109 protein-coding genes and 1 tRNA gene (2 of these 110 cut by a window edge) are annotated in these 115,343 nt (G+C 50.7%); 76 read left to right on the top strand and 34 right to left on the bottom strand.

All coding sequences use genetic code 11. The features are described from left to right. On the top strand, positions 1-1,440 hold the 3' portion of the coding sequence (locus BEB54_RS00375; protein ID WP_105282103.1) for a DNA transfer protein. The gene continues 405 nt to the left of window position 1, outside the view; 1,440 of the gene's 1,845 nt are visible here — the last part of the coding sequence; its start codon lies off the left edge, out of view; the stop codon is at positions 1,438-1,440. 13 nt (positions 1,441-1,453) lie between these two features. On the opposite strand, the gene BEB54_RS00380 is transcribed toward BEB54_RS00375, so the two are convergent. Then, complete coding sequence (locus BEB54_RS00380) at positions 1,454-1,939, bottom strand: hypothetical protein (RefSeq protein ID WP_105282104.1); 486 nt, start codon at positions 1,937-1,939, stop codon at positions 1,454-1,456. A 70-nt stretch (positions 1,940-2,009) separates the two neighbouring features. Beyond that, positions 2,010-2,276, bottom strand: a complete 267-nt coding sequence (locus tag BEB54_RS00385; RefSeq protein ID WP_000287054.1) for an Arc family DNA-binding protein — start codon at positions 2,274-2,276, stop codon at positions 2,010-2,012. Between the two features lie 121 nt (positions 2,277-2,397). Here BEB54_RS00385 and BEB54_RS29180 point away from each other — a divergent pair, with 121 nt between their 5' ends. Next, on the top strand, positions 2,398-4,227 hold the full coding sequence (locus tag BEB54_RS29180; RefSeq protein WP_236943368.1) for a phage tailspike protein: 1,830 nt from the start codon (positions 2,398-2,400) through the stop codon (positions 4,225-4,227). Between the two features lie 101 nt (positions 4,228-4,328). On the opposite strand, the gene BEB54_RS00395 is transcribed toward BEB54_RS29180, so the two are convergent. The 4 genes from BEB54_RS00395 to BEB54_RS00410 all read right to left on the bottom strand — a co-directional run bounded on the left by BEB54_RS00395 (position 4,329) and on the right by BEB54_RS00410 (position 8,005). Then, positions 4,329-5,390 (bottom strand): acyltransferase family protein, encoded by a 1,062-nt coding sequence (locus BEB54_RS00395; RefSeq protein ID WP_105282105.1) that lies wholly within the window; start codon positions 5,388-5,390, stop codon positions 4,329-4,331. Between the two features lie 213 nt (positions 5,391-5,603). Beyond that, positions 5,604-6,761 carry a prophage integrase IntS gene (gene intS / locus BEB54_RS00400; protein WP_105282106.1) on the bottom strand — a complete coding sequence of 386 codons (1,158 nt, stop codon included), beginning with the start codon at positions 6,759-6,761 and terminating at the stop codon, positions 5,604-5,606. Positions 6,762-6,922: 161 nt separating this feature from the next. Continuing rightward, positions 6,923-6,997: transfer RNA gene (locus BEB54_RS00405), tRNA-Arg, on the bottom strand. A 75-nt stretch (positions 6,998-7,072) separates the two neighbouring features. Further along, complete coding sequence (locus BEB54_RS00410; RefSeq protein WP_000368131.1) at positions 7,073-8,005, bottom strand: formate/nitrite transporter family protein; 933 nt, start codon at positions 8,003-8,005, stop codon at positions 7,073-7,075. 293 nt (positions 8,006-8,298) lie between these two features. Here BEB54_RS00410 and mlaA point away from each other — a divergent pair, with 293 nt between their 5' ends. Beyond that, a complete protein-coding gene (mlaA, locus tag BEB54_RS00420) occupies positions 8,299-9,054 on the top strand; it encodes a phospholipid-binding lipoprotein MlaA (RefSeq protein WP_000776770.1) in 756 nt (251 codons plus the stop codon). Positions 9,055-9,233: 179 nt separating this feature from the next. Here the strand turns inward: mlaA and BEB54_RS00425 are convergent, their stop codons facing one another. Together BEB54_RS00425 and fadL are read right to left on the bottom strand one after the other, a co-directional pair. Further along, positions 9,234-10,433: a hypothetical protein gene (locus BEB54_RS00425; protein WP_105277553.1), complete on the bottom strand. Its 1,200-nt coding sequence runs from the start codon at positions 10,431-10,433 to the stop codon at positions 9,234-9,236. A 374-nt stretch (positions 10,434-10,807) separates the two neighbouring features. Next, positions 10,808-12,148 carry a long-chain fatty acid transporter FadL gene (gene fadL / locus BEB54_RS00430; protein ID WP_004017164.1) on the bottom strand — a complete coding sequence of 447 codons (1,341 nt, stop codon included), beginning with the start codon at positions 12,146-12,148 and terminating at the stop codon, positions 10,808-10,810. A gap of 371 nt (positions 12,149-12,519) precedes the next feature. Between fadL and BEB54_RS00440 the strand changes: the two genes are divergently transcribed. From BEB54_RS00440 to BEB54_RS00490, 11 genes are all read left to right on the top strand, one after another. After that, the gene (locus BEB54_RS00440; RefSeq protein ID WP_001296261.1) at positions 12,520-12,804 is read left to right on the top strand and encodes a YfcZ/YiiS family protein; all 285 of its coding nucleotides are present in this window, start codon (positions 12,520-12,522) and stop codon (positions 12,802-12,804) included. Positions 12,805-12,985: 181 nt separating this feature from the next. Beyond that, positions 12,986-14,296 carry an acetyl-CoA C-acyltransferase FadI gene (gene fadI, locus BEB54_RS00445; protein ID WP_032303470.1) on the top strand — a complete coding sequence of 437 codons (1,311 nt, stop codon included), beginning with the start codon at positions 12,986-12,988 and terminating at the stop codon, positions 14,294-14,296. Further along, complete coding sequence (fadJ, locus tag BEB54_RS00450) at positions 14,296-16,440, top strand: fatty acid oxidation complex subunit alpha FadJ (RefSeq protein ID WP_105277551.1); 2,145 nt, start codon at positions 14,296-14,298, stop codon at positions 16,438-16,440. Before fadI ends, fadJ begins: the two co-directional genes overlap by 1 nt. Positions 16,441-16,642: 202 nt before the next feature. Then, the gene (gene sixA, locus BEB54_RS00455) at positions 16,643-17,128 is read left to right on the top strand and encodes a phosphohistidine phosphatase SixA (RefSeq protein WP_001195813.1); all 486 of its coding nucleotides are present in this window, start codon (positions 16,643-16,645) and stop codon (positions 17,126-17,128) included. 546 nt (positions 17,129-17,674) lie between these two features. Further along, entirely contained in the window at positions 17,675-18,235 is a 561-nt protein-coding gene (locus BEB54_RS00460) for a fimbrial protein (protein ID WP_032184725.1), read from the top strand. 84 nt (positions 18,236-18,319) lie between these two features. Further along, a complete protein-coding gene (locus BEB54_RS00465) occupies positions 18,320-20,956 on the top strand; it encodes a fimbrial biogenesis outer membrane usher protein (RefSeq protein ID WP_105277550.1) in 2,637 nt (878 codons plus the stop codon). A gap of 19 nt (positions 20,957-20,975) precedes the next feature. Further along, a complete protein-coding gene (locus tag BEB54_RS00470; protein WP_032184723.1) occupies positions 20,976-21,728 on the top strand; it encodes a fimbria/pilus periplasmic chaperone in 753 nt (250 codons plus the stop codon). Positions 21,729-21,743: 15 nt separating this feature from the next. Then, positions 21,744-22,259 carry a fimbrial protein gene (locus BEB54_RS00475; RefSeq protein ID WP_000877915.1) on the top strand — a complete coding sequence of 172 codons (516 nt, stop codon included), beginning with the start codon at positions 21,744-21,746 and terminating at the stop codon, positions 22,257-22,259. Next, positions 22,256-22,744 carry a fimbrial protein gene (locus BEB54_RS00480; RefSeq protein WP_032184722.1) on the top strand — a complete coding sequence of 163 codons (489 nt, stop codon included), beginning with the start codon at positions 22,256-22,258 and terminating at the stop codon, positions 22,742-22,744. The genes BEB54_RS00475 and BEB54_RS00480 overlap by 4 nt, the downstream gene beginning before the upstream one ends. Next, positions 22,741-23,280: a fimbrial protein gene (locus BEB54_RS00485; RefSeq protein ID WP_032184720.1), complete on the top strand. Its 540-nt coding sequence runs from the start codon at positions 22,741-22,743 to the stop codon at positions 23,278-23,280. The genes BEB54_RS00480 and BEB54_RS00485 overlap by 4 nt, the downstream gene beginning before the upstream one ends. Before the next feature lies 1 nt (position 23,281). Continuing rightward, positions 23,282-24,142, top strand: coding sequence for a StfH/YfcO family fimbrial adhesin (locus BEB54_RS00490; RefSeq protein WP_105277548.1), 861 nt, complete (start codon positions 23,282-23,284; stop codon positions 24,140-24,142). A 54-nt stretch (positions 24,143-24,196) separates the two neighbouring features. On the opposite strand, the gene smrB is transcribed toward BEB54_RS00490, so the two are convergent. Beyond that, a complete protein-coding gene (gene smrB / locus BEB54_RS00495; RefSeq protein ID WP_000730533.1) occupies positions 24,197-24,748 on the bottom strand; it encodes an endonuclease SmrB in 552 nt (183 codons plus the stop codon). Between the two features lie 164 nt (positions 24,749-24,912). Between smrB and prmB the strand changes: the two genes are divergently transcribed. The 6 genes from prmB to BEB54_RS00525 are packed head-to-tail and all read left to right on the top strand — an operon-like array spanning position 24,913 to position 29,461. After that, positions 24,913-25,845 (top strand): 50S ribosomal protein L3 N(5)-glutamine methyltransferase, encoded by a 933-nt coding sequence (gene prmB / locus BEB54_RS00500; RefSeq protein WP_001306448.1) that lies wholly within the window; start codon positions 24,913-24,915, stop codon positions 25,843-25,845. A 34-nt stretch (positions 25,846-25,879) separates the two neighbouring features. After that, positions 25,880-26,965, top strand: a complete 1,086-nt coding sequence (gene aroC, locus BEB54_RS00505; protein ID WP_001353064.1) for a chorismate synthase — start codon at positions 25,880-25,882, stop codon at positions 26,963-26,965. A gap of 2 nt (positions 26,966-26,967) precedes the next feature. Beyond that, a complete protein-coding gene (gene mepA, locus BEB54_RS00510) occupies positions 26,968-27,792 on the top strand; it encodes a penicillin-insensitive murein endopeptidase (RefSeq protein ID WP_001043810.1) in 825 nt (274 codons plus the stop codon). Beyond that, the gene (locus tag BEB54_RS00515) at positions 27,792-28,601 is read left to right on the top strand and encodes a sulfite exporter TauE/SafE family protein (protein WP_000447348.1); all 810 of its coding nucleotides are present in this window, start codon (positions 27,792-27,794) and stop codon (positions 28,599-28,601) included. The genes mepA and BEB54_RS00515 overlap by 1 nt, the downstream gene beginning before the upstream one ends. Then, positions 28,601-29,149, top strand: coding sequence for an elongation factor P hydroxylase (epmC, locus tag BEB54_RS00520; RefSeq protein WP_039020353.1), 549 nt, complete (start codon positions 28,601-28,603; stop codon positions 29,147-29,149). The genes BEB54_RS00515 and epmC overlap by 1 nt, the downstream gene beginning before the upstream one ends. A gap of 33 nt (positions 29,150-29,182) precedes the next feature. Beyond that, positions 29,183-29,461 (top strand): YfcL family protein, encoded by a 279-nt coding sequence (locus BEB54_RS00525; RefSeq protein ID WP_000559764.1) that lies wholly within the window; start codon positions 29,183-29,185, stop codon positions 29,459-29,461. A gap of 309 nt (positions 29,462-29,770) precedes the next feature. Here BEB54_RS00525 and mnmC read toward each other — a convergent pair whose 3' ends face one another. After that, on the bottom strand, positions 29,771-31,777 hold the full coding sequence (gene mnmC / locus BEB54_RS00530) for a bifunctional tRNA (5-methylaminomethyl-2-thiouridine)(34)-methyltransferase MnmD/FAD-dependent 5-carboxymethylaminomethyl-2-thiouridine(34) oxidoreductase MnmC (RefSeq protein ID WP_105277547.1): 2,007 nt from the start codon (positions 31,775-31,777) through the stop codon (positions 29,771-29,773). A 158-nt stretch (positions 31,778-31,935) separates the two neighbouring features. Here mnmC and fabB point away from each other — a divergent pair, with 158 nt between their 5' ends. Both fabB and BEB54_RS00540 read left to right on the top strand, forming a co-directional pair. After that, positions 31,936-33,156, top strand: coding sequence for a beta-ketoacyl-ACP synthase I (gene fabB, locus BEB54_RS00535; RefSeq protein WP_000817187.1), 1,221 nt, complete (start codon positions 31,936-31,938; stop codon positions 33,154-33,156). A gap of 258 nt (positions 33,157-33,414) precedes the next feature. Next, entirely contained in the window at positions 33,415-34,593 is a 1,179-nt protein-coding gene (locus BEB54_RS00540; RefSeq protein WP_105277546.1) for an MFS transporter, read from the top strand. Here the strand turns inward: BEB54_RS00540 and flk are convergent. Beyond that, positions 34,590-35,585 carry a flagella biosynthesis regulator Flk gene (gene flk / locus BEB54_RS00545; RefSeq protein WP_000615830.1) on the bottom strand — a complete coding sequence of 332 codons (996 nt, stop codon included), beginning with the start codon at positions 35,583-35,585 and terminating at the stop codon, positions 34,590-34,592. The two genes, BEB54_RS00540 and flk, sit on opposite strands and share 4 nt — an antisense overlap. Positions 35,586-35,683: 98 nt before the next feature. Here flk and pdxB point away from each other — a divergent pair, with 98 nt between their 5' ends. From pdxB to rpnB, 16 genes are all read left to right on the top strand, one after another. Next, entirely contained in the window at positions 35,684-36,820 is a 1,137-nt protein-coding gene (gene pdxB, locus BEB54_RS00550) for a 4-phosphoerythronate dehydrogenase PdxB (RefSeq protein ID WP_000699132.1), read from the top strand. A gap of 65 nt (positions 36,821-36,885) precedes the next feature. Further along, the gene (locus BEB54_RS00555; RefSeq protein WP_001289165.1) at positions 36,886-37,899 is read left to right on the top strand and encodes an aspartate-semialdehyde dehydrogenase; all 1,014 of its coding nucleotides are present in this window, start codon (positions 36,886-36,888) and stop codon (positions 37,897-37,899) included. Next, on the top strand, positions 37,899-38,711 hold the full coding sequence (gene truA / locus BEB54_RS00560) for a tRNA pseudouridine(38-40) synthase TruA (RefSeq protein WP_001283592.1): 813 nt from the start codon (positions 37,899-37,901) through the stop codon (positions 38,709-38,711). Before BEB54_RS00555 ends, truA begins: the two co-directional genes overlap by 1 nt. An 82-nt stretch (positions 38,712-38,793) precedes the next feature. Next, positions 38,794-39,453 carry a DedA family protein gene (locus BEB54_RS00565; RefSeq protein ID WP_000364335.1) on the top strand — a complete coding sequence of 220 codons (660 nt, stop codon included), beginning with the start codon at positions 38,794-38,796 and terminating at the stop codon, positions 39,451-39,453. Between the two features lie 155 nt (positions 39,454-39,608). Further along, the gene (accD, locus tag BEB54_RS00570) at positions 39,609-40,523 is read left to right on the top strand and encodes an acetyl-CoA carboxylase, carboxyltransferase subunit beta (protein WP_000118404.1); all 915 of its coding nucleotides are present in this window, start codon (positions 39,609-39,611) and stop codon (positions 40,521-40,523) included. A 69-nt stretch (positions 40,524-40,592) separates the two neighbouring features. After that, positions 40,593-41,861 (top strand): bifunctional tetrahydrofolate synthase/dihydrofolate synthase, encoded by a 1,269-nt coding sequence (folC, locus tag BEB54_RS00575; RefSeq protein ID WP_032184709.1) that lies wholly within the window; start codon positions 40,593-40,595, stop codon positions 41,859-41,861. Beyond that, positions 41,851-42,513, top strand: coding sequence for a cell division protein DedD (gene dedD, locus BEB54_RS00580; protein ID WP_105277544.1), 663 nt, complete (start codon positions 41,851-41,853; stop codon positions 42,511-42,513). Before folC ends, dedD begins: the two co-directional genes overlap by 11 nt. Positions 42,514-42,756: 243 nt before the next feature. Next, positions 42,757-43,245 carry a colicin V production protein gene (gene cvpA, locus BEB54_RS00585; RefSeq protein ID WP_105277543.1) on the top strand — a complete coding sequence of 163 codons (489 nt, stop codon included), beginning with the start codon at positions 42,757-42,759 and terminating at the stop codon, positions 43,243-43,245. Between the two features lie 36 nt (positions 43,246-43,281). Further along, positions 43,282-44,799 (top strand): amidophosphoribosyltransferase, encoded by a 1,518-nt coding sequence (purF, locus tag BEB54_RS00590; protein WP_000334213.1) that lies wholly within the window; start codon positions 43,282-43,284, stop codon positions 44,797-44,799. Positions 44,800-44,893: 94 nt separating this feature from the next. After that, entirely contained in the window at positions 44,894-45,463 is a 570-nt protein-coding gene (gene ubiX, locus BEB54_RS00595; protein WP_000825697.1) for a flavin prenyltransferase UbiX, read from the top strand. 264 nt (positions 45,464-45,727) lie between these two features. Then, entirely contained in the window at positions 45,728-46,510 is a 783-nt protein-coding gene (gene argT, locus BEB54_RS00605) for a lysine/arginine/ornithine ABC transporter substrate-binding protein ArgT (RefSeq protein ID WP_000748239.1), read from the top strand. Between the two features lie 217 nt (positions 46,511-46,727). After that, the gene (hisJ, locus tag BEB54_RS00610) at positions 46,728-47,510 is read left to right on the top strand and encodes a histidine ABC transporter substrate-binding protein HisJ (protein ID WP_000737621.1); all 783 of its coding nucleotides are present in this window, start codon (positions 46,728-46,730) and stop codon (positions 47,508-47,510) included. Between the two features lie 89 nt (positions 47,511-47,599). Further along, positions 47,600-48,286, top strand: coding sequence for a histidine ABC transporter permease HisQ (gene hisQ, locus BEB54_RS00615; RefSeq protein WP_024225221.1), 687 nt, complete (start codon positions 47,600-47,602; stop codon positions 48,284-48,286). Further along, complete coding sequence (locus tag BEB54_RS00620; protein ID WP_000569957.1) at positions 48,283-48,999, top strand: ABC transporter permease; 717 nt, start codon at positions 48,283-48,285, stop codon at positions 48,997-48,999. Before hisQ ends, BEB54_RS00620 begins: the two co-directional genes overlap by 4 nt. A 7-nt stretch (positions 49,000-49,006) precedes the next feature. Then, entirely contained in the window at positions 49,007-49,780 is a 774-nt protein-coding gene (hisP, locus tag BEB54_RS00625) for a histidine ABC transporter ATP-binding protein HisP (protein WP_001293612.1), read from the top strand. Positions 49,781-49,975: 195 nt separating this feature from the next. Continuing rightward, entirely contained in the window at positions 49,976-50,866 is an 891-nt protein-coding gene (gene rpnB, locus BEB54_RS00630) for a recombination-promoting nuclease RpnB (protein WP_000156119.1), read from the top strand. Positions 50,867-50,913: 47 nt separating this feature from the next. On the opposite strand, the gene BEB54_RS00635 is transcribed toward rpnB, so the two are convergent. The 3 genes from BEB54_RS00635 to yfcG are packed head-to-tail and all read right to left on the bottom strand — an operon-like array spanning position 50,914 to position 52,894. Then, a complete protein-coding gene (locus BEB54_RS00635; protein ID WP_105277542.1) occupies positions 50,914-51,807 on the bottom strand; it encodes a TIGR01777 family oxidoreductase in 894 nt (297 codons plus the stop codon). A gap of 20 nt (positions 51,808-51,827) precedes the next feature. Beyond that, positions 51,828-52,190: a dihydroneopterin triphosphate 2'-epimerase gene (folX, locus tag BEB54_RS00640; protein ID WP_000068457.1), complete on the bottom strand. Its 363-nt coding sequence runs from the start codon at positions 52,188-52,190 to the stop codon at positions 51,828-51,830. A 56-nt stretch (positions 52,191-52,246) separates the two neighbouring features. Then, entirely contained in the window at positions 52,247-52,894 is a 648-nt protein-coding gene (gene yfcG / locus BEB54_RS00645) for a GSH-dependent disulfide bond oxidoreductase (protein ID WP_105277541.1), read from the bottom strand. 135 nt (positions 52,895-53,029) lie between these two features. Between yfcG and yfcF the strand changes: the two genes are divergently transcribed. The 3 genes from yfcF to yfcD are packed head-to-tail and all read left to right on the top strand — an operon-like array spanning position 53,030 to position 54,881. Further along, positions 53,030-53,674, top strand: a complete 645-nt coding sequence (yfcF, locus tag BEB54_RS00650; protein ID WP_000042440.1) for a glutathione transferase — start codon at positions 53,030-53,032, stop codon at positions 53,672-53,674. A gap of 55 nt (positions 53,675-53,729) precedes the next feature. Beyond that, positions 53,730-54,281 carry a phosphodiesterase gene (gene yfcE, locus BEB54_RS00655; RefSeq protein WP_000772452.1) on the top strand — a complete coding sequence of 184 codons (552 nt, stop codon included), beginning with the start codon at positions 53,730-53,732 and terminating at the stop codon, positions 54,279-54,281. Positions 54,282-54,338: 57 nt separating this feature from the next. Then, a complete protein-coding gene (gene yfcD / locus BEB54_RS00660; RefSeq protein ID WP_000437935.1) occupies positions 54,339-54,881 on the top strand; it encodes an NUDIX hydrolase YfcD in 543 nt (180 codons plus the stop codon). A 32-nt stretch (positions 54,882-54,913) separates the two neighbouring features. Here yfcD and yfcC read toward each other — a convergent pair whose 3' ends face one another. The 3 genes from yfcC to ackA all read right to left on the bottom strand — a co-directional run bounded on the left by yfcC (position 54,914) and on the right by ackA (position 60,045). Continuing rightward, positions 54,914-56,434 (bottom strand): putative basic amino acid antiporter YfcC, encoded by a 1,521-nt coding sequence (gene yfcC, locus BEB54_RS00665; protein WP_032184700.1) that lies wholly within the window; start codon positions 56,432-56,434, stop codon positions 54,914-54,916. A 189-nt stretch (positions 56,435-56,623) separates the two neighbouring features. Continuing rightward, on the bottom strand, positions 56,624-58,768 hold the full coding sequence (pta, locus tag BEB54_RS00670) for a phosphate acetyltransferase (RefSeq protein ID WP_000086716.1): 2,145 nt from the start codon (positions 58,766-58,768) through the stop codon (positions 56,624-56,626). Positions 58,769-58,842: 74 nt separating this feature from the next. Beyond that, complete coding sequence (gene ackA, locus BEB54_RS00675; protein ID WP_000095712.1) at positions 58,843-60,045, bottom strand: acetate kinase; 1,203 nt, start codon at positions 60,043-60,045, stop codon at positions 58,843-58,845. Positions 60,046-60,382: 337 nt separating this feature from the next. On the opposite strand from ackA, the gene yfbV reads away from it, so the two are divergent. The 4 genes from yfbV to BEB54_RS00695 all read left to right on the top strand — a co-directional run bounded on the left by yfbV (position 60,383) and on the right by BEB54_RS00695 (position 63,995). Further along, positions 60,383-60,838: a terminus macrodomain insulation protein YfbV gene (gene yfbV / locus BEB54_RS00680; protein WP_000106627.1), complete on the top strand. Its 456-nt coding sequence runs from the start codon at positions 60,383-60,385 to the stop codon at positions 60,836-60,838. Between the two features lie 82 nt (positions 60,839-60,920). Next, the gene (locus tag BEB54_RS00685) at positions 60,921-61,415 is read left to right on the top strand and encodes a YfbU family protein (RefSeq protein ID WP_000426124.1); all 495 of its coding nucleotides are present in this window, start codon (positions 60,921-60,923) and stop codon (positions 61,413-61,415) included. Positions 61,416-61,425: 10 nt separating this feature from the next. After that, positions 61,426-62,076, top strand: a complete 651-nt coding sequence (hxpA, locus tag BEB54_RS00690) for a hexitol phosphatase HxpA (protein WP_088541258.1) — start codon at positions 61,426-61,428, stop codon at positions 62,074-62,076. 86 nt (positions 62,077-62,162) lie between these two features. Beyond that, complete coding sequence (locus tag BEB54_RS00695) at positions 62,163-63,995, top strand: SLC13 family permease (protein ID WP_105282107.1); 1,833 nt, start codon at positions 62,163-62,165, stop codon at positions 63,993-63,995. Between the two features lie 58 nt (positions 63,996-64,053). Here the strand turns inward: BEB54_RS00695 and yfbR are convergent, their stop codons facing one another. Continuing rightward, the gene (gene yfbR, locus BEB54_RS00700) at positions 64,054-64,653 is read right to left on the bottom strand and encodes a 5'-deoxynucleotidase (RefSeq protein WP_000813854.1); all 600 of its coding nucleotides are present in this window, start codon (positions 64,651-64,653) and stop codon (positions 64,054-64,056) included. 83 nt (positions 64,654-64,736) lie between these two features. Then, on the bottom strand, positions 64,737-65,954 hold the full coding sequence (gene alaA / locus BEB54_RS00705; protein ID WP_000074523.1) for an alanine transaminase AlaA: 1,218 nt from the start codon (positions 65,952-65,954) through the stop codon (positions 64,737-64,739). 919 nt (positions 65,955-66,873) lie between these two features. On the opposite strand from alaA, the gene lrhA reads away from it, so the two are divergent. The 14 genes from lrhA (at position 66,874) to nuoN (ending at position 83,468) form a co-directional block, all read left to right on the top strand. Further along, positions 66,874-67,812: a transcriptional regulator LrhA gene (lrhA, locus tag BEB54_RS00715; RefSeq protein ID WP_000622290.1), complete on the top strand. Its 939-nt coding sequence runs from the start codon at positions 66,874-66,876 to the stop codon at positions 67,810-67,812. Between the two features lie 629 nt (positions 67,813-68,441). Next, positions 68,442-68,885 (top strand): NADH-quinone oxidoreductase subunit NuoA, encoded by a 444-nt coding sequence (gene nuoA, locus BEB54_RS00720; protein WP_000062997.1) that lies wholly within the window; start codon positions 68,442-68,444, stop codon positions 68,883-68,885. 15 nt (positions 68,886-68,900) lie between these two features. Beyond that, positions 68,901-69,563: an NADH-quinone oxidoreductase subunit NuoB gene (nuoB, locus tag BEB54_RS00725; protein ID WP_000386733.1), complete on the top strand. Its 663-nt coding sequence runs from the start codon at positions 68,901-68,903 to the stop codon at positions 69,561-69,563. Positions 69,564-69,656: 93 nt separating this feature from the next. Then, positions 69,657-71,459 (top strand): NADH-quinone oxidoreductase subunit C/D, encoded by a 1,803-nt coding sequence (gene nuoC, locus BEB54_RS00730; protein WP_000247878.1) that lies wholly within the window; start codon positions 69,657-69,659, stop codon positions 71,457-71,459. Between the two features lie 2 nt (positions 71,460-71,461). After that, positions 71,462-71,962 (top strand): NADH-quinone oxidoreductase subunit NuoE, encoded by a 501-nt coding sequence (gene nuoE, locus BEB54_RS00735; protein ID WP_000545042.1) that lies wholly within the window; start codon positions 71,462-71,464, stop codon positions 71,960-71,962. Further along, positions 71,959-73,296 carry an NADH-quinone oxidoreductase subunit NuoF gene (gene nuoF / locus BEB54_RS00740; RefSeq protein ID WP_001533500.1) on the top strand — a complete coding sequence of 446 codons (1,338 nt, stop codon included), beginning with the start codon at positions 71,959-71,961 and terminating at the stop codon, positions 73,294-73,296. Before nuoE ends, nuoF begins: the two co-directional genes overlap by 4 nt. A 52-nt stretch (positions 73,297-73,348) precedes the next feature. Continuing rightward, positions 73,349-76,075: an NADH-quinone oxidoreductase subunit NuoG gene (nuoG, locus tag BEB54_RS00745; RefSeq protein WP_105277540.1), complete on the top strand. Its 2,727-nt coding sequence runs from the start codon at positions 73,349-73,351 to the stop codon at positions 76,073-76,075. Next, the gene (gene nuoH, locus BEB54_RS00750) at positions 76,072-77,049 is read left to right on the top strand and encodes an NADH-quinone oxidoreductase subunit NuoH (protein ID WP_000118503.1); all 978 of its coding nucleotides are present in this window, start codon (positions 76,072-76,074) and stop codon (positions 77,047-77,049) included. Before nuoG ends, nuoH begins: the two co-directional genes overlap by 4 nt. Positions 77,050-77,063: 14 nt before the next feature. Beyond that, on the top strand, positions 77,064-77,606 hold the full coding sequence (gene nuoI, locus BEB54_RS00755) for an NADH-quinone oxidoreductase subunit NuoI (RefSeq protein ID WP_000172749.1): 543 nt from the start codon (positions 77,064-77,066) through the stop codon (positions 77,604-77,606). Positions 77,607-77,617: 11 nt separating this feature from the next. Next, complete coding sequence (gene nuoJ, locus BEB54_RS00760) at positions 77,618-78,172, top strand: NADH-quinone oxidoreductase subunit J (RefSeq protein WP_053918323.1); 555 nt, start codon at positions 77,618-77,620, stop codon at positions 78,170-78,172. After that, a complete protein-coding gene (gene nuoK / locus BEB54_RS00765; protein ID WP_000612644.1) occupies positions 78,169-78,471 on the top strand; it encodes an NADH-quinone oxidoreductase subunit NuoK in 303 nt (100 codons plus the stop codon). The genes nuoJ and nuoK overlap by 4 nt, the downstream gene beginning before the upstream one ends. Then, entirely contained in the window at positions 78,468-80,309 is a 1,842-nt protein-coding gene (gene nuoL, locus BEB54_RS00770; protein ID WP_001056608.1) for an NADH-quinone oxidoreductase subunit L, read from the top strand. The genes nuoK and nuoL overlap by 4 nt, the downstream gene beginning before the upstream one ends. Before the next feature lie 165 nt (positions 80,310-80,474). Beyond that, entirely contained in the window at positions 80,475-82,004 is a 1,530-nt protein-coding gene (gene nuoM / locus BEB54_RS00775) for an NADH-quinone oxidoreductase subunit M (RefSeq protein ID WP_000926437.1), read from the top strand. Positions 82,005-82,010: 6 nt separating this feature from the next. Beyond that, positions 82,011-83,468: an NADH-quinone oxidoreductase subunit NuoN gene (gene nuoN, locus BEB54_RS00780; protein ID WP_088541262.1), complete on the top strand. Its 1,458-nt coding sequence runs from the start codon at positions 82,011-82,013 to the stop codon at positions 83,466-83,468. A gap of 67 nt (positions 83,469-83,535) precedes the next feature. Here the strand turns inward: nuoN and BEB54_RS00785 are convergent, their stop codons facing one another. Further along, positions 83,536-84,039, bottom strand: coding sequence for a YfbM family protein (locus tag BEB54_RS00785; protein WP_105282108.1), 504 nt, complete (start codon positions 84,037-84,039; stop codon positions 83,536-83,538). A gap of 102 nt (positions 84,040-84,141) precedes the next feature. Beyond that, entirely contained in the window at positions 84,142-85,113 is a 972-nt protein-coding gene (locus BEB54_RS00790; RefSeq protein ID WP_088541263.1) for a M28 family metallopeptidase, read from the bottom strand. A gap of 137 nt (positions 85,114-85,250) precedes the next feature. On the opposite strand from BEB54_RS00790, the gene BEB54_RS00795 reads away from it, so the two are divergent. Beyond that, positions 85,251-86,978 carry a vWA domain-containing protein gene (locus tag BEB54_RS00795; protein ID WP_105276827.1) on the top strand — a complete coding sequence of 576 codons (1,728 nt, stop codon included), beginning with the start codon at positions 85,251-85,253 and terminating at the stop codon, positions 86,976-86,978. A 70-nt stretch (positions 86,979-87,048) separates the two neighbouring features. Here the strand turns inward: BEB54_RS00795 and BEB54_RS00800 are convergent, their stop codons facing one another. Together BEB54_RS00800 and rbn are read right to left on the bottom strand one after the other, a co-directional pair. After that, a complete protein-coding gene (locus BEB54_RS00800; protein WP_105276828.1) occupies positions 87,049-88,263 on the bottom strand; it encodes an ElaD/SseL family deubiquitinase in 1,215 nt (404 codons plus the stop codon). Positions 88,264-88,449: 186 nt separating this feature from the next. Continuing rightward, positions 88,450-89,367: a ribonuclease BN gene (gene rbn, locus BEB54_RS00805; protein ID WP_105282122.1), complete on the bottom strand. Its 918-nt coding sequence runs from the start codon at positions 89,365-89,367 to the stop codon at positions 88,450-88,452. Between the two features lie 64 nt (positions 89,368-89,431). On the opposite strand from rbn, the gene BEB54_RS00810 reads away from it, so the two are divergent. The 9 genes from BEB54_RS00810 (at position 89,432) to pmrD (ending at position 97,703) form a co-directional block, all read left to right on the top strand. Next, positions 89,432-89,893 (top strand): GNAT family N-acetyltransferase, encoded by a 462-nt coding sequence (locus tag BEB54_RS00810; RefSeq protein WP_000574094.1) that lies wholly within the window; start codon positions 89,432-89,434, stop codon positions 89,891-89,893. A gap of 54 nt (positions 89,894-89,947) precedes the next feature. Continuing rightward, positions 89,948-90,253, top strand: a complete 306-nt coding sequence (gene elaB, locus BEB54_RS00815; protein WP_000070621.1) for a stress response protein ElaB — start codon at positions 89,948-89,950, stop codon at positions 90,251-90,253. A 78-nt stretch (positions 90,254-90,331) separates the two neighbouring features. Continuing rightward, complete coding sequence (gene menF / locus BEB54_RS00820) at positions 90,332-91,630, top strand: isochorismate synthase MenF (RefSeq protein ID WP_105276829.1); 1,299 nt, start codon at positions 90,332-90,334, stop codon at positions 91,628-91,630. 85 nt (positions 91,631-91,715) lie between these two features. After that, entirely contained in the window at positions 91,716-93,386 is a 1,671-nt protein-coding gene (menD, locus tag BEB54_RS00825) for a 2-succinyl-5-enolpyruvyl-6-hydroxy-3-cyclohexene-1-carboxylic-acid synthase (RefSeq protein ID WP_105276830.1), read from the top strand. Further along, a complete protein-coding gene (menH, locus tag BEB54_RS00830) occupies positions 93,383-94,141 on the top strand; it encodes a 2-succinyl-6-hydroxy-2,4-cyclohexadiene-1-carboxylate synthase (protein WP_105276831.1) in 759 nt (252 codons plus the stop codon). The genes menD and menH overlap by 4 nt, the downstream gene beginning before the upstream one ends. Before the next feature lie 14 nt (positions 94,142-94,155). Beyond that, on the top strand, positions 94,156-95,013 hold the full coding sequence (gene menB, locus BEB54_RS00835; protein ID WP_000640000.1) for a 1,4-dihydroxy-2-naphthoyl-CoA synthase: 858 nt from the start codon (positions 94,156-94,158) through the stop codon (positions 95,011-95,013). Beyond that, a complete protein-coding gene (menC, locus tag BEB54_RS00840; protein WP_105282109.1) occupies positions 95,013-95,975 on the top strand; it encodes an o-succinylbenzoate synthase in 963 nt (320 codons plus the stop codon). The genes menB and menC overlap by 1 nt, the downstream gene beginning before the upstream one ends. Beyond that, the gene (gene menE / locus BEB54_RS00845; protein ID WP_105276833.1) at positions 95,972-97,327 is read left to right on the top strand and encodes an o-succinylbenzoate--CoA ligase; all 1,356 of its coding nucleotides are present in this window, start codon (positions 95,972-95,974) and stop codon (positions 97,325-97,327) included. Before menC ends, menE begins: the two co-directional genes overlap by 4 nt. A 109-nt stretch (positions 97,328-97,436) precedes the next feature. Further along, the gene (gene pmrD / locus BEB54_RS00850; protein WP_088541414.1) at positions 97,437-97,703 is read left to right on the top strand and encodes a signal transduction protein PmrD; all 267 of its coding nucleotides are present in this window, start codon (positions 97,437-97,439) and stop codon (positions 97,701-97,703) included. Here the strand turns inward: pmrD and arnF are convergent. The 7 genes from arnF to arnB are packed head-to-tail and all read right to left on the bottom strand — an operon-like array spanning position 97,697 to position 105,047. Next, a complete protein-coding gene (gene arnF, locus BEB54_RS00855; protein WP_000523867.1) occupies positions 97,697-98,083 on the bottom strand; it encodes a 4-amino-4-deoxy-L-arabinose-phosphoundecaprenol flippase subunit ArnF in 387 nt (128 codons plus the stop codon). The two genes, pmrD and arnF, sit on opposite strands and share 7 nt — an antisense overlap. Next, positions 98,083-98,418: a 4-amino-4-deoxy-L-arabinose-phosphoundecaprenol flippase subunit ArnE gene (gene arnE / locus BEB54_RS00860; RefSeq protein WP_088541271.1), complete on the bottom strand. Its 336-nt coding sequence runs from the start codon at positions 98,416-98,418 to the stop codon at positions 98,083-98,085. The genes arnF and arnE overlap by 1 nt, the downstream gene beginning before the upstream one ends. Then, complete coding sequence (gene arnT, locus BEB54_RS00865; protein ID WP_105276834.1) at positions 98,415-100,067, bottom strand: lipid IV(A) 4-amino-4-deoxy-L-arabinosyltransferase; 1,653 nt, start codon at positions 100,065-100,067, stop codon at positions 98,415-98,417. Before arnT ends, arnE begins: the two co-directional genes overlap by 4 nt. After that, positions 100,067-100,957 (bottom strand): 4-deoxy-4-formamido-L-arabinose-phosphoundecaprenol deformylase, encoded by an 891-nt coding sequence (gene arnD / locus BEB54_RS00870; protein ID WP_032303434.1) that lies wholly within the window; start codon positions 100,955-100,957, stop codon positions 100,067-100,069. Before arnD ends, arnT begins: the two co-directional genes overlap by 1 nt. Beyond that, positions 100,954-102,936 (bottom strand): bifunctional UDP-4-amino-4-deoxy-L-arabinose formyltransferase/UDP-glucuronic acid oxidase ArnA, encoded by a 1,983-nt coding sequence (arnA, locus tag BEB54_RS00875; protein ID WP_105276835.1) that lies wholly within the window; start codon positions 102,934-102,936, stop codon positions 100,954-100,956. Before arnA ends, arnD begins: the two co-directional genes overlap by 4 nt. Then, positions 102,936-103,904, bottom strand: a complete 969-nt coding sequence (gene arnC, locus BEB54_RS00880; RefSeq protein ID WP_000461649.1) for an undecaprenyl-phosphate 4-deoxy-4-formamido-L-arabinose transferase — start codon at positions 103,902-103,904, stop codon at positions 102,936-102,938. The genes arnA and arnC overlap by 1 nt, the downstream gene beginning before the upstream one ends. A gap of 3 nt (positions 103,905-103,907) precedes the next feature. Further along, positions 103,908-105,047, bottom strand: a complete 1,140-nt coding sequence (gene arnB, locus BEB54_RS00885; protein WP_105276836.1) for a UDP-4-amino-4-deoxy-L-arabinose aminotransferase — start codon at positions 105,045-105,047, stop codon at positions 103,908-103,910. 307 nt (positions 105,048-105,354) lie between these two features. Here arnB and ais point away from each other — a divergent pair, with 307 nt between their 5' ends. Beyond that, on the top strand, positions 105,355-105,957 hold the full coding sequence (gene ais / locus BEB54_RS00890) for a lipopolysaccharide core heptose(II)-phosphate phosphatase Ais (protein WP_001306469.1): 603 nt from the start codon (positions 105,355-105,357) through the stop codon (positions 105,955-105,957). A 38-nt stretch (positions 105,958-105,995) separates the two neighbouring features. Here the strand turns inward: ais and nudI are convergent, their stop codons facing one another. Next, on the bottom strand, positions 105,996-106,421 hold the full coding sequence (nudI, locus tag BEB54_RS00895; protein WP_032184677.1) for a nucleoside triphosphatase NudI: 426 nt from the start codon (positions 106,419-106,421) through the stop codon (positions 105,996-105,998). Positions 106,422-106,699: 278 nt separating this feature from the next. Here nudI and BEB54_RS00900 point away from each other — a divergent pair, with 278 nt between their 5' ends. The 6 genes from BEB54_RS00900 to yfaU all read left to right on the top strand — a co-directional run bounded on the left by BEB54_RS00900 (position 106,700) and on the right by yfaU (position 112,932). Continuing rightward, positions 106,700-107,242 carry a YfaZ family outer membrane protein gene (locus tag BEB54_RS00900; RefSeq protein WP_032303432.1) on the top strand — a complete coding sequence of 181 codons (543 nt, stop codon included), beginning with the start codon at positions 106,700-106,702 and terminating at the stop codon, positions 107,240-107,242. A 99-nt stretch (positions 107,243-107,341) separates the two neighbouring features. After that, on the top strand, positions 107,342-108,544 hold the full coding sequence (locus tag BEB54_RS00905; RefSeq protein ID WP_105276837.1) for a nicotinamide mononucleotide deamidase-related protein YfaY: 1,203 nt from the start codon (positions 107,342-107,344) through the stop codon (positions 108,542-108,544). 219 nt (positions 108,545-108,763) lie between these two features. Then, positions 108,764-109,546, top strand: coding sequence for an IclR family transcriptional regulator (locus BEB54_RS00910; RefSeq protein ID WP_105276838.1), 783 nt, complete (start codon positions 108,764-108,766; stop codon positions 109,544-109,546). Positions 109,547-109,560: 14 nt separating this feature from the next. Then, complete coding sequence (gene rhmD, locus BEB54_RS00915) at positions 109,561-110,766, top strand: L-rhamnonate dehydratase (RefSeq protein ID WP_001389850.1); 1,206 nt, start codon at positions 109,561-109,563, stop codon at positions 110,764-110,766. Between the two features lie 56 nt (positions 110,767-110,822). Next, positions 110,823-112,112: an MFS transporter gene (locus BEB54_RS00920; protein ID WP_001308785.1), complete on the top strand. Its 1,290-nt coding sequence runs from the start codon at positions 110,823-110,825 to the stop codon at positions 112,110-112,112. Between the two features lie 16 nt (positions 112,113-112,128). Further along, complete coding sequence (gene yfaU / locus BEB54_RS00925; RefSeq protein ID WP_000992985.1) at positions 112,129-112,932, top strand: 2-keto-3-deoxy-L-rhamnonate aldolase; 804 nt, start codon at positions 112,129-112,131, stop codon at positions 112,930-112,932. A gap of 40 nt (positions 112,933-112,972) precedes the next feature. Here yfaU and BEB54_RS00930 read toward each other — a convergent pair whose 3' ends face one another. The 3 genes from BEB54_RS00930 to glpB form a co-directional block, all read right to left on the bottom strand. Next, positions 112,973-113,875, bottom strand: coding sequence for an ISNCY family transposase (locus BEB54_RS00930; protein ID WP_105276839.1), 903 nt, complete (start codon positions 113,873-113,875; stop codon positions 112,973-112,975). Between the two features lie 193 nt (positions 113,876-114,068). Then, positions 114,069-115,259: an anaerobic glycerol-3-phosphate dehydrogenase subunit GlpC gene (glpC, locus tag BEB54_RS00935; RefSeq protein ID WP_105276840.1), complete on the bottom strand. Its 1,191-nt coding sequence runs from the start codon at positions 115,257-115,259 to the stop codon at positions 114,069-114,071. Further along, positions 115,256-115,343, bottom strand: partial view of a glycerol-3-phosphate dehydrogenase subunit GlpB gene (glpB, locus tag BEB54_RS00940; RefSeq protein WP_105276841.1) — the 3' portion only. Its footprint extends 1,172 nt past the window's final position; 88 of the gene's 1,260 nt are visible here — the last part of the coding sequence; its start codon lies off the right edge, out of view; the stop codon is at positions 115,256-115,258. Before glpB ends, glpC begins: the two co-directional genes overlap by 4 nt.

Consider the following 115,343-nt stretch of genomic DNA (forward strand, 5'->3'; position numbering starts at 1 on the left):
GGAACGGCAGGAAGCATGGCTATTGGATCACTGGCAGAGGCCGCAAATCAGAAAGGCGATTTCGCACAAAATGCAGCTAAAAATGCCGGAGTTAACCTTGCCGCTCAGGGTGTTCTTTCCGCAGCAGCAAAGGGAATAGGGCGTGGAATAACGGCTATAAAAGGTGATATTGCGCCAGAAGTGGCGAAGAAAATTGCCACATCAGAATCGATGGGCGTGACACCAATGACATCTGATGTTATCCCGCCGAAAAATGCTTTCACTCGTAGCCTTACTCAGGATGCCGAGGGGGCTTTGCTCGGGACAGGCTCAAAGCGAGCGGAGCAATATGCAACGCGTAGTAAGCTGGTAAGCAATTATTTTGACCGTTTTGGTGAGTACAACCCTGATGATGTGGTGAAATCTCTGACCACCACGTTAAGGGGGCGGAAGGATGCCGCTGGCGCTGTTATCAATGACGTCACCAATAAAATGGGTAATGCCGCAGTTGATACCACAAATACCATGAATGCTCTGAATACAGCGATCGCAAGACAGGAACGGCTTGGGACGTCTGCCAATCAAAGCCTGCTTACATCCTTGCGTAACCTACGTGAAGAATTAGCAAACCCTGCAACTGATTTGGATGTTACGTTTGATCTCTTGCGTCAGCACAGAACAGCATTTAGATCTAATGTTCAGGGAGATGCTATGGTCTTCCCCAACCAGGCAAAAGCAGCTACCAATATGGTAGAGAATGCAATGTCAAAAGACCTTCGTAACGCAGTTGCAAAAAACCTCGGTGCGTCAGACGCAGCAAAATACCTTAAAGCAAATTCCGATTATGCAAACGTTTATAATAAGGTGCTTAATAAAAACATTGCCAACAAGCTCAACAAGGCAAGCAGTGAAGCCAGTCCTGAACTTATAAATACCGTTGTATTAAGCAGAAAACCATCTGACGTGAAACGAATCTGGAGCGCACTGGATGATAAGGGGAAAGATGCTATGCGTGCAGCTTACGTCAGCAAAATAGCGGAAAAGGCCGGGGACTCTCCAGCCAAGTTCATCACTGAAGTTAATAAGCTGAAATCTCAGTCAGGCGGTGAAATTTACAACACTATTTTTTCTGGAAAGCACATGAAAGAGCTTGATGCTCTTCATGAAGTTCTACAGCAAACAGCAAGGTCAGACACCGCAAATGTAGTAACTCAGACGGGGCAATCGCAAGCCAACAGGATAAGGACGATTGGCGCAACTGCGACTCTTGGCGTATCAATGGGGCTTGAGGCTGGTTTCGGTGCAATGATGCGCTTGTATGAGTCAAAAGCAGCAAGGAATGCTCTCTTACGTTTGGCAAACACCAAAGCAGGAACACCAGCCTATGAAAGAGCGCTAAATAATGCTGCAAATGCGATACGCCCTATACTTTCAAGCCAAATTACAGCAGAACAGCAATAAAAATAAGATATAACTATCTGATATTGCTGCTACTGTTACATGTTACCGTGTTTCCAAATCCTGAATTGCAGTTTGTATATGTGTCAACGCGTGTTGGGTAAGGTTGAGTTATAACAGGCTGGCGCGCTTTTTGCTCGATCGCTTGCATTGTGTTTACAGCCTGATAATTCAATAAAGCCTGCTGGAATGCTTGGCTTTGTGCTATTTGTTGTGCTTGTTCTTGGCTTTGTAATTGAACATAAAGATTCTGAAGTTCAAGTCTTGCCTGTGTGTCACTTATCTTGCCTTCATCGACACCTTGCCCGAGCATCTTCGCAGCAAGGACATAAAGCTTAGGTGTTGGTGCTGATGCCATGCGTGAGTCGTTCTTCACACTGGCATCAAGGCAATTAGCCATATCGCTAAGCTTTTGATAGCGTTGTTCGCAACTTGCTTGATAGTCACTTACTTTTGCGCATCCAACCAGCAGAAGCGGGATAATTAACAGTGATTTTTTCATATGGTTAACTCTCCTTAGTTTTTCACAGGATATCATGAAGGCAATGCCATTTTAGCCGGAAACTAGATTTCTATGTTTCCTTTTTATTATTGCTATACATGGTCTTAAGCGTATCAAAGACAATTTTCTTAACCATATCAGATTGTTGTTCTGCCATACGCTCTGCATCGTCAATATAAACTGATGCAGAGCTTTGTTTAGCCAATGATTCTTCAATCGCTGCAATTATCTCTGAGTTCAGCGACCTGTTATTCATCTTCGCACGCTGCTTAATTTTCGCGTGGAGTTCATGCGGAAGTCTCAAGTGAAACTGCGCCTCGTCGTATTTGCTGTACATCATCAATGCCTCACCAAATGGGTGGAATGGCATCGTAACCTACTGGATAAATACTCAATAGTACCATTTCGGTATGTAACCACATCATGGTTGCATCATAACATTCGTCTGGAGCAATGAAATGTCAGATATCACCGCAAATGTTGTGGTAAGCATGCCTTCGCAACTCTTCACTATGGCGCGTTCTTTTAAAGCCGTGGCTAATGGCAAAATTTATATCGGAAAAATTGACACTGACCCGGTAAATCCTGAAAACCAGATTCAGGTCTATGTTGAGAACGAAGACGGTTCTCACGTTCCTGTTGCACAGCCAATCATCATTAACGCTGGCGGGTATCCTGTATATAACGGACAGATTGCCAAATTCGTAACTGTGCAAGGCCATTCTATGGCTGTTTATGATGCGTACGGTGCGCAGCAGTTTTATTTTCCGAATGTGCTGAAGTATGACCCTGATCAGCTAAGAGTTGATTTATATGGCATTTACGGTTCTACGCTTATAGGATGGGCAACATATGAAGATATAAGAAATTACTCAGGTAATGGCGAGATAATAAATTGCAGAGGTAGAAGTTATAAAAATGATAATGGATGTGGTTTTTTTGTTGTTGATAAAATAGACACATCAGCACAAGATAATGACGGAACAATATTAGTTGATCTCCTTGGGAGAAGATGGAAAAGACAATTTGCAGGAGATATAAACGTTTCATGGTTTCTTGATGGAAACGGTCCTGATGTAAATTCATCAATTGGGTTTCAGAATTGCATTAATGCCTACCCGCACTCAAGGATTTTAATTCCTTTCGCACCAGATGGTTATTATTTTTTTAATGAGGTTGTTGAGCCGCAGAGTTCATCTTTTCAATTGATTTGTTGCGACGGAATGCAAGTGAATAATCAACAGTTGATTTACGTTAATTTCAACGGGGCAGCATTCAAGTGTGAGTCAACAAATACAACTTTTACCAAGTATCAGGGAATTCGTTTTGAGACGGACAAGGAGTCTTATCCTTTAGCACAAGCTATACGTAATGATGGGTTTTTAGTGCATGGGGAAATTAAAAATATAACTGTAAAAAATTTCTCTAGCAAGGCAATACAGATAAACGGATGTAATTGTTGCAATTATGAGCAGGTTCTTATCCAGTTCAATGATGATTTTGGTCTTTTCACTCTTGCAGGTGCGGCTAATACATTCGACAGAATAGTCGGTGATAATAATAACGGTGGAGTTATGTACTCAGTCGGAGCATCTAACGCATATAGAAACTTATACTCCGAGGATTGCTGCAAAACCAACGTTAGCGCTTCTGACACAAATCCAGAGTTTTATTTCGGAGGTGATTCCCATACTGTTACAAATATCTCCATAAACTCCTACCCCGGGAACGCCACACCTCCGGTTAAACTAGATTTCTGCCGCAATATGACAATGATTGGCGCATCCAATAAATCATCAACAGCGCCTTCATATTCATATGAGATAGAGTTGACTAATCAGGATTCAAGTTTAACGCTTATCAACAGTTCCGATATACGCATTAAACCAGGCGTTGATTCTAAAAACACGATAAAAATAGATGCTGGTTACGCATCTTTATCTCCATCAATAGTTGTTGGTGGATATGGAAGAGATATAATAAAAAATACACCAATATCAACAGCGTGCTTCTCATCCGATGGCACAATATTAGAGGCAAATGGTATAGCAAGGGTTGAATACAACACCACCGGAACTTATTCTATATATATGGCAGAACAGGTTAATAATGCTGAAGGAATTAGGGTTATAGGTAGTGCTGACGCGGAAGGATATGATTATTTTGTAGTTGTTTCTGAAAAAGGAAGCTTTAGAACAAATTCATCAGTAAGAATTGAAACCAGAGATACTGCTGGAAACCTAGTTTCACCAAAACATGTTTCTGTGGCTATTTATGGATCTGTATGATATGTATTGATTGTGGTTGCATTGTAATTACATCTATTTTTATATTTACGCATATATTCTTAAAACAAGCCACCTTTTAACAAGGTGACTTGTTTTTTATGTTATCTTAGTATTATCCTCGCTATTTTAGCACATGGTGCTTCAATCAACATATGTATGACCCATGCTATCGTTATAAACAAAATTAGAAGAAGCGACATTTTTGGAAATCCATGCATATTGCTTATATATGGGATGCTGTACATGTATTTATTCAAGGCGTTATAAACAACCAAATGCGACAGATAAAGAGAATACGATATATTGGCAAAAAACATTAAAATTCTGTAAGTTCTAATGCCGTTTGTTATCTCAATTGATAAAAATGATAGAATAAGAATAAAACACCCAATCCCAACTTTATCAATTCCATGCCCATATTCAGGTGGCGATATTATCATTATTATTGATAGCAGCAGCGCTAATATTTGCAAAGGAGAAATGAAGTTTCTTTTTATTGTGATGTTATTTTTTATAAACAAAAAAACATTACACATAAGCATACCGATAACAAACTCAATCATCATCTGCGATGATGTTATCTTTACTATCGATTCTAGAGGCCCGTTTATGTTAATTGATGCGTAAGCAGAATAATCGCCGCTGTTATTGAAAATGAAGTTATTTATCACAAATAAAGTCAGTATAAAAACCGAACAAACAAATGCTCTGAATTTATGAGATATTAACATTGATATTGTAAATATAAAATAAAACACAACCTCATAAGATAGGGTCCACGCTGCTGACACCATAGAATATCCATAGAATGGAGCTATAGATGAATAATCATATTGTATGAAAAAAAGCGATTTATATAAATCTAAGGTGGTGTAGCTATTTATTGATAAAGCATAACTTATGAGAATGGCAATCAAATAAATCGGATATATTCTAAAAAATCTCTTTATTGCAAATGATTTTATTGATGAGTCATTCTGTGTTGAAAAAACTATTACAAAGCCGCTTATCATAAAAAAAAGATCTACGCCAAAGTATCCATAGTCAAAAAGAATATCTCCTAAATTTTCCTGAGCATATGCTCCTGCAATTATCGATCTCAGATGAAAAAGAACTACAAAAAGAGCCGCAACACCTCTAAGATAATGTATTGAAAGTACCATAAAATATCACTATTGGTTGCTATGTTTAAAGGTTCTACATTATAGTCTTTAGCTATTATCACATCAATAAACTTAACAATAATGCACTTGTCAAACCAATAGATAAGGTGTTTTTGTGAACCTCAATGAATATTTGAGTAATTTTTGTTGCGTTAATAGCATAAATATTGCACTGGCTTTCTAAGCTTTGCGTTCTTAGCTAGTTAAGTCCGTTCACTCTACCTTCCCATCAATCCAGTCCGCCCACCACTGCATCATCTCCCTGCGCTTATCGAAATACTGCGCATGGTTGTAAATACCGCGCACAGATCCGCCGTTGGCATGTGCCAGTTGCACTTCAATAGCATCAGCAGGCCATTCGTGCTCGTTCATAATCGTGCTGAATTCATGCCTGAATCCGTGACCGCTTTCCAGCCCTTCATAGCCAATTTGTTTGATCACAAGCAATACCGCGTTCTCGCAGATTGGCTTCTTCTTATCGTTGCGCCCGGCAAAAACAAACTCTGAGACTGGTTTGGTGATTGAGCTTAGCGTAGTGAGAAGTTCAACCACCTTGTCTGACATCGGGACCACATGAATTTTGCGTCCCTTCATCACACTGGCGTCGATGGTGATAATCCTGTTTTCAAAATCGACGTTCTTCCATAGCATGGAACGAAGCTCTTTTGTTCTTAGGGCTGTGTAGCGTAAAACTTTGGTCGCAATGAGCGATACGATACTTCCTGAAAATGTTGCCAGTGCTTTGTTGAATGCAGGGATCTGGTCTGCTGGAAGAAACGGGAAGTTCTTCTTGCGGTATCCCTTCATGGCGTCAGCAAGGTCAGGTGCTGGGTTATATTTAGCCCTTCCGGTGACAATAGCGTAACGGAAAACCTCGCCGCATCTTCTGCGTGCTTTGTTGGCTCGCTCCATTGCACCGCGATCTTCAAATCTGCGGATTACTTCCAGCAGTTGCATCGGCTCAATATCCTGAATTTCAAGGCCGCCGATGATAGGTAAAATGTCGTCATCAAACATTTTTGCAAGTTCAGTTGCATAGCCTACTGACCAGACTTGCTTCTTGTGCTCGTACCATTCCTTGTAAATCGCACTAAAGGAATTGTTGTTAGACGAAGCCTTTTTCGCTTTTACCGGATCGATGCCAACCGAGATGTCTTTCCTCGCGGTCCATGCCTTATCCCTTGCCTCCTGCAAAGTCATAAGCGGATATTTTCCTACGGTCAGTATTTTTTCCTTACCGTCAATCTTGTAGCGAAGCTGCCATACCTTTTTCCCGGATACAGGGACATAAAGGTACAGGCCATTACCATCGAGAAGGCGATATGGTTTTTCTTTCGGCTTTGCTGCTTCAATCTGCTTAACGGTGAGCATGGGTAAAAATCCGGTGGGTAAAATTATTTTATCCACTTTTTACCCGTCATGGAGTGCGGCTGTCAACGATCTGACGCGAACCATGACGAACTGCGAATCTACGGAAGGCTTGATATTCAGGGGATTTTGCGGACTGGTACGGATGGGAGCGAACTGATAAATGGTGTCCCCTGCAGGAATCGAACCTGCAATTAGCCCTTAGGAGGGGCTCGTTATATCCATTTAACTAAGAGGACAATGCGGCATGAGTATACCCGCTAATGCTCAGCGGGGTAAGTACACTGCCGCTCGATTGCTTAAACCCTCGCCATTTATGCCGGGTTTTTATCATTTTTCTTAATGTTTTCCGCACGTTCTGCTTTTTGGCGTGCTTCTGCTTTGCGCTTGTTGCTCATGTCGTTACGGATCTGTGCATGACTCATTAACGCGAAGATAAAGGTGCCGCCGCAGATGTTTCCTGCCAGAGTAGGTAGCGCGAAGGGCCAGATGAAATCGCTCCAGTGCAGCGTGCCGTTAAATACCAGATAGAGGATTTCTACAGAACCGACAACGATGTGGGTGGTGTCTCCGAGGGCGATAAGCCAGGTCATTAATATAATCACTACAATCTTTGCCGCACCCGCTGCAGGAAACATCCATACCATAGTGGCGATCAGCCAGCCGGAAATGATCGCGTTGGCAAACATCTCACTGGGGGTGTTCTTCATCACATCCATGCCGATTTTTACAAATGCATCGCGAGTTTCTTCATTAAAGATAGGCATATATTCAAATGCCCACGCCGCAATACCTGTCCCGAGAATATTCCCCAGCAGCACGACGCCCCATAACCGCATAAGTAAGCCGACGTTGCTCATTGTCGGTTTTTGCATGACGGGTAGTACCGCAGTCACGGTGTTTTCGGTAAATAATTGCTGGCGGGCCATAATGACGATAATAAAGCCAAAGGTATAACCGAGATTCTCCAGCAAGAAACTGCCCGGCACGCCTTCCAGTTCGACATGAAATATCCCTTTTGCCAGTAGTGAAGCGCCCATCGACAGACCCGCCGCAATGGCTGACCACAGTAGCGCCATTGCGTCGCGTTCCAGCTCTTTTTCACCATCCTGGCGGATATGTTCATGAATTGCCATCGCCCGGGAGGGGAGTCGGTCTTCATCTATTTCTATTTTTTTGCCGCGTTCTTTTTCTTCGCTCTCAACTTCAATTTCGTCGCTGTGTTGATCAATTTTGTCGTTGTCCATGGTCTCTTCTCTTGAATTAGCACGTATAGCTAAAGCGTAGCGGCTTTTTTGCTCGCAACTGGCGGGAGTTACTCTGAAAATGTAGAAAAGGCTGCGTTTGCCTTTTTCTGTTTCTATAGAATCAAGTAGCCTACAGGGCGGCGATTACCAGGCTATGATCAAATCAGCAAATCAGGGCGTCTGGACATCAGTTGACGTGCTGTTACAATCGCCCACACCTAAACAGGCGGATACGGTATCGTTCCGTCATGGATGGCAAACTGCATAAGCCATAAAAAAACAGGGAGACATTTATGAAGCTTCGCCTGTCGGCGCTTGCTCTTGGAACTACGCTTCTGGTGGGGTGTGCGAGTTCCGGTACAGATCAGCAAGGGCGTTCTGACCCATTAGAAGGGTTCAACCGCACCATGTACAACTTCAACTTCAATGTATTAGACCCGTATATTGTTCGACCGGTCGCAGTCGCCTGGCGTGATTATGTTCCGCAACCGGCGCGTAACGGTTTGAGCAACTTTACCGGCAACCTTGAAGAACCTGCGGTGATGGTTAACTACTTCTTGCAGGGCGACCCTTATCAGGGGATGGTCCACTTTACCCGCTTTTTCCTGAACACTATTTTGGGGATGGGCGGCTTTATTGATGTTGCGGGGATGGCGAACCCGAAACTGCAACGGACTGAACCTCACCGCTTCGGTAGTACGCTTGGTCATTATGGCGTGGGGTATGGGCCGTACGTACAATTACCGTTCTACGGAAGCTTCACGCTGCGTGATGACGGCGGTGATATGGCGGATGGTCTTTACCCGGTACTTTCCTGGCTGACCTGGCCGATGTCCGTGGGTAAATGGACGCTTGAAGGTATCGAAACCCGTGCGCAACTGCTGGATTCCGACGGCCTGCTGCGTCAGTCGTCCGACCCATACATTATGGTGCGCGAAGCGTACTTCCAGCGTCATGATTTCATCGCCAATGGCGGCGAACTCAAACCGCAGGAAAACCCGAACGCGCAAGCGATTCAGGATGAGTTAAAAGATATCGATTCTGAATAAGAAACAAATAAAAAGGTGAGTCGCAAAACTCACCTTTTTTGTTGTTATCCCTCAATTACCACAAGTAAAAGGAGACAAACCGACAATGACCCGGACGAATTATGTAAAAATACTGATGTTCGTCACTGACTGTTTCCGATATTCAGACGTTGAAAAATCAAAAAACTGGACAAATAATTTTAATTATCATCAAAATTAACACCCAACGCAGAGAGTTGTTTAATTTCACTTTGATATTTCATCTGGCGATTTTGAAGTCTTTTTTCAACTTTATCTTCGATTTCCTTAAACTGTTTATATTCATTTTGAGAGTTGTCAACGTCAACTTCGTTAGCGAATAAAGTAGAAATTATTTCTTTTACATTATCGCGTCTAAATTTTGCATCGTCCACTTGAAAATTGTATCTTATTGCTCGACCTAAACGTTTAAAAACTTCGTTAGGTTCTCTCAGTCTTTCCCCGTTGAGCTCGTTTACAACCTGATGATCGGAACCTGTTGCAAATGACTCTGCCATGATAGCTTTACTGCTTTCAAACCACGCTGAAGCTTTCCTGGCGTTTTCACTACAATATTGGGTGAGACTATCACCATTAATACGAATTCCTCTTTGAATGTGGTAGTCGTCCTGATCGTAGTAACCGAGAGATAAGTAATCATTTCCGTTTTTATTTTTAATTACAATAGCAAGAGAGTCGCCTTTTTTATCTTTACCGTACCAGGTAAATAAGTCCGTTGGTTCGCTTTTCCCGCTCTCATCAAATTTCGTTACCGTATGTCTGAGTTTGTGCGATATTTTATCGAAGATAAAACCAGGATTTCCATCATATATTTCTTTTATTGCGCTGCAGATCATTTCCTTGTTATGGATATCATGAGTATTCTCTACTACATTTTCACTGATGATGGTTTGACCGACTTTTTTGTTTTCATCGTTTGCAGGTGATTTTGTTGGTTCTTGATTATGAATACCAATAATACCATCATCAGTATATTCAGCATTATTTATATCATCATGAGTCTTCTCAACTATGTTGTCATTAATGATAGTACGGACGAGTTCTTTGTCTTTATAGTTCGCAGATAATTTTATTGGTTCTTGGTTGTCGATACCAATAGTAATATAGTCTGTATCATTGGAGCCAATATCAATATAAGTAACTGAGGAATTATTGATAATTATTCTATCAAGTTCACCGGTTCCTCGTATGGCATTTTTTATAAGCTCAAGTAGATGTTTAATACAGGTACTTATTCCTTCCTTGCCATTAAAAAGGTTTTTGAACTCTTGTACTAATCCATTAACTTCATTATTGTTATTTTCATTGGTGGATTCTGTGTAAGTAGGGCAGGTATTGTTGATTGAAACAGATGGTAGCATGATTTTATTCCACGTTGATTGATTTGTTGCAAATATATATTACCTGATAAAATAGACTATCAAAAACGCTCATTTATTTAGAACCTATCTTTAATTTGAGTGTATGAGCGCATAATAGCCAGGGTGGTTTGAGTATCCTGGAAATTCAGAAAAGTAAACTCATTGAGAAGGACGAGCAGAACGCCTGATAATATGTCTTTCCCTTCAGGTCTGTCTGTGGATAACGCTTACAGATTTGCAAGGGCAAGCTGCCATCAGGCTGTTTGCAAAATTGTCTTATCTCAGGAGGCAAGCAATGAGGAAACTACTTTCGGTGAAGAGAGGGAGTTAAAGTCACCTGCATAGCAGGTGACTTTAACTAAGCTAACGCGTTATCAGAACGCGTAGTTAAAGTTCGTACCGAACAGCCAGGCTTTACCTTCAGACTCGAACTGATATGGCCCTTCGTTAATTTTCACGCTCTGGCCGTGCATATAAGAAACACCAACGTCGACTGAAGCATCTTTATTAAATGCGTAAGTCGTACCTGCACTCAGCCAGAAACGGTCCTGGTCCGGAATGGAGATAGAACGATTCTGTGCCGGAACTGGGCTGTCATCGAAGGCGATACCGGTACGGAAGGTCCAGTTATCATCGTAGTAATAAGTGGTACCCAACGCGATGCGGTAAGCATCTTTAAAGCCTTCATGTTTCTGGAACAGCGTGTCGCCACTCGTTGAGGTCGCTTTCAGTTGCTGGAACTGACTCCAGCTGGTGTAAGCCAGGCTATAGTGAATTGCCCACTGCGGATCAACACGGTTATAACCCGACACTTCCCACATTTCAGGCAGGTTCAGCGTCAGATAACCCGACTGCGTTGCGCCACCTGTCGCGGTAGGAATTGGCAAACCGTAGTTATTAAAAGCCGGGTTAAGATCGCTGCTGTAGTTACCCTTGAAGTCAATTTTCACTTCAGAGCGGTAGGTCAATGCGTAGCGGTTGTTTTTATCCAGTTCGTACAGGATCCCGGCGTTCCAGCCAAAGCCCCACTGGTTACCGTTCAGGTGAGCGATTTTGGTATTACTGTCGATGCCGTTGGCGGTAGCTGCTAATGCTTGCCCCTGAGGAGTCTGCCAAGCAGGAGATTGCTTAATCTGACCAGCCACCAGTTGCCCCAGATCGCCTGCAAAACGTTCAATTTTCGCGCGAGCGTAGACGGCGTTGAAACCGAGACCAAAGCTCCATGCATTATTTAAGCGATATGCACCGCTTAAGTTCAGGTTCATGGTTTCAAGGTCGGTTGTACCCCCGACAGAGCCGCCTGCATAAGTATCGTTAAACTCTGTTGCCAGGCCATAGTTAGAGGTAATAGAAGCGCCCCAACCAAATTGGTCGTTAATCGGCGCAACAAAGTGCATGTTCGGAACCCATGCCGTAGGCGCGATATTATCGGCTTTCAGGCTACGACCAGACGGAGACGTTCCGCTGATATTTACGTCCGGATCTATATAAACCGCACCCGCAGAAAATGTCGGGCGGTCAAACATGGTAATCAACGCGGGGTTACGGCTGACGTTACCTGCATCATCGGCAATAGCGCCTTCCCCTGAATAAGCCCGGCCCAGGCCAGAGGAAGAAAATTCGTTTAACTGAAAGCCTGCCGACCAGGCCTGGGTGGAGATAAGTGCCACTGCGACTGCGATAGCAGACTTTGTAAACAGGGTTTTCTGGCTCATGACCATAACCTCAATGATTTATTTTTATACAAACTATGTTACGTACTGTAACAGGAGCGCGAAGTGTAGGGTCTGAGGTACATCTTAGAAATCAGACCAGTGGCGAGAGTATAGGTCGGACCAGATGGAATGTTGCAAGTATGTTTCTATATTTTTTCAAATATGATCTAAGAAACGCGATCCAGCTGGCAAAATTTGGAGGTGGCGCACTCATGGATTCGGGTGAATTTTGTTTTAGATCATTTTTAAGTGTGATTTCGGTCACTTATCCGATTTTGCAGAATTAACAACTGGAGCAGCACTTTCCGGAAGCGTAAAATATCCCCAACGTTTATCTGGCACCTTAGGTGCACATACAGAGGAAATCAACGATGAGTAAATGTAGTGCTGATGAAACCCCGGTTTGCTGCTGTATGGATGTTGGCACCATTATGGACAACTCCGACTGCACCGCGTCTTACAGCCGCGTGTTTGCAAACCGCGCAGAAGCAGAACAAACGCTGGCGGCGCTGACTGAAAAAGCCCGTAGCGTTGAATCCGAACCTTGCAAAATCACCCCGACTTTCACTGAAGAGTCTGACGGTGTGCGCCTGGATATCGATTTCACTTTTGCCTGCGAAGCTGAAATGTTGATCTTCCAGCTGGGTCTGCGTTAATTCCTCTCGGGTATATACGCCCCTGTCAGTTCCTGGCGGGGGCGTTTTTATTTTCTCTTCCTCTTTTCTCTCTGTGTCATAGCTCCCACTTTCCCTTTTCTCCACTTGGCTAAATGTAAAAAAATGGTTAAGACTATGATCAGGTCAGACCACTTTATTTATTTTTTTACAGGGGAGTGTTATGGGTCAGGTTTTACCGCTGATTACCCGCCAGGGCGATCGTATCGCCATTGTTAGCGGCTTACGTACGCCTTTTGCCCGTCAGGCGACGGCTTTTCATGGCATTCCCGCTGTTGATTTGGGGAAGATGGTCGTAGGCGAATTGCTGGCACGCAGCGAGATCCCCGCCGAAGTGATTGAACAACTGGTTTTTGGTCAGGTCGTACAAATGCCTGAAGCCCCCAACATTGCGCGTGAAATTGTTCTTGGCACCGGAATGAATGTCCATACCGATGCTTACAGCGTCAGCCGCGCTTGTGCTACCAGTTTTCAGGCGGTTGCAAACGTCGCCGAAAGCCTGATGGCGGGAACTATTCGTGCGGGGATTGCCGGCGGGGCAGATTCCTCTTCCGTATTGCCCATTGGTGTTAGTAAAAAACTGGCGCGCGTGTTGGTGGATGTCAACAAAGCCCGCACGATGAGCCAACGACTGAAACTTTTTTCTCGCCTGCGTTTGCGTGACTTAATGCCCGTACCGCCTGCGGTGGCGGAGTATTCCACAGGCTTGCGGATGGGCGACACCGCCGAACAAATGGCGAAAACCTACGGTATTACTCGCGAACAGCAAGATGCGCTGGCGCACCGTTCACATCAGCGTGCTGCTCAGGCATGGTCAGAAGGTAAACTCAAAGAAGAGGTAATGACCGCCTACGTTCCTCCTTATAAACAACCGCTCGCGGAAGACAACAATATTCGCGGCAATTCCACGCTTGCTGATTACGCAAAGCTGCGTCCGGCGTTTGATCGCAAACACGGGACGGTAACGGCAGCAAACAGTACACCGCTGACCGATGGCGCAGCGGCGGTGATCCTGATGACTGAATCGCGGGCGAAAGAATTGGGCCTGGTGCCGCTGGGATATCTGCGTAGCTACGCATTTACCGCTATTGATGTCTGGCAGGACATGTTGCTCGGCCCGGCCTGGTCAACGCCGCTGGCGCTGGAACGCGCTGGATTGACGATGGCCGATCTGACATTGATTGACATGCACGAAGCCTTTGCCGCCCAGACGCTGGCTAATATTCAGTTGCTTGGCAGCGAACGTTTTGCGCGCGACGTACTGGGGCGTTCCCATGCTACTGGTGAAGTGGACGATAGTAAATTTAACGTGCTTGGTGGTTCCATTGCGTACGGGCATCCCTTCGCAGCGACTGGAGCGCGGATGATTACCCAGACATTGCATGAGCTTCGCCGTCGCGGTGGTGGATTTGGTTTAGTGACCGCCTGTGCTGCGGGTGGGCTTGGCGCGGCAATGGTTCTGGAGGCGGAATAATGGAAATGGCATCAGCTTTTACTCTTAATGTTCGTCTGGACAACATTGCAGTCATCACCATCGACGTTCCCGGTGAGAAAATGAATACCCTGAAGGCGGAGTTTGCCTCGCAGGTGCGCACCATTATTAAGCAACTTCGCGAAAACAAAGAATTACGTGGAGTTGTATTTATCTCAGCGAAACCGGACAACTTTATCGCCGGAGCAGACATCAACATGATCGGCAACTGCAAAACGGCGCAAGAAGCGGAAGAGCTGGCGCGGCAGGGGCAACAGTTAATGGCGGAGATTCATGCTCTGCCTGTTCCGGTTATCGCGGCTATTCATGGCGCTTGCCTGGGGGGCGGGCTGGAACTGGCACTGGCGTGTCATGGCCGCGTCTGCAGTGACGATCCTAAAACGGTGCTTGGCTTGCCGGAAGTTCAGCTTGGATTATTGCCAGGTTCAGGCGGTACTCAGCGTTTGCCGCGCCTGATAGGTGTCAGCACAGCATTAGAGATGATCCTCACAGGCAAGCAACTACGGGCAAAGCAGGCTTTAAAACTGGGGCTGGTGGATGATGTCGTTCCGCACTCTATTTTACTGGAATCCGCCGTTGAGTTGGCAAAGCATGATCGACTATCTTCCCGCCCGCTACCTGTACGCGAGCGCATTCTGGCGGGGCCGCTAGGTCGTGCACTGTTGTTCAAAATGGTCGGCAAGAAAACAGAGCAGAAAACTCAGGGGAACTATCCGGCGACAAAACGCATTCTTGAAGTCATCGAAACCGGATTAGCGCAAGGCACCAGCAGCGGCTATGACGCGGAAGCCCGTGCCTTTGGTGAACTGGCGATGACACCACAATCGCAGGCTCTGCGTAGTATCTTTTTTGCCAGTACCGAAGTGAAGAAAGATCCGGGCAGTGATGCGCCGCCCGCGCCGTTAAATAGCGTAGGGATTTTAGGTGGTGGCTTGATGGGGGGCGGTATTGCTTATGTTACTGCTTGTAAAGCGGGCTTGCCGGTCAGAATTAAAGATATCAACCCGCAGGGCATAAATCATGCATTGAAGTACAGCTGGGATCAGTTGGAGGGCAAAGTGCGCCGCCGACATCTCAAAGCCAGCGAACGTGACAAACAGCTGGCATTAATTTCGGGAACAACGGATTATCGCGGCTTTGCCCATCGTGACTTAATTATTGAAGCGGTGTTTGAAAATCTCGAATTAAAACAAAAGATGGTGGCGGAAGTAGAGGAAAATTGCGCCACTCATACCATCTTCGCTTCGAATACGTCATCTTTACCAATTAGTGATATTGCCGCTCACGCCTCGCGACCGGAGCTGGTTATCGGTCTTCATTTCTTCAGCCCGGTAGAAAAAATGCCGCTGGTGGAGATCATTCCTCATACGGGGACCTCGGCGCAAACCATCGCTACAACGGTAAAACTGGCGAAAAAACAGGGAAAAACACCAATTGTTGTGCGTGACAAAGCCGGGTTTTATGTCAATCGCATTTTAGCGCCTTACATCAATGAAGCTATCCGCATGTTGACTGAAGGTGAACGGGTTGAGCATATCGATGCCGCACTGGTCAAGTTTGGTTTTCCGGTGGGACCAATCCAACTTTTGGATGAGGTAGGAATCGACACCGGGACTAAAATTATTCCTGTACTGGAAGCCGCTTATGGAGAACGTTTTAGCGCGCCTGCAAATGTTGTTTCTTCAATTTTGAATGACGATCGCAAAGGCAGAAAAAATGGTCGGGGTTTCTATCTTTATGGTCAGAAAGGGCGTAAAAGCAAAAAACAGGTCGATCCTGCTATTTATCCGCTGATTGGCGCGCAAGGGCAGGGGCGACTCTCCGCACCGCAGGTTGCTGAACGGTGTGTGATGATGATGCTGAATGAAGCTGTACGTTGTCTGGACGAGCAGGTTATCCGTAGCGTGCGTGACGGGGATATCGGCGCGGTATTTGGAATTGGGTTTCCGCCGTTTCTCGGTGGCCCATTTCGCTATATCGACGCTCTCGGTGCGGCAGAAGTGGTTGCAATAATGCAACGTCTGACCGCGCGGTACGGTTCTCGTTTTACCCCTTGCGATCGTTTAGTTGAGATGAGCGAGCGTGGGGAAAGTTTTTGGAAAACAACTGCAACTGACCTGCAATAAGAAGGTCAAAGTTATATGAATCCGCGCTGAATGGCGGAGTGTTGGTTAAAATGTAAACGCATATTGACTATACTTACGCCATTGAGGTAAAAAACAGCGTTTCATTCGGTGAATGGATAAGGCACAATGCCGGCCACCGTCGTGTTTCTCTGGTTTCAGATGAAACACGACGGGCGAATCTGGTTAACAAAAGCGGTGCAATATGCAAGTTTTTATCATGCGTCACGGCGACGCAGCCCTCGATGCCGCCAGTGATTCGGTTCGTCCTCTGACCACTAATGGTTGTGACGAATCTCGCCTGATGGCGAACTGGCTGAAAGGTCAAAAAGTGGAAATCGAACGTGTTCTGGTGAGCCCGTTCCTGCGAGCCGAGCAAACACTGGAAGAAGTGGCGGATTGTATGGACCTGCCTTCCAGCGTAGAAGTTCTGCCTGAGCTAACGCCCTGTGGCGATGTTGGTCTGGTCAGTGCGTATCTCCAGGCACTGACCAACGAAGGTGTCGAATCGGTACTGGTTATCTCCCACTTACCATTAGTCGGGTATCTGGTTGCCGAGTTATGTCCGGGCGAAACGCCGCCTATGTTTACCACTTCAGCGATTGCCAGCGTAACACTTGATGAAAGTGGAAACGGCCAATTCAACTGGCAGATGAGCCCGTGTAATCTGAAGATGGCAAAAGCAATTTAAAAGCTCATATGCCCGGTTGCGTACGTGTATACCGGGCAAATTTTTTCTGTCCTAATTGTGAATATATTTTACATATCACGAATTTTATTATCTTTCTTGTTATTGAATATTGTAATAACACAGTGGAATAATGGTTTTGTATCTTGAATATAAATTAATTAATTTAATCAAGAATGAATCTTAGCAATAAATAAATGCAAAATCATTATAAATTCTTTTAGTGGTTTTTATATCCAATTCATTCATATCAGTTATGAAATTTTTCTTTTTTTTGATGGCGCGCATGTATTTATATTGAAAATCGAGAGAGATATTCTGGTTGTGTATTGATTAATTAAATCTACATAAAGTCTTTAAGTATTACTACATTGATTATTTTTAAAGATAAGACCAACATAACGACACACCAGAGAATATCTGTTTACATTCTATGATTATTTGGGACATATGATGTTCAATGGTTAACTAAAAGCGTCAGACATAATATATACAATAATATTATGTCAGTTGCTTGTATTATACATTTTAATGATTTAAGGACAAATAATGAGTAAGTTTGCCAAAACAGCCATTGCTGCCGCAATGGTGATGGGCGCAGTTGTCTCCGCGTCAGCATTTGCTGCAGGCAACAACGGTACTGCACGTTTCTACGGCACCATTGAAGACTCCCCGTGCTCTATCGTTCCAGACGATCACAAACTGGAAGTGGATTTAGGTAACATCGGTGCCGAAGTACTGAAAAACAACGGGACCACCACGCCGAAAGATTTTCAGATTCGTTTGCAGGACTGCGTATTTGATACCCAAACGAACATGGAAACGACGTTCACCGGTAACGTTTCTACGGGAAACGAGAATTACTACACCATTTTTAATACCGATACAGGTGCTGCGTTTAACAATGTAAGCCTGGCGATTGGTGATAAGCAAGGTACTTCCTATAAAAGCGGTGCTGGCATTAAACAGGCGATCGTAAATGACTCAGCAACCAATAAAGGCAAACCTAAACAGACTCTGAACTTCAAAGCCTGGTTAGTCGGTGCGACGGGTACGCCTGACCTGGGTGGTTTTGAAGCGAATACCACTTTCCAGATTACCTATCTCTAAGGTAATTCACCCCCATAGCATCTCGCTATGGGGGATTTTGGCGAGTTTTTGGACTTATTATAATAATCACGGATGAATACGTGTATGCCTGACCATTCCCTTTTCCGCTTACGGGCGCTTCCCTGGTGCGTTGCCGTGGCCATCTCTGGATGCCATATCAATGCCTGGGCTGATGAAGATATTCAGTTTGATTCCCGTTTTCTGGAATTAAAAGGCGACACGAAAATCGATTTGAAGCGATTTTCAAGCCAGGGTTATGTTGAACCGGGTAAATACAGTTTACAGGTTGAGGTGAATAAACAGCCATTACCCGGTGAATATGATATTTACTGGTATGCAACAGAAAATGATGCCAATAAGACTTACGCCTGCCTGTCGCCAGACCTGGTGGCACTGCTTGGTTTCAAAGAAGACATTGCGAAAAATTTGCAATGGGTTCACGACGGTAAATGCCTCAAGCCAGGCCAATTTGACGGTCTGGAAATGCGCGCTGATTTAAGCCAGTCCGCACTCCTTATCAGCTTGCCGCAGGCTTATCTTGAATACAGCGATGTCGACTGGGACCCTCCCTCGCGCTGGGATGATGGCATCTCAGGTTTAATTGCCGATTACAGCATCAACGCCCAAACCCGACACGAAGAAAATGGCGGTGATGACAGCAACGATATCAGCGGCAACGGTACGGTTGGCGTTAACCTCGGGCCGTGGCGCTTGCGAGCCGACTGGCAGAGCGATTATCAGCATACCCGCAGTAATGATGAAGAGACGGAAGACAGCACCGAAAGAAACTGGGACTGGAGCCGTTACTATGCCTGGCGCGCGTTACCGAGCCTGAAAGCCAAACTGGCACTCGGTGAAGATTACCTCGATTCCGATATTTTCGATGGCTTTAACTACATCGGCGGTAGTATCAGTACTGACGATCAAATGCTGCCGCCGAACCTGCGCGGCTATGCCCCGGATATTTCCGGCGTGGCCCATACGGCGGCGAAAGTCACCGTTAGCCAGGCCGGGCGCGTAATCTATGAAACCCAGGTGCCAGCCGGGCCATTCCGTATCCAGGATCTCGCCGATTTTAGCTCTGGTACGCTGCATGTGCGCATTGAAGAGGTGAACGGTCAGGTGCAGGAGTATGACATCAGCACTGCCTCCATGCCGTTCCTGACTCGCCCGGGCCAGGTGCGCTACAAAATTATGATGGGGCGACCACAGGAGTGGGGGCACCATGTGCAAGGCGGGTTCTTTTCCGGTGGCGAAGCGTCCTGGGGGATAGCAAACGGCTGGTCACTGTATGGCGGGGCGCTTGGCGATGAAAATTACCAGTCAGCCGCGCTTGGGATTGGTCGCGATCTTTCCGTTTTCGGTGCGATGGCCTTTGATATCACCCACTCGCATACCCGACTTGACGATTCGACCGCTTACGGAAAAAGCACGCTCGACGGTAACTCTTTCAGAGTCAGTTACTCCAAAGACTTTGATGAACTCAACAGCCGCGTCACCTTCGCCGGATACCGCTTCTCGGAAGAGAACTATATGACCATGAGCGAGTATCTGGACGCAAATGACAGCGCAATGGTTCGCTCTGGCAATGATAAAGAGATGTACACCGCCACCTATAACCAGAACTTCAGGGATGCCGGTGTTTCTGTTTACCTGAACTATACGCGCCACACCTATTGGGATCGTGAGGAACAGACCAACTACAACGTAATGCTCTCCCACTATTTCAATATGGGCGGCATTCGGAACATGAGTATCTCTCTGACCGGTTATCGCTACGAGTATGACGATAGCGCTGACAAAGGCGTCTACATCTCCTTAAGTATGCCGTGGGGCGATAGCAGCGTTGTGAGTTACAACGGCAACTACGGTAGCGGTTCAGACAGCAGCCAGGTAGGGTATTTCAGCCGTATCGATGACGCCAGTCATTATCAGATAAACGTGGGCAACAGTGAAAATCACTCCAGCGTGGATGGTTATTACAGCCGTGACGGTTCAATGGCCCATGTGGACCTCAGTGCCAACTACCATGAAGGGCAGTACACCTCTGCCGGGTTGTCGCTACAGGGCGGCGCCACGCTCACGGCTCACGGTGGCGCGTTGCACCGTACTCAAAATATGGGCGGTACGCGACTGCTGATTGACGCTGACGGTGTCGCGGACGTACCGGTCGAAGGAAATGGTGCCGCGGTGTACACCAATATGTTTGGCAAAGCCGTCGTTGCCGACGTCAATAACTACTACCGTAACCAGGCCACGATTGACCTCACCAGACTGCCAGAAAACGCCGAAGCCACGCAGTCTGTCGTGCAGGCGACGCTTACCGAAGGCGCCATTGGCTACCGTCAATTTGCGGTCATCAGTGGGCAAAAGGCGATGGCTGTCCTGCGCATGAGTGATGGCAGTTATCCGCCATTTGGTGCGGAAGTGAAAAACGAACATGACCAGCAGGTCGGCCTGGTTGATGATGACGGCAACGTCTATCTGGCCGGGGTAAAAGCGGGCGAACACATGCGTGTCTCATGGAATGGCGAACCCCACTGTGAGATTTCTCTGCCAGACCCGCTACCTGCCGACCTGTTCAATGGCCTGTTACTGCCGTGCAAGCAACAAGGCGCTGTGTTGCCTGCGGCTCCGGCAGAGATTAAACCGATGATTCAGGAACAAACGCAGCAGGTCACACCTGGCGCGGAACCCATGGCTATTTCAGCAAACCAATAACGTGATTAAGGATTGATCCATGTATACATTGACTCGCTCTGCAACACGCGCTGCCCCTGCGTTGGCGCTGCTGGTGGCGGCCGCCAGTTTTACCACCCACGCATCGGTGACGCCCGACCGTACACGCCTGGTCTTCAATGAAGGCGACAAATCTATTAGCGTCACGTTGCGCAATAACGACCCGAAGCAGCCCTACCTGGCACAAAGCTGGATGGAGGACGAAAAGGGTAACAAAATCAGTTCGCCACTTACGGTACTGCCGCCGGTACAGCGTATTGATGCGATGATGAATGGTCAGGTAAAAGTCCAGGGAATGCCGGATATCAACAAGTTACCGGCCGATCGTGAGAGCATGTTCTACTTTAACGTGCGTGAAATCCCGCCAAAATCGAACAAACCTAATACGCTGCAAATTGCCCTGCAAACGCGTATCAAATTGTTCTGGCGACCCAAGGCACTGGCAAAAATTAACATGAGAGACCCGTGGCAGCACAAGGTGACGTTAACCCGCAATGGTCAGGCGTTCACCGTCAATAACCCCACGCCCTATTACGTGATTATCAGCAATGCCAGCACACAGAAAAATGGTAATCCGGCGGCTGGGTTTACGCCGCTGGTCATGCCGCCGAAATCGTCCGCACCGTTGAATGTGAAGATGGACACTGTGCCGGTGCTGACTTACGTCAACGACTACGGCGCGCGAATGTCGCTGAACTTTAAATGCACTGGCAATAATTGCCAGGTGGATGCAGAGCAAAGCCGCAAAGGCTGATGCCGGGAGAGTCTTATGAAATACACGTTTCTGGTGGGAACGGGCATTTTTCTCCTGAGCGGCTGGCTGATGGGGAATCTTGCCGTGGCAGCGGAAAGTAAACCGGTGTTATTGACGTTGCGCGTTCTGGTGGATGGGCCACCGCCCTGTTCCGTTAAGGGGAGCAATGTGCAATTTGGCGAAGTCTACATTAGCAAAATCAATGGCACGAATTACCGCACCACGCAGCCGCTTTATACCCTGAACTGTAGTAGCAGGGCTTCAGGTGTTGATGATCTGCGGATGCAGCTTAAAGGCACCACTACCGTGATTAACGGGGAAACTGTTATTGCGACCGAAATACCCGGCCTGGGCATTCGCATTGAAAATGGTGCCGATAACTCTCTGTTCAGAGTGGGTGAAGGTAACTGGTCTGATTTTAATGTTAACCAGTTGCCCAACCTCACAGCGGTGCCGGTAAAACAGAGCGGAGTGCAGCTTACGCCAGCGGAATTTAACGCCAGTATGACGATGGTGGTGGATTACCAATGAAAAAACGCTTGTTACTTTTACTCTGCACCTGCGGTGGCGTTGCGCTGGCGGCTGACGATGACATCACCTTCCACGGTACGCTGGTGGCACCGCCTGCCTGTGCTATCAGCGATGGAAAGACCCTCGAAGTGGAATTTCGCGATCTCATCATCGACAGTATCAACGGAGACTATGGCCGCAAGGAAGTGGTATATGGCCTGAGCTGTGACTCTGACACGCGCGATCCCGAGTGGAATATGACACTCACCTGGACGGGTACGCAGACCGCCTACAATGACTCGGCTATCGAAACAGACGTTCCCGGCTTTGGTATTGAACTTCAGCACGATGGTCAGCCTTTTAAGCTGAATACTCCGCTTACTATTAACGCCACCGATTTTACCCAAAAGCCGAAGCTGGAAGCCGTGCCAGTGAAGTCAGCCGATGCGGTGCTGAGTGATACCACGTTTTCAGCCTATGCAACATTGCGGGTGGATTATCAATGAAGACAGAACGTATTTATTCGCTCGGCTATGGGCTGTTAGCGGGCCTGCTGTTGATCGGCAGCACGCATGCCCTGGCCGTGGACAACAACCTGCATTTTTACGGCAATTTAATTAGCCGCTCTTGTACGCTGGTGGTTGAGAGCGGAAATCTGGCCGAAGTCCATTTTCCGACTATCAGTCGTCGGGATCTTATGGCTGCGGGGGAGTCTGCGCACGTTCCGGTGGTGTTTAAGCTGAAAGATTGTAAGGGGCCTGCGAGTTATCAGGTCCAGGTGACTCTTACCGGTACGGAAGACAGTGAACAGCCTGGTTTCCTGGCGCTGGATACCACATCAACCGCACAGGGCGTCGGGATTGGGATGGAAACGACGGACGGTGTACGGGTGGCGATTAACGACCCAACCGGGGCGAAATTCACGCTTAGCGATGGCAGTAATGACATTAATTTCAGGGCCTGGTTACAGGCGAAAAGCGGTCGGGAAGTGACGATGGGCGATTTTACCGCCAACCTGACGGCGACCTTCGAGTATATATAATATGAAAAAATTACGATTTCTGTTTTACGTCATGCTGGCGCTGTGCTTTAGCCAGGGAGCCCTGGCGAAACTGGGGACAACCTACAATAACGTGATAATCTATTACGGAACTGTTACGGCTACCGCAAAGTTATACTTCTATCTTGATTTGTTGACGACCAATGGGGTTTATCATGGGGAGTATTATCAGGATAGACCTGCGGGTGTTGCTTTTGAGGCTATCCCGAATAGGTCATGGACCGGACCCGGAAACGTGCCCGCACCCAAAATCACGGCCCGTTCGGGTACTTATACTGATGCCTATAAGTGCCCAGGGGTTCTCAACATTGATCCAAATGTTGACTGGAGTTGCTCATATTTAAACCTAACCATAGAAGTTGATGGCTCGGCAGAGACGTGTCCGTGGTTGGTGGGTTTTACGGCCAACAGTTCTGTAAATTTAGTTCTTTCACATAAGGTGGAATACTATAGGGGGCCGACAAGCTATACAACAACGTGTCCGGGTGAGCCATTAACAAACTATGATATCTCCTGGAGTGACAGCCGGGTTGAACACAGTCAACTTTTGAATCTGCAATCGACAGGTTCAGTTATTGAAAAAAACTTATCTACCTACCTGATGAAAGATGGTCAGCTTTGTGATGGCAGTAAAATAGATGAGCGCGGTGCGTATTGCCGCTTTGTCAGTCAGCAAATCACGTTTACGGCTGAAGGGTGCGATGACGCCAGAGTAACAGTCGCGCCAACACAGCACCCTATTACCGACCGGCAACTGCACGATATGTTAGTGCGTGTTGATACCAGTAACAGGCAGGCAATAGACTCCACGTGTCGCTTTCAGTATGTATTGAATATGTTGTAGCATTATTTCACCGACCAGTTAGCTGGTCGGTGAAAGTACATGTTGATAATGATGTCAGGGCAACTCAGGCGGCAACCACTCTTCCACTTCAATCAACACTAATAAAGCTGCATCACCGCCGTACTCTTTCGGTGCCTGGTGAAACGCCATCACATGGGGATGTTGCGCCAGCCACAGCGGCGTTTGCTGCTTCAAAATATGCTTACCATGACCATGCATCACGCAGGCGCAAAACACATGTTCACGACGGCAGGCGGCAATCAGAGCCCCAAGTTCCTGCTTAGCTTGCAACTGCGTCAAACCGTGTAAATCTAAAAACAACTCCGGCGAATAATCGCCGCGGCGCAGTTTCTTCGCTTCAAAGTGGCTGACATCCGGACGGACATATTTCACCGGACCTTCGGTATTCAATAACGGTTGAAACTCATCGGAGAAATAATGGCTGGCATCGGCCTGTTCCTGAATTAACCGCTTGACCGGTACTTCGCTAATTTTTTTACGCAGCGGCCGATGGACGATGGTGTCCTGCTTTATCTGGCGGGTCCCCGCCATCAACTGGCGGAACAGCGCCTGGTCCTCCTCGCTAAGTGATGATTTCTTTTTCATTTACATCTCTCATTTCTAATTTTCCTACAGTTTACCCGACTCGTCGTCTAATCGATCGTTTTAAACGTATTTTTCCTCACTCACCGCGCGTGAATGCTGATTTATCGTCATCTTCATGGCAAACTAGCCGCCGAAATTAATGCGACCATGCCCTGGAGGAATACGTGGATAAAATTTTCGTTGATGAAGCAGTAAATGAGCTGCAAACCATTCAGGACATGTTGCGCTGGTCGGTGAGCCGCTTCAGCGCGGCAAATATCTGGTACGGCCACGGCACCGATAACCCGTGGGATGAAGCCGTACAACTGGTGCTGCCATCGCTCTACCTGCCGCTGGATATTCCGGAAGATATGCGCACCGCGCGTCTGACTTCCAGCGAAAAACATCGTATTGTTGAACGCGTGATCCGCCGCGTCAACGAACGCATTCCGGTGGCCTACCTGACCAACAAAGCCTGGTTCTGCGGCCATGAATTTTACGTCGATGAACGTGTGCTGGTGCCGCGCTCGCCGATTGGTGAACTTATCAACAATAAATTTGCCGGACTCATCAGCAAGCAACCGCAACACATTTTAGATATGTGCACCGGAAGCGGCTGTATTGCGATTGCCTGCGCTTATGCCTTCCCGGAAGCAGAAGTCGACGCGGTAGACATCTCTCCTGACGCGCTGGCGGTTGCTGAACAGAACATCGAAGAACATGGTCTGATCCACAACGTCATTCCGATTCGTTCCGATCTGTTCCGGGACTTGCCGAAAGTGCAGTACGACCTGATCGTCACTAACCCGCCGTACGTTGATGCGGAAGATATGTCCGACCTGCCAAATGAATACCGTCACGAGCCGGAACTGGGTCTGGCATCTGGTACTGACGGCCTGAAACTGACGCGTCGTATTCTCGGTAATGCGGCAGATTACCTTGCTGATGATGGTGTGCTGATTTGTGAAGTCGGCAACAGCATGGTACATCTTATGGAACAATATCCAGATGTTCCGTTCACCTGGCTGGAGTTTGATAACGGCGGCGATGGTGTGTTTATGCTCACCAAAGAGCAGCTGCTGGCGGCCCGTGAACATTTCGCGATTTATAAAGATTAAGTAAACACGCAAACACAACAATAACGGAGCCGTGATGGCTGGAAACACAATTGGACAACTCTTTCGCGTAACCACCTTCGGCGAATCGCACGGGCTGGCGCTCGGCTGCATCGTCGATGGTGTTCCGCCAGGTATTCCGCTGACGGAAGCGGACCTGCAACACGATCTCGACCGTCGTCGCCCTGGGACATCGCGCTATACCACCCAGCGTCGTGAGCCGGATCAGGTCAAAATTCTCTCCGGTGTTTTTGAAGGCGTTACTACCGGCACCAGCATTGGTTTGTTGATCGAAAACACTGACCAGCGTTCTCAGGATTACAGCGCAATTAAAGACGTTTTCCGTCCAGGCCATGCCGATTACACCTACGAACAAAAATATGGCCTGCGCGATTATCGCGGCGGCGGTCGTTCTTCCGCTCGCGAAACCGCCATGCGCGTTGCAGCAGGGGCGATTGCCAAAAAATATCTCGCTGAGAAATTTGGTATTGAAATTCGCGGCTGCCTGACCCAAATGGGCGACATTCCGCTGGAAATCAAAGACTGGTCTCAGGTCGAGCAAAATCCATTCTTCTGCCCGGATCCGGACAAAATCGAAGCCTTAGATGAACTGATGCGCGCGCTGAAAAAAGAGGGCGACTCTATTGGCGCGAAAGTCACCGTGGTGGCCAGTGGCGTCCCTGCCGGACTTGGCGAGCCGGTCTTTGATCGCCTGGATGCCGACATCGCCCACGCGCTGATGAGCATCAACGCGGTGAAAGGCGTGGAAATTGGCGACGGCTTTGACGTGGTGGCGCTGCGCGGCAGCCAGAACCGCGACGAAATCACCAAAGACGGTTTCCAGAGCAACCATGCGGGCGGCATTCTTGGTGGCATCAGCAGCGGGCAGCAAATTATCGCCCATATGGCGCTGAAACCAACCTCCAGCATTACTGTGCCTGGACGCACCATTAACCGCTTTGGCGAAGAAGTTGAGATGATCACCAAAGGCCGTCACGATCCTTGTGTTGGGATCCGCGCGGTGCCGATCGCGGAAGCGATGCTGGCGATCGTTTTAATGGATCACCTGTTACGGCAACGGGCGCAAAATGCTGATGTGAAGACTGATATTCCACGCTGGTAAAAATGAACAAAACTGCGATTGCGCTGCTGGCCCTGCTTGCCAGCAGCGCCAGCCTGGCAGCGACGCCGTGGCAAAAAATAACCCAACCTGTGCCGGGTAGTGCACAATCGATAGGCAGTTTTTCAAATGGCTGTATCGTTGGTGCTGACACGCTGCCGATACAGTCCGAACATTATCAGGTCATGCGTACCGATCAGCGTCGCTATTTCGGGCACCCGGACCTGGTGATGTTTATCCAGCGTCTGAGTAGCCAGGTGAGCAATCTGGGTATGGGCACGGTGCTGATTGGCGATATGGGAATGCCTGCTGGTGGGCGTTTCAATGGTGGTCACGCCAGTCATCAGACCGGACTGGATGTGGACATCTTCCTGCAACTGCCGAAAAAACGCTGGACCTCCGCGCAACTCTTGCGCCCGCAAGCATTAGATTTGGTTTCCCGCGACGGTAAACACGTTGTCCCCACGCTGTGGAAGCCCGAAATTTTCAGCTTGATTAAACTCGCCGCGCAGGACAAAGACGTCACGCGCATTTTTGTTAATCCGGCGATTAAACAACAACTTTGCCTTGATGCGGGCACCGATCGCGACTGGTTGCGCAAAGTGCGACCCTGGTTCCAGCATCGCGCCCATATGCATGTACGATTACGTTGTCCTGCCGATAGTCTGGAGTGTGAAGATCAACCTTTACCGCCACCGGGCGATGGTTGCGGGGCAGAACTGCAAAGCTGGTTTGAACCTCCAAAACCGGGAACAACAAAGCCTGAGAAGAAGACACCGCCTCCGTTGCCGCCTTCCTGCCAGGCGCTACTGGATGAGCACGTGATCTAATGGAAACGTTTAATAGCCTGTTTATGGTTTCCCCGCTGTTGCTGGGACTCCTCTTTTTTGTCGCCATACTGGCGGGATTTATCGACTCTATTGCCGGTGGTGGTGGGCTACTCACCATTCCGGCATTAATGGCGGCGGGGATGTCTCCGGCTAACGCGCTGGCAACCAATAAACTGCAAGCCTGCGGTGGCTCTATTTCTGCCACTATCTACTTTATTCGCCGCAAAGTGGTTAGCTTAAGCGATCAGAAACTCAATATCGCCATGACCTTTATCGGCTCAATGAGCGGCGCTTTGCTGGTGCAGTACGTTCAGGCTGATGTCTTGCGGCAGATTTTGCCCATTCTGGTGATTTGTATTGGTCTTTATTTCTTACTGATGCCCAAACTGGGAGAAGAAGATCGCCAGCGTCGGATGTATGGACTGCCATTTGCGCTGGTAGCAGGGGGCTGCGTTGGTTTTTACGATGGATTCTTTGGCCCGGCTGCCGGATCGTTTTACGCGTTAGCCTTCGTTACGCTGTGCGGCTTTAACCTCGCCAAAGCCACGGCCCACGCCAAATTACTCAACGCAACGTCTAATATCGGCGGTTTACTGCTGTTTATTCTCGGCGGCAAAGTGATTTGGGCAACAGGATTCGTGATGCTGGTGGGGCAGTTCCTCGGCGCGCGCATGGGGTCAAGACTGGTGTTGAGCAAAGGACAAAAGCTGATTCGCCCGATGATTGTTATCGTCTCGGCGGTGATGAGTGCCAAATTACTTTATGATAGCCACGGACAGGAGATCCTCCACTGGTTGGGGATGAACTAATGAATAGTACACACCACTATGAGCAGTTGATTGAAATTTTTAATAGCTGCTTTGCCGATGAATTTAATACCCGTCTGATTAAAGGCGACGACGAACCGATCTATCTTCCTGCTGATGCTGAAGTACCGTATAACCGAATCGTCTTTGCTCACGGCTTTTATGCCAGCGCAATTCATGAGATTTCGCACTGGTGTATTGCCGGGAAAGCGCGCCGTGAGCTGGTTGATTTCGGCTACTGGTATTGTCCGGACGGACGCGATGCCCAAACGCAAGGCCAGTTTGAAGATGTTGAAGTGAAGCCGCAGGCGCTGGACTGGTTGTTCTGTGTGGCGGCGGGATATCCGTTTAATGTCAGTTGCGACAATCTGGAAGGGGATTTCGAACCGGACCGCGTGGTATTTCAACGGCGGGTACATGCACAGGTGATGGATTATCTGGCAAACGGTATTCCCGAGCGTCCGGCACGCTTCATTAAAGCACTACAAAATTATTATCACACGCCGGAGCTTACGGCGGAACAGTTCCCGTGGCCGGAAGCGCTCAACTGAAGCCTGCGCCACGTTTTACAATGAGGAAAGAAGATGATCGCGGAGTTTGAATCACGCATTCTGGCATTAATCGACGGTATGGTTGACCATGCCAGTGATGATGAGTTGTTTGCCAGTGGGTATTTGCGTGGCCACCTGACATTAGCCATCGCAGAACTGGAAAGTGGTGATGACCACTCCGCCCAGGCGGTACATACGACCGTTAGCCAGAGTCTGGAAAAAGCCATTGGTGCCGGTGAGTTGTCGCCGCGAGACCAGGCGCTGGTGACCGATATGTGGGAAAATCTGTTTCAACAGGCTTCACAGCAGTAAGTTGTTGGCGTCTGGAGCGTCATGCCTGATGCGACGCTTATCGCGTCTTATCAGGCCTACAGGTTTCACGTAGGTCGGATAAGGCGTTCACGCCGCATCCGACATTGAGTGCATAATGCCTGATGCGACGCTTACCGCGTCTTATCAGGCCTACAGGTTTCACGTAGGTCGGATAAGGCGTTCACGCCGCATCCGACATTGAGTGCATAATGCCTGATGCGACGCTTACTGCGTCTTATCAGGCCTACAGATTTCACGTAGGTCGGATAAGGCGTTCACGCCGCATCCGACAAACGCTGCCAAAGCAGATTACCCCGCCTTAATCGCTTTACCCTTCAACAACTTCCGCACCCATAACCGATTTGGATTTAACGCCGCCAGCGTATTGCTATCCATCGGAATCGGTTCGTCGCTCATCTGCGCTGCCAGAATCTCGGCACACAGCGGGGCAGAACACAAACCACGCGAACCTAAAGCCGCAAGCATAAAAAGATCGTCATAAATCGGCGCGCTGACCGCGTTGTCTTTCTGTTCCGCCAGAGAGGCATATTCTGCGAGCGTTGCCTCATAATCAGGGACATTGCCTACCATTGGCAGATGATCACGAGTGGCACAACGCACACCGCAGCGAGCGTCTTTATCACTGACATCAACCTCTTTTGCCCACTGCGCCTGTGGGAAACAATCAATCAACCGCTGGCGATTCTGCTGCTGATCTTCATCACTGTACGCCGTATCTTCGCTGCCGCGATGATAACTGGCACCAATACAATGGTGCTGATTCGCCGGATTTTGTGGCGTGAGATAACCGTCATAGCACAGCACCTGCTTCAGCTTCACCAGTTCCGGCGTTGTTGGAATATGGCTGACCTGACCGGCAACGGAATACATCGGCAGAGACGACGTTTGGCTGAAACCGCTGATTTGATGCCCGTTCGCCAGTACCACTACACTGTGTGTTGCTTGCTGATCACCTGCAAAATTCAACAACCAACAGTCATCCTGACGGGATAAATCCTTTAACTGATATTGATAATGAATCTGCAAACCCTGCTGTTGTGCCAGCTTAAGCACATTACGGGTCAGCTCTGCCGGACACAGCCAACCACCTTGCGGATAAGTAATACCGCTGCAATTTGTCGCAACGCCCGTAATTTGTTCAACCGCCTTAGCATCAACGGCCACAGCCAGTTCTGCGGGTAAATCCATCGACAGCATTTGTGCGATTTTATGCTGGCTTTTTTCATCCCAGCCTAACTGCGTGACGCCGCACCAGTCATGATCAAATTTAACAGGCAATAAATCGTAAAGCCGACGAGCAAAAGTAAACGCATTGGAGAAAAACCGGTTTAGTGCTTCATCATGTTTACTTAAGAGCGGATACAGCGCCCCCTGGCGATTGCCGGAAGCACCGAGCGCGGGGGCCTCATCTGCACAATAAAGTGTAACCTGCCATCCACGACGTAATAGCGCCAGCGACAACAATGCGCTGGCGATACCACCGCCAATAATCGCCGCTTCCCGTTTGTGACTACCCGTACGGTTAAACCACGGCGTGGAGCAGGGGAGGGGTAATGTCTGTTCCATTACCCCACAAAGCATCTCCCGTTTACGCCCAAACCCTTTGCGCTTTTGCATGGTGAATCCGGCTTCCTGCAAACCCCGGCGGACAAAACCGGCAGACGTAAATGTCGCCAGAGTGCCACCCGGACGCGCCAGCCTTGCCATGGCGTTAAACAGATTTTGCGTCCACATATCCGGGTTCTTCGCTGGTGCAAAGCCGTCCAGAAACCAGGCGTCTACTTTTTGATTTAGCGAATCGTCCAGTTGGCTAGTCAGTTCGTTAATATCGCCAAACCATAAATCCAGCGTCACGCGGCCTTCATCGAGCAATAAACGATGGCAACCGGGCAAGGGCAAAGGCCACTGCGCCTGAAGTTTTTCTGCCCACGGTGCCAGTTCTGGCCAGTGTTGATGCGCTAATCCTAAATCCGCACGAGTGAGGGGAAATTTCTCAAAACTAATGAAATGTAAGCGTTGTAATTGCGCTTGCGGATGAGCTTCGCGAAACTGATCAAATGCCTGCCATAGCGTCAGGAAGTTTAATCCGGTGCCGAAGCCGCTCTCTGCTACCACAAACAGAGGATGCGGATGTTCAGGAAAGCGTGCCTCTAATTGGTTACCCCCAAGAAAAACATAGCGTGTCTCTTCCAGTCCGTTATCGTTGGAAAAATAGACATCGTCAAAATCTCGGGAAACAGGTGTACCCTCAGCATTAAATTCGAGGTTGGCAGGTTGTATGGCGTAGTGTTTCACGTAAGTTACTCGTCTTACAGGCGGTGGCTCGATCTTAGCGATGTGTGTCAGGCTGCGCAAATTTCTCTATTAATTGGCTGATCGGACTTGTTCGGCGTACAAGTGTACGCTATTGTGCATTCGAAACTTACTCTATGTGCGACTTACAGAGGTATTGAATGAAACGTGCAGTGATTACTGGCCTGGGCATTGTTTCCAGCATCGGTAATAACCAGCAGGAAGTCCTGGCATCTCTGCGTGAAGGACGTTCAGGGATCACTTTCTCTCAGGAGCTGAAGGATTCCGGCATGCGTAGCCACGTCTGGGGCAACGTAAAACTGGATACCACTGGCCTCATTGACCGCAAAGTTGTGCGCTTTATGAGCGACGCATCCATTTATGCATTCCTTTCTATGGAGCAGGCAATTGCAGATGCTGGCCTCTCCCCGGAAGCTTATCAGAATAACCCGCGCGTTGGCCTGATTGCAGGTTCTGGCGGCGGTTCCCCGCGTTTCCAGGTGTTCGGCGCTGACGCTATGCGTAGCCCGCGCGGCCTGAAAGCGGTTGGCCCGTATGTGGTCACCAAAGCGATGGCATCTGGCGTTTCTGCCTGCCTCGCCACGCCGTTTAAAATTCACGGCGTTAACTACTCCATCAGCTCCGCGTGTGCGACTTCCGCACACTGTATCGGTAACGCAGTAGAGCAGATCCAACTGGGCAAACAGGACATCGTGTTTGCTGGAGGCGGCGAAGAGCTGTGCTGGGAAATGGCTTGCGAATTCGACGCGATGGGTGCGCTGTCTACTAAATACAACGACACCCCGGAAAAAGCCTCCCGTACTTACGACGCTCACCGTGACGGTTTCGTTATCGCTGGCGGCGGCGGTATGGTAGTAGTTGAAGAGCTGGAACACGCGCTGGCGCGTGGGGCTCACATCTATGCTGAAATCGTTGGTTACGGCGCAACGTCTGATGGTGCAGACATGGTTGCTCCGTCTGGCGAAGGCGCAGTTCGCTGCATGCAGATGGCGATGCACGGTGTTGATACGCCAATCGACTACCTGAACTCTCACGGTACTTCAACTCCGGTTGGCGACGTGAAAGAGCTGGCGGCTATCCGTGAAGTATTCGGTGATAAGAGCCCGGCGATTTCTGCAACCAAAGCCATGACCGGTCACTCTCTGGGCGCTGCGGGTGTGCAGGAAGCTATCTACTCTCTGCTGATGCTGGAACACGGCTTTATCGCACCGAGCATCAACATTGAAGAGCTGGACGAGCAGGCTGCGGGTCTGAACATCGTGACCGAAACGACCGATCGCGAACTGACTACCGTTATGTCTAACAGCTTCGGCTTCGGCGGCACCAACGCCACGCTGGTAATGCGTAAGCTGAAAGATTAATAGGTCGGGTAAAACGCGACAGCCTCGCATCCGACGATACGCACCAATGCCGCATCCGACAGTAACGCAAAAGGGAGCCCGATGGTTCCCTTTTTCACATCATTGACAATCGCCGCCTGTTCCAGGCAAACTTCCCGCTTTGTTGATTTCCTTCTGAAAAAACGTACGCGTTAAATCCTGCCAACGCACCGTAACCCTGAAAACCAGAGAGATAAGACGGGGAGAATCCTCGCCTTGCGCTGCATTCTGGAGTAATGCATGACTGCTGTAAGCCAAACAGAAACACGATCTTCTGCCAATTTTTCGCTCTTCCGCATCGCTTTTGCGGTTTTTCTAACCTACTTGACCGTAGGGCTGCCGTTGCCGGTTATCCCGCTGTTTGTTCATCATGAACTGGGCTATGGCAACACCATGGTCGGGGTTGCCGTCGGCGTTCAGTTTCTGGCTACGGTACTGACGCGTGGCTACGCCGGGCGACTGGCCGATCAATATGGCGCAAAACGTTCGGCGCTTCAGGGGATGTTAGCTTGTGGTCTGGCGGGGGGCGCACTGCTGTTGGCGGCGATTTTGCCCATCTCCGCACCGTTCAAATTTACTCTGTTGGTCGTCGGACGTTTGATTCTTGGCTTTGGTGAAAGCCAGTTACTGACGGGCGCTCTGACCTGGGGATTGGGCATCGTTGGACCAAAACATTCCGGCAAAGTGATGTCATGGAACGGAATGGCGATTTACGGTGCCCTCGCTGTTGGTGCGCCGCTTGGCCTGTTGATTCATAGCCATTACGGTTTTGCTGCCCTGGCGCTCACCACAATGGCATTACCCATACTGGCGTGGGCCTGTAACGGCACAGTGCGCAAAGTACCGGCCCTGGCGGGAGAACGTCCATCGCTGTGGAGCGTTGTCGGGCTTATCTGGAAACCAGGGTTAGGTCTGGCGCTACAAGGTGTTGGTTTTGCGGTTATCGGAACTTTCGTTTCGCTCTACTTTGCCAGCAAAGGATGGGCGATGGCGGGCTTTACTCTTACCGCGTTTGGCGGGGCATTTGTCGTGATGCGCGTAATGTTTGGCTGGATGCCGGACCGTTTTGGCGGCGTGAAAGTGGCGATTGTTTCTCTGCTTGTAGAAACAGTGGGCTTGTTGCTGCTCTGGCAGGCGCCAGGTGCGTGGGTCGCATTAGCGGGCGCGGCCTTAACCGGAGCTGGATGTTCGCTTATCTTTCCAGCGCTGGGCGTGGAGGTGGTTAAACGTGTACCGTCACAAGTTCGTGGCACCGCACTGGGCGGATACGCCGCGTTTCAGGATATCGCCCTCGGCGTCTCCGGGCCGCTGGCGGGAATGCTGGCGACCACGTTTGGTTACTCTTCGGTATTTCTTGCAGGGGCGATCTCTGCGGTGCTGGGAATTATTGTCACGATACTGTCGTTTCGTCGGGGTTAACGAACCAGCCAGACCAGCATCAGGATAATCGCGACTAATAGTATCCACAGCGCGGGACGCGTTGCCATGTTTTGCAACGTGTCCATCATCGGTGGAAAAGGATTAAGCAGCGGTTGCATATCACGCGGATCAATCCCTTTAACCCGCCGTTGATAAAGCTGATTAAGGATATCCTCAGCCTGGGCTGAAGAAAGCGATGATTGTGCAGAAAGGCCATATTTTTGCTGGATATATGCCGATAACGCCGCTAGTTCACTGGCATCTAAAGGTTGTTTCAGCGCCATCTGTAGTGATTCCAGCGTCGGCGTATTTTGCTGGCTTAGCGTCTGACGCGCCTGCAGCCAGGTCACCAGATGGTTAAACAGTTTCGCTGGAATTAACTCACCATCTTTCACCCCGGAAAGTTCCAGCATCGATTGCCAGATCTGCTTGCTGGGTTCTCCCGTTGCCGCCGCAAGTTTGGTAACCAGCTGTTTGAGCGTATTGTGCTCCGCCGGTAATAACGGACGGTCGGTCGCCTCGCGCTGCTGCGGTTGCGGGATAACCATCTTCCCTTCCTGCAACAGGGTGAGAATGGTTTTTAATTGCTCCGGTGAGAGCTGATTCAGTGGCGTCTGACCAAAGTTATGACGAATATAATCCGTGACCGCCTGACGATTATTCCCCAGGCGTAAATACTCACCCAATTGGGCTAAAAGCTGGCGGGCAGAATGGCTTTTTTGCGCGGTCAGCAAACGTTGCGCCAGATTATGCTCAGCGGCGGGAAAGTGACGCGAAAGCAGCGGCGAATCTCCCGACAGGCCAATATCATGCCTGATACCCGCCCACAGTTCTGCTCTTTGCTGTTGCGTCAGCGAAGTCACTTTCGTCATTAAGCTTTCCAGCGAAGTACGTTGCTGACTGGATAAAGGCTGATTGCCCGCGCCAGACGGCAGGTTATCTCCCTGACCTGGTGGTTGCCCAGGAGGAGGGCCGGAAATAGGTTGTATCATTACGTATCCTTATACCTGAAATCATCGCAAGTATGCCTGGCCGCGAGATTATGGCACACTTGTCCGGTTAACTCTCGTCTCATACAGGTAACACAAACGTGAAAATCCTTGTTGATGAAAATATGCCTTATGCCCGCGACTTATTTAGCCGTTTGGGTGAGGTGACTGCGGTTCCGGGGCGTCCAATCCCAGTAGCTCAACTGGCAGATGCGGATGCGCTGATGGTGCGTTCGGTCACGAAAGTGAATGAATCTTTGCTGGCAGGAAAACCCATTAAATTTGTTGGCACAGCCACAGCGGGAACCGACCATGTCGATGAAGCATGGTTAAAGCAGGCGGGAATTGGTTTTTCCGCAGCACCTGGCTGTAATGCGATTGCGGTGGTGGAATATGTTTTCTCCTCACTGCTGATGCTTGCTGAACGCGATGGATTTTCACTGCATGAGCGTACCGTGGGGATCGTGGGCGTTGGTAACGTTGGTCGGCGTTTACAGGCGCGACTGGAAGCGCTGGGGATCAAAACCTTGCTTTGCGATCCGCCGCGTGCCGATCGTGGGGATGAGGGCGATTTCCGTTCGTTGGATGAATTAGTCCAGCATGCGGATATCCTGACATTCCATACGCCACTCTTTAAAGACGGACCGTACAAAACGCTGCATCTGGCGGACGAAAAACTGATTCGTAACCTGAAGCCGGGAGCGATCTTGATTAACGCCTGCCGTGGCGCAGTCGTCGATAATACTGCCCTGTTGACCTGTCTGAATGAAGGTCAGAAGTTAAGCGTAGTGCTGGATGTCTGGGAAGGCGAACCGGAACTCAACGTAGAATTGCTGAAAAAAGTGGATATCGGCACGCCGCATATTGCGGGCTACACCCTCGAAGGTAAAGCCCGTGGCACTACGCAAGTATTTGAAGCGTATAGCAAGTTTATTGGGCATGAGCAACACGTTGCGCTTGATACGTTGCTACCCGCGCCAGAGTTTGGCCGTATTACACTGCATGGTCCGCTCGATCAACCGACGCTGAAAAGGCTGGTGCATTTGGTGTATGATGTGCGCCGCGATGACGCACCGCTGCGTAAAGTCGCCGGGATACCGGGTGAGTTCGATAAACTGCGCAAAAACTATCTTGAGCGCCGTGAATGGTCATCTCTGTATGTGATTTGTGATGACGCCAGTGCGGCATCATTGCTGTGTAAACTGGGTTTTAACGCCGTTCATCATCCGGCACGTTAATCTCTTCTTCATGCTCTCTGCTGTAACATTGGCAGAGAGCTTTGCTATTTCTGGAGTAAACCACCATGTCTGAAGGCTGGAACATTGCCGTCCTGGGCGCAACTGGCGCTGTGGGCGAAGCCCTGCTTGAAACGCTGGCTGAACGTCAGTTCCCGGTTGGGGAAATTTATGCACTGGCACGTAACGAAAGCGCAGGCGAACAACTGCGCTTTGGTGGTAAGACAATCACCGTGCAGGATGCCGCTGAATTCGACTGGACGCAGGCGCAACTGGCGTTTTTTGTCGCAGGCAAAGAAGCTACCGCTGCCTGGGTTGAAGAAGCGACCAACTCAGGTTGCCTGGTGATCGACAGCAGCGGATTGTTTGCTCTCGAACCTGACGTACCGCTGGTGGTGCCGGAAGTTAACCCGTTTGTACTGACCGATTACCGCAACCGAAATGTCATCGCCGTACCGGACAGCCTGACCAGCCAGCTGTTGGCAGCACTGAAACCGTTAATCGATCAGGGCGGTTTGTCACGTATCAGCGTCACCAGCCTGATTTCTGCCTCCGCCCAGGGTAAAAAAGCGGTCGATGCGTTAGCAGGGCAGAGTGCGAAACTGTTGAACGGTATTCCGATTGATGAAGAGGATTTCTTCGGTCGTCAGCTGGCGTTCAACATGCTGCCGTTACTGCCGGATAGCGAAGGTAGCGTGCGTGAAGAACGTCGTATCGTTGACGAAGTACGCAAAATTCTGCAAGACGAAGGGCTGATGATTTCGGCAAGTGTTGTTCAGGCACCGGTATTTTACGGTCATGCTCAGATGGTCAACTTTGAAGCTCTGCGTCCGCTGGCGGCAGAAGAAGCGCGTGATGCGTTTGCCCAGGGCGAAGATATTGTGCTCTCTGAAGAGAACGAATTCCCGACGCAGGTGGGGGATGCTTCTGGTACGCCGCATCTTTCCGTTGGCTGCGTACGCAATGACTACGGTATGCCGGAGCAAGTCCAGTTCTGGTCAGTGGCCGATAATGTTCGCTTTGGCGGCGCGCTGATGGCAGTAAAAATCGCCGAGAAACTGGTGCAGGAGTATCTGTACTAATGTCCGACCAGCAACAACCGCCAGTTTACAAAATTGCGCTGGGCATTGAGTACGACGGCAGTAAGTATTACGGCTGGCAACGGCAGAACGAAGTACGCAGTGTGCAGGAGAAACTGGAAAAGGCACTCTCTCAGGTGGCGAACGAACCGATCACCGTCTTTTGTGCCGGGCGTACCGACGCAGGCGTACACGGTACAGGGCAGGTTGTGCATTTCGAAACTACCGCGCAGCGTAAAGACGCTGCGTGGACGTTGGGCGTAAATGCGAATTTACCTGGTGACATCGCCGTGCGTTGGGTTAAAGCTGTACCTGATGATTTTCATGCCCGATTTAGCGCCACGGCTCGCCGTTATCGCTACATCATCTACAATCATCGGCTGCGTCCGGCAGTGCTGAGTAAAGGGGTAACCCATTTTTACGAACCGCTGGACGCTGAACGGATGCATCGGGCCGCGCAATGCCTGCTGGGCGAGAATGATTTCACCTCGTTCCGTGCGGTGCAGTGCCAGTCCCGAACCCCGTGGCGCAATGTTATGCATATTAACGTCACGCGTCACGGTCCTTATGTGGTGGTAGATATCAAAGCAAATGCCTTTGTACATCATATGGTGAGGAATATTGTCGGCAGCCTGATGGAAGTCGGTGCCAACAACCAGCCGGAGAGCTGGATAGCAGAACTGCTGGCAGCAAAGGACAGAACGCTGGCGGCAGCAACGGCAAAAGCGGAAGGGCTGTATCTGGTCGCGGTGGATTACCCTGACCGGTTTGATCTTCCAAAACCGCCAATGGGCCCGCTATTTCTGGCGGACTAACGAGAATAATGCTCGGAAAATTTCAGGCTGTAGCCAACGTAGTTACAGCCTGAAAGATGACGAGTACAAGGCATAGGCTAATATGGACCTGATTTATTTCCTCATCGATTTTATCCTGCACATTGACGTGCATCTGGCAGAACTGGTCGCAGAGTACGGCGTCTGGGTTTATGCCATCCTGTTTTTGATTTTGTTCTGTGAAACCGGTCTGGTGGTAACGCCGTTCTTACCGGGAGATTCGCTGCTGTTTGTTGCAGGGGCACTGGCCTCGCTTGAAACCAACGATCTCAATGTTCATATGATGGTGGTACTGATGTTAATTGCCGCGATTGTTGGTGATGCGGTCAACTACACCATAGGACGGTTGTTCGGTGAAAAGTTATTCAGTAATCCGAACTCGAAAATTTTTCGTCGTAGCTATCTCGACAAAACTCATCAGTTTTATGAAAAACACGGCGGCAAAACCATTATTCTCGCCCGTTTTGTGCCAATCGTCAGAACGTTTGCCCCCTTTGTCGCAGGGATGGGCCACATGTCGTACCGTCATTTCGCTGCCTATAACGTGATCGGCGCACTGTTGTGGGTACTGCTTTTTACCTACGCAGGCTATTTCTTCGGTACAATTCCGATGGTTCAGGATAACCTTAAGCTGCTGATCGTCGGGATTATTGTGGTTTCCATTTTGCCGGGCGTCATCGAAATTATCCGTCACAAACGCGCTGCGGCACGCGCCGCAAAATAAAAAGTAACTCCGCGGTTCGACCACTTTTTTATCCAAAGTTTCGGGCTGTTATGTTTTAATGTGCAACATTCATGGTCTGTTGGGGGCAAAAATGGCATTATGCGTCCCCAAAGATAAAACTGGCATCGAACCAGGTTCAGACAGAAAGGTCCCTAATGAGCTGGATTGAACGAATTAAAAGCAACATTACTCCCACCCGCAAGGCGAGCATTCCTGAAGGGGTGTGGACTAAGTGTGATAGCTGCGGTCAGGTTTTATACCGCGCTGAGCTGGAACGTAATCTTGAGGTCTGTCCGAAGTGTGACCATCACATGCGTATGACAGCGCGTAATCGCCTGCATAGCCTGTTAGATGAAGGAAGCCTTGTGGAGCTGGGTAGCGAGCTTGAGCCGAAAGATGTGCTGAAGTTTCGTGACTCCAAGAAATATAAAGACCGTCTGGCATCTGCGCAGAAAGAAACCGGCGAAAAAGATGCGCTGGTGGTGATGAAAGGCACCCTGTATGGAATGCCGGTTGTCGCTGCGGCATTCGAGTTCGCCTTTATGGGCGGTTCCATGGGGTCTGTGGTAGGTGCACGTTTCGTACGTGCCGTTGAGCAGGCGCTGGAAGATAACTGCCCGCTGATCTGCTTCTCCGCCTCTGGTGGCGCACGTATGCAGGAAGCACTGATGTCGCTGATGCAGATGGCGAAAACCTCTGCGGCGCTGGCAAAAATGCAGGAGCGCGGCTTGCCGTACATCTCCGTGCTGACCGACCCGACCATGGGCGGTGTTTCTGCAAGTTTCGCCATGCTGGGCGATCTCAACATCGCTGAACCGAAAGCGTTAATCGGCTTTGCCGGTCCGCGTGTTATCGAACAGACCGTTCGCGAAAAACTGCCGCCAGGATTCCAGCGCAGTGAATTCCTGATCGAGAAAGGTGCGATTGACATGATCGTCCGTCGTCCGGAAATGCGCCTGAAACTGGCGAGCATTCTGGCGAAGTTGATGAATTTGCCAGCGCCGAATCCTGAAGCGCCGCGTGAAGGCGTAGTGGTGCCACCGGTACCGGATCAGGAACCTGAGGCCTGATAACTGATAAGGGCAGGGCCACTGGCTCTGCCCTTTTGCTATTCTCACCGTAACGAATCAGCGGATACCATGATTATCAAACGCACTCCTCAAGCCGCGTCGCCTCTGGCTTCGTGGCTTTCTTATCTGGAAAACCTGCACAGTAAAACTATCGATCTTGGCCTTGAGCGCGTAAGCCAGGTCGCGGCACGTCTTGGCGTTCTGAAACCAGCGCCATTTGTATTTACCGTTGCGGGTACGAATGGCAAAGGCACCACCTGCCGTACGCTGGAGTCGATTCTGATGGCGGCAGGGTACAAAGTGGGCGTCTACAGTTCGCCGCATCTGGTGCGTTATACCGAGCGCGTTCGTGTGCAGGGCCAGGAATTGCCGGAATCGGCCCACACAGCCTCTTTTGCGGAGATTGAATCAGCACGCGGTGATATTTCCCTGACCTATTTCGAGTACGGTACGCTGTCGGCGTTGTGGCTGTTCAAACAGGCACAACTTGACGTGGTGATTCTGGAAGTAGGGCTGGGCGGACGTCTGGATGCAACCAATATTGTCGATGCTGATGTTGCGGTGGTGACCAGCATTGCGCTGGATCATACCGACTGGTTGGGGCCAGATCGCGAAAGCATTGGTCGTGAGAAAGCAGGGATTTTCCGCAATGAAAAACCGGCAATTGTCGGAGAGCCTGAAATGCCTTCTACCATTGCTGATGTGGCGCAGGAAAAAGGCGCACTGTTACAACGTCGGGGCGTTGAGTGGAACTATTCCGTCACCGATCATGACTGGACGTTTAGCGATGCTCACGGCACGCTGGAAAATCTGCCGTTGCCGCTTGTCCCGCAACCGAATGCCGCAACGGCACTGGCGGCACTGCGTGCCAGCGGGCTGGAGGTCAGTGAAAATGCCATTCGCGACGGGATTGCCAGCGCAATTTTGCCGGGACGTTTCCAGATTGTGAGCGAGTCGCCACGCGTTATTTTTGATGTCGCGCATAATCCACATGCGGCGGAATATCTCACCGGGCGTATGAAAGCGCTACCGAAAAACGGGCGCGTGCTGGCGGTTATCGGTATGCTACATGATAAAGATATTGCCGGAACTCTGGCCTGGTTGAAAAGCGTGGTTGATGACTGGTATTGTGCGCCACTGGAAGGGCCGCGCGGTGCCACGGCAGAACAACTGCTTGAGCATTTGGGTAACGGCAAATCATTTGATAGCGTTGCGCAGGCATGGGATGCCGCAATGGCGGACGCTAAAGCGGAAGATACCGTGCTGGTGTGTGGTTCGTTCCACACGGTCGCACATGTCATGGAAGTGATTGACGCGAGGAGAAGCGGTGGCAAGTAAGTTTCAGAATCGGTTAGTGGGTACGATCGTGCTGGTGGCGCTGGGGGTGATTGTACTTCCAGGGTTGCTGGACGGGCAGAAAAAACATTATCAGGATGAGTTCGCGGCTATCCCGCTGGTGCCAAAAGCGGGCGATCGCGATGAGCCTGATATGATGCCAGCCGCCACCCAGGCGCTGCCGACGCAGCCCCCGGAAGGCGCAGCGGAAGAGGTACGGGCAGGTGATGCCGCAGCACCGTCGCTCGATCCGGCCACTCTTGCAGCTAATAACACCGAGTTTGAACCGGAACCTGCACCGGTCGCCCCACCGAAGCCGAAACCGGTGGAACCGCCTAAACCGAAGGTTGAAGCAGCACCTGCGCCGAAGCCAGAACCGAAACCGATCGTGGAAGAAAAAGCCGCCCCGACGGGTAAAGCGTATGTCGTCCAGCTGGGCGCGCTGAAAAATGCCGATAAAGTGAATGAGATTGTCGGTAAGCTGCGCGGCGCGGGTTATCGGGTTTATACGTCGCCATCCACGCCGGTGCAGGGTAAAATTACCCGTATTCTGGTTGGGCCAGATGCCTCGAAAGATAAGCTGAAAGGTTCGCTGGGTGAACTCAAGCAGCTTTCTGGCTTAAGTGGCGTGGTGATGGGCTATACACCGAATTAATACGGTTTTGCCTGATGCGACGAGGTCTGTGCAGGAGTAGAACCGTAGGTCGGATAAGGCGTTTACGCCGCATCCGACAATGATTGCCCGATGCCGCAAAGGCATGAAAAGTCGATGGCGTTGAATATTTTTTCAGCGCCATTTTTATTGATGCGCGGGAAGGAAATCCCTACGCAAACGTTTTCTTTTTCTGTTAGAATGCGCCCCGAACAGGATGACAGGGCGTAAAATCGTGGGACACATATGGTCTGGATTGATTACGCCATAATCGCGGTGATTGCTTTTTCCTCTCTGGTTAGCCTGATCCGCGGCTTTGTTCGTGAAACGTTATCGCTGGTGACATGGGGTTGTGCTTTCTTTGTCGCCAGTCATTACTACACTTACCTGTCAGTCTGGTTTACGGGCTTTGAAGACGAACTGGTTCGAAATGGGATTGCCATCGCGGTACTGTTTATCACGACACTGATCGTTGGTGCTATCGTGAACTTCGTGATAGGTCAGTTGGTTGAGAAAACCCACCTGACGGGCACCGACCGGGTGCTGGGCGTCTGTTTCGGTGCGTTGCGCGGTGTGTTGATTGTTGCTGCCATTCTCTTCTTTCTCGACTCCTTTACCGGGGTGTCGAAAAGCGAAGACTGGAGCAAATCACAGCTGATCCCGCAGTTCAGTTTTATCATCAGATGGTTTTTTGATTATCTGCAAAGCTCGTCAAGTTTCTTGCCCAGAGCGTAAGTGCTCTGAGATGTGGCTTAACGAGGAAAAAGACGTATGTGCGGTATTGTCGGTATCGCCGGTGTTATGCCGGTTAACCAGTCGATTTATGATGCCTTAACGGTGCTTCAGCATCGCGGTCAGGATGCCGCCGGCATCATCACCATTGATGCCAATAACTGCTTCCGTTTGCGTAAAGCGAACGGGCTGGTGAGCGATGTATTTGAAGCTCGCCATATGCAGCGTTTGCAGGGCAATATGGGCATTGGTCATGTGCGTTACCCCACGGCTGGTAGCTCCAGCGCCTCTGAAGCGCAGCCGTTTTACGTTAACTCCCCGTATGGCATCACGCTTGCCCACAACGGCAATCTGACCAACGCTCATGAGTTGCGTAAAAAACTGTTTGAAGAAAAACGCCGCCACATCAACACCACTTCCGACTCGGAAATTCTGCTTAATATCTTCGCCAGCGAGCTGGACAACTTCCGCCACTACCCGCTGGAAGCCGACAACATCTTCGCCGCCATCGCCGCTACAAACCGCTTAATCCGCGGTGCGTATGCCTGTGTGGCGATGATTATCGGCCACGGTATGGTGGCTTTCCGCGATCCTAACGGTATTCGTCCGCTGGTACTGGGAAAACGTGATATCGACGACAATCGCACAGAATATATGGTCGCTTCCGAAAGCGTTGCGCTCGATACCCTGGGCTTTGAGTTCCTGCGTGATGTCGCGCCGGGTGAAGCGATCTACATCACTGAAGAGGGGCAGTTGTTTACCCGTCAGTGCGCTGACAACCCAGTCAGCAATCCGTGCCTGTTCGAGTATGTTTACTTTGCCCGTCCGGACTCGTTCATCGACAAAATTTCCGTTTACAGCGCGCGTGTGAATATGGGCACCAAGCTGGGCGAGAAAATTGCTCGTGAATGGGAAGATCTGGATATCGACGTGGTGATCCCCATTCCGGAAACCTCGTGTGATATCGCGCTGGAAATCGCGCGTATTCTGGGCAAACCGTACCGCCAGGGCTTCGTTAAAAACCGCTATGTTGGCCGCACCTTCATCATGCCTGGCCAGCAGCTGCGTCGTAAGTCCGTGCGCCGTAAACTGAACGCCAACCGCGCCGAGTTCCGCGATAAAAACGTCCTGCTGGTCGACGACTCCATCGTCCGTGGCACCACTTCTGAGCAGATTATCGAGATGGCACGCGAAGCCGGAGCGAAGAAAGTGTATCTCGCCTCAGCGGCACCGGAAATTCGCTTCCCGAACGTTTACGGTATCGATATGCCGAGCGCCACGGAGCTTATCGCTCACGGTCGCGAAGTAGATGAAATTCGCCAGATCATCGGTGCTGACGGGTTGATTTTCCAGGACCTCAACGATTTGATCGAAGCCGTTCGCGCTGAAAATCCGGATATCCAGCAGTTTGAATGCTCGGTGTTCAACGGCGTTTACGTCACCAAAGATGTTGATCAGGGCTACCTCGATTTCCTTGATACTTTACGTAATGACGACGCCAAAGCCGTGCAACGTCAGAACGAAGTGGAAAATCTCGAAATGCATAACGAAGGATGATGCCTTCGCTCAGGGTGCCGGTCTGGCACCCTGACTTGCAACTCCCGCCGAAATCCTGCAAAGTCTGCCTGCAAGTCTGACAGGGCAACTATTTATGAAACGACTCATTGTGGGCATCAGCGGTGCCAGCGGCGCGATTTATGGCGTACGATTATTACAGGTTCTGCGCGATGTCACAGATATCGAAACGCATCTGGTAATGAGCCAGGCGGCGCGCCAGACCTTATCCCTTGAAACGGATTTCTCCCTGCGTGATGTGCAGGCATTAGCCGATGTCACGCACGATGCGCGCGATATTGCCGCCAGCATCTCTTCTGGTTCTTTCCAGACGTTGGGGATGGTGATTTTACCCTGTTCAATCAAAACCCTGTCCGGCATTGTGCATAGCTATACGGATGGCTTACTGACCCGTGCAGCAGACGTGGTGCTGAAAGAGCGTCGTCCGCTGGTGCTCTGCGTACGTGAAACACCGCTGCACTTAGGCCACCTGCGTTTAATGACTCAGGCGGCGGAAATCGGTGCGGTAATTATGCCTCCCGTTCCGGCATTTTATCATCGCCCACAATCCCTTGATGATGTGATAAATCAGACGGTTAACCGTGTTCTTGACCAGTTTGCGATAAATCTACCCGAAGATCTCTTTGCCCGCTGGCAGGGCGCATAACTCCACTGTTGCCCTGTTTCAGGGCAATTTTGCAACCGCGATCAAATCCTCAACATTTTGTTCCTGCCATTCAATCTAAACGCTGCGATCCAACCGCCATACCTGCTATCTTCAACTTCAGGACAATAATGCAACGTCTTATTAACATATTTTACATTGAATGTTGCTGCTGTCGGTAAGATGGCATAAGACCTGCATGAACAAGCCTGCAAACACACAACACAATACACAACATAAAAAAGCCATTTCACTTGAGGGTTATGTATGAAGAAGTCGATTCTCGCTCTGTCTTTGTTAGTCGGTATCTCCGCAGCGGCTTCCAGCTATGCGGCGCTGCCGGAGACGGTACGTATCGGAACCGATACCACCTATGCACCGTTCTCATCGAAAGATGCCAAAGGTGACTTTGTTGGCTTTGATATCGATCTCGGTAACGAGATGTGCAAACGGATGCAGGTGAAATGTACCTGGGTTGCCAGTGACTTTGACGCGCTGATCCCCTCACTGAAAGCGAAAAAGATCGACGCCATTATTTCGTCGCTCTCCATTACCGATAAACGTCAGCAGGAGATTGCCTTCTCCGACAAACTGTACGCCGCAGACTCTCGTCTGATTGCTGCCAAAGGTTCACCGATTCAGCCAACGCTGGATTCACTGAAAGGTAAACATGTGGGTGTGCTGCAGGGATCAACCCAGGAAGCTTACGCTAACGAGACCTGGCGTAGCAAAGGCGTGGATGTGGTGGCCTATGCCAACCAGGATTTGGTCTATTCCGATCTGGCTGCAGGACGCCTGGATGCCGCACTGCAGGATGAAGTGGCGGCCAGCGAAGGTTTCCTCAAGCAACCAGCCGGTAAAGAGTTCGCTTTTGCTGGCTCATCAGTGAAAGACAAAAAATACTTCGGTGACGGCACCGGTGTCGGGCTACGTAAAGATGATGCTGAACTGACGGCTGCGTTTAATAAGGCGCTTGGCGAGCTGCGTCAGGACGGCACCTACGACAAGATGGCGAAAAAGTATTTCGACTTTAATGTCTACGGTGACTGATACGTCGCAGGGAAGCTGTACCTGATGGAATGATCATGGTGCACGCCAGGTTTGTTGCACTATCGTGGTGCATTAAAATGCATACTTAAGCATTTTTAATGAAAAATAATACATCTAACGGGGCGGGATATTTTGCCTTGATGGTCAATTTTATGGCACGATAAGTGTAACAAACCTGTAAATATTCCCTATAAAAAGACTGTCAGTTGAGGACATTATGAAAAAACTGGTGCTATCGCTCTCTCTGGTTCTGGCCTTCTCCAGCGCAACGGCGGCGTTTGCTGCGATTCCGCAAAACATCCGCATCGGTACCGATCCGACCTATGCGCCATTTGAATCAAAAAATTCACAAGGTGAACTGGTTGGCTTCGACATCGATCTGGCGAAGGAATTGTGCAAACGCATCAATACGCAATGTACGTTTGTCGAAAACCCGCTGGATGCGTTAATCCCGTCCTTAAAAGCGAAGAAGATTGACGCCATCATGTCATCGCTTTCCATTACGGAAAAACGTCAGCAGGAAATTGCCTTCACCGACAAACTGTACGCTGCCGACTCTCGTCTGGTAGTGGCGAAAAATTCCGACATTCAGCCGACAGTCGAGTCGCTGAAAGGCAAGCGCGTAGGCGTATTGCAGGGCACCACCCAGGAGACGTTCGGTAACGAACACTGGGCACCAAAAGGCATTGAAATCGTCTCTTATCAGGGGCAGGACAACATTTATTCTGACCTGACTGCCGGACGTATTGATGCCGCATTCCAGGATGAGGTCGCCGCCAGCGAAGGTTTCCTCAAACAACCCGTTGGTAAAGATTACAAATTCGGTGGCCCGTCTGTTAAAGATGAAAAACTGTTTGGCGTAGGTACCGGCATGGGTCTGCGTAAAGAAGATAACGAATTGCGCGAGGCACTGAACAAAGCCTTTGCCGAAATGCGCGCTGACGGTACTTACGAGAAATTAGCGAAAAAGTACTTCGATTTTGATGTTTATGGTGGTTAATCGCCATCGGTGAAAGAAAGCCCGCTCCCTTCGGGTAACCGGAGGGAGACAAGAGGCGGTAATTCACCACACACGACAGGACAGGCTGCATGTTGTATGGGTTTTCAGGTGTTATTTTACAGGGTGCGCTCGTCACGCTGGAGCTGGCGATCAGCTCTGTAGTGCTCGCTGTAATCATCGGTTTAATTGGCGCTGGCGGTAAGCTCTCGCAAAATCGGCTTTCGGGCCTTATTTTCGAAGGCTACACCACGCTGATTCGTGGCGTGCCGGACTTGGTGTTGATGCTGCTGATTTTCTACGGTTTGCAGATTGCACTAAACACGGTGACGGAGGCGATGGGCGTCGGGCAGATTGATATCGATCCGATGGTCGCTGGTATTATTACTCTCGGTTTTATCTACGGTGCTTATTTTACCGAAACGTTCCGTGGCGCGTTTATGGCTGTGCCGAAAGGGCATATAGAGGCGGCGACGGCGTTCGGTTTTACTCGTGGGCAAGTGTTTCGGCGGATCATGTTTCCGGCGATGATGCGTTACGCCCTGCCAGGCATTGGCAACAACTGGCAGGTGATTCTCAAATCTACCGCTTTGGTTTCGTTACTCGGCCTGGAAGATGTGGTCAAAGCCACGCAACTGGCAGGCAAAAGTACCTGGGAACCGTTCTATTTCGCCATCGTCTGTGGCGTGATTTATCTGGTTTTCACCACCGTTTCCAATGGTGTGCTGCTGTTCCTTGAGCGCCGCTACTCCGTGGGTGTGAAGAGGGCTGAGCTGTGATCGAAATCTTACATGAATACTGGAAACCACTGCTGTGGACCGACGGTTATCGCTTTACTGGCGTGGCGATCACCCTGTGGCTGCTGATTTTGTCGGTTGTGATAGGTGGAGTTCTGGCGCTGTTTCTGGCGATTGGTCGCGTCTCCAGCAATAAATACATCCAGTTTCCAATCTGGTTATTTACCTATATTTTTCGCGGTACACCGCTGTATGTTCAATTGTTGGTGTTCTATTCCGGCATGTACACGCTGGAGATTGTTAAGGGTACCGAGTTCCTTAACGCCTTTTTCCGCAGTGGCCTGAATTGTACTGTGCTGGCGCTGACGCTTAACACCTGTGCTTACACCACCGAGATTTTTGCCGGAGCAATCCGTTCGGTACCGCACGGAGAAATTGAAGCCGCCAGAGCCTATGGCTTTTCGACCTTTAAAATGTATCGCTGCATTATTTTGCCTTCAGCGCTGCGTATTGCGTTACCGGCCTACAGTAATGAAGTAATCCTGATGCTGCACTCTACTGCGCTGGCGTTTACGGCCACGGTGCCGGATCTGCTGAAAATAGCCCGTGATATTAACGCTGCCACGTATCAACCTTTTACCGCCTTCGGTATCGCCGCGGTGCTCTATTTAATCATCTCTTATGTCCTGATCAGTCTGTTCCGCAAAGCGGAAAAACGCTGGTTGCAGCATGTGAAACCTTCTTCAACGCACTGAGAATACGATGTCCGAGAATAAATTAAACGTTATCGATTTGCACAAACGCTACGGCGAACACGAAGTGCTGAAAGGGGTCTCACTGCAAGCGAATGCCGGTGATGTCATAAGTATCATCGGTTCGTCGGGATCGGGGAAAAGTACCTTTCTGCGCTGCATTAACTTCCTCGAAAAACCGAGTGAAGGATCGATCGTCGTTAACGGCCAGACGATCAATCTGGTGCGCGATAAAGACGGTCAACTTAAAGTCGCCGATAAAAATCAGCTGCGCTTACTGCGCACACGCCTGACGATGGTATTCCAGCACTTCAATCTCTGGAGCCATATGACGGTGCTGGAAAACGTCATGGAAGCGCCGATTCAGGTGTTAGGCCTGAGCAAGCAGGAAGCGCGCGAGCGGGCGGTGAAGTATCTGGCGAAAGTCGGGATAGACGAACGTGCGCAGGGGAAATACCCGGTGCATCTGTCCGGTGGTCAGCAACAGCGTGTTTCCATCGCGCGGGCGCTGGCGATGGAACCGGAAGTTTTACTGTTTGATGAACCTACCTCGGCGCTCGATCCTGAACTGGTAGGCGAAGTGCTGCGTATTATGCAGCAACTGGCAGAAGAGGGAAAAACCATGGTGGTGGTGACTCACGAAATGGGCTTTGCTCGCCATGTTTCTACTCACGTCATTTTTCTCCATCAGGGGAAAATAGAGGAAGAAGGCGCGCCGGAGCAGTTATTTGGCAACCCGCAAAGCCCTCGTCTGCAACAGTTCCTTAAGGGATCGCTGAAATAATTCCCCCTCCGGTGGCTAACGCTGCCGGAGTATTTCATGGGTAATTTGCGAGTCCGCTTCCGCTGAAATGTAAAAGTTGCAGTCCGCTAAAAATACTTCTGAATTCGCTGTCCAAAGATAAAAACTGCCTGCTGCATTGGGTGTAAATCGTGGTTATTGTCGCGTCATCTTAAATTTGAGGGGTGACGGAACGCCATGACAATATCGACAACTTCCACGCCGCATGATGCGGTATTTAAATCTTTTTTACGCCATCCAGACACCGCGCGGGATTTTATTGATATTCATCTTCCCGCGCCGCTGCGCAAACTGTGTGATTTAACGACGCTCAAACTGGAACCAAACAGTTTTATTGATGAAGACCTGCGGCAATATTATTCCGACCTCTTGTGGTCTGTGAAAACGCAGGAGGGAGCAGGTTATATTTATGTGGTGATAGAGCACCAAAGTAAGCCGGAAGAATTAATGGCTTTTCGCATGATGCGCTATTCCATTGCGGCGATGCAAAACCATCTTGATGCGGGCTATAAAGAGCTTCCATTGGTGATCCCCATGCTATTTTATCATGGTTGCAGAAGCCCTTATCCTTATTCACTCTGCTGGCTTGATGAATTTGCCGAGCCTGCGATAGCCCGCAAAATATATTCATCAGCATTTCCGCTGGTGGATATTACCGTGGTGCCGGATGACGAGATTATGCAACATCGCAAAATGGCGCTGTTGGAGTTAATTCAGAAACATATTCGCCAGCGCGATCTGTTGGGATTAGTCGATCAAATTGTTTCGCTGCTAGTTACAGGGAACACTAATGACAGACAGCTAAAAGCCCTGTTTAATTACGTATTACAAACGGGGGATGCCCAGCGTTTCCGTGCATTTATTGGTGAGATAGCGGAACGAGCACCACAAGAAAAGGAGAAACTGATGACCATTGCTGACAGATTACGTGAAGAAGGCGCAATGCAGGGCAAACACGAAGAAGCTCTGCGTATTGCTCAGGAGATGCTGGAAAAAGGATTTGACCACGAAGTCATCCTGACGCTGACCCGACTTTCACCAGACGACCTTATCGCGCAAAGCCACTAATCCTGTAACACCGGGAATTAACTGGCGGATGTTTGCAGTACACCACATCAGTGAACAACATCCGCCAGCGCCTCTTCTAAATCGTACCAGCGAAACGCAAAACCCGCTTCTTCCAGCCTTTTGGGCAAAGCCCGTTGTCCACCTAATACCAGTACTGAAGATTCGCCCATTAACAGCCGAATGGCGGTCGCAGGGACGCGCAAAATGGCCGGACGATGCAGTGCATGACCGAGCGCATGGGCAAATTGTTCATTGCGTACCGGGTAGGGCGAAACCATATTAAACGGCCCGCGCAGCTCGTTATCCAGCAGCCAGAGAATACCGTTGACCATATCATCGATATGAATCCAGGCCAGATACTGCCGACCGGAGCCAATCGGCCCGCCCAGGCCAAGACGAAACGGCGGCAGCATTTTACCGAGGATCCCGCCGTCCGGTGCAAGCACCACGCCGGTACGCAGCAGGCACACACGTGTTTTGTCGCTTTGCGCCCGACAGGCAATCTCTTCCCAACGAGCGCAGAGTTTGTGGGTAAATTCGTTATGCGGCGGTTCCTCTTCAGTAACCACCACTTCACCTAAGTCGCCATAATAGCCCGTTGCCGAACCGGAAATGAGTACCGACGGCGGCGTGTCGCTGGCATTAATCAAATCGACCAGTTTTTGCGTGATATTCCAGCGGCTTTGGCAGAGACGCTCTTTTTGCTCGTGAGTCCAGCGTTTATCAGCAATCGGTTCTCCGGCCAGGTTGATTACCGCATCAACGCCGTTGAGGTTACTTTGATCGGCAAGCCCTTGCCATAGTGTCACCCGGGGGCCGAGAACGGAACTGGCTTTCTGCGGGTTACGCGTCACTACCGTGATTTGATGGCCCAGATCCAGCAAACGCGGAATCAAATGGCGACCAATTAATCCCGTCCCTCCGGTGATCACTATGTTCATGCAGCCTCCCGATATGGCGGTTAACGCTGCCAGCTTAAGGTCATGGATACCGAATCAGCGTAGCGCAGCGCGTGCAGTTTATCGATCTCTACTTCAGCATACGTTACCCAGTGATGTTCACGTGCGATATCGAGCACATCCTGAGTTAATTTCTCCAGCAAAGAGAAACGGTTATTCTCTACGTGCTGAATAATGTTTTTCGTTACGGTGCGATAATTCAGCGCATCGTTGATATCTTCGCTGGTGCGCGCTTTATCGGCGGGGTAGTGGATCGTCACGTTGATAACTATATCCTGACGGTTGTTAATTTCTTCTTCCTTAATTCCGATAAACGTACGTAAACGAAGGTTCTTTATACGAATAATAGCGGCAGGTTGTGCCATTGCAGGTTCTCCGTTGTTTTACTTAGGATTAAATAATACACGAGAACCTGTTTCTGTTAACTATCCGAACGCTCATCACTGAGTTGTGCTTTTAGCAGTGCCTGCCCGGTGGCAGGGCGCGAACGGATCCGCTCATGCCAGTTCTTAACTGCAGGATACATTGCGAGGTCAATGCGCTGGCGAGTCCAGGCATTAACCCACGGCCAGCAGGCAATATCCGCAATGCTGTAATTTTCTCCGCCCAGCCAGGGCGAGTTTTCCAGCCGCTTGTTCAGCACGTGATACAGACGCTGAGTTTCAACTTGATAACGTTCAATAGCGTAAGGAATGGTTTGTGGTGCAGCGTGATTAAAATGATGATTTTGCCCAAGCATCGGCCCCAGCCCGCCTACCTGCCAGAATAGCCACTGTAATGTGGTGGCGCGTTCACGCATTTCATGACTCAAAAAGAGTCCCGTTTTCTCCGCCAGATACAACAATATGGCCCCGGACTCAAAGAGGCTTAACGGTTCGCCGCCATCGGCTGGGGAATGATCAACAATTGCCGGAATTTTGTTGTTAGGCGAAATGCGCAAAAATTCCGGGTGAAACTGGCCACCTTTCCCCAGGTCTACCTTAATCAAGCGATAATCCAGTCCTGCCTCTTCGAGAAACAACGTAATTTTGTGACCATTTGGCGTCGGGGCGAAATAGAGATCGATCATTGCAGCTCCGGTTGTCTAATCATCTGAACACCACAAGTATAGAAAGCGCGACGACTTGCGTGAGTATTCGTCACGTGACAGTGACAAAAAGGCTCTATAGTTTGATAGCAAGCCCCCTTTATTGCCGAGGACATAATGAGTAAACCCGCTATCACGCTTTGGTCAGATGCCCATTTTTTCTCCCCTTATGTGTTATCCGCCTGGGTGGCGTTGCAGGAAAAAGGCCTGTCGTTTCATATCAAGACCATCGACCTCGACAGCGGTGAACATTTGCAGCCGACGTGGCAAGGTTACGGTCAGACACGCCGTGTGCCGTTATTACAAATCGATGATTTTGAGTTGAGTGAATCTTCTGCCATTGCGGAGTATCTGGAAGATCGATTTGCGCCACCGACCTGGGAACGCATTTATCCGCTTGATTTAGAAAATCGTGCGCGTGCACGACAGATTCAGGCCTGGCTGCGTAGCGATTTGATGCCCATCCGCGAAGAACGTCCGACGGATGTTGTCTTTGCGGGTGCGAAAAAAGCGCCATTAACGGCGGAGGGAAAAGCCAGTGCAGAGAAACTGTTCGCGATGGCAGAACATTTGTTAGCACTGGGTCAGCCGAATTTATTTGGTGAATGGTGCATTGCCGATACGGATCTGGCACTAATGATTAACCGCCTGGTACTACATGGCGATGAGGTGCCAGAACGCCTGGTGGATTATGCGACATTCCAGTGGCAGCGAGCGTCTGTCCAGCGTTTTATTGCTCTTTCGGCGAAGCAATCTGGCTGATAGCAACGACAGAATCCAGTATCATAGCTTACGTTTTTTCGACGAGGAGTGAGTGATGAAACTGATGTTTGCATCGGACATTCATGGGTCGTTACCGGCGACGGAACGTGTTCTGGAGTTGTTTGCCCAAAGCGGTGCCCAGTGGCTGGTGATCCTTGGCGACGTGTTGAATCACGGCCCGCGTAATGCTTTACCGGAGGGTTACGCGCCAGCCAAAGTCGCTGAACGGCTTAATGAAGTGGCACATAAAGTTATCGCTGTGCGCGGCAACTGCGACAGCGAAGTGGACCAAATGCTGCTGCATTTCCCGATAACCGCGCCGTGGCAACAGGTATTACTGGAAAAACAACGTCTGTTTTTGACGCATGGTCATCTATTTGGCCCGGAAAATCTGCCTGCTTTAAACCAGAACGATGTGCTGGTTTACGGTCATACCCATCTGCCAGTGGCAGAACAGCGGGGGGAGATATTCCACTTCAACCCCGGCTCGGTGAGTATTCCGAAAGGCGGTAATCCGGCGAGTTATGGCATGCTGGATAATGACGTACTGAGTGTAATCGCACTCAATGATCAAAGTATCATTGCGCAGGTCGCGATTAATCCGTAATTTACCCACAACTCAAAATGCGCCGTAAGAGCGCCAGAAAAAGAAGGTTTCCTGATAATGGAACAGCGTCGTTTGGCAAGTACTGAATGGGTGGATATTGTCAATGAAGAGAATGAAGTCATTGCACAAGCCAGCCGGGAACAAATGCGGGCACAGTGTCTGCGTCATCGTGCAACTTACATCGTCGTGCATGATGGCATGGGCAAAATTCTGGTCCAGCGTCGTACCGAGACAAAAGACTTTTTACCCGGCATGTTAGATGCGACCGCAGGCGGTGTGGTCCAGGCCGATGAGCAATTGCTGGAGTCCGCGCGTCGCGAAGCGGAAGAAGAGTTGGGCATTGCCGGTGTCCCCTTTGCCGAGCATGGGCAGTTCTATTTCGAAGATAAAAATTGCCGTGTCTGGGGCGCGTTATTCAGTTGTGTCTCGCACGGTCCCTTCGCCCTACAGGAAGATGAAGTCAGTGAAGTTTGCTGGCTGACGCCGGAAGAAATCACCGCACGCTGCGATGAGTTCACTCCAGACTCGCTGAAAGCGCTGGCGTTGTGGATGAAGCGCAATGCCAAAAATGAAGCCGTAGAGACTGAAACGGCAGAATGAAAAAAGAGCCGCAATTGCGGCTCTTAACATTTTTAGTGGTAGCCCATCAACTGAGCACCGATAACCACGACGCTGGACATAATAAACAGCAGTCCAAGCAGTGTCGCGCCCACCTTCAGCCAGTTACGGAAGTCCACCCGACAAACACCGAGCGTTGCCATTAACGAAGCTGAGGTCGGGTAAATGATGTGACTGAAGCCATCACCAAACTGGAACGCCAGCACGGTAACCTGACGGTTAACACCGACCAGATCGCCAAGCGGTGCCAGTAACGGCATGGTTAACGCCGCCTGACCAGAACCGGATGTCACGAAGAAATTAAATATCGCCTGGAAGAGCAACATAAACCAGGCTGCAACTGCGTTATCCAGACCGCTAATGGCATTGGCAATGCTGTTTAGAATGGTATTTAACACACTGGCATCACCTGCTTCACCGTTACCGACCAGCAACAAAATCCCTTTGGCGAAACCCACCAGTAGGGCAGGGGCGATCATCATTCGCGCCCCTTCGGTGAAGGATGAAGCCATGGTATTAACCGTCATACCGTTTAGGCGGAAAACAACGCCGATGATGCCAATAACTAGCCCCATCGTGAAGAACTGGCTGGCTATTTCTGGAATAAACCAGGCATTGACGATAACGCCCCAAATTACCCAGATCATGACGGCGGTTAAAACAATCAATACCAGCCAGTCACCAAAGGTAAATGGACGCTGTTCTACATCCGCCTGTTTTTCGCGGAAGAAACGATCGGACTCATGAACGCGTGACAACAGCGGATTCTTTTTCACCCGCGAGGCGTACACCATAGTGAAGACCAGACCAATCAGAGTAGAGATTACCCATACCACGATGCGCAAACCGGAGCCAGAAAGCACCGGAACACCAGCGATCCCCTGAGCAACAACCACACAAAACGGGTTCATCCACGAACTGGCAAAACCGATTTGCGTGGCGATATAAGTCACCAGGACGGTGGTAATACTGTCATAGCCCAGCCGGACCATTAGCGGTGCGATGATAATGGCAAAGGCGACGGCCTCTTCCCCCATACCAAATACCGCGCCGCCAAGTGAAAAGAGAATAAACAAGGCAGGGATAAAGAGAATTTCATTCCCGCGTGTATGCCGAATAAGTGCCAGGATGCCGTTATCAATGGTTCCTGTACGCATCACGATGCCAAACGCGCCGCCAATCACCAGCATAAACATGATGATGCCAACGGCTGTCCCGTATTTCGATCCTGAGGTTAATCCTTCAAACGGGAAATTCATCAGGCCCGGGCGTTCATCGCCCGTCGAGAACAGTTGCACGCGGTGATACTCAGGTTCGCCCGCCTCGTTAGTCAGAATGCGAAATGAGTGCGGATCTACGACTTTGCGTGTTTTTGTTTGACCATCAACCTGATACTGCACTTCCTGACTGTCAAACATCCCCACCGGAACTACCCAGGTGGCAAGGCTGGTTAAAATAGCAACAAAAAAGATAATCACCAGCGTATCGGGCATTGCCCATCTTCTGGTTGGTTTGGATTCAGTGATTGCGGACATAGCGCAGATATTCCCTTGCACAAAACAAAGTGGTAAGTATGCAAAGTGAGATGGCGCAATTCATTGATGCAGCGCAGTTAAGCAAGATAATCAGAAAGGATTAATGCAAATTAAGAGAATAAAAAACCGGAAATAGTGACTATTTCCGGTTCAGGTATCCGCAGCGCAAAGCTGCGGATGATGACGAGATTACTGCTGCTGTGCAGACTGAATAGCAGTCAGCGCGATGGTGTAGACGATATCGTCAACCAGTGCGCCACGGGACAGATCGTTAACCGGCTTGCGCATACCCTGCAGCATCGGCCCGATGGAGATCAGATCGGCAGAACGTTGTACCGCTTTGTAAGTGGTGTTACCGGTGTTCAGATCCGGGAAGATGAACACGGTAGCGCGACCAGCAACCGGAGAATTCGGCGCTTTGGATTTCGCAACGTCAGCCATTACCGCAGCGTCGTACTGCAGCGGACCGTCGATCATCAGGTCAGGACGTTTTTCCTGCGCCAGACGAGTTGCTTCGCGAACTTTCTCTACGTCGCTACCTGCACCAGAAGTACCGGTGGAGTAGGAGAGCATTGCAACGCGCGGTTCGATGCCGAAGGCAGCGGCGGAATCAGCGGACTGAATCGCGATTTCTGCCAGCTGTTCTGCGGTCGGATCCGGGTTGATCGCACAGTCACCGTAAACGTAAACCTGTTCCGGCAGCAGCATAAAGAACACGGAAGATACCAGGGAGCTACCCGGTGCAGTTTTGATCAGCTGCAGCGGCGGACGAATGGTGTTTGCGGTGGTGTGAACAGCACCGGAAACCAGACCGTCAACTTCATCCTGTTCCAGCATCAGCGTACCGAGAACCACGTTGTCTTCCAGCTGTTCGCGGGCAACGGTTTCGGTCATGCCTTTGTTCTTACGCAGTTCAACCAGGCGGCCAACATAGCTTTCGCGAACCACTTCTGGATCGACAATTTCAATGCCAGCACCCAGTTCTACGCCCTGAGATGCTGCAACGCGGTTGATCTCAGCCGGGTTACCCAGCAGTACGCAAGTTGCGATACCACGTTCAGCACAGATAGCGGCTGCTTTAACGGTACGCGGTTCGTCGCCTTCCGGCAGCACGATACGTTTGCCCGCTTTGCGCGCCAGTTCGGTCAGCTGATAACGAAAGGCTGGCGGAGACAGACGACGGCTGCGCTCAGAGGTGGCAGTCAGAGAGTCAATCCAGTCAGCGTTGATGTAGTTAGCAACGTATTCCTGAACTTTCTCGATACGCTCGTGATCGTCAACCGGAACTTCGAGGTTGAAGCTCTGCAGGCTCAGAGAAGTCTGCCAGGTGTTAGTGTTCACCATAAATACCGGCAGGCCGGTAGCGAAAGCACGCTCGCACAGTTTGGAAATGCGCGCGTCCATTTCGTAGCCGCCAGTCAGCAGCAGGGCACCGATTTCTACGCCGTTCATGGCAGCCAGGCAAGCTGCAACCAGTACGTCAGGACGGTCTGCGGAAGTTACCAGCAGAGAACCGGCACGGAAGTGCTCCAGCATGTGCGGAATGCTGCGTGCGCAGAAAGTGACGGATTTAACGCGGCGAGTATTGATGTCGCCTTCGTTGATGATGGTGGCGTTCAGGTGGCGAGCCATATCGATCGCACGGGTCGCGATCAGATCAAAGCTCCACGGCACCGCGCCGAGAACCGGCAGCGGGCTGGATTCTTGCAGCTTCGCCGGATCAACATTGTTTACTTTTGCTTTGGAAGAGTCGTCGAAAATCTCGGACAGATCCGGGCGAGTACGACCCTGTTCATCAACCGGTGCGTTCAGTTTGTTAACGATAACGCCAGTGATGTTGGTGTTTTTTGCACCACCGAAGCTGTTGCGAGTCAGTTCGATACGCTCTTTCAGCTGTTCCGGGGTGTCAGTGCCCTGAGACATAACGAAGACGATTTCCGCGTTCAGCGTTTTAGCGATTTCGTAGTTCAGAGACTGGGCAAACTGATGCTTACGTGTCGGGACCAGACCTTCAACCAGAACGACTTCAGCGTCTTTGGTGTTAGCGTGGTAGTTCGCGACGATCTCTTCCATCAGCACATCTTTCTGATTGCTGGAAAGCAGACCTTCAACGTAGCTCATTTTCAGCGGTTCAGCGGCTGTCGTGGTGGAAGAGTTCGCACGCACGATAGTCGTGGTCTGATCGGGCGCATCGCCACCGGTACGCGGCTGAGCGATAGGTTTGAAAACGCTCAGACGAACGCCTTTGCGTTCCATTGCACGGATCACGCCAAGGCTGACGCTGGTCAGACCGACGCTGGTTCCGGTAGGGATCAGCATAATAATACGGGACACGGTTTATCCTCTTTCGTTACCGCCGGTTTGGCGGGTTACAAAACAGCACCGCCAGCTGAGCTGGCGGTGTGGAATCAGGCGGTCAAGCGGCAGGCGTCTTGCGCGATAACCAGCTCTTCGTTGGTCGGGATCACAACAGCAGGGCGGGTGCCTTCTTTGTTGATGAAACCAGATTTGCCGAAACGTGCAGCCAGGTTGCGCTCATGATCAACTTCAAAGCCCAGCACGCCCAGTTTGCCCAGAGACAGTTCACGAACCATCGCGGCATTTTCACCGATACCACCGGTGAATACAACAGCGTCCAGACGACCATCCATCAGCGCGGTGTAGGCACCGATGTATTTCGCCAGACGGTGGCAGTAAACGTCCATTGCGCGCTTCGCGTCTTCTTTTGTCGCGTAGTTGTCTTCAACATAACGGCAGTCGCTGGTGACTTCGGTCAGACCCAGCAGGCCAGACTCTTTGGTCAGCATTTTGTTGATTGCGTCAACGCTCATGCCCAGAGTGTCGTGCAGGTGGAAGATGATCGCAGGATCGATATCGCCAGAGCGAGTACCCATTACCAGACCTTCCAGCGGGGTCAGACCCATAGAGGTGTCAACGCATTTACCGTTGCGGATAGCAGAAACGGAACCACCGTTACCCAGGTGGCAGGTGATGATGTTCAGCTCTTCTACCGGTTTGTTCAGCATTTTTGCCGCTTCCTGGGTTACATAGAAGTGGCTGGTGCCGTGCGCGCCGTAACGACGGATGCCATGCTCTTTGTACAGGTTGTACGGCAGGGCGTAGAGGTAAGACTCTTCCGGCATAGTCTGGTGGAACGCGGTGTCAAATACAGCAACGTTTTTGTCTTTCAGCTGAGGGAAAGATTTCAGTGCTTCTTCGATACCGATCAGGTGAGCCGGGTTGTGCAGCGGTGCAAAAGAAGCTGCATCTTTGATACCCTGAATAACAGACTCATCGATCACTACGGAGCTGGTATACTTTTCGCCGCCGTGTACGATACGGTGACCGATAGCGGTCAGCTGCGCAGACAGTTCTGGTTTTTGTGCCAGAATAGTATTAACGATAAAGTTGAGCGCTTCGCTGTGAGCGGCGCCTGCACCTAAAGCCGCTTCCTGTTTATTGCCGTCCATTTTCCATTTGATACGTGCTTCGGGCAGGTGGAAACATTCGGCTAAACCAGAAAGGTACTCTTCACCATTCACTGCATCGATGATTGCAAATTTCAGTGAAGAACTACCGCAGTTCAGAACCAGTACTAACTTACTCGACATGGAAGTACCTATAATTGATACGTGGCTAAAAAAACGTCAGGGAGCCATAGAGCGTAGCGCATGATGACACTGACATTTATGATTAACATCATGCACTGCAAATTTTTTTTGCATGATGGAAGAAATATCTTGAGTCTATGCCATTTTGCGTAATTTTCAGCCAATGGCATAATGTATATGAATTTGACGACTCAATGAATATGTACTACTTAGGCCTTCAGGCTGCTAAAGGATACCTGATAGTGGGTATGGAAGACAAAATGTTTTGAACGTTGTCCCGCTGAGTTGTGAATTTGCACAAATTTTTGAATATTTATATGTGAAGTTGAGGTGAAGCATGTCAACGCCGGATAATCGTTCTGTTAATTTTTTTAGCTTGTTTCGCCGGGGACAGCATTACTCAAAGACGTGGCCGCTGGAAAAACGCCTTGCCCCGGTCTTTGTCGAAAATCGCGTTATCAAGATGACGCGCTATGCGATCCGTTTTATGCCGCCAATCGCCGTATTTACTCTCTGCTGGCAGATTGCCCTGGGCGGTCAGCTGGGCCCGGCAGTTGCCACTGCGCTGTTCGCCTTAAGTTTACCCATGCAAGGACTATGGTGGCTGGGCAAGCGTTCTGTAACGCCATTACCTCCTGCAATCCTTAACTGGTTTTATGAAGTTCGCGGTAAATTGCAGGAGTCTGGACAGGTGTTGGCACCCGTTGAAGGTAAGCCTGATTACCAGGCATTAGCTGACACGCTTAAGCGCGCCTTCAAACAACTGGATAAAACTTTCCTTGATGATTTGTAATTGACCCCTGATTACGCATATAAAAGAAGGCATACTCAGCCTTCTTTTTTTTCACCGTAGTAGAGTGATACAGGAGTCAACAATGGAAATGACCAACGCGCAACGTCTTATTTTGTCTAACCAGTACAAAATGATGACTATGCTTGATCCGGCAAATGCTGAACGTTACCGTCGCCTGCAAACAATCATTGAGCGTGGTTATGGATTACAGATGCGTGAACTGGATCGCGAGTTTGGCGAGCTGAAAGAAGAAACCTGCCGCACTATCATCGACATTATGGAGATGTATCATGCGTTGCATGTTTCCTGGTCTAATTTGCAGGACCAGCAGTCCATCGATGAACGTCGTGTCACCTTCCTTGGCTTTGACGCCGCCACCGAAGCTCGTTATCTCGGTTATGTGCGTTTTATGGTTAACGTGGAGGGGCGCTATACCCATTTTGACGCCGGGACTCACGGTTTTAACGCCCAGACGCCAATGTGGGAAAAATATCAGCGTATGCTTAATGTGTGGCATGCCTGCCCGCGTCAGTACCATCTGAGCGCCAACGAAATTAATCAAATTATCAACGCCTGAGGAGGCCCGCGTGCGGTGCAAAGGTTTTCTGTTTGATCTTGATGGAACGCTGGTGGACTCCCTGCCTGCGGTAGAACGGGCGTGGAGCAACTGGGCCAGACGTCATGGGTTAGCGCCGGAAGAGGTGCTGGCTTTCATTCACGGTAAACAGGCCATCACCTCTTTGCGCCATTTTATGGTGGGCAAATCCGAGGCAGACATTGCTGCCGAATTTACGCGTCTGGAGCAAATCGAGGCCACGGAAACCGAAGGTATTACCGCACTTCCGGGGGCAGTCGCTTTACTCAATCATCTGAATAAAGTGGGGATTCCATGGGCCATTGTGACGTCTGGCTCCATGCCCGTAGCGCGAGCGCGCCACAAAATAGCCGGACTTCCCGCGCCAGAGGTGTTTGTGACCGCTGAGCGGGTGAAGCGCGGAAAACCAGAGCCTGATGCGTATCTCTTAGGCGCGCAGTTGTTGGGGCTTGCGCCGCAAGAGTGTGTGGTGGTGGAAGATGCTCCCGCTGGCGTGCTTTCCGGCCTGGCCGCGGGTTGCCATGTGATTGCAGTTAACGCTCCGACAGATACCCCGCGCCTGAATGAGGTCGATTTGGTCCTCCACAGTCTGGAGCAAATTACTGTGATCAAACAGCCAAATGGTGATGTTATTATTCAGTGAAACACCTGATCATGATTTAGCCCCGTCTCGTCGGGGCTTTTTTATGGCAGAATCAAGTCATCCCCCTCAATTAACAAGGATAAGTTGTGAACGGTGAATTGATTTGGGTTCTTTCATTACTGGCCGTTGCCATCGTCTTGTTTGCGACGGGCAGAGTGCGTATGGATGCGGTCGCTTTGTTTGTTATTGTCGCGTTTGCATTAAGCGGAACGCTGACGGTCCCCGAAGTATTTTCCGGCTTTTCCGATCCTAACGTTGTCCTGATTGCCGCCTTGTTCATTATTGGCGATGGTTTGGTCCGTACCGGTGTTGCCACCGTAATGGGGACATGGCTGGTCAAAGTGGCAGGCAACAGTGAAATCAAAATGTTGGTTTTGTTGATGCTGACCGTCGCGGGGCTTGGCGCGTTTATGAGTTCAACCGGCGTTGTCGCTATCTTTATTCCCGTAGTGTTAAGCGTTGCCATGCGTATGCAAACGTCGCCGTCGCGCCTGATGATGCCGTTAAGTTTTGCCGGGCTGATAAGCGGCATGATGACGCTGGTGGCGACGCCGCCGAACCTGGTAGTCAACAGTGAATTGCTGCGTGAAGGCTATCATGGTTTTAGTTTCTTTAGCGTAACACCTATTGGCCTGGTCGTGCTGGTGCTGGGTATTTTGTATATGTTAGTGATGCGTTTCATGCTGAAAGGGGATACCCAGACCCCACAGCGCGAAGGCTGGACGCGTCGAACCTTTCGCGATCTTATTCGTGAATATCGACTGACCGGGCGTGCGCGTCGTCTGGCTATTCGCCCCGGTTCGCCAATGATTGGTCAACGGCTGGACGATCTCAAATTACGTGAGCGTTATGGCGCTAACGTCATCGGTGTTGAACGCTGGCGGCGTTTTCGTCGCGTTATCGTGAATGTTAACGGGGTTTCTGAATTTCGCGCGCGTGACGTTTTGCTTATTGATATGTCTGCGGCTGATGTCGATCTCCGGCAATTTTGTAGTGAGCAGTTGCTGGAGCCGATGGTACTACGCGGCGAGTATTTTTCTGACCAGGCACTTGATGTGGGCATGGCAGAGATTTCATTAATTCCTGAGTCAGAACTTATTGGTAAATCGGTGCGCGAAATTGGTTTTCGTACCCGCTACGGACTGAATGTGGTGGGGCTAAAGCGCAATGGCGAGGCGATGGAAGGTTCGCTGGCGGATGAGCCTCTGCTGCTGGGCGATATCATCCTGGTTGTAGGTAACTGGAAACTGATCGGTATGCTGGCAAAACAGGGGCGTGACTTTGTGGCGCTGAACTTACCCGAAGAGGTGAGTGAAGCATCGCCAGCACACAGTCAGGCACCTCATGCCATTTTTTGCCTGGTGTTGATGGTAGCGTTAATGCTTACCGATGAAATCCCTAATCCTGTTGCCGCTATCATCGCCTGCCTGCTGATGGGGAAATTCCGTTGTATCGATGCTGAAAGCGCCTATAAATCCATTCACTGGCCGAGCATTATTATGATCGTTGGGATGATGCCGTTTGCTGTGGCATTACAGAAAACGGGAGGTGTCGCGCTGGCGGTGAAAGGGCTGATGGACATTGGCGGCGGTTACGGGCCACATATGATGCTGGGTTGTTTGTTTGTCTTGTCGGCGGTTATTGGGCTATTTATCTCTAATACCGCAACGGCAGTGTTGATGGCTCCGATTGCGCTGGCTGCTGCCAAAACGATGGGTGTGTCGCCTTATCCATTTGCGATGGTCGTGGCGATGGCAGCATCCGCCGCCTTTATGACACCGGTTTCTTCACCTGTTAACACACTGGTTTTAGGCCCGGGAAATTACAGCTTCAGTGACTTTGTGAAGTTGGGGGTACCGTTCACCATTATCGTGATGGCGGTTTGTGTGGTGATGATCCCGATGCTGTTTCCGTTTTGACAAGAGCCTGATGTCGCATCCGGCGCTTATTGCCTGATGCGACGCAGACTCCGGCTGCTTACAGCGGTGAATCCTGGCTAATCTCATCGAGCGAAAGATGGAAGCTGGGAACAAAGACTTCCATGAAGTAGTCCATCTCCTGGCTGCGGCGCGCTTCAAGCGTCGCTTCCAGTCGCGTTTTTGCCAGCAAGAATTCATTATTTCCCGCCGCGAGTTCTTCCAGACATTTCAGATATGCACACAGTGCATCTGCCTGTTTCACCAGAGATTTCTCTTCATCGCTGTATGCATGCTCGTCAATTAACGGCGCAAAAATATCCTGCAGCTCTTCCGGAACCATATCGACCAGTTTTTGCTGAGCGATTTTTTCAATAGCCTTGTATTCCTGAGCGATTTGCGAATTGAAGTATTTCACCGGGGTAGGGAGATCGCCGGTAAGCACTTCTGAGGCATCGTGGTACATCGCCAGTAAAGCGATACGTTCGGCGTTGACATTACCGCCAAATTTACGATTTTTGATAGCTGCCAGCGCATGGGCGACCATCGCTACCTGCAAACTGTGTTCGGACACATTTTCCGTCCGCACGTTGCGCATTAGCGGCCAGCGGTTAATGAGTTTCAGGCGGGAGAGATGGGCAAAAAAATGGCTCTGTTTCATAGTGACCTTACGTATGATGACATCATCAGGTCATTGTGGCGGGATAACACTGCCGGATGCAATCTCCGGCAGTGAAATTAAGATTACAGCTGATGATAACCAGAAAGGAAACGCGCGAACTTACTCAAAGACAGCTCGATATCATCAACACGTGGTAGTGTGACAATGCGGAAGTGATCCGGCCACGGCCAGTTGAATGCTGTCCCTTGAACCAGCAGGACTTTTTCCTGCAACAGGAAATCCAGCACCATTTTCTGGTCGTCGTGAATGTTAAAGCGTTTAGCGTCGATTTTCGGGAACATATACAGCGCACCGCGCGGTTTCACGCAGGAAACGCCCGGAATGTCGTTGATCAATTCCCACGCGCGGTTACGCTGCTCATAAAGACGCCCGCCGGGAGTAATAAATTCACTGATGCTCTGATAACCGCCCAGCGCGGTTTGAATGGCGTGTTGCGCCGGAACGTTAGCACACAGGCGCATCGAAGCCAGCATTTCCAGACCTTCGATGTAACCTTTAGCGTGTTTTTTCGGCCCGTTCAGCACCATCCAACCCTGACGGAAGCCCGCAACGCGGTACGTTTTCGACAGTCCGTTAAAGGTTATGGTTAGCAGGTCTGGTGCCATCGCGGCAATTGAGTGATGCTCGGCGTCGTCATAGAGAATTTTGTCGTAAATTTCATCGGCGAAGATAATGAGATTATGCTGACGCGCAATCTCCACAATCTCCATTAAAAGCTCTTTGGAATAAACTGCGCCGGTTGGGTTATTTGGGTTGATAATAACGATTCCACGCGTACGAGGCGTAATTTTAGCGCGAATATCATCAAGGTCCGGGAACCAGTCAGAGGATTCATCGCAAAGATAATGCACCGCTTTACCGCTGGAGAGCGAAACCGCTGCGGTCCATAGTGGGTAATCAGGTGCAGGAACCAACATTTCGTCCCCGCTGTTCAGCAATGCCTGCATTGCCTGAACGATAAGCTCCGATACACCATTGCCGATGTAAATATCTTCCACGGTAACATCACGCATGCCACGAGCCTGGTAGTGCTGCATGATGGCTTTACGCGCGGAGTAAAGCCCTTTGGAATCGCAATACCCTTGAGCGGTAGGCAGGTTGCGAATCACGTCAACGAGGATTTCATCTGGCGCGTCAAAACCGAACGGGGCAGGGTTGCCGATGTTCAGTTTCAGTACCTTGTTACCTTCTTCTTCCAGGCGTTTTGCTTCTTTCAGCACCGGACCACGGATGTCGTAACAGACATTCTCTAATTTGCTGGATTTTTCAATGGGGGACATGAATCTTGACCTTTTTTGCTGTTATCGCCACTCCCTGCCGTGGAAGTCAGCTTAGAACAATGTACTCCCCCAGGACGGCGTTTTGAAGGTCTGCAGAATAAGATTTTGCCAGAGGGGAAGACTCGATTGTGCTGTTAATAACTTAATAATGGCAAAATAATGAGGTGTATATGCTTAGTAATTAATGTTATGTAGTGAATTGTTCTGATTCTTAATTGTGAGTGTGGTTTTTTTATCTGTAAGATAATTGTTTGAAAATGCCTCGTTTAAGAATTCACTAATGAATCGTGATGATGATATTTCCGCATTACGGAGAGTTTAACAGCGTGATGATTTCCGAGGTGTCGTAATGGGTGCAAGGTGTGAAACTATTGTTAAGCGGGATTAATGAATGAGGGTGATGCTAATTAATTATTATTTAATATTCAAAAAGGTTTTGTTGTGCTTATTAATAATAGAAGATTACTTTGCCTAACATAACATAACTTTGCATCAGATAATTCGCAATGACCCTTATAAATAAAAGGTTTTTGGGGTAAAATGCTCGCATAAATGACGGATCCCTGCTCTTGATGCCGCCTCACCATTGCTGTTTGTACGTGTTCGCGTATGACCAGCGATGCTGCACGAGAGTGGAACAAGGACTCACATTTACATTTATACAAACACGCGCATGTCATAAATACAAAAGAGTGAGTAACTTAATAGATATGCGATTCCTGAAGATATATTCTGTGATCTACTTCAGGCATTATAACGGAACAATGTGAGTCGCTTTTTTAGTGCAACTCATATGCATTTTTACTTTCGTCCGGGTTCCGGATGAAACTGCCAGGGAGGCACATTACAAATGGAATTGCTTGTTTGTGTGTGCACAGCATTAACCAGCTCAGTACGAGCCGCCAGTAAGTGATAATATATGATAAGTGCAAATCGTCCGATAATTAACCTCGACCTCGATCTGCTGAGAACATTTGTTGCTGTTGCCGATCTGAACACTTTTGCTGCCGCAGCTGCCGCTGTGTGTCGTACTCAGTCCGCCGTAAGTCAGCAAATGCAGCGTCTGGAACAACTCGTTGGGAAAGAACTGTTCGCTCGTCACGGTCGCAACAAACTGTTAACTGAACATGGCATTCAACTTCTTGGTTACGCCAGGAAAATCCTGCGTTTTAATGATGAGGCCTGCTCATCATTAATGTTCAGTAATCTTCAGGGCGTGTTAACTATCGGTGCTTCAGATGAATCTGCCGATACGATCTTACCTTTCCTGTTAAATCGCGTGAGTTCGGTTTATCCGAAACTAGCGCTGGATGTCCGCGTTAAACGTAATGCCTACATGGCAGAAATGCTGGAATCCCAGGAAGTGGATTTGATGGTAACCACCCATCGTCCTTCAACGTTTAAGGCATTGAACCTGCGTACCTCGCCAACACACTGGTACTGCGCAGCGGAATACGTATTGCAAAAAGGCGAGCCGATCCCTCTTGTATTGCTGGATGATCCTAGCCCGTTTCGCGATATGGTGCTGGCGACGCTTAATAAAGCAGATATTCCATGGCGACTGGCTTATGTCGCCTCGACGCTTCCGGCCGTTCGTGCGGCAGTGAAAGCCGGTCTTGGTGTGACAGCAAGGCCGGTCGAGATGATGAGTCCTGATCTGCGTGTGCTGAGTGGGGTAGATGGCTTACCGCCGCTACCCGATACCGAATATTTGTTGTGCTATGACCCGTCCAGTAATAATGAGCTGGCTCAGGTGATTTATCAGGCGATGGAGAGCTACCATAATCCGTGGCAATACAGCCCAATGTCTGCTCCGGAAGGCGATGACTCGTTGTTAATTGAAAGGGATATCGAGTAATCGACGGACCATAGATAATTTCTAAGACAATAGTGTAAAAACGAGCCGCTGGGGGTGTTTTAAACCCCAGCGGCTTTTTTTTAGTAAAAAGCCTTCCTCGTATCGTGCAGAACGCACAAAACTGTTCATTTTTCAATCACCAGAGATTCACGTCCCGAACGCACAAATAATCGCCTGAAAAAAATCACCTGCTACAATGATGTTAAAAAATACGTAAATTTGTTGCTGCGTTTTTGTTATGGAATGACAAAAGCGTGTCACAGATCAAGAAAATACTCTCTTTTGGGGGGAGGAATCGACACAAATTCCTGTCAAAATAGACCCGTATTTTTTCCATTGCTTCACAACGGACACGATTCAACAACATCTAATTATCCTGGAGTCGTCAAGGATCTGGGGTGAAAGGGCATTAAATGCTAATGGTGTTGATATTATGTAAACTAATGTGAAGAAACTTTTGTTAAAGTTGACAAAAGGTTATAGAAAGGAGTAAAAGACCACATCAATTAGCTGTATAAAAGAGTTTCTACAGTGATTGTAAGGTTTTTTTTATTCCTCCCCATGAATCGATGTGGCGTCCATCTGCCGTGAAGAGCAGTGAATCTGGCGCTACTTTTGATGAGTAAGCAATGAGTATGTCAACATCCACTGAAGTCATCGCTCATCACTGGGCATTCGCTATCTTTCTTATCGTTGCCATTGGCCTGTGTTGCCTGATGCTGGTAGGCGGTTGGTTTTTAGGCGGTCGCGCACGCGCGAGGTCGAAAAACGTTCCGTTTGAATCCGGTATCGACTCGGTCGGCTCCGCCCGCTTACGCCTGTCCGCCAAGTTTTATCTGGTGGCCATGTTCTTCGTTATCTTCGACGTTGAAGCGCTGTATCTGTTCGCATGGTCAACCTCTATCCGCGAAAGCGGCTGGGTAGGCTTTGTGGAAGCTGCAATTTTTATTTTTGTGTTACTGGCAGGTCTGGTTTATCTGGTGCGTATTGGCGCGCTGGACTGGACGCCCGCGCGTTCACGCCGCGAGCGTATGAACCCGGAAACGAACAGTATCGCTAATCGTCAACGCTAACCGCGAGGCATTAAGATGGATTATACGCTCACCCGCATAGATCCCAACGGTGAGAACGACCGTTACCCCCTGCAAAAGCAGGAGATCGTAACCGACCCTCTGGAGCAAGAAGTTAACAAAAACGTGTTTATGGGCAAGCTCAATGACATGGTTAACTGGGGTCGTAAAAACTCAATTTGGCCGTATAACTTCGGTCTTTCCTGCTGTTACGTTGAGATGGTGACTTCGTTTACCGCGGTGCATGACGTGGCACGTTTTGGCGCAGAAGTATTGCGTGCTTCGCCGCGTCAGGCTGACCTGATGGTGGTTGCAGGAACCTGCTTTACCAAAATGGCACCGGTTATTCAGCGTCTGTATGACCAGATGCTGGAACCAAAATGGGTTATCTCAATGGGTGCCTGTGCCAACTCTGGCGGTATGTACGATATTTATTCCGTTGTGCAGGGCGTTGATAAATTCATCCCGGTTGATGTGTATATCCCGGGCTGCCCGCCACGTCCTGAAGCGTACATGCAGGCACTGATGCTGTTGCAGGAATCTATCGGTAAAGAACGTCGTCCGCTCTCCTGGGTGGTTGGCGATCAGGGCGTTTATCGCGCCAACATGCAATCAGAGCGCGAACGCAAGCGCGGTGAACGCATTGCCGTTACCAACCTGCGTACACCTGACGAGATTTAATTTGCGCCTGTCGGCAAAGGGATTTTTCTTCGCTTATTCCTAAATCTATTTCGCGAAGCTTACTGCGCCGACAGTCACCACGGACCATTTGCAATGGTGAACAATATGACCGACTTAACCGCGCAAGAACCCGCCTGGCAGACCCGCGATCATCTTGATGATCCGGTGATTGGCGAACTGCGCAACCGTTTTGGGCCGGATGCCTTTACTGTTCAGGCGACTCGCACCGGGGTTCCCGTTGTGTGGATCAAGCGTGAACAATTACTGGAAGTGGGTGATTTCTTAAAGAAACTGCCGAAACCTTACGTCATGCTGTTTGACTTACACGGCATGGACGAACGTCTGCGCACACACCGCGAAGGGTTACCTGCCGCGGATTTTTCCGTTTTCTACCATCTGATTTCTATTGATCGTAACCGCGACATCATGCTGAAGGTGGCGCTGGCAGAAAACGACCTGCACGTACCGACCTTCACCAAGCTGTTCCCGAACGCTAACTGGTATGAGCGTGAAACCTGGGATCTGTTTGGCATTACTTTCGATGGTCACCCCAATTTGCGCCGCATCATGATGCCGCAAACCTGGAAAGGTCACCCGCTGCGTAAAGATTACCCGGCGCGCGCTACCGAATTCTCGCCGTTTGAGCTGACCAAAGCCAAACAGGATCTGGAGATGGAAGCCCTGACCTTCAAACCGGAAGAGTGGGGGATGAAGCGCGGCACCGAAAATGAAGACTTCATGTTCCTCAACCTCGGTCCGAACCACCCGTCGGCACACGGTGCTTTCCGTATCGTTTTGCAACTCGATGGCGAAGAGATTGTCGACTGCGTACCAGACATCGGCTATCACCATCGTGGTGCGGAGAAAATGGGCGAACGCCAGTCATGGCACAGCTACATTCCGTATACCGACCGTATCGAATATCTCGGCGGCTGCGTTAACGAAATGCCTTACGTGCTGGCGGTAGAGAAACTGGCCGGGATCACCGTACCAGATCGCGTTAACGTGATCCGCGTAATGCTCTCCGAACTGTTCCGCATTAACAGCCATCTGCTGTACATCTCGACCTTTATTCAGGACGTCGGTGCGATGACGCCAGTGTTCTTCGCCTTTACCGATCGTCAGAAAATCTACGATCTGGTGGAAGCGATCACTGGTTTTCGTATGCACCCGGCGTGGTTCCGTATTGGCGGTGTAGCGCACGACCTGCCGCGTGGCTGGGATCGCCTGCTGCGTGAGTTCCTCGACTGGATGCCGAAACGTCTGGCGTCTTATGAGAAAGCGGCGCTGCAAAACACCATTTTGAAAGGCCGTTCCCAGGGCGTAGCCGCCTACGGCGCGAAAGAGGCGCTGGAGTGGGGCACCACTGGCGCGGGCCTGCGCGCTACCGGGATCGACTTCGATGTGCGTAAGGCGCGTCCTTATTCTGGCTATGAAAACTTCGACTTTGAAATCCCGGTTGGTGGTGGTGTTTCTGACTGCTACACCCGCGTAATGCTGAAAGTGGAAGAATTGCGTCAGAGTCTGCGCATTCTTGAGCAGTGCCTCAACAACATGCCGGAAGGCCCGTTCAAAGCGGATCACCCGCTGACCACGCCGCCGCCGAAAGAGCGCACGTTGCAACATATCGAAACCCTGATCACCCACTTCCTGCAAGTGTCGTGGGGGCCGGTGATGCCTGCCAATGAATCTTTCCAGATGATTGAGGCGACCAAAGGGATCAACAGTTACTACCTGACCAGCGACGGCAGCACCATGAGTTATCGCACCCGTATCCGTACGCCGAGTTATGCGCATTTGCAGCAAATTCCGGCGGCGATCCGCGGCAGCCTGGTGTCTGACCTGATTGTTTATCTGGGCAGTATCGATTTTGTTATGTCAGATGTGGACCGCTAATTATGCACGAGAATCAACAACCACAAACCGAGGCTTTTGAGCTGAGTGCGGCTGAGCGTGAAGCGATTGAGCACGAGATGCACCACTACGAAGACCCGCGTGCGGCGTCCATTGAAGCGCTGAAAATCGTTCAGAAACAGCGTGGATGGGTGCCAGACGGCGCGATCCACGCGATCGCTGACGTTCTGGGTATTCCCGCAAGTGATGTCGAAGGCGTGGCTACTTTCTACAGCCAGATCTTCCGCCAGCCGGTTGGTCGCCATGTGATCCGTTATTGCGACAGCGTGGTCTGTCACATTAACGGTTACCAGGGCATTCAGGCGGCACTGGAGAAAAAACTGAACATCAAACCAGGGCAAACGACGTTTGACGGTCGCTTTACGCTGCTGCCAACTTGCTGCCTGGGGAACTGTGATAAAGGGCCAAACATGATGATCGATGAGGACACTCACGCGCATCTGACCCCGGAAGCGATCCCTGAACTGCTGGAGCGGTATAAATGAAAAACATTATCCGTACTCCCGAAACGCATCCGCTGACCTGGCGTCTGCGTGATGACAAACAGCCTGTGTGGCTGGACGAATATCGCAGCAAAAACGGTTACGAAGGCGCGCGTAAGGCGCTGACCGGGCTGTCTCCGGACGAAATCGTTAATCAGGTAAAAGACTCTGGTCTGAAAGGGCGCGGCGGTGCGGGCTTTTCGACTGGTCTGAAGTGGAGCCTGATGCCGAAAGACGAATCCATGAACATCCGTTACCTGCTGTGTAACGCCGATGAAATGGAGCCGGGCACTTATAAAGACCGCCTGCTGATGGAGCAACTGCCGCACCTGCTGGTGGAAGGTATGCTCATTTCCGCATTTGCGCTGAAAGCTTATCGTGGCTACATCTTCTTGCGTGGCGAATATATCGAGGCGGCAGTGAATCTGCGCCGTGCCATTGCCGAAGCCACCGAAGCAGGGCTGCTTGGCAAAAACATTATGGGAACAGGTTTCGATTTCGAACTGTTCGTCCATACCGGGGCAGGGCGCTACATCTGCGGGGAAGAAACAGCGTTAATCAACTCCCTGGAAGGGCGTCGCGCTAACCCACGCTCGAAGCCCCCCTTCCCGGCAACCTCTGGCGTTTGGGGCAAACCGACCTGTGTCAACAACGTCGAAACCCTGTGTAACGTTCCGGCGATCCTCGCTAACGGCGTGGAGTGGTATCAGAACATCTCGAAAAGCAAAGATGCTGGCACCAAGCTGATGGGCTTCTCCGGTCGGGTGAAAAATCCGGGCCTGTGGGAACTGCCGTTCGGCACTACCGCACGCGAGATCCTCGAAGATTACGCCGGTGGTATGCGTGACGGCCTGAAATTCAAAGCCTGGCAGCCAGGTGGTGCGGGCACTGACTTCCTGACCGAAGCGCACCTTGACCTGCCGATGGAATTCGAAAGTATCGGTAAAGCGGGCAGCCGTCTGGGTACGGCGCTGGCGATGGCGGTTGATCACGAGATCAACATGGTGTCGCTGGTACGAAACCTGGAAGAATTTTTCGCCCGTGAGTCCTGCGGCTGGTGTACGCCGTGCCGCGACGGTTTGCCGTGGAGCGTGAAAATTCTGCGCGCGCTGGAGCGTGGCGAAGGTCAGCCGGGCGATATCGAAACACTTGAGCAACTGTGTCGATTCTTGGGGCCGGGTAAAACTTTCTGTGCCCACGCACCTGGTGCAGTGGAGCCGTTACAGAGCGCCATCAAATATTTCCGCGAAGAATTTGAGGCGGGAATCAAACAGCCGTTCAGCAATACCCATTTGATTAATGGGATTCAGCCGAACCTGCTGAAAGAGCGCTGGTAACCGAATTTCGATTAACGCTCAGTCTCTGACTGAGAAAACTGGAAGCATGCTAATGGCTACAATTCATGTAGACGGCAAAGAATACGAGGTCAACGGAGCGGACAACCTGCTGGAAGCTTGTCTGTCTCTGGGCCTTGATATTCCTTACTTTTGCTGGCATCCGGCGCTGGGAAGCGTCGGTGCTTGCCGCCAGTGTGCGGTGAAGCAATACCAAAACGCGGAAGACACGCGTGGTCGCCTGGTGATGTCCTGTATGACACCGGCTTCCGATGGCACCTTTATTTCCATTGACGACGAAGAAGCGAAACAGTTCCGTGAAAGCGTGGTCGAGTGGTTGATGACCAACCACCCGCACGATTGTCCGGTATGTGAAGAGGGCGGTAACTGCCATCTTCAGGATATGACCGTGATGACAGGACACAGCTTCCGTCGCTACCGTTTCACCAAACGTACCCACCGCAATCAGGATCTGGGGCCGTTCATCTCTCACGAAATGAACCGCTGCATCGCCTGCTACCGCTGCGTGCGTTACTACAAAGATTACGCTGACGGTACAGATCTGGGCGTTTACGGTGCACATGACAACGTCTACTTCGGTCGCCCGGAAGACGGCACCCTGGGAAGCGAATTCTCCGGTAACCTGGTCGAAATTTGCCCGACCGGCGTATTCACCGACAAAACGCACTCCGAGCGTTATAACCGTAAATGGGATATGCAGTTTGCGCCGAGCATCTGCCAGCAATGTTCCATCGGCTGTAACATCAGCCCCGGCGAGCGTTATGGCGAACTGCGTCGTATCGAAAACCGTTACAACGGTACGATAAACCACTACTTCCTCTGCGACCGAGGTCGTTTCGGTTACGGCTACGTCAACCTGAAAGATCGTCCGCGTCAGCCAGTACAGCGTCGTGGCGATGATTTCATTACCCTCAACGCCGAGCAGGCAATGCAGGGCGCAGCAGATATTCTGCGTCAGTCGAAGAAAGTCATCGGCATCGGTTCTCCGCGTGCCAGCGTGGAAAGCAACTTTGCGCTACGTGAGCTGGTGGGCGAAGAAAACTTCTATACCGGTATCGCTCACGGTGAGCAGGAACGTCTGCAACTGGCGCTGAAAGTTCTGCGCGAAGGCGGCATTTATACTCCGGCCTTACGCGAAATCGAATCTTACGATGCGGTACTGGTGCTGGGCGAAGACGTTACCCAGACCGGCGCGCGCGTTGCGCTGGCAGTGCGTCAGGCGGTGAAAGGTAAAGCACGCGAAATGGCGGCAGCACAGAAAGTGGCTGACTGGCAGATTGCGGCAATCCTCAACATTGGCCAACGTGCAAAGCATCCGCTGTTTGTGACTAACGTTGATGACACCCGTCTGGATGATATCGCGGCGTGGACTTACCGCGCACCGGTTGAAGATCAGGCGCGTTTAGGTTTTGCCATTGCCCATGCTCTGGATAACTCCGCGCCAGCGGTTGACGGTATCGAGCCTGAACTGCAAAGCAAAATCGACGTCATCGTGCAGGCACTGGCAGGTGCGAAGAAACCGTTAATTATCTCCGGGACGAACGCTGGTAGCGCTGAAGTGATTCAGGCAGCGGCTAACGTGGCGAAAGCCCTGAAAGGTCGCGGCGCTGACGTCGGTATCACCATGATTGCCCGTTCCGTCAACAGCATGGGGCTGGGCATTATGGGCGGTGGATCGCTTGAAGAAGCGTTAACCGAACTGGAAACCGGACGCGCCGACGCGGTGGTGGTGCTGGAAAACGATCTGCATCGTCACGCTTCCGCTACCCGCGTGAATGCTGCGCTGGCGAAAGCGCCGCTGGTGATGGTGGTTGACCATCAACGCACGGCGATCATGGAAAACGCCCATCTGGTGCTTTCTGCCGCCAGCTTTGCTGAAAGCGACGGTACGGTGATCAACAATGAAGGCCGTGCCCAACGTTTCTTCCAGGTTTACGATCCGGCTTATTACGACAGCAAAACTGTGATGCTGGAAAGCTGGCGCTGGCTGCACTCGCTGCACAGCACCCTACTGAGCCGTGAAGTGGACTGGACGCAGCTCGACCATGTGATTGACGCTGTTGTGGCGAAAATCCCGGAACTGGCAGGTATCAAAGATGCTGCGCCGGATGCGACATTCCGTATTCGTGGTCAGAAACTGGCCCGTGAGCCGCACCGTTACAGTGGTCGTACCGCCATGCGCGCCAACATCAGCGTTCATGAGCCGCGTCAGCCGCAGGATATTGACACCATGTTCACCTTCTCGATGGAGGGTAACAACCAGCCGACCGCGCACCGTTCGCAAGTGCCGTTTGCCTGGGCGCCGGGCTGGAACTCCCCGCAGGCGTGGAACAAATTCCAGGACGAAGTGGGCGGCAAACTGCGCTTTGGCGATCCGGGCGTGCGTCTGTTTGAAACCAGCGAAAACGGTCTGGATTACTTCACCAGCGTACCGGCACGCTTCCAGCCGCAGGAAGGGAAATGGCGTATCGCGCCGTACTACCACCTGTTTGGCAGCGATGAATTGTCACAGCGTGCCCCGGTCTTCCATAGCCGTATGCCGCAACCGTACATCAAACTCAACCCAGCGGATGCCGCGAAGTTGGGAGTGAACGCGGGTACACGCGTCTCCTTTAGTTACGATGGCAACACGGTCACGCTGCCGGTTGAAATCGCCGAAGGACTGACGGCAGGGCAGGTGGGCTTGCCGATGGGCATGTCCGGTATTGCTCCGGTGCTGGCTGGCGCGCATCTTGAGGATCTCAAGGAGGCACAACAATGAGTTGGATATCACCGGAACTGATTGAGATCCTGCTGACCATCCTCAAAGCGGTGGTGATCCTGCTGGTAGTTGTCACCTGCGGGGCATTCATGAGCTTTGGCGAACGTCGCCTGCTGGGTCTGTTCCAGAACCGTTACGGACCTAACCGTGTTGGCTGGGGCGGTTCGCTCCAGCTGGTCGCGGACATGATCAAAATGTTCTTTAAAGAAGACTGGATCCCGAAATTCTCGGATCGCGTCATCTTTACCCTGGCACCGATGATTGCCTTTACCTCGCTGCTGCTGGCCTTTGCGATTGTGCCAGTCAGTCCGGGTTGGGTAGTTGCCGACCTGAACATCGGGATTTTGTTCTTCCTGATGATGGCAGGTCTGGCGGTTTACGCGGTGCTGTTTGCGGGCTGGTCAAGTAACAACAAATACTCGCTGCTGGGTGCGATGCGTGCTTCTGCGCAGACCCTGAGCTACGAAGTGTTCCTCGGGCTTTCCCTGATGGGCGTGGTGGCGCAGGCCGGTTCATTCAACATGACCGACATCGTTAACAGCCAGGCGCACGTGTGGAACGTCATCCCGCAATTCTTTGGTTTTATTACCTTTGCCATCGCGGGCGTGGCGGTGTGTCACCGTCACCCGTTTGACCAGCCGGAAGCCGAGCAGGAACTGGCGGATGGTTACCACATTGAATATTCCGGCATGAAGTTCGGTCTGTTCTTCGTGGGCGAATACATCGGGATTGTGACCATCTCCGCATTGATGGTGACGCTGTTCTTCGGTGGCTGGCAAGGCCCGTTCTTACCGCCATTCATCTGGTTCGCGCTGAAAACCGCGTTCTTTATGATGATGTTCATTTTGATTCGTGCGTCGTTACCGCGTCCGCGTTATGACCAGGTAATGTCCTTCGGCTGGAAAATCTGCCTGCCGCTGACGCTGATCAACTTGCTGGTAACGGCGGCTGTCATTCTCTGGCAGGCGCAATAAGGGGCACTAAGACCATGACCTTAAAAGAATTGTTAGTAGGTTTCGGCACCCAGGTTCGTAGTATCTGGATGATCGGCCTGCACGCGTTCGCCAAACGCGAAACGCGAATGTACCCGGAAGAGCCGGTCTATCTGCCGCCCCGTTATCGTGGTCGCATCGTTCTGACCCGCGACCCGGATGGCGAAGAGCGTTGCGTAGCCTGTAACCTCTGCGCGGTCGCCTGCCCGGTCGGCTGTATCTCGCTGCAAAAAGCAGAAACCAAAGACGGTCGCTGGTATCCGGAATTTTTCCGCATCAACTTCTCACGCTGCATTTTCTGTGGTCTGTGCGAAGAAGCCTGTCCGACCACGGCGATTCAGTTAACCCCGGATTTCGAAATGGGGGAATACAAGCGCCAGGATCTGGTTTATGAGAAAGAGGATCTGCTGATCTCCGGTCCGGGCAAATACCCGGAATATAACTTCTACCGGATGGCAGGTATGGCAATCGACGGCAAAGATAAGGGCGAAGCAGAGAACGAAGCCAAGCCTATCGACGTCAAGAGCCTGTTACCGTAAGGAGAGGGGCAATGGAGTTCGCTTTTTATATCTGTGGCCTGATAGCCATACTTGCGACCTTGCGAGTGATCACCCATACCAATCCGGTATACGCATTGCTGTACCTGATTATTTCGCTGCTGGCGATTTCCGGGGTGTTCTTCTCACTGGGCGCTTACTTCGCCGGTGCGCTGGAAATTATCGTCTACGCGGGTGCCATTATGGTGCTGTTCGTGTTCGTGGTGATGATGCTCAACCTGGGCGGTTCGGAAATCGAACAGGAACGCCAGTGGCTGAAACCGCAGGTGTGGATTGGTCCGGCAATTTTGTCAGCCATCATGCTGGTGGTGATTGTTTACGCCATTCTCGGTGTTAACGATCAGGGTATCGACGGTACGCCAATCAGTGCTAAAGCAGTGGGTATTACGCTGTTCGGGCCTTACGTACTGGCGGTGGAACTGGCTTCTATGCTGCTGCTGGCTGGTCTGGTTGTGGCCTTCCACGTCGGTCGTGAAGAGCGTGCGGGTGAAGTGCTGAGCAATCGTAAAGACGACAGCGCGAAAAGAAAAACGGAGGAGCACGCATGATCCCCTTACAACATGGACTGATCCTCGCGGCAATCTTATTCGTTCTTGGCTTAACCGGTCTGGTTATCCGTCGCAATCTGCTCTTTATGCTGATTGGTCTGGAAATCATGATTAACGCCTCTGCGCTGGCCTTTGTGGTCGCCGGAAGCTACTGGGGTCAGACCGACGGTCAGGTGATGTACATTCTCGCCATCAGCCTCGCGGCGGCGGAAGCGAGTATCGGCCTTGCGCTGCTGCTGCAACTTCACCGTCGTCGCCAGAACCTGAACATCGATTCAGTAAGTGAGATGCGCGGATGAACATGCTTGCCTTAACCATTATTTTGCCATTGATTGGCTTCGTCTTGCTGGCGTTCTCCCGTGGGCGCTGGTCTGAAAATGTCTCGGCGATCGTGGGCGTAGGCTCTGTGGGCCTGGCGGCGCTGGTAACCGCCTTTATCGGCGTTGACTTCTTCGCTAACGGCGAGCAGGCATACAGCCAGCCGCTGTGGACATGGATGTCGGTAGGCGACTTTAACATCGGTTTCAATCTGGTGCTGGACGGCCTGTCGCTGACCATGCTCTCGGTGGTCACCGGTGTCGGTTTCCTTATTCACATGTACGCCTCCTGGTATATGCGTGGTGAAGAGGGCTACTCTCGCTTCTTCGCCTACACCAACCTGTTCATCGCCAGCATGGTGGTTCTGGTTCTTGCCGACAACCTGCTGCTGATGTACCTCGGCTGGGAAGGCGTGGGCCTGTGCTCCTATCTGTTGATCGGTTTCTATTACACCGATCCGAAGAATGGCGCAGCGGCAATGAAAGCGTTTGTCGTGACCCGTGTGGGTGACGTGTTCCTCGCTTTCGCGCTGTTCATTCTCTACAACGAACTGGGCACCCTGAACTTCCGTGAAATGGTGGAACTGGCACCCGCGCACTTTGCTGACGGCAATAACATGCTGATGTGGGCGACGCTGATGCTGCTGGGCGGTGCGGTTGGTAAATCTGCGCAGCTACCGTTGCAGACATGGCTTGCCGACGCGATGGCTGGCCCGACACCTGTCTCCGCGCTGATCCACGCCGCAACGATGGTAACCGCGGGTGTCTACCTGATCGCCCGTACCCACGGCCTGTTCCTGATGACACCAGAAGTTCTGCATCTGGTGGGTATTGTCGGGGCAGTTACGCTGCTGCTGGCCGGTTTTGCCGCGCTGGTACAGACCGACATCAAACGTGTTCTCGCTTACTCCACCATGAGCCAGATTGGCTACATGTTCCTTGCGCTTGGCGTACAGGCATGGGATGCGGCGATTTTCCACTTGATGACCCACGCGTTCTTTAAAGCGCTGCTGTTCCTGGCATCCGGTTCCGTCATTCTGGCCTGCCATCACGAACAGAACATCTTCAAGATGGGCGGTCTGCGTAAATCTATTCCGCTGGTTTATCTCTGCTTCCTGGTGGGTGGTGCAGCACTGTCGGCACTGCCGCTGGTTACTGCGGGCTTCTTCAGTAAGGATGAGATCCTCGCTGGTGCGATGGCGAATGGTCATATCAATCTGATGGTGGCAGGTCTGGTCGGTGCGTTTATGACCTCTCTCTACACCTTCCGTATGATTTTCATCGTCTTCCACGGGAAAGAACAAATTCACGCTCACGCCGTGAAAGGGATTACTCACAGCCTGCCGCTGATTGTGCTGCTGATCCTTTCCACCTTCGTTGGCGCACTGATTGTACCGCCGCTGCAGGGCGTGCTTCCGCAAACTACGGAACTGGCGCACGGCAGCATGTTGACCCTGGAAATTACCTCTGGCGTGGTCGCGGTGGTTGGTATTCTGCTGGCAGCCTGGCTGTGGCTGGGTAAACGTACTCTGGTGACCTCCATCGCCAACAGTGCGCCGGGCCGTCTGCTGGGTACCTGGTGGTACAACGCCTGGGGCTTTGACTGGCTGTACGACAAAGTGTTCGTCAAGCCGTTCCTGGGTATTGCCTGGTTGCTGAAACGCGATCCGCTGAACTCAATGATGAACATCCCGGCTGTCCTTTCCCGCTTTGCAGGTAAAGGTCTGCTGTTAAGCGAGAACGGTTATCTGCGCTGGTATGTGGCATCCATGAGCATCGGTGCGGTCGTGGTGCTGGCACTGTTGATGGTACTGCGTTGAGTTAAGGATTGTGGGCTTGCCCCTGGGCATATAAGAACGTAGGTCGGATAAGCCGCCTTCGCGGCGCATCCGACACTACAACCACAATCCGAAGAGAATTTTCTGTCGTGAGAATTCGTTGAAAATCCGGTCCTGACGGGACTTTTACAAGGAATAAAGATCGCCATGTTACTACCCTGGCTAATATTAATTCCCTTTATCGGCGGCTTCCTGTGCTGGCAGACCGAACGCTTTGGCGTCAAGGTGCCGCGCTGGATCGCGCTGATCACCATGGGATTGACGCTGGCGCTGTCGCTGCAACTGTGGTTGCAGGGCGGTTATTCACTGACGCAATCCGCCGGAATTCCGCAGTGGCAGTCTGAATTCGACATGCCGTGGATCCCGCGTTTTGGTATCTCTATCCATCTCGCCATTGACGGGCTATCGCTGCTGATGGTCGTGCTGACCGGTCTGCTCGGTGTGCTGGCGGTACTCTGTTCGTGGAAAGAGATCGAAAAATATCAGGGCTTCTTCCACCTCAACCTGATGTGGATCCTGGGCGGCGTTATCGGCGTGTTCCTTGCCATCGACATGTTCCTGTTCTTCTTCTTCTGGGAAATGATGCTGGTGCCGATGTACTTCCTGATCGCACTGTGGGGGCATAAAGCCTCTGACGGTAAAACGCGTATCACGGCGGCAACCAAGTTCTTCATTTACACCCAGGCGAGTGGTCTGGTGATGCTGATCGCCATCCTGGCGCTGGTTTTTGTTCACTACAATGCGACTGGCGTCTGGACCTTCAACTATGAAGAGCTGCTGAATACGCCAATGTCTAACGGCGTGGAATATTTGCTGATGCTGGGCTTCTTCATCGCATTTGCGGTGAAAATGCCGGTGGTTCCGCTGCATGGCTGGCTGCCGGATGCGCACTCCCAGGCTCCGACCGCCGGTTCCGTTGACCTCGCGGGGATCTTGCTGAAAACTGCCGCTTACGGTTTGCTGCGTTTCTCCCTGCCGCTGTTCCCGAACGCGTCGGCAGAGTTTGCACCAATCGCTATGTGGCTGGGTGTTATCGGCATCTTCTACGGTGCGTGGATGGCCTTCGCCCAGACCGATATCAAACGTCTGATCGCCTACACCTCGGTTTCCCACATGGGCTTCGTGCTGATTGCTATCTACACCGGCAGCCAGTTAGCCTACCAGGGCGCGGTCATTCAGATGATTGCTCACGGCTTGTCGGCGGCGGGTCTGTTTATTCTCTGCGGTCAGCTTTATGAGCGTATCCATACCCGCGATATGCGCATGATGGGCGGTCTGTGGAGCAAAATGAAATGGCTGCCAGCACTGTCACTGTTCTTTGCGGTGGCAACGCTTGGGATGCCGGGCACCGGTAACTTCGTCGGCGAATTTATGATTCTGTTCGGCAGCTTCCAGGTTGTCCCGGTGATTACCGTTATCTCTACCTTTGGGCTGGTCTTTGCATCTGTTTATTCGCTGGCGATGTTGCATCGCGCTTACTTCGGTAAAGCGAAAAGCCAGATTGCCAGCCAGGAACTGCCAGGGATGTCGCTGCGTGAGCTGTTTATGATCCTGTTGCTGGTGGTGCTGCTGGTACTGCTGGGCTTCTATCCGCAGCCGATTCTGGATACCTCGCACTCCGCGATTGGCAATATCCAGCAGTGGTTTGTTAATTCCGTTACTACTACAAGGCCGTAAATCGCCATGACAATAACTCCACAAAACCTGATCGCACTGCTACCGTTGCTGATCGTCGGCTTGACGGTGGTGGTTGTGATGCTCTCCATTGCGTGGCGACGCAATCATTTCCTCAACGCTACGATCTCGGTTATTGGGCTTAACGCGGCGCTGGTTTCGCTCTGGTTTGTCGGCCAGGCGGGCGCTATGGACGTTACGCCGCTGATGCGCGTTGATGGTTTCGCCATGCTTTACACCGGGCTGGTATTGTTGGCGAGCCTCGCCACCTGTACTTTCGCCTACCCGTGGCTTGAAGGCTATAACGACAACAAGGACGAGTTCTACCTGTTGGTGTTAATTGCCGCGCTGGGCGGGATCCTGCTGGCGAATGCCAACCATCTGGCGTCTCTGTTCCTCGGTATTGAACTGATCTCTTTGCCGCTGTTTGGCCTGGTCGGTTACGCTTTCCGCCAGAAACGTTCGCTGGAAGCCAGTATCAAATACACTATCCTTTCTGCCGCAGCGTCTTCTTTCCTGCTGTTCGGTATGGCGCTGGTGTATGCGCAGTCTGGCGACCTGTCGTTTGTCGCGCTGGGTAAAAACCTCGGCGACGGTATGCTCAACGAGCCGCTGTTGCTGGCAGGTTTCGGCCTGATGATTGTTGGCCTTGGCTTCAAACTCTCTCTGGTGCCGTTCCACCTGTGGACGCCAGACGTATACCAGGGCGCGCCTGCGCCGGTTTCCACTTTCCTGGCGACGGCGAGCAAAATCGCTATCTTCGGCGTGGTGATGCGTCTGTTCCTTTACGCACCAGTGGGCGACAGCGAAGCGATTCGCGTGGTGCTGGCGATTATCGCCTTTGCCTCTATCATCTTCGGTAACCTGATGGCGCTGAGCCAGACCAATATCAAACGTCTGCTCGGTTACTCATCTATCTCTCACCTCGGCTATCTGCTGGTGGCGCTGATTGCGCTGCAAACTGGCGAGATGTCGATGGAAGCGGTAGGGGTTTACCTGGCCGGTTATCTGTTCAGCAGCCTCGGCGCGTTCGGCGTGGTCAGCCTGATGTCCAGCCCGTATCGTGGCCCGGATGCTGATTCCCTGTTCTCTTACCGCGGTCTGTTCTGGCATCGTCCGATCCTCGCGGCAGTGATGACGGTGATGATGCTGTCACTGGCGGGTATCCCAATGACGCTGGGCTTTATCGGTAAGTTCTATGTGCTGGCGGTCGGTGTCCAGGCACACTTGTGGTGGCTGGTGGGTGCGGTGGTTGTCGGTTCGGCAATCGGCCTCTACTACTACCTGCGCGTAGCGGTGAGCTTATACCTGCACGCCCCGGAGCAACCGGGTCGCGACGCACCGTCAAACTGGCAGTACAGCGCGGGTGGTATCGTGGTGCTGATCTCTGCACTGTTGGTACTGGTGCTGGGTGTATGGCCGCAACCGCTGATTAGCATTGTGCGGTTAGCAATGCCGCTGATGTAAGCTGTCAGTTCGTAAGTCAGAAAGCCGCCGACAAGTTCGGCGGTTTTTTTTGGTGCCCTGACCCCCATCACCCAACAATAACCGTCAGCGCATGATTCCCTTGCCGCAGCATACGTCGATACGCGCTAATCAGCTTTTCCATATCGAGCATGATCGAAGCAAAGAGTTGCCCCTCTAACTCTTCTGAAAAGGTTACTCCCGGATAAATCTCCATTTCATTGAGTCGTTTAATGGAAAACTGTTTACGCAGCACATTTCGGTCAAGAGCTTCCAGTCGGTCGATTGTCGCGGCTAACTCCTGATTCCAGGTCAATCCCAGGAATCCATCTATGCCATCTTCGAGGCTGTGTTCACCAAGCACGGCACGACTCAGCGGATCATTCTTCGCGGGATCAAAAGCAGAGGTGCCTGTCAGCCCAAAGTGTAAAAAATCCCAGCGTTTATCAATATCCAGTCGGCGTAATCCTGAAAGCGTGTCATGTATATTATCCATCAAAGGTTTTTGAGTAGACTCAAGAAGTTGGTTAATCTTTTCTGAGTCAATTTCTGCAAAATAGCCAATCATTCCCATTTTATTTTCCTCCGTTGAATTTCATGTTTCGCATCTTAAAACAGACGAGGGAAAATAAAATGTACATGTCGCTTTTTCTGGACCCGCCTCGAGAAATTTTTATTATTTACTGTTGTATAACAAAGTTATAACCCCATCCACTACCTGAGCCATTTTCTGATAATTCAATCTGTCTGCGGTATCACCGGGCAAGTGGTATTGTTTATTACGATAAAAAGCGGTGTCGGTAATCATTACGGCGGGAATATCGTGTTGCCAATAATTAAGGTGATCAGAGAAATCAATACCGGGAATAAACCCTGGGGCATTCATAGAATAAACAGATAAATCCTGAGATGACAACAATGCCGCTTTTAGCTGACGAACGGCGTTGATATCCTGCATTCTGCCGACCACGGCAATAAAGTCTCCCCGATCGGGATAAAGCCAGGACATTGCCGGGTAAGGGTAATCCTGACTACCAGGCGCAGAGTCGTAATAGCCAATCATCTCCAGCGCTATCATTAATCTAACTGGACGCTCAAGCGAAGCTGCATGTACCGCGCTCCCCATTTCATCGCTACGAAAGAAGGGCGGTTCTTCCGACGCATAGGCGACCAGCTGCACGCCAGTTTTCGGTGCTTGCTGCTGTAACAAACGTGCCAGTTCGAGTAATCCTGCCACGCCGCTGGCGTTATCATCCGCGCCCGGCGTATAGGTCAATTGATCGTTTTCATAACTGCTGACAGAATCATAGTGCGCACCAATAATAATCAGCGGTCCATCGGCAGGACCATAATCAGCAACAATGTTTTTGTAGGGACCTCCCGTAATGGGGACGTCCTGCGCGGTAACGCTGGCACCGCTACTGATAAAGACCTCTTTTATATATTCTGCGGACCTTTTCAGATTATCAATATTGTCGGCACTACGGGGATGCACAGTTTGTGTAAGATAACGAACTGTTTTTTCTAATTGCTCAGGACTTGTGTGTCGGGGCGTTGGCGGTAATGCATTGACCCAGGGTTGGTAAAAAATAATCAGAGGGAGTGAAAACAGAATTAATATAATAAAAGCAAAGTTTATTTTTTTCATATGCAAATTATTAATGGGTTGCGTTATTGAATCATTATTTGTTATAGGTTTCGATATTGTATTTTATTAAGATTAGCAGGATTATACAAAGAGTATATTTTATGTCTGGTGCCTGAGTTTATTTAAAAGGATTTTATATGCGAAATAAAAATATAATCATGTTGCTTATGAGTAGTTTGATTTTGTCAGGATGTGGGCCGGAACCTGAGAATAAGGAAAGTCAGCAACAACAACCCAGTACTCCAACAGAGCAGCAAGTGCTTGCCGCGCAGCAAGCTGCAATAAAAGAGGCTGAGCAAAGCGCCGCCGCCGCGAAAGTCTTGGCCCAGCAAGAAGTGCAACAATATTCAGACAAACAGGCTTTACAGGGGCGATTGCAGGAAGCGCCAACATTTGCAAGAGCGGCTAAAGCAAAAGCTACACATGTCGCAAATCCAGGAACCGCTCGCTATCAGCAGTTCGATGATAATCCGGTTAAGCAGGTAGCGCAAAATCCGTTGGCGACGTTTAGTCTTGACGTTGACACTGGCAGTTATGCGAATGTACGGCGTTTCCTCAATCAAGGGCTGTTACCTCCGCCAGACGCTGTGCGGGTGGAGGAGATAGTCAATTATTTCCCGTCTGATTGGGATATCAAAGACAAACAATCTATTCCGGCCTCTAAGCCAATACCTTTCGCTATGCGCTACGAATTGGCACCTGCGCCATGGAATGAACAGCGAACATTGCTGAAAGTTGATATCCTGGCGAAAGATCGCAAAAGTGAAGAGTTACCAGCTTCTAATCTGGTCTTTCTTATCGACACTTCTGGTTCAATGATTTCTGATGAACGTTTGCCACTTATCCAGTCTTCGTTGAAATTATTGGTCAAAGAACTTCGTGAGCAGGATAACATTGCTATCGTGACCTACGCTGGCGACTCCCGTATTGCATTGCCTTCTATCTCCGGGAGTCATAAGGCGGAAATTAATGCCGCAATTGATTCGCTGGATGCCGAAGGCAGTACCAATGGCGGTGCCGGGCTGGAACTGGCTTATCAGCAGGCGGCGAAGGGGTTTATTAAGGGCGGTATCAATCGCATTTTATTGGCCACTGACGGTGACTTTAACGTTGGTATTGACGATCCAAAATCGATTGAATCAATGGTCAAAAAACAGCGGGAGTCCGGTGTTACTCTGTCGACGTTTGGCGTGGGGGATGACAATTACAACGAGGCAATGATGGTGCGAATTGCCGATGTTGGCAACGGTAACTACAGCTACATTGATACCCTCTCTGAAGCGCAGAAAGTATTGAACAGTGAAATGCGGCAGACGTTGATTACCGTAGCAAAAGATGTCAAAGCGCAAATTGAGTTTAACCCCGCGTGGGTAACGGAATACCGTCAGATTGGTTATGAAAAGCGCCAACTTCGGGCGGAAGATTTTAATAACGACAACGTTGATGCGGGGGATATTGGCGCAGGCAAACATATAACGTTGTTATTTGAATTAACGCTGAACGGGCAAAAAGCATCAATTGATAAGTTACGCTATGCCCCGGATAACAAATCAGCGAAATCGGACAAAACGAAAGAACTGGCCTGGTTAAAAATTCGCTGGAAATACCCGCAGGGAAAAGAAAGTCAGTTAGTTGAATTCCCGCTGGGGCCAATAATAAACGCGCCCTCTGAAGATATGCGTTTTCGCGCAGCAGTAGCTGCATATGGGCAAAAGTTACGCGGTTCTGAATACCTGGACGAAATCTCATGGCAGCAGATAAAACAGTGGGCTCAGCAGGCAAAAGGGGAAGATCCACAGGGTTACAGGGCGGAATTTATTCGCCTGGTTGAACTGGCGGATGGTGTGACTGGCATCAGTCCGTGATGACTTTTTAGCAAACTATGTTCGATCAGTCAGCATATTTGCTGACTGGTCGAATTGACTAACAATGATGTTAACTTACTCTTTTGCCTGATGCTCTATTTTGGGGTTGTGAGTGTTTTATTTCTAAGTCTCTATAATAATCATTGATATTTGCATCGCCATATTTATCTAAATAACAATTTCTGTTTACCTGTCGATGTTGAAAATCAATTTCGTACTGCTCTTCTGCTGAATATTTTTTAAATCTGTCAGCATAGTTTTTTAATAACGTATAGGGAGCGCTGTCAGAATTGCTTTCCCTTTGTTCAATTACTTCTTTGGCTGCCATGCACACAAATGCACCGCAACTTTGGCTTAAGTATTGCTGAAGATCGGCATGTAAAAATGTTATCTCTTGTTCAGTTAAATGATCTATTATATTCTTATTATTCGGCATTTCCCCCATGAATTTAGAATTGAAACTATTAATGACACGCTTAAGTGAATTTTCTTTATCATGGCCTAGTGCACGTAATGAGTTGAATATGACGCATTTTATTTGTTGTGTGTTATTTTTTTCATTAACTATTTTTTGTAGCGAAACTAATATCCAGTGTCCGCCAGTATTTATGGGGAATAACTGGACTTCTTTCGGCCATGATGGATCGCTCTTAATATTATCATTGAGAGCGATTTCCAGGTAAGTGCTGTTGGAATCGGGGAGGTAGAGACCAGTAGGATAATTGACTTGAGTATTTTTTGCATTAGCGGCGATCTTCTGAAGATAGCAATCTATTTCATCCGTGGTTAATTGACGATTTTTATCCCAGAAGTTTGTACCATCGCTCAGTTCATTATTCTTATCATTTAAAAGTACCTTTGAAAGCGACTGTTTTTCTGATATGAGAGGAATGTCCTCACCGATAATTGTCATTAATTTCGAAGGGGAGAATAGTTTTTTGAACAGGAGATTATCTGAATTATGTGATTTGAGGGGGTGTTTGGTTGCGGTATGTGCCAAATTATATAATTTTAAACAGGCATTTTTTATAAGCTTGATAATCGATAGGGTATCATTTGTTGGGTTTCTAACAATATGGTAAAGAATATCTTCAGCTTTTTTTCCAAATTCATCATAACCTAACGCAATATTATGCAGTAACTCAATGCTTTCTTCATCTCCGGATAACGCTGTTTTTTTTAAAGACTGCAGTAATTCCTCGGTCACAGTAAATTTTTCTGCAAATGTCTGACAGAGTTGGGTTTGAGATAATTGACAATAATTGCTGACAACTGTAACCATCATAGGCTCCTTTTAGTTGCAAAGATTGTGCTGAATGAAGATAAAAAGAGGCAACTTATTGCTCTGAATATAGTGCGTGCGGAGATGAATAAATATCAAAAATCGCTCAATATGCCCGTGTGGGTGGATATATGTGGCGCGGGTTGCGATAACAGGGCAAGTTTCGCCCTGTTTTAGTAGGAAGCAGAGTTAAACGTTAAACACGGTGAAATCATGCGCCAGTTCAGTCGCCGGGAAAATTGACCTGCATTCACGTAACAGGTGCTGACAACCTTTGTCATCATAGCGCGAGCTGACGTGGGTAATGATTAGCTTACCGACTCCAGCCTCACGGGCCAGTGTCGCAGCCTGGCGTGTAGAGCTATGACCGCGACTATTGGCTTTGGCTTCCATGGTTATATCCAGCGTCGCTTCGTGCACCATGACATCGACACCTTTAGCCAGGTCAAGTGCGGCATCGCAGGGGCCGGTATCGCCGAAAATAGCGAGCGCTTTACCTGGCACTGGAGCAGCTAAGTAATCTGCGCCGTTAATCTGCCTTCCATCTTCCAGCGTGATTGTTTTGCCCGCTTTTAATTCCTGAAACAGTGGGCCAGGCGGCACGCCAGCAGCTTTTAATGCCTGGGCATTTAATGCACCCGGTTTATCATGTTCTTCAATACGATAGCCATAACATTCCAGTGGGTGTACCAGCGGATAAGCGGTTACTTTGCGCAGGCCATCATCGAAAATTTCGCCAGCGCCAATTTCGACAATTTCCAGCGGATAATCGGTCCATGAGCCGCTAATCCGCAGCGCAGTCTCCACAAATTCACGGAGACCTTGCGGACCATAAATCGTTAAGGGTTGGACAATACCAGACATAGAACGACTGCACAGCAAGCCGGGTAAACCAAAGAGATGATCGCCATGAAGATGGCTGATAAAAATCTTGTCCAGTTTTCCAGGGTTAAAGGCGGTATGCAGTAGCTGATGCTGGGTGCCTTCACCGCAGTCAAACAACCAAAGCCCGCTCTGGGTCGGATGTTGCAGGTTAAGCAATATTGCCGTGACATTGCGCGTACGGGTTGGCACACCGGCTGAAGTACCTAAAAAAATTAATTCCATGAGTTCATCACGTTTCAAAAAATATTCCGGCTAGTATAAGGCATACATCTAAAAGGAGAGCATTATGATTGAATGGCAAGATCTGCATCACTCTGAATTATCGGTTTCCCAGCTTTATGCCTTATTACAACTGCGTTGCGCGGTTTTTGTTGTTGAGCAGAATTGCCCTTATCAGGATATCGATGGTGATGATTTGACGGGGGATAATCGCCATATTCTCGGTTGGAAAAATGATGAACTGGTGGCGTATGCGAGGATTCTGAAAAGTGATGATGATCTTGAGCCGGTCGTTATAGGTCGGGTGATTGTCAGTGAAGCGTTGCGTGGCGAAAAAGTGGGGCAGCAGCTGATGAGTAAAACACTCGAAACATGTACGCGTCACTGGCCTGATAAACCTGTTTACCTCGGGGCGCAGGCGCATCTGCAAAACTTCTACCAAAGTTTTGGCTTTATCCCTGTGACGGAGGTCTATGAAGAAGATGGTATCCCACACATTGGGATGGCACGCGAGGTAATTCAGGCGTAATCAATAACCATTGTCTATAGTTAGTGACAGGTTTTACGCAAATGGAGAACGAGAATGTCTAATCAGTTTGGTGATACACGTATCGATGACGACCTGACGCTGCTTAGTGAAACACTGGAAGAGGTGCTCCGCTCCTCTGGCGATCCCGCCGATCAGAAATATGTTGAGCTGAAAGCGCGTGCAGAAAAAGCGCTGGATGATGTGAAAAAACGGGTTAGCCAGGCTTCAGACAGTTATTACTATCGGGCGAAGCAGGCTGTTTATCGTGCTGATGACTACGTCCACGAAAAACCCTGGCAAGGAATTGGGGTGGGCGCGGCCGTTGGGCTGGTATTAGGACTGTTGCTGGCACGCCGTTAAAACCTCCCTACACCGGGGTACTGCATTTTTTTTGTAGTACCCCGTATAATGTGAGGCTTTTAACAGGGAGAGGTCCGCGTGCAATCACTCACTACGGCGCTGGAAAATCTACTGCGCCTTTTGTCGCAAGAGATTCCAGCGACACCCGGCATTCGGGTTATTGATACTCCTTTCCCTCTCAAAGATGCTTTTGATGCCTTGAGCTGGCTGGCCAGTCAGCAAACGTATCCGCAATTCTACTGGCAACAACGTAATGGTGATGAAGAAGCTGCCGTCCTGGGCGCGATTACCCATTTTACCTCGTTGGACCAGGCGCAACGTTTTCTTCACCAGCACCCGGAACATGCCGACTTACGCATCTGGGGGCTGAATGCGTTTGACCCGTCGCAGGGCAATTTACTTTTACCCCGCCTGGAATGGCGACGCTGTGGCGGTAAAGCCACGCTGCGGCTGACGCTATTCAGCGAAAGCTCCCTTCAGCACGATGCGATAAAGGCAAAAGAATTTATCGCCACACTGGTGAGTATCAAGTCCCTGCCAGGGTTACATTTAACCACCACGCGAGAACAACACTGGCCGGACAAAACGGGCTGGACGCGATTAATCGAACTGGCAACGCAAACTATCGCCGAAGGTGAACTCGACAAAGTCGTTTTTGCACGGGCGACCGACCTGCATTTTGCAAGCCCGGTTAACGCAGCGGCGATGATGGCAGCCAGCCGTCGGCTCAATCTGAACTGCTATCATTTCTTTATGGCCTTTGATGGCGAGACCGCGTTTCTGGGTTCGTCTCCTGAGCGGCTATGGCGGCGGCGTGCCAAAGCGCTGCGTACTGAAGCGCTGGCGGGAACGGTAGCAAATCATCCTGATGATAAGCAGGCGCAGCAGTTGGGCGAGTGGCTGATGGCGGATGATAAAAACCAGCGCGAGAACATGCTGGTGGTGGAAGATATCTGCCAACGATTGCAGGCCGATACCCAGACGCTGGATGTTTTACCACCGCAGGTACTGCGTCTGCGTAAAGTGCAGCATCTGCGCCGCTGTATCTGGACTTCACTCAACAAAGCGGATGATGTGATCTGTTTACATCAGTTGCAGCCAACGGCCGCGGTTGCGGGCTTACCGCGTGACCTGGCGCGGCAGTTTATCGCCCGTCACGAACCGTTCACCCGTGAATGGTATGCCGGTTCCGCGGGCTATCTTTCGTTACAACAAAGCGAATTCTGCGTTTCCCTGCGCTCAGCAAAAATTAGCGGCAATGTCGTGCGATTATATGCTGGCGCGGGCATTGTCCGTGGTTCTGACCCCGAGCAAGAGTGGCAGGAAATCGACAACAAAGCGGCAGGGCTGCGTACTTTATTACAAATGGAAGAGTAATGAGTCGCATCATTACCGATTCATATCAATAATCTATTTTTGTAGCTCCTTATACTTAGCCGCAATATTGATACCGGACAAACTCATGTCAGTAAGCGCATTTAACCGACGCTGGGCGGCGGTCATTCTGGAAGCATTAACGCGTCACGGCGTCAGACACATCTGTATCGCCCCTGGCTCGCGTTCTACACCGTTAACGTTAGCGGCGGCGGAGAATTCCGCATTTATTCACCACACCCATTTTGATGAGCGTGGACTGGGGCATCTGGCGCTGGGGCTGGCGAAAGTCAGCAAGCAGCCGGTGGCGGTGATTGTGACCTCCGGCACGGCGGTAGCAAATCTCTATCCGGCACTAATAGAAGCTGGGTTAACCGGAGAAAAACTGATCCTGTTAACCGCCGATCGCCCGCCGGAGCTCATTGACTGCGGCGCGAATCAGGCGATTCGTCAGCCGGGAATGTTCGCCTCTCATCCTACGCATAGCATTTCACTGCCGCGCCCGACGCAGGATATTTCTGCCCGTTGGCTGGTCTCTACTATCGACCACGCCCTTGGTACGCTTCATGCTGGAGGAGTCCATATCAACTGCCCGTTTGCTGAACCGCTATATGGCGAGATGGACGACTTCGGGCTTAGTTGGCAACAGCGTCTTGGCGACTGGTGGCAGGACGATAAACCGTGGCTGCGTGAAGCGCCTCGTCTGGAAAGTGAAAAACAGCGTGACTGGTTCTTCTGGCGACAAAAGCGCGGCGTGGTGGTTGCTGGTCGCATGAGTGCGGAAGAGGGCAAAAAAGTTGCTCTGTGGGCGCAAACTCTTGGCTGGCCGCTGATTGGCGACGTCCTGTCGCAAACCGGACAGCCGCTGCCGTGTGCCGATCTCTGGTTAGGCAATGCCAAAGCGACCAGCGAACTGCAACAGGCGCAGATTGTGGTGCAACTGGGCAGCAGCCTGACGGGCAAACGGCTCCTGCAATGGCAGGCAAGCTGTGAACCCGAAGAGTACTGGATTGTTGATGACATTGAAGGTCGACTTGATCCAGCACACCATCGCGGACGCCGCTTAATTGCCAATATTGCCGACTGGCTGGAGCTGCATCCGGCAGAAAAACGCCAGCCCTGGTGCGTTGAAATCCCGCGCCTGGCGGAACAGGCAATGCAGGCGGTTATTGCCCGTCGCGATGCGTTTGGCGAAGCGCAACTGGCGCATCGCATCAGCGACTATTTGCCGGAACAGGGGCAACTGTTTGTTGGCAACAGCCTGGTGGTACGTCTGATTGATGCGCTTTCGCAACTTCCGGCAGGTTACCCGGTGTACAGCAATCGTGGGGCCAGCGGTATTGACGGGCTGCTTTCTACTGCCGCAGGCGTTCAGCGGGCCAGTGGCAAACCGACGCTGGCGATTGTGGGCGATCTCTCAGCACTTTACGATCTCAACGCGCTGGCGCTATTGCGCCAGGTTTCCGCGCCGCTGGTATTAATTGTGGTGAACAACAATGGCGGGCAAATTTTCTCGCTGTTGCCAACGCCGAAAAACGAGCGCGAGCGTTTCTATCTGATGCCGCAAAACGTCCATTTTGAGCACGCCGCCGCGATGTTCGAGCTGAAATATCATCGTCCGCAAAACTGGCAGGAACTTGAAACGGCACTTGCCGACGCCTGGCGCACGCCGACCACCACGGTAATTGAAATGGTGGTTAACGACACCGATGGTGCGCAAACCCTCCAGCAACTGCTGGCGCAGGTAAGCCATTTATGATCCTGCACGCGCAGGCAAAACACGGCAAACCAGGTTTACCCTGGCTGGTGTTTTTGCACGGTTTTTCCGGCGATTGCCAGGAATGGCAAGAAGTGGGCGAGGCGTTTGCCGACTACTCGCGGTTGTATGTTGATCTCCCTGGTCACGGTGGTTCGGCAGCAATTAGCGTCGATGGATTTGATGATGTCACCGGCTTACTGCGTAAAACTCTGGTTAGTTACAACATCCTTAACTTCTGGCTGGTGGGGTACTCGCTCGGCGGACGGGTGGCGATGATGGCGGCTTGTCAGGGGATGCCGGGGCTGAGTGGGGTTGTGGTCGAAGGCGGGCATCCGGGATTGCAAAGTGCTGAACAACGCACGGAACGTCTGCTTTCCGATCGCCAATGGGCGCAGCGTTTTCGCACAGAACCATTAACGGCGGTATTTGCCGACTGGTATCAACAGCCTGTCTTTGCCTCGCTCAATGACGATCAACGCCGGGAGCTGGTGGCGCTGCGTAGCCACAATAACGGTGTAACGCTTGCTACTATGCTGGAGGCCACTTCTCTCGCCGTCCAGCCTGATTTACGTGCTAACCTTAGCGCCCGCACATTTGCGTTTTATTATTTATGTGGTGAACGTGACAGCAAATTCCGCGCTCTGGCGGCGGAACTGGCTGCCGACTGCCATGTCATTCCTCGCGCCGGACATAACGCGCACCGGGAAAATCCCGCTGGCGTAATCGCAAGTCTGGCGCAGATCTTGCGTTTCTGACTAAAGGACACAATATGATTTATCCTGATGAAGCAATGCTTTACGCACCGGTTGAATGGCACGACTGCTCCGAAGGTTTCGAGGACATTCGTTATGAAAAATCCACCGACGGTATCGCAAAAATCACCATTAATCGTCCGCAGGTGCGCAATGCCTTTCGTCCTCTGACGGTAAAAGAGATGATCCAGGCACTGGCAGATGCGCGTTATGACGATAACATCGGCGTAATTATTCTGACTGGTGCAGGCGATAAAGCGTTCTGCTCTGGTGGCGACCAGAAAGTGCGTGGCGATTACGGCGGCTATAAAGATGATTCCGGCGTACATCATTTGAATGTGCTGGACTTCCAGCGTCAGATCCGTACCTGTCCGAAACCGGTTGTCGCGATGGTAGCGGGTTACTCCATCGGCGGCGGTCACGTTCTGCACATGATGTGCGACCTGACCATCGCGGCGGAAAACGCCATCTTCGGTCAGACTGGCCCGAAAGTCGGTTCCTTCGATGGCGGCTGGGGCGCTTCCTATATGGCGCGCATTGTTGGGCAGAAAAAAGCGCGTGAAATCTGGTTCCTGTGCCGTCAGTACGACGCGAAACAAGCGCTGGATATGGGCCTTGTCAACACCGTGGTGCCGCTGGCAGATCTGGAAAAAGAAACCGTGCGTTGGTGCCGCGAAATGCTGCAAAACAGCCCGATGGCGCTGCGTTGCCTGAAAGCTGCGCTGAACGCTGACTGTGACGGTCAGGCGGGTCTGCAGGAGCTGGCGGGCAATGCCACCATGCTGTTCTACATGACAGAAGAAGGTCAGGAAGGTCGCAACGCCTTCAACCAGAAACGTCAGCCTGACTTCAGCAAATTTAAACGGAATCCGTAATGCGTAGCGCGCAGGTATACCGCTGGCAGATCCCCATGGACGCGGGGGTGGTTCTGCGCGACAGGCGGTTAAAAACCCGCGACGGGCTGTATGTTTGCCTGCGTGAGGGCGAGTGCGAAGGGTGGGGGGAGATCTCCCCACTGCCGGGCTTCAGTCAGGAAACCTGGGAAGAGGCGCAAAGTGCGCTGCTTGCCTGGGTAAATAACTGGCTGGCAGGCGATTGCGAATTACCGCAAATGCCTTCCGTCGCCTTTGGCGTAAGCTGTGCATTGGCGGAGCTGGCAGACACGTTACCACAGGCGGCCAATTATCGTGCGGCACCACTGTGTAATGGCGATCCGGACGATCTGATCCTGAAACTTGCCGATATGCCAGGTGAGAAAGTGGCGAAGGTCAAGGTGGGATTGTACGAAGCGGTGCGCGACGGCATGGTGGTGAATCTGTTGCTGGAGGCCATTCCGGATCTGCATTTGCGTCTTGATGCGAATCGCGCCTGGACGCCGCTGAAAGGCCAGCAGTTTGCCAAATACGTTAACCCGGATTATCGCCACCGCATCGCGTTTCTCGAAGAACCGTGCAAAACCCGCGAGGATTCCCGCGCCTTTGCCCGTGAAACGGGTATTGCCATTGCCTGGGATGAAAGCCTGCGTGAGCCGGATTTTGCCTTTGTGGCGGAAGAAGGCGTGCGAGCGATGGTGATCAAACCCACGCTCACGGGCAGCCTGGAGAAAGTGCGCGAGCAGGTGCAGGCGGCGCACGCGCTGGGGCTGACGGCGGTGATCAGTTCATCTATTGAGTCGAGCTTAGGCTTAACGCAACTGGCGCGGATTGCCGCCTGGTTAACGCCAGACACCATTCCGGGGCTGGACACGCTGGATCTGATGCAGGCGCAGCAGGTTCGTCGCTGGCCGGGTAGCCCGCTACCGTTAGTGGAAGTTGATGCACTGGAGCGGCTGTTATGATCTTCTCTGACTGGCCGTGGCGTCACTGGCGGCAAGTGCGGGGAGAAGCCATCGCCTTACGTCTTAATGACGAGCAACTTAACTGGCGCGAGCTTTGTGCTCGCGTCGATGAATTAGCCTCCGGCTTTGCGGCGCAGGGCGTTGTTGAGGGCAGCGGCGTGATGTTGCGGGCGTGGAATACGCCGCAAACGCTGCTCTCCTGGCTGGCGCTACTGCAATGCGGAGCGCGGGTGCTGCCCGTGAATCCACAGTTGCCGCAACCGTTGCTTGAGGAATTGTTGCCCAATCTGACGCTGCAATTTGCACTTGTGCCGGAAGGGGAAAACACATTTTCGGCGTTAACGTCGCTGCACATTCAGCTGGTTGAAGGCGCACATGCCGCTGCGTGGCAGCCGACGCGTCTGTGCTCAATGACGTTGACCTCCGGCTCTACCGGTTTGCCGAAAGCCGCTGTTCATACTTATCAGGCCCATCTTGCCAGTGCGCAAGGTGTGTTATCGCTGATACCGTTTGGCGAGCACGATGACTGGTTGCTCTCTTTACCGCTGTTTCACGTCTCCGGTCAGGGAATTATGTGGCGCTGGTTATACGCTGGTGCGCGGATGACGGTACGTGATAAACAGCCATTGGAGCAAATGCTGGCAGGCTGTACTCACGCTTCACTGGTGCCAACACAACTCTGGCGTTTGCTGGTTAACCGCAGTTCCGTTTCCCTGAAAGCGGTGTTACTTGGCGGTGCGGCAATTCCGGTCGAGTTGACGGAACAGGCGCGCGAGCAGGGGATTCGTTGCTTTTGCGGCTATGGTCTGACCGAGTTTGCCTCCACTGTGTGTGCGAAAGAAGCCGACGGTCTGGCAGACGTCGGTTCGCCGCTACCGGGTCGGGAAGTGAAAATCGTAAACGACGAAGTGTGGCTGCGGGCTGCCAGCATGGCAGAAGGTTACTGGCGTAACGGGCAACTGGTTCCACTGGTTAATGACGAAGGCTGGTACGCCACGCGCGATCGCGGTGAGATGCATAATGGCAAGCTGACAATTGTCGGACGTTTAGACAATCTGTTCTTCAGTGGTGGCGAAGGCATTCAGCCGGAAGAGGTGGAGCGTGTTATTGCTGCACATCCTGCGGTTTTGCAGGTGTTTATCGTCCCCGTCGCGGACAAGGAGTTTGGTCATCGACCGGTAGCGGTGGTGGAGTATGACCAGCAAACCGTTGATCTTGGCGAATGGGTGAAAGATAAGCTGGCCCGTTTTCAGCAACCGGTGCGTTGGCTGACGCTTCCACCTGAACTGAAAAACGGTGGTATTAAGATTTCACGTCAGGCGCTAAAAGAGTGGGTGCAACGCCAGCAATAATTAACCATCCGTTGCACTTCTCATTTCTGCCATTCCATTGCCGTTGATAAAGAGTTTATCTGTTAATCTGTAAATTGATGTGAAAACTCTTAGCAAACAGGATAATGCAATGGAATGGCTGGTCAAAAAATCGTGCTGCGATAAACAAGATAACAGACATGTACTTATGCTCTGCGATGCTGGCGGCGCGATAAAAATGATCGCCGAAGTGAAGAGTGACTACGCCGTGAAAGTGGGCGATTTACTCTCCCCTTTGCAGAATGCGCTTTACTGCATTAATCGTGAAAAGCTACATACGGTGAAAGTCCTCTCGGCATGCAGCTACAGCCCCGATGAGTGGGAACGGCAGTGTCAATCGGCTGAGAAAACTCAGTAACGTTGTTTTGTCGTGGGCAGGAAAATCAGCATCAACCCACTCATAATACAGGCTACTCCCAGTAGTGCCTTCAGAGAAAAAGTTCCTTCCCAGCCGGGAAGTATCATTGATGCAATCCATACCAGCACATAGCTCATACTGAGCAAGGCATAGGCTTTGCTTAACGCAAGTTTATGTAGCGTTTTATACCAACAAAAAACGGAAAGCAGATAACCCAGCAGCCCGAGTAACAGTATCCGGGCATCCAGGCCAAAAGCTAACAGCGCCGCGATAAAATCCCATAAGTGCGTCATCGGCGGTAGATGACTCGCCGCATAACCCAGGCTTAATTGCGCAGCTGAGGCAATAATGACGCTGAATAATCCCCACATCAGGCCCATTACACCGTACTCCCGAGGATCACAATGCCGCCAATAATGAACGCCACCCCACACCAGTGACGCAGTGATACCGGCTCGTGCCACAGTTTTACTGCAGCCAGCGTCACCCAGACAAAATTCAGACTTAACATCGGGTAGGCAATGCCTACCGGTACGTTCTGCAAGACCAGCAGCCAGAGCACCATGGCAAGGCCAAGACAAGCCAGCGCCAGTCCCAGCCACAGCACGATATGTCTGCGCCGTTTGTTTATCGCCACAAAGCAGGTTGCTTGTTTCTGACACAACTGCCCGGCAACGCTAAGCAAGCTGGCAAAGACTAATGTTAGCCAGATCATTTGGGCCGATACTGAATCAGCACCAGACGCTCCTGACGATCGATGGCATCTGCGGGCGGAATGGCGAGACTGTTGATATCTTCATCGCGGTCAACCGAAAGCACGAGTGTAATAACCCCCTCCTGACGATGTTGATTAAGCCAGTTTGCGAACTCATCACCGCTGACAAATCTCCCTTTCGCATCCGGATAATTTAGGCCGTATTTCAATTCCCCTGTCTGGCGATACATGATGATGTCATCACGTCTCAGGCTCCATGCCAGACCAGCAGCAACGCCGACGCTATCGGTAAGAATATAGCGGCTTGGCTGCAGTGATTCTTGTGTCGTCTCGACAAAAAATTGCGGATGTTTTCCTTCCATGACTCTGTCAGGAATTGAAAATCCTACCAGCAACGCCAGCCCAAGCGGGCAAAGTGCGGCAAAAGGCCAGTTTTTTTCGACGTTTGTTAAGGTATACCAGCCGAAAAATGCCCATAGCGAAAAAATCGACCATGCACAGAAGACTTTATAGCTCTCGAAGGTTTGCCACACCGGCGTGCTCATAGGTCCCCAGGGGGAGACCACAAACGTAGCAATAATGCCAGTGACGCCAAAAGCGATGTTAATCCAGCCATTAATCCGCAACGCCAGAGGATTATTTTTTGCTGCCAGCAAAGCGTAATGCGCCATCAGCATTGCCAGAGGTGCAAAGCAGGAAAGAATATAGGTGGGCAATTTGCCTTTGGCAACGGAGAAAAACAGCAGCGGCATTACCGCCCAGCTCAATAAATAGACGGTTGCGGAATGCTTGCGGTTTTTCCAGCCTGTGTACAGTGCTCCGGGGAGTAATCCCAGCCACGGCAGGCTACCGGCAATGATGACCGGCAAGTAGTACCAGAACGGAGCTCTATGCTGGGCATCATCCAGTGCAAAGCGTTGAATATGCTCAACCCAGAAAAAATAGTGCCAGAAGTCAGGCTCCCGCTGCGCTATCGCCAGTCCCCAGGGGAGAACCGTCAGTACGCAACTGATAACCGCCAGCCAGCCGTAAATAAAGAGATCTTTCCAGCGTTTTTGCGTTGCAACCCATGGCAGCACGCTTAATACCGGCACGGCAAGGGCGAGAAAACCTTTGGTCATCACCCCCATGCCGCAGGTGATTCCCAGCAGTAAAAATCCCGCGCTTTTGCCTTTCCACGTCTGTGCCTGCATTGCCAGCCAGAAGCTGCACATTCCCGCCACCAGCCAGAATGCAATAAACGGATCGAGCACGGCATAAGTGCCAATGGCATAGACAATAAACAGTGAGAGATAAATCACTGCGGCGAGTAGAGCCAGACGTTTATCGCGCCATAAGCGCAGGGTAAACCAGGTCACCAGCGCGGCAGTTAACAGGGTCGCAAAGATAACGCCTGCCCGCACACCAAAGTTATTTGCGCCAAATAGCCATTGCCCAATACTGTTAATCCAGTATCCGGCAATGGGTTTTTCGAAATAACGTAGCCCTAACATATGGGGCACAATCCAGTCGCCGGATGCCAGCATTTCCCGACTGATTTCCGCATAACGCGTTTCATCTGGTTGCCAGAGCAGACGCGTGCTGATCGGTAACAGGTAATAGCAGGCAATAAACGCGAAGAGGCCGATAAGGTAACGTACCGATTTCATCAGCGACTACCCGCAATTTGTTGGCAACCCAGCCAGCCTTCACGTCCGGCAATATTTCCGCGAACAACTTGTCCGAGCGGCAACGTCCCTGATAACAGTTCGCTTAAAGGGCAAAATGTCACGCCTTCCTGGGCTGCGCGTTTCAGGAGATCCACAAAATTATGCTGATAAGCGCAGCCTTCAACTTCTGCATGAATGGTATAAACCGGCGTGCCTTTATCTCGCAGGATGCGGTTGAGTAACCAACCGTTAAAATCTTCAGCTTTCACATCCCGACCAATCACTTCATCCCAGGTGGGTAAGGTCACCGGAATTTGCGCCGTGCCGGGTTTTCCTGTTTCGAGCAATGGACGAAACGGCATAGCCCCACGACAATCGCTGTTGTAGCGCAAATGGAACGCTTCTTTTGCTTCGATCACCTGCTGGTCGGCACGCCAGCCAGCGGCTGCGGAGCAGGTTACCGGTTGGCCGATAATTTCTTCCAGGGTGCGAAGGCCGCGTGCGATATCGTCGACCATTGTTTGCCGATCCCAGTTACTGCTATGGGCTTGCCAGGCATGGTGATCCCAGGCGTGCAGGCCGACTTCGTGATGTTTAGCCGCTTCACGAATGATATCGGCATTGGCATGACCAATCTCTTTACCTGGCCAGGCCGTACCTGCCAGTAAAATATCCCAGCCATAAAGCGATGCCGCGTTTGAGCGCAGCATCTTCCACAAAAACTGTGGCTTCACCAGTCGCCAGAGATGGCGGCCCATATTGTCCGGGCCGACGCTGAAAAAAATGCTGGCCTGAATATTATGCTTACTCAAGATTTCCAGCAGACGCGGCACGCCTTCACGGGTGCCACGAAAGGTATCGACATCAATGCGTAAGCCTACTTTTGTCATGATGGTTTATCCGTAAGCTCGACGGTGCGCAAGAAGAAATCCAGCGTTTCGTCGATGGTTTCCTGCATATCAATTTTGGGTTCCCAGTCCAGGCAGCGGCGGGCATTACGGATGCTTGGTTTACGATGCTCTACGTCCTGATATCCCTTGCCGTAGTAGCTGCTACTTTCGACAACGCGAAAGCCCGCAAACGGTGGGAAGTGATGGCGCAGCGGATGTTTTTCGAAGCTCGCCAGCAGCATCTCGCCCAGTTCCTCAATGCTCGCTTCGTTATCAGGATTGCCAATGTTGATAATTTCGCCGTCGCAGCGATTGCCTGCATTTTCGATAATGCGATACAACGCTTCAATGCCATCCCGGATATCAGTAAAGCAGCGTTTTTGTTTTCCGCCATCAATCAGCTTAATCGGTGAACCTTCCACCAGGTTGAGAATGAGTTGCGTAATAGCGCGGGAGCTGCCAATTCGCGCTGCATTAAGGTTATCCAGTCGTGGCCCCATCCAGTTAAACGGGCGGAAGAGGGTAAACTGTAAACCCTCTTTTTCGCCATAGGCCCAGATCACTCGATCAAGTAATTGTTTAGACACCGAATAGATCCAGCGTGGTTTATTCACCGGGCCGACGATTAAATTAGAATGGTCTTCATCGAAGTATTTATCGCTACACATCCCATAAACTTCTGAAGTCGACGGGAAGATGATTCGCTTACGGTACTTCACGCAGTAGCGGATAATGCGCAGATTCTCTTCAAAATCGAGTTCAAATACGCGCAGCGGGTTGCGGGTATATTCAATCGGCGTGGCTATCGCCACCAAAGGCAAGACGACATCACATTTTTTGACGTGATACTCAATCCATTCGGAATGAATACTGATATCGCCTTCGACAAAGTGAAAATGCGGATGATTCAGAAAACGGCTTATCGCATCGCTGCCGATATCCAGACCGTAGACTTCATAGTGATCTTCGCGCAGCAGGCGTTCTGTCAGATGGTTGCCAATAAAGCCATTCACCCCGAGGATGAGTACCCGTGTACGGCGTCGGGCGGCGCAGGCAGGCTGGCTATTCAAGCGTGAACCTTGCACCAGCCCCAGTGTCTGCGCCAATTGCGAGCCTTGCATAGTAATGCCGTCGCCCGCCTGTCCGGTGACGATTTCCAGCGCGCCATCGCCACAGGCAATCAGCAACGGCGCAACAGAAATCACGCTTCCCGGCTGCGCTGCGGATGTATGAGGATGTACGCGTGACGACCAGACGGTAAATTTTTGATTACCAACATAGCTGAAGGCTCCCGGCCACGGATCGGCGACGGCACGCACCATGTTATGCAATACTGCTGCCGGTTTATGCCACTCGAGGAAGCTGTCTTCTGGCGTTCTGCGACCAAAACAGGTGGCTTCGTTTTCGCGCTGGACGATTTCCAGAATATTACCGTCTTTAATGGCGGGTAATGTCTGCTCCAGTAGCTGGCGCGCGGCATGGCATAACTTGTGATGAAGCGTAATGGCGATATCGTCTGGCGCAATGGCAATGCGCAATTGGGCCACAATGGCCCCAGCATCGGCACGTTTCACCATTCGGTGCAATGTCACGCCAGTTTCCGTTTCACCGTTCACCAGCACCCAGTTCAGCGGCGCGCGACCACGATATTTTGGTAACAGCGAACCATGCAGATTAAATGCGCCTGCAGGGGCGAGCTGCAAAATCTCGTCGTGAATAAGATGGCGATAATAAAACGAGAAAATCACCTCCGGCGACATTTGGGCAATGCGCTCCACCCATAGTGGATGATTAACGTTATCCGGCGCGTAAACCGGAATGCCTCTTTCCGCTGCAAGTCGGGCAACCGAACCATAAAAGGCTTTTTCACAGGGATTATCACTATGAGTAAAAATAGCGCTAATTTCGTAACCGGCAGCCAGCAGGGCTTCAATACCGAGGCATCCCATATCGTGGTAAGCAAAAACGACAGTTTTCATTATTCATTTTCCTTGCTGGATGGACGGATAACTTGCTGAACAAAATAGCGGGGGCGGGCGCGGACATCGGTGTAGATCCTGCCGATATATTCACCGAGTAGTCCCATGCCGATAAACTGAGCGCCAATAAAAGTAAACAGCACGGCAAATAGCATAAAGACGCCTTCTGCCGCCCATTGTGGTCCGAAGGTCAGGCGTAAAATCACCAGCAGCACCGCAATGCTAAAACCTCCAATCGCAATAATGCTGCCAAGCAGACTCAGCATACGTAGCGGCGTAGTGGTAAGGCAGGTCACCAGGTCGTACATCAAATTAATCAGGCGCATAAAGCTGTATTTGGATTCACCAAACTCACGCTCGGCATGATGCACTGGAATTTCAATGGCGCGGCGGGCGAAGATATTCGCCAGAATCGGGATAAAGGTGCTGCGTTCATGGCAGTGCAACATCGCATCGACAATATGACGGCGATAGGCGCGCAGCATACAACCGTAGTCACCCATTGCTTTGCCGGTGGTGCGCTGAATAAGTCGGTTGATCATCTTCGAAGCGGTTTTACGAAACCAGCTGTCCTGGCGGTTCTGGCGTACAGTTCCTACTACGTCGTAACCTTCATCGGCTTTTGCCACCAGGCGGGGGATCTCCTCTGGAGGATTCTGGAGATCGGCATCGAGGGTAATAATTAAGTCGCCGGTAACGTGACTGAAACCCGCCATAATCGCTGAATGTTGTCCGTAATTGCGGTTAAGCAAAATAGACACAATATGGCTGCCCTCCACTAGCGAAGCTTCGACCAGCATATGCGCGGAATTATCGCTACTGCCGTCATCAATCAGCAGGATCTCATACTCTTTCCCCAGTGATTCACAGGCTGTGGTGGTGCGCCTGATTAATTCCGGTAAGCTTTCCTGCTCGTTATAAACGGGAATAACCACCGAGACTTTCTTAACAGGGTGGATTTCAAACATGGCTTATTGTCCTGCGAGTTGCTGAAGGGCTGTGATGACGCGGACGGCATCGGCAGTGGTCATATCCGGGAACAGCGGCAACGAACAGATGCGTTCGCTATTCCATTCGGTATTCGGTAACGACAGCGTGGGAAAACGCTCGCGATAATATTTTTGTGTGTGAGCGGCGCGGAAATGTAACCCGGTACCAATGCCTCTTTCTTTTAACGCTTCCATCAACGCATCGCGACTGATACCACAACGTTGTTCATCGACACGAATAATAAACAGATGCCAGGCGTGAACGTGCGGCCAGGCGGGAAGGCTTAATGGCTCAAAGGGGAGAGCTGCCAGTGCTTGCTGATATTGCAGAGCAATTTCGCGCCGACGGGTGTTGAGGTGCTCTAATTTGGCTAACTGGGTCAGGGCAATCGCGGCGTTAATATCGGTCAGATTATACTTATAGCCCGGCGTTAAGACTTCAGCTTGCGGTGCACGGCCCCAGGTTTGTCTGTCATATGCATCGACACCCAGACCGTGAAATTTCAGCATCCGTAGCTGGCAGGCGAGGTTTTCATCATCGGTAACAATCAACCCACCTTCCGCACAGGTAATATTTTTGATGGCGTGAAACGAAAAAATAGCGGTACCTTTCGCGCCAATATGTCGGCCTTTGTAATATGTACCGACGGCATGGGCCGCATCTTCGATAACCGCGATGCCGTAACGTTCGCCAATGGCGCGAATAGCGTCAATATCTGCTGGCGCACCGGCATAATGCACCGGAATGATGGCTTTAGTGCGTGACGTAATGGCTGCTTCTATCAATTCTGGCGTGACCATCAGCGTATCGCGGTTAACATCCACCATTACCGGCGTTGCACCCAACAAGGAGATCATATTGAGCGTTGAAACCCAGGTCAGGGAAGGCGTAATCACTTCATCGCCCTTGCCAATTCCCAACGCCATCAGCGTGATATGCATTCCTGCGGTGGCTGAACTGACCGCGATGGCATGCTGATTTCCCGTCAATTGGCAAAAGGCTTGTTCAAGCGCTTGATTCTTCGGACCTGTAGTGATCCAACCGGATTCGAGAACCTCTTTAACTGCTGCGAGTTCCTCCACGCCCATTGCTGGTCGCGAAAAAGGCAAAAATTCTGACATTGCTTTTCCTTCCGCCATTGAATACCTGTCCACTTATATTTGCTATAAAGAGTGTTGTGTATATTTTGCCATTTGGAGCGAAATTCTAAGGATAGAATATTAACTTAACCTTAAGAAATTAATATTAGACGTAAATATTGAAATTTTTATATTTTTTCTTATTTAGGCTTTGCATTTGGCAAAATTTTGAGGCATTTTGCCGGCATCGTAGGATTTTTAATATTACACCAACTGCTAATTATCGCCAGAAATGTCGCTCAATTTCACGGTAATTGTCTGGTTGCGCTTGTCTATAGGTGGAGTTTACGTGTTAGCTTTTTGCCGCTCTTCGTTGAAGTCAAAAAAATATTTCATCATTTTACTGGCGCTCGCTGCCATTGCCGGACTGGGTACTCATGCCGCCTGGAGTAGCAATGGTTTGCCACGTATCGACAATAAAACGCTGGCCAGACTGGCACAGCAGCATCCGGTTGTCGTTTTGTTTCGCCATGCTGAACGTTGCGATCGTTCAACCAATCAATGCTTGTCAGATAAAACAGGTATTACGGTCAAAGGTACCCAGGATGCCCGTGAACTGGGCAACGCTTTTAGTGCTGATATCCCTGATTTCGATCTTTATTCCAGTAATACCGTCCGGACCATTCAGTCGGCGACCTGGTTTTCAGCGGGGAAAAAGCTGACGGTAGATAAACGACTTCTTCAATGCGGTAATGAGATTTATAGTGCAATTAAGGACTTACAAAGCAAAGCACCTGATAAAAATATCGTTATTTTTACCCATAATCATTGCCTGACATATATTGCTAAAGATAAGCGTGATGCGACATTTAAACCTGATTATCTGGATGGTTTAGTCATGCATGTGGAAAAAGGCAAAGTTTATCTGGATGGGGAATTCGTTAACCACTAAATTTTCAATCTGACAGCCAGTAATGGCTGTCATCATTGTTACAGAAGACCTTTCAAACGTAACGTTTTTCGGGTGGCGACATTCAAATCATAATGCACCAGATCTTCAGGTTTTACCCACGCGTAGTCCTGAAACTCTTCGTTTATTTTCACTTCTCGGTTGGTAGAAACGCAGTCAAAAATCAGGTAAATCATATAAATCTCTTCCTTGCGACCATCTGCATACGTCTTGGTGCGAATATCATCGCTGAAGGTCCACGGCGTGATTTCTGTCAAAAGCAGCTGTTCTCCCAGTTCTTCGCGAATTTCGCGGCGTAGTGCCTCTTCAATTCTTTCGCCAGGCTCCACGCCACCACCCGAAAGCGCCCATTGACCGGGGAAAACGCCGCGATCGTCGGCCATTTTACACAGCAAATAAGCACCATCATTTTCAATCAAAGGGCATACAATAGTCCGTTGTCGCACAGGAGTATTCCTTATAAATAAAAAGAAACCATGAGAATACGGCAACTCAGAAATATGTGAAAGTGACAGTAATCTCTTTTGCGATGATAACCGCACTGATTATTATTTTTGTGTGTATCGATACGGTGTGTTTATTTTTTCAGCGTTTAATTATTTGAGAAGTATTTAGTTACAATAAGTGACTAGATCCCTTTTTTCGCTCATTGAATCCTCTGTGCCAGACAGTACAATCCCGCAGCTTTGGGAATTTTGATTTATTGCTTGTGGGAGAGGGGAAAATGAAAAAAATTGCGCTAGCAGGTCTGGCCGGAATGCTGTTGGTTTCTGCATCGGTCAATGCAATGAGTATCAGCGGTCAGGCGGGTAAAGAATACACCAATATTGGTGTCGGTTTTGGTACGGAATCGACGGGCCTGGCGTTAAGCGGTAACTGGACACATAACGACGACGACGGTGACGTCGCGGGTGTGGGGCTGGGGTTGAATCTGCCTCTTGGTCCGTTAATGGCGACCGTTGGCGGTAAAGGTATTTATACCAATCCGAATGATGGTGATGAAGGCTATGCCGCTGCTGTTGGTGGTGGTTTGCAGTGGAAAATTGGCAACAGCTTCCGTTTGTTTGGCGAGTATTACTACTCTCCAGATTCGCTCTCCAGCGGTATTCAAAGTTATGAGGAAGCGAATGCTGGTGCGCGTTACACCATTATGCGTCCAGTCAGTATTGAGGCGGGTTATCGCTATCTGAATCTGTCGGGTAAAGATGGTAACCGCGACAACGCCGTGGCTGACGGTCCATATGTTGGGGTTAACGCCAGTTTCTGATGCCTTCCGGCGCGGCATTCTGTCGCGCCATTCAGTTTCTTACTACGCCTTATCTCCCTTTGCGTTATAGTGATTCGATAACAAAAGCAGGAGATAACCATGTTAACAGTGGAAATGTTATCCACCGGGGATGAAGTGTTACACGGGCAAATCGTTGACACTAACGCTGCCTGGCTGGCCGATTTTTTCTTTCATCAGGGGTTGCCATTATCTCGCCGTAATACGGTGGGGGATAACCTCGATGACTTAGTGACCATTCTTCGTGAACGTAGTCAGCACGCCGATGTGCTGATTGTGAACGGCGGGCTGGGGCCGACCAGTGATGATTTAAGCGCACTCGCCGCTGCGACTGCAAAAGGAGAAGGCCTGGTGCTGCATGAGGCCTGGCTCAAAGAGATGGAACGTTATTTTCGCGAACGTGGACGGGTGATGGCACCGAGCAACCGTAAACAAGCGGAGCTACCTGCCAGTGCAGAATTTATCAATAACCCGGTAGGCACCGCTTGTGGTTTTGCCGTGCAGCTTAATCGTTGTCTGATGTTCTTTACCCCCGGCGTACCGTCGGAATTTAAGGTGATGGTCGAGCACGAAATCCTGCCGCGCCTGCGCGAACGTTTTTCTTTACCGCAGCCGCCGATTTGTCTGCGTTTGACTACCTTCGGTCGTTCGGAAAGCGATCTGGCGCAAAGCCTGGACTCCCTGCAACTGCCGCCGGGCGTAACAATGGGCTATCGCTCTTCTATGCCGATAATTGAACTTAAGCTGACCGGACCGGCAAGCGAGCAACAGGCGATGGAAAAACTGTGGCTGGACGTTAAACGTGTTGCCGGACAGAGCGTGATTTTCGAAGGCACCGAAGGACTGCCCGCGCAGATCAGTTGCGAATTGCAGAGCCGCCAGTTCAGCCTGACGTTGAGCGAGCAATTCACCGGTGGTTTATTGGCTTTGCAACTTTCTCGCGCAGGTGCTCCATTGCTGGCGTGTGAAGTAGTTCCTTCACAGGAAGAAACCCTGGCGCAAACTGCGCACTGGATTACAGAACGGCGTGCCAACCATTTTGCCGGGCTGGCACTGGCTGTTTCTGGTTTCGAGAACGAACATCTCAACTTTGCGCTAGCCTCGCCAGACGGCACTTTCGCTCTGCGTGTGCGTTTCAGCACTACGCGCTACAGCCTGGCTATCCGTCAGGAAGTGTGCGCAATGATGGCACTGAATATGCTGCGCCGTTGGTTAAACGGTCAGGACATCGCCAGTGAGCATGGCTGGATTGAGGTTGTTGAGTCCATGACTTTATCTGTCTGATTCCGCCACTCCGTGCCGGTTTACTGCACCGGCACGTTCCCCCTCCGGCAAAATTTGTCCAACCTGTTGTACTCAATAAGAAAAAATCCGTGCGCTGATTCACAAATTTGTGCGTAATTTCTCCAGTCCGCTGGACGAGGTGCGGGATTTGATGCGCTTCACAATTTTACTCCCCCTGAGCAACGAGACTGATTCCAGTATCTAAGACTGGAGTCCAGTATGTTGGAATCAAGCAAAGTTCCCGCCCTGACACGGGCTATTGATATTCTCAATTTGATTGCCCGCATTGGCCCCTGTAGTGCTGCGACGATCATTGACACATTGGGGATCCCTAAAAGCACGGCCTATTTGCTGCTTAATGAACTCAGGCGTCAGCGTTTTCTTAGCCTTGATCACCAGGAAAATTTTTGTTTGTGGACCAAGCTGGTGGAGCTTTCCGGTCATGCGTTAAGCAAGATGGATCTCCGGGAACTGGCTCGACCGCGTTTGACGCAACTGATGGATACCACCGGGCTGTTATGTCACCTGGGGATTATTGATAACGGCAGCGCTTATTACATTTTGAAAGTGGAGTCATCAGCCACTATCAGCGTGCGTTCCCATGAAGGAAAAAGCCTTTCGCTTTATCGCTCCGGAATAGGTAAATGCCTGCTAGCCTGGCAACCTGCAGCTGTACAGCAAAGTATTATCGAAGGGCTGGTCTGGGAGCAGGCGACACCCACAACGATTACTTATCCACAGCAACTTCACGAAGAACTGGCGCGTATTCGCCGTCAGGGCTGGAGCTATGACAACGGCGAAGATTACGCCGATGTCCGTTGTGTCGCTGCGCCGGTGTTTAACGCCAATAACGAGCTTACCGCTGCGATCTCGGTGGTCGGTACCCGCTTACAAATCAATGAAGAATACCGTGATTATCTGGCGGGCAAGGCCATTGCCTGCGCCAGGGATATTTCACGTCTGTTGGGATGGAAAAGTCCCTTTGACTTACAGGCCTCATAACAATGGAGAACAGCATGACCCTACCAAAAATCAAACAGGTTCGCGCCTGGTTTACTGGCGGTGCGACAGCAGAAAAAGGCGCTGGCGGCGGTGATTATCACGACCAGGGGGCGAATCACTGGATTGACGATCATATTGCCACCCCGATGAGTAAATACCGCGATTACGAGCAGTCACGCCAGTCATTTGGCATTAACGTTCTTGGCACGTTGATTGTTGAAGTCGAAGCAGAAAACGGCCAGACCGGATTCGCCGTTTCGACAGCCGGTGAAATGGGCTGTTTTATTGTCGAAAAACACCTTAACCGTTTCATTGAGGGTAAATGTGTCAGTGATATCAAACTGATCCACGATCAAATGCTCAATGCCACCCTGTATTACTCCGGCTCTGGTGGCCTGGTGATGAATACGATTTCCTGTGTCGATCTGGCTCTGTGGGATCTGTTCGGCAAAGTGGTCGGGCTTCCGGTTTATAAACTTTTAGGCGGCGCAGTTCGTGATGAGATTCAGTTCTACGCCACAGGTGCGCGTCCGGATCTGGCAAAAGAGATGGGCTTTATCGGTGGCAAAATGCCGACGCACTGGGGGCCACATGATGGCGATGCGGGGATCCGCAAAGATGCCGCTATGGTCGCGGATATGCGTGAAAAATGCGGTGAGGATTTCTGGTTAATGCTCGACTGCTGGATGAGTCAGGACGTGAACTATGCCACCAAACTGGCCCACGCTTGCGCGCCCTATAACCTGAAATGGATCGAAGAGTGTCTGCCGCCACAGCAGTATGAAGGTTATCGCGAACTGAAACGCAACGCGCCAGTCGGAATGATGGTCACCAGCGGTGAGCATCACGGCACACTGCAATCTTTCCGTACGCTTTCAGAAACCGGTATCGACATTATGCAGCCGGATGTTGGCTGGTGCGGTGGCTTAACCACGCTGGTGGAAATTGCCGCAATCGCCAAATCCAGAGGGCAACTGGTGGTGCCGCACGGTTCGTCTGTTTACTCTCACCATGCGGTTATCACCTTCACCAATACGCCATTCAGCGAATTCCTGATGACCAGCCCGGATTGTTCAACGATGCGTCCGCAATTTGATCCGATTCTGCTTAATGAGCCAGTGCCGGTGAATGGTCGTATTCATAAATCAGTGCTTGATAAACCCGGTTTCGGCGTCGAGCTCAATCGTGACTGCAATTTGAAACGCCCCTACAGCCACTAATCATTCCGGGCGTTGCTGTGACAACGGTAACGCCCACATATTCTAAGGAGCTTTTTATGAGCACCGCTTTGCTTGACGCCGTGGTGAAGAAAAACCGTGCGCGTTTAATTCCGTTTATGTTGGCGCTGTATGTGCTGGCGTTTCTCGATCGTTCGAATATCGGTTTTGCCAAACAGACCTACCAGATTGATACCGGGCTGAGTAATGAAGCTTATGCGCTGGGAGCAGGCATTTTCTTTGTGGTATATGCGTTTCTGGGTGTTCCGGCGAATCTTTTGATGCGCAAACTTGGGGCAAGAACCTGGATTGGTACGACAACACTGCTGTGGGGATTTCTTTCGGCAGCCATGGCATGGGCCGATACTGAAGCGAAATTTCTGATCGTTCGCACTCTGCTTGGTGCTGCGGAGGCCGGGTTCTTCCCTGGTATGATTTATCTCACCTCGCAATGGTTTCCGCAGCGTAATCGCGCCAGCATTATGGGGCTGTTCTATATGGGCGCACCGTTGGCGTTAACACTGGGATCACCGCTTTCCGGCGCGCTGCTGGAGATGCATGGATTTATGGGGCATCCCGGCTGGTTCTGGATGTTTGTGATTGAAGGATTGCTGGCAGTCGGCGCTGGTGTATTCACATTCTTTTGGCTTGATGACACGCCGGAGCAGGCTCGTTTTCTGAGTAAAGAAGAAAAAACGTTGCTTATCAACCAACTGGCAAGTGAAGAACAACAGAAAGTGACTTCTCGACTGAGCGATGCGCTGCGTAATGGGCGAGTCTGGCAACTGGCGATTATCTACCTGACCATTCAGGTGGCGGTTTACGGATTAATTTTCTTCCTGCCGACGCAGGTTGCTGCATTGTTGGGGACAAAAGTGGGCTTTACGGCGTCGGTGGTCACCGCCATTCCGTGGGTCGCGGCCTTGTTTGGGACCTGGCTTATTCCGCGCTATTCCGATAAAACCGGCGAACGGCGTAATGTCGCGGCGCTGACATTACTGGCGGCGGGCATTGGTATTGGTCTCTCCGGGCTGCTTTCTCCAGTACTGGCGATCGTAGCGCTGTGTGTTGCAGCCATCGGGTTTATTGCCGTGCAGCCGGTGTTCTGGACGATGCCGACACAACTGCTTTCCGGTACGGCGCTGGCGGCGGGGATTGGTTTTGTAAACCTGTTTGGTGCAGTGGGCGGGTTTATTGCCCCGATCCTGCGCGTGAAAGCAGAAACGTTGTTTGCCAGCGATGCGGCTGGATTACTGACGCTGGCAGCGGTGGCGGTCATCGGTTCGCTGATTATTTTCACTCTGCGTGTAAATCGCACTGTTGCGCAGACCGACGTGGCACATCATTAATAGGTTAAGGAACACCATGAACGCATTATTAACCAATCCCTTTAAAGAACGTTTACGCAAGGGCGAAGTGCAAATTGGTCTGTGGTTAAGCTCGACTACTTCTTATATGGCAGAAATTGCCGCCACCTCCGGTTATGACTGGTTGCTGATTGACGGGGAGCACGCGCCAAACACCATTCAGGATCTTTATCACCAGCTACAGGCGGTAGCGCCCTATGCCAGCCAACCCGTGATCCGTCCGGTGGAAGCCAGTAAGTCGCTGATTAAACAAGTCCTGGATATTGGCGCGCAAACTCTACTGATCCCGATGGTCGATACTGCCGATCAGGCACGTCAGGTGGTGTCTGCCACGCGCTATCCTCCCTACGGTGAGCGTGGTGTCGGGGCCAGTGTGGCACGGGCTGCGCGCTGGGGACGCATTGAGAATTACATGGCGCAAGTCAACGATTCGCTTTGTCTGTTGGTGCAGGTGGAAAGTAAAACAGCACTGGATAACCTGGACGAAATCCTCGACGTCGAAGGGATTGACGGCGTGTTTATTGGACCTGCGGATCTTTCTGCCTCGTTGGGCTACCCGGATAACGCCGGGCACCCGGAAGTGCAGCGAATTATTGAAACCAGTATTCGGCGGATCCGTGCTGCGGGTAAAGCGGCTGGTTTTCTGGCTGTGGCTCCTGATATGGCGCAGCAATGCCTGGCATGGGGAGCGAACTTTGTCGCTGTTGGCGTTGACACGATGCTCTACAGCGATGCCCTGGATCAACGACTGGCGATGTTTAAATCAGGCAAAAATGAGCCACGCATAAAAGGTAGTTATTGATATCAAAGGCCCACGGGGATCGGCTGTGGGCCTGTGTTAATTAGTGGTTATTCGCTGCCAGATCGGCTTCGCTTAGCTGGGTGGCCGCGAGCACCAGGTCACGATCAATGCCCTGTTCCAGCATGCGCAAGGCAATTTTAATGGCTTGTTCATGCATGCCTTCCTGCCAGCCAATTTGATGCCCTTCCTGCCGTAGCCGTTCAGCAATAGTCATCAATCTCTCCTTTTGTAGTGGTGAACGTTCGGCAATCTCCTCAATAAAACGGGTGAAACGGGAGGTATCGCCGCATTGCAGCAGATAATTAAACAGCGTTTGTAGCTGGCTGTCATTAGTGAAGCCTCTAACCAAAAGCGTGGTGATCCTGTCGACCATACCGATTAAATCGCGGTCGCGAATATGCTTTTGAATCAGTTCAAGCAGAGCTATACGCCGATGTTGCATGATCTCATCGTCAGGCACGATGGTGATATCCACCAACGGAAAAGCTTCGGTGTACAACTGCCGGGCAAGTTGCGGATCGTCAAACTCATCCAGCCAGTTAAGTGAGTATGGGTAGGGCGAGGTTTCGCCGTGATAAAACAGCAACGGCACCACCAGCGGGACTCTGTCATAGCCTTTGTCCAGGTGACGCTGCATGGCGGCAGTGGCATAGCGCATTAGCCGAAAAGCCATATTCTTTTCTGCAGAGCTTTGATGTTCAATTACGCAGTAGATATAGCCGTTACCGTCGCTGGTTTCCACGGACCACAAAACATCCGAGTAGTAAGCGCGTAAACTTTTTTCAATAAAACTGGTGGGTTCCAGGCGTAAGGTTTGCAGGTTGCAAAGCTTGCGCAGCGGCTCTGGTAGATGTATTTCCAGAAAATCCCGTGCGGTTTCGGGTGTGAACATAAAGGTTTTAAACACCGCATCATGCGGGGAGGAGGTTGTTGATTCGGTCATGGTTGTCCGTCACCTGATATTTATGATGACGCGACATTACGGGGATCGCAGGCCGATAACATCTGGCAGTTTTAACCTTTGCGAGAGGTTTTCAGAAGTATTTTTACTGCGATGCAACGCATACATTGGGTACGGAACCGTGTACGCAAAAATGCCCGATAAGCCATGAACTCATCGGGCATCAGAAGGGCACTTAAGCCAGCGCTTTTGCCAGCAGTGTAATCGGGTGCTCGCAGCGAAGGCTCGTGGACATTTCAATCTGCCATTTGCAGGTTTCGCAGTCGGTGACCACCAGATCTGCCCCGCTCTCTTCTATCTGGCGGAACAGTGGTGCGCCGATGGCTTGTGAGGTTGGGTAGTTCTCTTTTTTGAAACCGTAAGTTCCGGCAATACCGCAGCACTGGGAATCCAGCACCGTTAACTCAAGCCCCGGGATTTTACGCAACAGCTCCAGGGTGTAGAGCGTCCAGCCCATTTTTTCCATATGGCATGGTGTGTGATAAACCACTTTCAGCGGCAGCGATTTCAGCGGTAACGTTTTGCCTTCGTCCAGCTTGCGCCACAGCCAGCGGGTCGCCAGTTCGATATGATCGCGCAAGCCTCTGTTGTCGACATTCAGCACTTCCGGGTATTCGTCACGCAGGGCAAATGTACAGGTTGAGGAGGTGGCAATCACCGGAATGCCTTTTACCCCTACCGCTTCGCGGATCGACTCTACATTCGTGATTGCTTGTTTACGTGCTTTATCGGTAAAACCGTTGGCGATGAGCGGCACGCCGCAGCATTTTTCTTTGCTCAGCAGTTGTACGCCGGTGTCCATCGCGTTGAGCACTTTAATTAAATCTTTACCTAACTGCGGATGGTTGTAGTTAACGAAGCAGCCGTGAAAGAAAGCCACCTGGTCTTTATATTGCGCTTGCTGAGCCGCCACGCTGCGATACCAGCGACGGAAAGTGCCGAAGGAGTATTTCGGTAGCGTGCGGCGATGATCGATTTTTAACGCCGCATCAAGCAACTGCCGCACCGGTTTCAGCGAGGTAGCAGTGTTGACGATTGGTGCGAACGGCGTGGAAACGCTACCCATCAGGTCGGTATGACTCAACACAAAATTACGCAGCGACGGGCGTGTGGTGTCATATTTCGCCCGCGCGCGCTGGATAATATCGCCAATCTTCACATCGGACGGGCAGGCGACTTCGCAACGTTTGCAGTTAATACAATATTTCAGTGCCTCGTCATACAGTGCACCATCTTTTAAACGCAGACGCTCGCCATCCGGCCCGGCTTGTTTTGGCCCCGGATAGCTGGGATTCACCCGGCTCACCGGGCAGGCGGTGGTGCAGACGGTGCACTTAATGCAGTTTTCGAAGCTGGTGTCGTTCATTGTTGGCCTCCTGCGCGTTGGGCAATTTGTTGAGCGGCATGTAAAGCACTGACAGCACAAACACCGCCGCCGCATCCCTGGGCA

The sequence above is a fragment of the Escherichia sp. MOD1-EC6021 genome (genome assembly GCF_002965245.1).
In the GTDB taxonomy this organism is placed as follows: Bacteria; Pseudomonadota; Gammaproteobacteria; order Enterobacterales; family Enterobacteriaceae; genus Escherichia; species Escherichia coli_F.

Bases quoted from the DNA above. Each gene is read 5' to 3' on its own strand.
- BEB54_RS00380 (WP_105282104.1), bottom strand. From the start codon at position 1,939: ATGAAAAAATCACTGTTAATTATCCCGCTTCTGCTGGTTGGATGCGCA.
- BEB54_RS00385 (WP_000287054.1), bottom strand. From the start codon at position 2,276: ATGTACAGCAAATACGACGAGGCGCAGTTTCACTTGAGACTTCCGCAT.
- BEB54_RS29180 (WP_236943368.1), top strand. From the start codon at position 2,398: ATGTCAGATATCACCGCAAATGTTGTGGTAAGCATGCCTTCGCAACTC.
- BEB54_RS00395 (WP_105282105.1), bottom strand. From the start codon at position 5,390: ATGGTACTTTCAATACATTATCTTAGAGGTGTTGCGGCTCTTTTTGTA.
- intS (WP_105282106.1), bottom strand. From the start codon at position 6,761: ATGCTCACCGTTAAGCAGATTGAAGCAGCAAAGCCGAAAGAAAAACCA.
- BEB54_RS00410 (WP_000368131.1), bottom strand. From the start codon at position 8,005: ATGGACAACGACAAAATTGATCAACACAGCGACGAAATTGAAGTTGAG.
- mlaA (WP_000776770.1), top strand. From the start codon at position 8,299: ATGAAGCTTCGCCTGTCGGCGCTTGCTCTTGGAACTACGCTTCTGGTG.
- BEB54_RS00425 (WP_105277553.1), bottom strand. From the start codon at position 10,433: ATGCTACCATCTGTTTCAATCAACAATACCTGCCCTACTTACACAGAA.
- fadL (WP_004017164.1), bottom strand. From the start codon at position 12,148: ATGAGCCAGAAAACCCTGTTTACAAAGTCTGCTATCGCAGTCGCAGTG.
- BEB54_RS00440 (WP_001296261.1), top strand. From the start codon at position 12,520: ATGAGTAAATGTAGTGCTGATGAAACCCCGGTTTGCTGCTGTATGGAT.
- fadI (WP_032303470.1), top strand. From the start codon at position 12,986: ATGGGTCAGGTTTTACCGCTGATTACCCGCCAGGGCGATCGTATCGCC.
- fadJ (WP_105277551.1), top strand. From the start codon at position 14,296: ATGGAAATGGCATCAGCTTTTACTCTTAATGTTCGTCTGGACAACATT.
- sixA (WP_001195813.1), top strand. From the start codon at position 16,643: ATGCAAGTTTTTATCATGCGTCACGGCGACGCAGCCCTCGATGCCGCC.
- BEB54_RS00460 (WP_032184725.1), top strand. From the start codon at position 17,675: ATGAGTAAGTTTGCCAAAACAGCCATTGCTGCCGCAATGGTGATGGGC.
- BEB54_RS00465 (WP_105277550.1), top strand. From the start codon at position 18,320: ATGCCTGACCATTCCCTTTTCCGCTTACGGGCGCTTCCCTGGTGCGTT.
- BEB54_RS00470 (WP_032184723.1), top strand. From the start codon at position 20,976: ATGTATACATTGACTCGCTCTGCAACACGCGCTGCCCCTGCGTTGGCG.
- BEB54_RS00475 (WP_000877915.1), top strand. From the start codon at position 21,744: ATGAAATACACGTTTCTGGTGGGAACGGGCATTTTTCTCCTGAGCGGC.
- BEB54_RS00480 (WP_032184722.1), top strand. From the start codon at position 22,256: ATGAAAAAACGCTTGTTACTTTTACTCTGCACCTGCGGTGGCGTTGCG.
- BEB54_RS00485 (WP_032184720.1), top strand. From the start codon at position 22,741: ATGAAGACAGAACGTATTTATTCGCTCGGCTATGGGCTGTTAGCGGGC.
- BEB54_RS00490 (WP_105277548.1), top strand. From the start codon at position 23,282: ATGAAAAAATTACGATTTCTGTTTTACGTCATGCTGGCGCTGTGCTTT.
- smrB (WP_000730533.1), bottom strand. From the start codon at position 24,748: ATGAAAAAGAAATCATCACTTAGCGAGGAGGACCAGGCGCTGTTCCGC.
- aroC (WP_001353064.1), top strand. From the start codon at position 25,880: ATGGCTGGAAACACAATTGGACAACTCTTTCGCGTAACCACCTTCGGC.
- mepA (WP_001043810.1), top strand. From the start codon at position 26,968: ATGAACAAAACTGCGATTGCGCTGCTGGCCCTGCTTGCCAGCAGCGCC.
- BEB54_RS00515 (WP_000447348.1), top strand. From the start codon at position 27,792: ATGGAAACGTTTAATAGCCTGTTTATGGTTTCCCCGCTGTTGCTGGGA.
- epmC (WP_039020353.1), top strand. From the start codon at position 28,601: ATGAATAGTACACACCACTATGAGCAGTTGATTGAAATTTTTAATAGC.
- BEB54_RS00525 (WP_000559764.1), top strand. From the start codon at position 29,183: ATGATCGCGGAGTTTGAATCACGCATTCTGGCATTAATCGACGGTATG.
- fabB (WP_000817187.1), top strand. From the start codon at position 31,936: ATGAAACGTGCAGTGATTACTGGCCTGGGCATTGTTTCCAGCATCGGT.
- BEB54_RS00540 (WP_105277546.1), top strand. From the start codon at position 33,415: ATGACTGCTGTAAGCCAAACAGAAACACGATCTTCTGCCAATTTTTCG.
- flk (WP_000615830.1), bottom strand. From the start codon at position 35,585: ATGATACAACCTATTTCCGGCCCTCCTCCTGGGCAACCACCAGGTCAG.
- BEB54_RS00555 (WP_001289165.1), top strand. From the start codon at position 36,886: ATGTCTGAAGGCTGGAACATTGCCGTCCTGGGCGCAACTGGCGCTGTG.
- truA (WP_001283592.1), top strand. From the start codon at position 37,899: ATGTCCGACCAGCAACAACCGCCAGTTTACAAAATTGCGCTGGGCATT.
- BEB54_RS00565 (WP_000364335.1), top strand. From the start codon at position 38,794: ATGGACCTGATTTATTTCCTCATCGATTTTATCCTGCACATTGACGTG.
- accD (WP_000118404.1), top strand. From the start codon at position 39,609: ATGAGCTGGATTGAACGAATTAAAAGCAACATTACTCCCACCCGCAAG.
- folC (WP_032184709.1), top strand. From the start codon at position 40,593: ATGATTATCAAACGCACTCCTCAAGCCGCGTCGCCTCTGGCTTCGTGG.
- cvpA (WP_105277543.1), top strand. From the start codon at position 42,757: ATGGTCTGGATTGATTACGCCATAATCGCGGTGATTGCTTTTTCCTCT.
- purF (WP_000334213.1), top strand. From the start codon at position 43,282: ATGTGCGGTATTGTCGGTATCGCCGGTGTTATGCCGGTTAACCAGTCG.
- ubiX (WP_000825697.1), top strand. From the start codon at position 44,894: ATGAAACGACTCATTGTGGGCATCAGCGGTGCCAGCGGCGCGATTTAT.
- argT (WP_000748239.1), top strand. From the start codon at position 45,728: ATGAAGAAGTCGATTCTCGCTCTGTCTTTGTTAGTCGGTATCTCCGCA.
- hisJ (WP_000737621.1), top strand. From the start codon at position 46,728: ATGAAAAAACTGGTGCTATCGCTCTCTCTGGTTCTGGCCTTCTCCAGC.
- hisQ (WP_024225221.1), top strand. From the start codon at position 47,600: ATGTTGTATGGGTTTTCAGGTGTTATTTTACAGGGTGCGCTCGTCACG.
- hisP (WP_001293612.1), top strand. From the start codon at position 49,007: ATGTCCGAGAATAAATTAAACGTTATCGATTTGCACAAACGCTACGGC.
- rpnB (WP_000156119.1), top strand. From the start codon at position 49,976: ATGACAATATCGACAACTTCCACGCCGCATGATGCGGTATTTAAATCT.
- BEB54_RS00635 (WP_105277542.1), bottom strand. From the start codon at position 51,807: ATGAACATAGTGATCACCGGAGGGACGGGATTAATTGGTCGCCATTTG.
- folX (WP_000068457.1), bottom strand. From the start codon at position 52,190: ATGGCACAACCTGCCGCTATTATTCGTATAAAGAACCTTCGTTTACGT.
- yfcG (WP_105277541.1), bottom strand. From the start codon at position 52,894: ATGATCGATCTCTATTTCGCCCCGACGCCAAATGGTCACAAAATTACG.
- yfcF (WP_000042440.1), top strand. From the start codon at position 53,030: ATGAGTAAACCCGCTATCACGCTTTGGTCAGATGCCCATTTTTTCTCC.
- yfcE (WP_000772452.1), top strand. From the start codon at position 53,730: ATGAAACTGATGTTTGCATCGGACATTCATGGGTCGTTACCGGCGACG.
- yfcD (WP_000437935.1), top strand. From the start codon at position 54,339: ATGGAACAGCGTCGTTTGGCAAGTACTGAATGGGTGGATATTGTCAAT.
- yfcC (WP_032184700.1), bottom strand. From the start codon at position 56,434: ATGTCCGCAATCACTGAATCCAAACCAACCAGAAGATGGGCAATGCCC.
- ackA (WP_000095712.1), bottom strand. From the start codon at position 60,045: ATGTCGAGTAAGTTAGTACTGGTTCTGAACTGCGGTAGTTCTTCACTG.
- yfbV (WP_000106627.1), top strand. From the start codon at position 60,383: ATGTCAACGCCGGATAATCGTTCTGTTAATTTTTTTAGCTTGTTTCGC.
- BEB54_RS00685 (WP_000426124.1), top strand. From the start codon at position 60,921: ATGGAAATGACCAACGCGCAACGTCTTATTTTGTCTAACCAGTACAAA.
- yfbR (WP_000813854.1), bottom strand. From the start codon at position 64,653: ATGAAACAGAGCCATTTTTTTGCCCATCTCTCCCGCCTGAAACTCATT.
- alaA (WP_000074523.1), bottom strand. From the start codon at position 65,954: ATGTCCCCCATTGAAAAATCCAGCAAATTAGAGAATGTCTGTTACGAC.
- lrhA (WP_000622290.1), top strand. From the start codon at position 66,874: ATGATAAGTGCAAATCGTCCGATAATTAACCTCGACCTCGATCTGCTG.
- nuoA (WP_000062997.1), top strand. From the start codon at position 68,442: ATGAGTATGTCAACATCCACTGAAGTCATCGCTCATCACTGGGCATTC.
- nuoB (WP_000386733.1), top strand. From the start codon at position 68,901: ATGGATTATACGCTCACCCGCATAGATCCCAACGGTGAGAACGACCGT.
- nuoC (WP_000247878.1), top strand. From the start codon at position 69,657: ATGGTGAACAATATGACCGACTTAACCGCGCAAGAACCCGCCTGGCAG.
- nuoE (WP_000545042.1), top strand. From the start codon at position 71,462: ATGCACGAGAATCAACAACCACAAACCGAGGCTTTTGAGCTGAGTGCG.
- nuoF (WP_001533500.1), top strand. From the start codon at position 71,959: ATGAAAAACATTATCCGTACTCCCGAAACGCATCCGCTGACCTGGCGT.
- nuoG (WP_105277540.1), top strand. From the start codon at position 73,349: ATGGCTACAATTCATGTAGACGGCAAAGAATACGAGGTCAACGGAGCG.
- nuoH (WP_000118503.1), top strand. From the start codon at position 76,072: ATGAGTTGGATATCACCGGAACTGATTGAGATCCTGCTGACCATCCTC.
- nuoI (WP_000172749.1), top strand. From the start codon at position 77,064: ATGACCTTAAAAGAATTGTTAGTAGGTTTCGGCACCCAGGTTCGTAGT.
- nuoJ (WP_053918323.1), top strand. From the start codon at position 77,618: ATGGAGTTCGCTTTTTATATCTGTGGCCTGATAGCCATACTTGCGACC.
- nuoK (WP_000612644.1), top strand. From the start codon at position 78,169: ATGATCCCCTTACAACATGGACTGATCCTCGCGGCAATCTTATTCGTT.
- nuoL (WP_001056608.1), top strand. From the start codon at position 78,468: ATGAACATGCTTGCCTTAACCATTATTTTGCCATTGATTGGCTTCGTC.
- nuoM (WP_000926437.1), top strand. From the start codon at position 80,475: ATGTTACTACCCTGGCTAATATTAATTCCCTTTATCGGCGGCTTCCTG.
- nuoN (WP_088541262.1), top strand. From the start codon at position 82,011: ATGACAATAACTCCACAAAACCTGATCGCACTGCTACCGTTGCTGATC.
- BEB54_RS00785 (WP_105282108.1), bottom strand. From the start codon at position 84,039: ATGGGAATGATTGGCTATTTTGCAGAAATTGACTCAGAAAAGATTAAC.
- BEB54_RS00790 (WP_088541263.1), bottom strand. From the start codon at position 85,113: ATGAAAAAAATAAACTTTGCTTTTATTATATTAATTCTGTTTTCACTC.
- BEB54_RS00795 (WP_105276827.1), top strand. From the start codon at position 85,251: ATGCGAAATAAAAATATAATCATGTTGCTTATGAGTAGTTTGATTTTG.
- BEB54_RS00800 (WP_105276828.1), bottom strand. From the start codon at position 88,263: ATGATGGTTACAGTTGTCAGCAATTATTGTCAATTATCTCAAACCCAA.
- rbn (WP_105282122.1), bottom strand. From the start codon at position 89,367: ATGGAATTAATTTTTTTAGGTACTTCAGCCGGTGTGCCAACCCGTACG.
- BEB54_RS00810 (WP_000574094.1), top strand. From the start codon at position 89,432: ATGATTGAATGGCAAGATCTGCATCACTCTGAATTATCGGTTTCCCAG.
- elaB (WP_000070621.1), top strand. From the start codon at position 89,948: ATGTCTAATCAGTTTGGTGATACACGTATCGATGACGACCTGACGCTG.
- menD (WP_105276830.1), top strand. From the start codon at position 91,716: ATGTCAGTAAGCGCATTTAACCGACGCTGGGCGGCGGTCATTCTGGAA.
- menH (WP_105276831.1), top strand. From the start codon at position 93,383: ATGATCCTGCACGCGCAGGCAAAACACGGCAAACCAGGTTTACCCTGG.
- menB (WP_000640000.1), top strand. From the start codon at position 94,156: ATGATTTATCCTGATGAAGCAATGCTTTACGCACCGGTTGAATGGCAC.
- menC (WP_105282109.1), top strand. From the start codon at position 95,013: ATGCGTAGCGCGCAGGTATACCGCTGGCAGATCCCCATGGACGCGGGG.
- menE (WP_105276833.1), top strand. From the start codon at position 95,972: ATGATCTTCTCTGACTGGCCGTGGCGTCACTGGCGGCAAGTGCGGGGA.
- pmrD (WP_088541414.1), top strand. From the start codon at position 97,437: ATGGAATGGCTGGTCAAAAAATCGTGCTGCGATAAACAAGATAACAGA.
- arnF (WP_000523867.1), bottom strand. From the start codon at position 98,083: ATGGGCCTGATGTGGGGATTATTCAGCGTCATTATTGCCTCAGCTGCG.
- arnE (WP_088541271.1), bottom strand. From the start codon at position 98,418: ATGATCTGGCTAACATTAGTCTTTGCCAGCTTGCTTAGCGTTGCCGGG.
- arnT (WP_105276834.1), bottom strand. From the start codon at position 100,067: ATGAAATCGGTACGTTACCTTATCGGCCTCTTCGCGTTTATTGCCTGC.
- arnD (WP_032303434.1), bottom strand. From the start codon at position 100,957: ATGACAAAAGTAGGCTTACGCATTGATGTCGATACCTTTCGTGGCACC.
- arnA (WP_105276835.1), bottom strand. From the start codon at position 102,936: ATGAAAACTGTCGTTTTTGCTTACCACGATATGGGATGCCTCGGTATT.
- arnC (WP_000461649.1), bottom strand. From the start codon at position 103,904: ATGTTTGAAATCCACCCTGTTAAGAAAGTCTCGGTGGTTATTCCCGTT.
- arnB (WP_105276836.1), bottom strand. From the start codon at position 105,047: ATGTCAGAATTTTTGCCTTTTTCGCGACCAGCAATGGGCGTGGAGGAA.
- BEB54_RS00900 (WP_032303432.1), top strand. From the start codon at position 106,700: ATGAAAAAAATTGCGCTAGCAGGTCTGGCCGGAATGCTGTTGGTTTCT.
- BEB54_RS00905 (WP_105276837.1), top strand. From the start codon at position 107,342: ATGTTAACAGTGGAAATGTTATCCACCGGGGATGAAGTGTTACACGGG.
- BEB54_RS00910 (WP_105276838.1), top strand. From the start codon at position 108,764: ATGTTGGAATCAAGCAAAGTTCCCGCCCTGACACGGGCTATTGATATT.
- rhmD (WP_001389850.1), top strand. From the start codon at position 109,561: ATGACCCTACCAAAAATCAAACAGGTTCGCGCCTGGTTTACTGGCGGT.
- BEB54_RS00920 (WP_001308785.1), top strand. From the start codon at position 110,823: ATGAGCACCGCTTTGCTTGACGCCGTGGTGAAGAAAAACCGTGCGCGT.
- yfaU (WP_000992985.1), top strand. From the start codon at position 112,129: ATGAACGCATTATTAACCAATCCCTTTAAAGAACGTTTACGCAAGGGC.
- BEB54_RS00930 (WP_105276839.1), bottom strand. From the start codon at position 113,875: ATGACCGAATCAACAACCTCCTCCCCGCATGATGCGGTGTTTAAAACC.
- glpC (WP_105276840.1), bottom strand. From the start codon at position 115,259: ATGAACGACACCAGCTTCGAAAACTGCATTAAGTGCACCGTCTGCACC.